Annotated in this window: 63 protein-coding genes and 1 riboswitch; of the genes, 51 read left to right on the top strand and 12 right to left on the bottom strand. The window is 43.2% G+C overall.

The features are described 5' to 3' along the window. Positions 1-624 precede the first annotated feature (624 nt). Both DWX43_RS27465 and DWX43_RS27460 read right to left on the bottom strand, forming a co-directional pair. On the bottom strand, positions 625-900 hold the full coding sequence (locus DWX43_RS27465; protein ID WP_243099437.1) for an ATP-binding protein: 276 nt from the start codon (positions 898-900) through the stop codon (positions 625-627). Between the two features lie 104 nt (positions 901-1,004). Continuing rightward, positions 1,005-1,145, bottom strand: coding sequence for a hypothetical protein (locus tag DWX43_RS27460; protein ID WP_243099435.1), 141 nt, complete (start codon positions 1,143-1,145; stop codon positions 1,005-1,007). Between the two features lie 694 nt (positions 1,146-1,839). Here DWX43_RS27460 and DWX43_RS21660 point away from each other — a divergent pair. From DWX43_RS21660 to DWX43_RS21645, 4 genes are read left to right on the top strand one after another with little or no spacing between them, the layout of a single operon-like run. Next, entirely contained in the window at positions 1,840-4,209 is a 2,370-nt protein-coding gene (locus tag DWX43_RS21660; RefSeq protein WP_118621827.1) for a glycoside hydrolase family 3 N-terminal domain-containing protein, read from the top strand. A gap of 53 nt (positions 4,210-4,262) precedes the next feature. Further along, on the top strand, positions 4,263-5,693 hold the full coding sequence (locus tag DWX43_RS21655; RefSeq protein WP_050640272.1) for an MFS transporter: 1,431 nt from the start codon (positions 4,263-4,265) through the stop codon (positions 5,691-5,693). Between the two features lie 55 nt (positions 5,694-5,748). Beyond that, positions 5,749-6,450, top strand: a complete 702-nt coding sequence (locus tag DWX43_RS21650) for a GDSL-type esterase/lipase family protein (protein WP_243099434.1) — start codon at positions 5,749-5,751, stop codon at positions 6,448-6,450. Between the two features lie 34 nt (positions 6,451-6,484). Further along, positions 6,485-7,387, top strand: a complete 903-nt coding sequence (locus DWX43_RS21645; protein WP_118621826.1) for an AEC family transporter — start codon at positions 6,485-6,487, stop codon at positions 7,385-7,387. Positions 7,388-7,409: 22 nt separating this feature from the next. On the opposite strand, the gene DWX43_RS21640 is transcribed toward DWX43_RS21645, so the two are convergent. Continuing rightward, the gene (locus tag DWX43_RS21640; RefSeq protein ID WP_050640270.1) at positions 7,410-8,009 is read right to left on the bottom strand and encodes a TetR/AcrR family transcriptional regulator; all 600 of its coding nucleotides are present in this window, start codon (positions 8,007-8,009) and stop codon (positions 7,410-7,412) included. A 205-nt stretch (positions 8,010-8,214) separates the two neighbouring features. After that, positions 8,215-9,420 carry an AraC family transcriptional regulator gene (locus tag DWX43_RS21635; protein ID WP_118621825.1) on the bottom strand — a complete coding sequence of 402 codons (1,206 nt, stop codon included), beginning with the start codon at positions 9,418-9,420 and terminating at the stop codon, positions 8,215-8,217. A gap of 187 nt (positions 9,421-9,607) precedes the next feature. On the opposite strand from DWX43_RS21635, the gene DWX43_RS21630 reads away from it, so the two are divergent. From DWX43_RS21630 to DWX43_RS21595, 8 genes are all read left to right on the top strand, one after another. Further along, entirely contained in the window at positions 9,608-12,055 is a 2,448-nt protein-coding gene (locus DWX43_RS21630) for a glycoside hydrolase family 2 TIM barrel-domain containing protein (RefSeq protein WP_118621824.1), read from the top strand. A gap of 38 nt (positions 12,056-12,093) precedes the next feature. After that, complete coding sequence (locus tag DWX43_RS21625; protein ID WP_118621823.1) at positions 12,094-14,472, top strand: glycoside hydrolase family 3 N-terminal domain-containing protein; 2,379 nt, start codon at positions 12,094-12,096, stop codon at positions 14,470-14,472. Between the two features lie 514 nt (positions 14,473-14,986). Continuing rightward, positions 14,987-15,256 (top strand): SPASM domain-containing protein, encoded by a 270-nt coding sequence (locus DWX43_RS27455; protein WP_243099433.1) that lies wholly within the window; start codon positions 14,987-14,989, stop codon positions 15,254-15,256. Between the two features lie 166 nt (positions 15,257-15,422). Further along, positions 15,423-16,919, top strand: coding sequence for a sulfatase (locus DWX43_RS21615; RefSeq protein ID WP_118621822.1), 1,497 nt, complete (start codon positions 15,423-15,425; stop codon positions 16,917-16,919). A gap of 46 nt (positions 16,920-16,965) precedes the next feature. Continuing rightward, entirely contained in the window at positions 16,966-18,351 is a 1,386-nt protein-coding gene (locus DWX43_RS21610; protein WP_118621821.1) for an MFS transporter, read from the top strand. After that, complete coding sequence (locus tag DWX43_RS21605; RefSeq protein ID WP_182440787.1) at positions 18,338-20,983, top strand: glycoside hydrolase family 3 C-terminal domain-containing protein; 2,646 nt, start codon at positions 18,338-18,340, stop codon at positions 20,981-20,983. Before DWX43_RS21610 ends, DWX43_RS21605 begins: the two co-directional genes overlap by 14 nt. Then, positions 20,980-21,804: a rhodanese-like domain-containing protein gene (locus tag DWX43_RS21600; protein WP_118621819.1), complete on the top strand. Its 825-nt coding sequence runs from the start codon at positions 20,980-20,982 to the stop codon at positions 21,802-21,804. Before DWX43_RS21605 ends, DWX43_RS21600 begins: the two co-directional genes overlap by 4 nt. A gap of 46 nt (positions 21,805-21,850) precedes the next feature. Then, positions 21,851-24,520 (top strand): glycosyl hydrolase, encoded by a 2,670-nt coding sequence (locus DWX43_RS21595; protein ID WP_118621818.1) that lies wholly within the window; start codon positions 21,851-21,853, stop codon positions 24,518-24,520. Between the two features lie 137 nt (positions 24,521-24,657). Here the strand turns inward: DWX43_RS21595 and DWX43_RS21590 are convergent, their stop codons facing one another. Further along, positions 24,658-26,001, bottom strand: a complete 1,344-nt coding sequence (locus tag DWX43_RS21590; protein WP_118621817.1) for a glycoside-pentoside-hexuronide (GPH):cation symporter — start codon at positions 25,999-26,001, stop codon at positions 24,658-24,660. Beyond that, positions 25,991-28,846: a family 78 glycoside hydrolase catalytic domain gene (locus DWX43_RS21585; RefSeq protein ID WP_118621816.1), complete on the bottom strand. Its 2,856-nt coding sequence runs from the start codon at positions 28,844-28,846 to the stop codon at positions 25,991-25,993. Before DWX43_RS21585 ends, DWX43_RS21590 begins: the two co-directional genes overlap by 11 nt. Positions 28,847-28,992: 146 nt before the next feature. On the opposite strand from DWX43_RS21585, the gene DWX43_RS21580 reads away from it, so the two are divergent. The 12 genes from DWX43_RS21580 to DWX43_RS21525 all read left to right on the top strand — a co-directional run bounded on the left by DWX43_RS21580 (position 28,993) and on the right by DWX43_RS21525 (position 46,670). Next, the gene (locus DWX43_RS21580) at positions 28,993-29,976 is read left to right on the top strand and encodes an AraC family transcriptional regulator (RefSeq protein ID WP_118621815.1); all 984 of its coding nucleotides are present in this window, start codon (positions 28,993-28,995) and stop codon (positions 29,974-29,976) included. A 171-nt stretch (positions 29,977-30,147) separates the two neighbouring features. Next, positions 30,148-30,312 (top strand): hypothetical protein, encoded by a 165-nt coding sequence (locus tag DWX43_RS27680; protein ID WP_330582301.1) that lies wholly within the window; start codon positions 30,148-30,150, stop codon positions 30,310-30,312. Positions 30,313-30,471: 159 nt separating this feature from the next. Then, positions 30,472-32,220, top strand: a complete 1,749-nt coding sequence (locus tag DWX43_RS21570) for a sensor histidine kinase (RefSeq protein ID WP_118621814.1) — start codon at positions 30,472-30,474, stop codon at positions 32,218-32,220. A 170-nt stretch (positions 32,221-32,390) separates the two neighbouring features. Continuing rightward, complete coding sequence (locus DWX43_RS21565) at positions 32,391-33,962, top strand: response regulator (RefSeq protein WP_118621813.1); 1,572 nt, start codon at positions 32,391-32,393, stop codon at positions 33,960-33,962. 174 nt (positions 33,963-34,136) lie between these two features. After that, a complete protein-coding gene (locus DWX43_RS21560; RefSeq protein ID WP_118621812.1) occupies positions 34,137-35,411 on the top strand; it encodes an extracellular solute-binding protein in 1,275 nt (424 codons plus the stop codon). A 166-nt stretch (positions 35,412-35,577) separates the two neighbouring features. Then, the gene (locus tag DWX43_RS21555; protein WP_182440786.1) at positions 35,578-36,471 is read left to right on the top strand and encodes a sugar ABC transporter permease; all 894 of its coding nucleotides are present in this window, start codon (positions 35,578-35,580) and stop codon (positions 36,469-36,471) included. Further along, the gene (locus DWX43_RS21550; protein WP_118621810.1) at positions 36,461-37,339 is read left to right on the top strand and encodes a carbohydrate ABC transporter permease; all 879 of its coding nucleotides are present in this window, start codon (positions 36,461-36,463) and stop codon (positions 37,337-37,339) included. Before DWX43_RS21555 ends, DWX43_RS21550 begins: the two co-directional genes overlap by 11 nt. 105 nt (positions 37,340-37,444) lie before the next feature. Further along, a complete protein-coding gene (locus DWX43_RS21545) occupies positions 37,445-39,826 on the top strand; it encodes a right-handed parallel beta-helix repeat-containing protein (RefSeq protein ID WP_182440785.1) in 2,382 nt (793 codons plus the stop codon). A gap of 152 nt (positions 39,827-39,978) precedes the next feature. After that, a complete protein-coding gene (locus tag DWX43_RS21540; protein ID WP_118621808.1) occupies positions 39,979-44,238 on the top strand; it encodes an alpha-L-fucosidase in 4,260 nt (1,419 codons plus the stop codon). Positions 44,239-44,463: 225 nt separating this feature from the next. Next, a riboswitch (FMN riboswitch) is annotated at positions 44,464-44,589 on the top strand. A 164-nt stretch (positions 44,590-44,753) separates the two neighbouring features. Further along, entirely contained in the window at positions 44,754-45,380 is a 627-nt protein-coding gene (locus tag DWX43_RS21535; protein ID WP_109731322.1) for an ECF transporter S component, read from the top strand. A gap of 190 nt (positions 45,381-45,570) precedes the next feature. Continuing rightward, complete coding sequence (locus tag DWX43_RS21530; RefSeq protein WP_118621807.1) at positions 45,571-46,023, top strand: LytTR family DNA-binding domain-containing protein; 453 nt, start codon at positions 45,571-45,573, stop codon at positions 46,021-46,023. Further along, complete coding sequence (locus tag DWX43_RS21525) at positions 46,020-46,670, top strand: DUF4318 domain-containing protein (RefSeq protein ID WP_118621806.1); 651 nt, start codon at positions 46,020-46,022, stop codon at positions 46,668-46,670. The genes DWX43_RS21530 and DWX43_RS21525 overlap by 4 nt, the downstream gene beginning before the upstream one ends. Positions 46,671-46,741: 71 nt before the next feature. On the opposite strand, the gene DWX43_RS21520 is transcribed toward DWX43_RS21525, so the two are convergent. Beyond that, positions 46,742-48,091 (bottom strand): MATE family efflux transporter, encoded by a 1,350-nt coding sequence (locus DWX43_RS21520; protein ID WP_109731319.1) that lies wholly within the window; start codon positions 48,089-48,091, stop codon positions 46,742-46,744. Between the two features lie 298 nt (positions 48,092-48,389). Between DWX43_RS21520 and DWX43_RS21515 the strand changes: the two genes are divergently transcribed. From DWX43_RS21515 to DWX43_RS21500, 4 genes are all read left to right on the top strand, one after another. After that, the gene (locus DWX43_RS21515; protein WP_109731318.1) at positions 48,390-48,866 is read left to right on the top strand and encodes a pyridoxamine 5'-phosphate oxidase family protein; all 477 of its coding nucleotides are present in this window, start codon (positions 48,390-48,392) and stop codon (positions 48,864-48,866) included. A gap of 137 nt (positions 48,867-49,003) precedes the next feature. Continuing rightward, on the top strand, positions 49,004-50,101 hold the full coding sequence (locus DWX43_RS21510; protein WP_118621805.1) for a 2-aminoethylphosphonate--pyruvate transaminase: 1,098 nt from the start codon (positions 49,004-49,006) through the stop codon (positions 50,099-50,101). Between the two features lie 16 nt (positions 50,102-50,117). Further along, complete coding sequence (gene phnX, locus DWX43_RS21505; protein WP_118621804.1) at positions 50,118-50,897, top strand: phosphonoacetaldehyde hydrolase; 780 nt, start codon at positions 50,118-50,120, stop codon at positions 50,895-50,897. Positions 50,898-51,171: 274 nt separating this feature from the next. After that, a complete protein-coding gene (locus tag DWX43_RS21500) occupies positions 51,172-51,879 on the top strand; it encodes a cell wall hydrolase (protein ID WP_118621803.1) in 708 nt (235 codons plus the stop codon). Between the two features lie 70 nt (positions 51,880-51,949). Here DWX43_RS21500 and DWX43_RS21495 read toward each other — a convergent pair whose 3' ends face one another. Both DWX43_RS21495 and DWX43_RS21490 read right to left on the bottom strand, forming a co-directional pair. Beyond that, positions 51,950-54,145: a DNA topoisomerase III gene (locus DWX43_RS21495; RefSeq protein ID WP_118621802.1), complete on the bottom strand. Its 2,196-nt coding sequence runs from the start codon at positions 54,143-54,145 to the stop codon at positions 51,950-51,952. 44 nt (positions 54,146-54,189) lie between these two features. Continuing rightward, on the bottom strand, positions 54,190-55,032 hold the full coding sequence (locus tag DWX43_RS21490; RefSeq protein ID WP_109731313.1) for a YitT family protein: 843 nt from the start codon (positions 55,030-55,032) through the stop codon (positions 54,190-54,192). A gap of 159 nt (positions 55,033-55,191) precedes the next feature. On the opposite strand from DWX43_RS21490, the gene eno reads away from it, so the two are divergent. From eno to DWX43_RS21420, 14 genes are all read left to right on the top strand, one after another. Next, entirely contained in the window at positions 55,192-56,463 is a 1,272-nt protein-coding gene (gene eno / locus DWX43_RS21485; RefSeq protein ID WP_118621801.1) for a phosphopyruvate hydratase, read from the top strand. 562 nt (positions 56,464-57,025) lie between these two features. After that, positions 57,026-57,940, top strand: coding sequence for a YafY family protein (locus DWX43_RS21480; RefSeq protein WP_330582300.1), 915 nt, complete (start codon positions 57,026-57,028; stop codon positions 57,938-57,940). Positions 57,941-58,021: 81 nt separating this feature from the next. Next, positions 58,022-58,771: an N-acetyltransferase gene (locus DWX43_RS21475; RefSeq protein WP_118621800.1), complete on the top strand. Its 750-nt coding sequence runs from the start codon at positions 58,022-58,024 to the stop codon at positions 58,769-58,771. 84 nt (positions 58,772-58,855) lie between these two features. Continuing rightward, positions 58,856-60,214, top strand: coding sequence for a sensor histidine kinase (locus DWX43_RS21470; protein WP_118621799.1), 1,359 nt, complete (start codon positions 58,856-58,858; stop codon positions 60,212-60,214). A gap of 2 nt (positions 60,215-60,216) precedes the next feature. Then, entirely contained in the window at positions 60,217-60,954 is a 738-nt protein-coding gene (locus DWX43_RS21465) for a LytTR family DNA-binding domain-containing protein (protein ID WP_118621798.1), read from the top strand. A 230-nt stretch (positions 60,955-61,184) separates the two neighbouring features. Continuing rightward, positions 61,185-64,025 (top strand): glycoside hydrolase family 3 C-terminal domain-containing protein, encoded by a 2,841-nt coding sequence (locus DWX43_RS21460; RefSeq protein ID WP_118621797.1) that lies wholly within the window; start codon positions 61,185-61,187, stop codon positions 64,023-64,025. Next, on the top strand, positions 64,018-64,308 hold the full coding sequence (locus DWX43_RS21455) for a hypothetical protein (RefSeq protein ID WP_109731307.1): 291 nt from the start codon (positions 64,018-64,020) through the stop codon (positions 64,306-64,308). The genes DWX43_RS21460 and DWX43_RS21455 overlap by 8 nt, the downstream gene beginning before the upstream one ends. A 211-nt stretch (positions 64,309-64,519) precedes the next feature. Continuing rightward, entirely contained in the window at positions 64,520-64,870 is a 351-nt protein-coding gene (locus DWX43_RS21450) for a type II toxin-antitoxin system Phd/YefM family antitoxin (RefSeq protein ID WP_118621796.1), read from the top strand. Further along, positions 64,870-65,235 carry a type II toxin-antitoxin system RelE/ParE family toxin gene (locus tag DWX43_RS21445; RefSeq protein ID WP_109731305.1) on the top strand — a complete coding sequence of 122 codons (366 nt, stop codon included), beginning with the start codon at positions 64,870-64,872 and terminating at the stop codon, positions 65,233-65,235. The genes DWX43_RS21450 and DWX43_RS21445 overlap by 1 nt, the downstream gene beginning before the upstream one ends. Before the next feature lie 103 nt (positions 65,236-65,338). Continuing rightward, positions 65,339-65,581 carry a preprotein translocase subunit SecG gene (gene secG / locus DWX43_RS21440; RefSeq protein ID WP_009003784.1) on the top strand — a complete coding sequence of 81 codons (243 nt, stop codon included), beginning with the start codon at positions 65,339-65,341 and terminating at the stop codon, positions 65,579-65,581. A 92-nt stretch (positions 65,582-65,673) separates the two neighbouring features. After that, a complete protein-coding gene (gene rnr / locus DWX43_RS21435; RefSeq protein WP_118621795.1) occupies positions 65,674-67,830 on the top strand; it encodes a ribonuclease R in 2,157 nt (718 codons plus the stop codon). Between the two features lie 28 nt (positions 67,831-67,858). Further along, positions 67,859-68,326 carry an SsrA-binding protein SmpB gene (smpB, locus tag DWX43_RS21430; protein ID WP_109731302.1) on the top strand — a complete coding sequence of 156 codons (468 nt, stop codon included), beginning with the start codon at positions 67,859-67,861 and terminating at the stop codon, positions 68,324-68,326. A gap of 248 nt (positions 68,327-68,574) precedes the next feature. After that, positions 68,575-71,133 carry a YhgE/Pip domain-containing protein gene (locus tag DWX43_RS21425; RefSeq protein WP_118621794.1) on the top strand — a complete coding sequence of 853 codons (2,559 nt, stop codon included), beginning with the start codon at positions 68,575-68,577 and terminating at the stop codon, positions 71,131-71,133. Next, a complete protein-coding gene (locus tag DWX43_RS21420) occupies positions 71,130-73,310 on the top strand; it encodes a YhgE/Pip domain-containing protein (RefSeq protein ID WP_118621793.1) in 2,181 nt (726 codons plus the stop codon). The genes DWX43_RS21425 and DWX43_RS21420 overlap by 4 nt, the downstream gene beginning before the upstream one ends. Before the next feature lie 78 nt (positions 73,311-73,388). On the opposite strand, the gene DWX43_RS21415 is transcribed toward DWX43_RS21420, so the two are convergent. Continuing rightward, entirely contained in the window at positions 73,389-75,389 is a 2,001-nt protein-coding gene (locus tag DWX43_RS21415) for an FAD-dependent oxidoreductase (protein WP_118621792.1), read from the bottom strand. 194 nt (positions 75,390-75,583) lie between these two features. Between DWX43_RS21415 and DWX43_RS21410 the strand changes: the two genes are divergently transcribed. Next, entirely contained in the window at positions 75,584-76,468 is an 885-nt protein-coding gene (locus DWX43_RS21410) for a LysR family transcriptional regulator (protein WP_118621791.1), read from the top strand. Here DWX43_RS21410 and DWX43_RS21405 read toward each other — a convergent pair. Together DWX43_RS21405 and DWX43_RS21400 are read right to left on the bottom strand one after the other, a co-directional pair. Beyond that, the gene (locus DWX43_RS21405) at positions 76,465-77,211 is read right to left on the bottom strand and encodes a TraX family protein (protein WP_118621790.1); all 747 of its coding nucleotides are present in this window, start codon (positions 77,209-77,211) and stop codon (positions 76,465-76,467) included. The genes DWX43_RS21410 and DWX43_RS21405 overlap by 4 nt on opposite strands. Positions 77,212-77,345: 134 nt before the next feature. After that, a complete protein-coding gene (locus DWX43_RS21400; RefSeq protein ID WP_118621789.1) occupies positions 77,346-78,230 on the bottom strand; it encodes a LysR family transcriptional regulator in 885 nt (294 codons plus the stop codon). Positions 78,231-78,421: 191 nt separating this feature from the next. On the opposite strand from DWX43_RS21400, the gene DWX43_RS21395 reads away from it, so the two are divergent. From DWX43_RS21395 to DWX43_RS21360, 8 genes are all read left to right on the top strand, one after another. Then, positions 78,422-79,297, top strand: a complete 876-nt coding sequence (locus DWX43_RS21395; RefSeq protein ID WP_118621788.1) for a shikimate dehydrogenase — start codon at positions 78,422-78,424, stop codon at positions 79,295-79,297. Positions 79,298-79,340: 43 nt separating this feature from the next. Continuing rightward, positions 79,341-80,552, top strand: coding sequence for an MFS transporter (locus tag DWX43_RS21390; RefSeq protein WP_118621787.1), 1,212 nt, complete (start codon positions 79,341-79,343; stop codon positions 80,550-80,552). 44 nt (positions 80,553-80,596) lie between these two features. Then, complete coding sequence (gene aroD / locus DWX43_RS21385) at positions 80,597-81,367, top strand: type I 3-dehydroquinate dehydratase (RefSeq protein ID WP_347559315.1); 771 nt, start codon at positions 80,597-80,599, stop codon at positions 81,365-81,367. Beyond that, the gene (locus DWX43_RS21380) at positions 81,368-81,865 is read left to right on the top strand and encodes a TRAP transporter small permease (protein ID WP_118621785.1); all 498 of its coding nucleotides are present in this window, start codon (positions 81,368-81,370) and stop codon (positions 81,863-81,865) included. A gap of 1 nt (position 81,866) precedes the next feature. After that, positions 81,867-83,156 carry a TRAP transporter large permease gene (locus tag DWX43_RS21375; RefSeq protein ID WP_118621784.1) on the top strand — a complete coding sequence of 430 codons (1,290 nt, stop codon included), beginning with the start codon at positions 81,867-81,869 and terminating at the stop codon, positions 83,154-83,156. A 24-nt stretch (positions 83,157-83,180) separates the two neighbouring features. Continuing rightward, positions 83,181-84,200 (top strand): TRAP transporter substrate-binding protein, encoded by a 1,020-nt coding sequence (locus DWX43_RS21370; protein ID WP_118621783.1) that lies wholly within the window; start codon positions 83,181-83,183, stop codon positions 84,198-84,200. Between the two features lie 218 nt (positions 84,201-84,418). Next, positions 84,419-85,405, top strand: coding sequence for an aldo/keto reductase (locus tag DWX43_RS21365; RefSeq protein WP_118621782.1), 987 nt, complete (start codon positions 84,419-84,421; stop codon positions 85,403-85,405). A gap of 95 nt (positions 85,406-85,500) precedes the next feature. After that, complete coding sequence (locus DWX43_RS21360) at positions 85,501-85,707, top strand: hypothetical protein (protein ID WP_147356323.1); 207 nt, start codon at positions 85,501-85,503, stop codon at positions 85,705-85,707. Positions 85,708-85,859: the final 152 nt, after the last annotated feature.

Here is an 85,859-nt window from a genome sequence, read left to right as displayed (position 1 = left end):
GTTTAGGTCTGCCCAGACCCATCCTTAACTAACTGACATTGCCCGTGAACTGTAACCGACATCAATACCAACAATCAAAGTTTTTTCAGTTATGGATGCAATTTTTGTGTTCTGTGTGTTATAATTCATTACAAATACCTCTCTGTTCAATAAGATTTTTACTAACCGCTCAAAGTCAGTAATCTTATTTTACTCTGAGGTATTTTTTTCTCAACCTTCTTTCTTGGAATTCCCTATATTTGAATTATACAGGAAGCTCCTTTACAATTTACTGAATTGTTGTTTTTGAACTACCTAAGATATCTGAGATTGCTTGTAAACTAAAAACTTTAGAATCCTTCTCGCGCAGATATTTTGCCTTAATTCTCAATAACTTTCGTGATTCATTGCAGTTTTGAGGAATAATATTTTGTGTAATAAAAAATTCCTCGCTTTGGTTATAATCTCCTCTATATCTGCACCGCTTAGTCCATCAAACAAGGTTGAAACCTCTAAAATTTCTTTTTGGCTGAATGTATATAGTTCATTTGAAAACAGTGTAACTGATTCTGTTATAGCATCCCAGTCAGGCAATTCGATTTCTAATTTGTAGTCGAATCTTCGCCATATAGCAGGATCAAGTAATTACTGGTGATTAGTTGCAGCTAACATCAGACTATCTTTACTCATTATATCAATATTCTGTAGAAGACTATTAATAACTCCTTTTAGTTCTCCAAGTTTATTATTATCATCTTTTGCCTTGGCAATAGCATCAAATTCATCTAAAAATAATACACAGGGCATTTTTTGTGCAAACTCAAATAAACTGCGAATGTTTTTGGCCGTTGTACCTAGATATGAAGAAATCAGGCTATCTAGCCTAGCGACAACGAACGGCAAATTTAATTGTTTAGCAATTAAGTAGGCGCACTTTGTTTTTCCACATCCTGGTGGTCCGCATAGTAATAGCGAATTAGAAACATTTATACCAAAAGAATTAAGTTTGTCAGCATTCTGATAACTTAAAAAAAAGATTCTAATTTTTCAGCATTTTGTTTTGAAAGAATAATCTCAATCTCATTTTTATAAGGATAAATTATATCAGCAATGTTTATTCTTGATTCGCTATCTACAGGAATAGCAACAGAATTAGATCTAGTCATAGGAGTTAAAGCCGCCTCCGCTTGAGCTGATTTTAACAAGGGGGATGTCGGACTGGTATGCAACGCCGTGTTCTATATTTAACCGTGTTACGCTAAAGCAGACTTTATCTTTTTTACTGGGCTTCAGATGTTCATCAGCCTGATTCTGGGCGCAGGAGCAAGATTTGTATCGACACTGAATTACAGTATTCAGGCGGACAAGATTTCTTTTCGGAGGCAAATGCATAGTATAGGATCCGATATAGTATTTTTTGATGTGTTTACCATTTTTCCTAAAAGCTATAATGTAGTGATGTATTACACTCGTTGGGATACATCAGAAATGATGTGGTATCTTTAGTTGGTTCAGAGTGCCGTTCGTTATCATAAGCAATACAAAACATAATAATTTGACCAGGAAGCCTCATTTGCTTTCTGGTCTTTTTGCTGTGACTTTTCACCAAAAAAATCCCCTCAATATTATTCAAATTGATGAAAAAATTAAACTTATAGACGAAAATGAGAAAAGTGTTAATACCTATACGATTTGCTGATTTATGATGATTGATTTTAAGGATTTCCCACTATAAAATAAAATATAAAAAGCAACAGTTGTTAATAAAAATTCCACATGTATAAAAATATAAGCGAAAGGAGAAAGAATATTTCATAGCAATTTTTTCTAAAACAAAATATTAATTGAAAGAGGAGAACGATGAATAGAGTAAAAGAAATTATCAAAAAAATGACGTTAGAACAAAAGATAGCTCAACTACAGTGTATGCTGAGTCTCGGATCAAGTATTGATTCATCTGCCTGCCCACATGGTCTTGGTGAGGGGGCAATTATGCCAGTAGGGATGACGAAAGAGGAGCTTGCTCAAACGATTGAAGATTCAAGAGCGGCAATTGCAAAAAATGCAGAAGGAGTCTCACCAGCATTTCATGTGGAAACGTTAACTGGTGTTTCAATCGCAGAAGCCACCGTATTTCCATCAGCAATCGGATTAGGAGCAACATTTAATCCTAAATTAGTGGGGGAAGTAGCAGCGGTTATACATGATCAGGCTGTTGCAGCCGGATTTCACCAGGCACTGGCTCCGGTTTTAGATGTCTGCCGTGACCAGAGGTGGGGAAGAATTGGCGAGACTTACGGAGAAGACCCAACTTTATGCGCATTGATTGGTACTTCATATGTAAAAGGTCTGCAGGGAGGAGAAGGTGAGATGATTGCTGCAACCGGAAAACATTTCCTGGGATATGGTTTGTCCGCAGGCGGACTGAATATGGCAACGTGCATGGCTTCAATGAGTGAGATTCGTGAAGTATATGCAAAACCGTTCCAAGCAGCCATGACAGAAGCTGGTATGATATCAGTTATGAACTCCTACGGAACAATTGATGGGGAAATGGTTATAGGATCAGAAAAGATACTGACTGAGCTTCTAAGAAACGAAATGGAGTTTGAGGGGACGGTCATCTCAGATTATGCATCCATTGAACATCTAGTGGATCATCGTCTGGCGGCAGATATGAGGGAAGCAGGGCAACAGGCTCTTCAAGCAGGACTTGATATTGAATGCCCGATACCAATTGGCTATAGTTTTGAGCATTTGATAAGTGCTGTGAAAAATGGAGAAATCTCAGAGGAATTAATTGACAGATCCGTTTTGCGTATTCTAGAGAAGAAGAGGAAGCTTGGGTTGTTAGAAAAAGGCAAGCGAAACAGGAAAAGCTTCAGCTGTTATAATACTAAAGAAAGTTGGTCAAAGAGCCTTCAGGCAGCACGGGAATCGATTGTACTTTTGAAAAATGACGGAATCCTTCCGCTCCAGAAAATAAAACAGAAGATAGCGGTTATTGGGCCTCATGCGGACAATATCCGGCTAGTGTTTGGTGGTTATACTTTTGCTGCTGGTACGGATATGATGATTGGTGGTTCGCTGGCCGATCAGGCAGGGATGGACACGAATGTCAACGATCTTGCGGAAGCGACAATGAAAGTGAAAAAGGATGTACCGATGTATCCGCAGAGCAGCGTGGAATGCGATAATGCGGCTGCGATTGAAGCAGTGGCAGCCGCTTATCCATATACCAAAACTATTTTGAGCTGCATCTGTGAGAAAAATCCGGAAGCAGAGGTAACATATCTTCGTGGATGCGATGTGGCTGGCAAGGACAGATCTCAGTTTGAAGCAGCCAGCCAGCTTGCAAAAACTTCGGATATAGTCATTATGACAGTAGGTGGAAAATATGGATGGGGAGGCTCTTGTACCATTGGTGAAGGAATAGACAGCGATGATATTGGTCTTACTGGCGTGCAGGAAGAATTAGCATTGAACCTAATTGAAACCGGAACTCCTGTTATCGTTGTACATATGGATGCGAGACCTTTATCAAGCCCAGCCATAGTAGAAAAAGCAAGTGCAATCCTGGAAAACTGGTTCCCGGGAACAACAGGAGGAAAAGCTTTGGCGGATGTATTGTTCGGAGATTACAACCCGGCAGGCCGCTTATCTGTAACAGTTCCTAGAAATGTCGGTCAAATTCCAATCTATAATGGACAGTATACGGGAAATAGCTACTACAGTAAGGAATGTTCCACCTGTTCCTGTCGGTACGTAGATTCGGAGATGGAACCTCTATTTTATTTTGGTCAGGGTCTAAGCTATTCCAATTTTACATATAGTGATCTCCAGGTATTGAATCAAGAAGTCTCAGCAGAAGAAACTGTTTTTGTTTCTTGCAAGGTTAAGAATACTGGAACAATGGATGGAGAAGAGGTAGTACAGCTTTATGTATCAGATTTGCAGGCTTCTAAGTTGCGCCCTTATCAGGAGTTTGCTGGTTGTGCCAGAATCGTGCTTAAAGTAGGAGAAGAGAAAACTGTGTTTTTTTCGATGCGAGCAGATCAGTTTGCTTTTGTTGGAAAAGATGGGAATTGGATTGTGGAAGCTGGCGATATGATGGTCAAAGTAGGCGGCTCCTCAGTAGATCTTCCATTGCAGAAGACCTTCCGTATTACTGATACAACGGTTATTCGTCCTGCAAAGCGAGGCTTTTATGCAAATTATGAAATAAAATAAATAGGTAATCAGGACAAGTGAAACTATCAAAAATACAGTTTGGAGGAATGAAAATGGGTAAGAAAAGCAAGAACGTAAGCAATCCGTTAATCAGTACATTTGGCGAGAAAATCCGTTTTGCTATGGGAGATGTGGGATGTAATATTATATGGGGATTTGTAGGAAGTTTCCTGACACTCTATTATACTGACAGTATATTCTTATCAGCAGCAACAGCGGGTACAATTATGATGGCTGCGAGAATATTGGATGGCCTTAGTGATATTTTGATGGGATTTATCATTGAGAAGACACATTCAAAATGGGGGAAAGCCAAGCCGTGGTTGCTGTGGATGTGTGTACCATTGATGATTTCATTCTTTTTGACTTTTCATGTTCCGGCTGCATTGACCGGTGCGGGAAAGACAATTTATATTGCAGTCACCTATACAATAATGTCTGCGATTACTTATACAGCTGTAAATATGGCATATATTACACTGTTTACTTTATTTGCACCAGACAGTAATGACCGAAATGTAGCAACCACATTCCGTACTTTATTTGCTATGTTAACAGCATTAGGGGTTGGTATGGTCAGTATGCCGTTGCTGAATGCTTTGGGTGGGATCAAAAGTCAGGCAGCCTGGGATAAGATGACGATTATTCTTTCAGTGATTGCTTTGGTCTGCATCCTGATTACCTTTTTTGGAGTCACGGAAAAACAGATTACTGCTGTGGATGTGGCCAGAGCCAGTGGCAAAGAAATGGAGTTAGAAAAGGACAAGAAAGATCGGATGCCTTTAAAAGAGGTATTTAAAAATCTGTCCAAGAGTAAGTATTTTTATATTGCTGCATTACTGAGCGTTGCTTATTATATGGGAAATAGTACCGGTGGAGTGAATGTATATTATGCAAGAGATATTCTGGGGGATGCAAACTTAATAGGTCTGATTGGTTTGGTAAGCCTTCCGACAATGATACTGGGAGCTATTCTTGCACCGGTGCTTTATAATAAGTTTGGTAAGAAAAAAATAATGATTTTTGGGTCTTGTGTTATTATTGTTTCTACAGCAATCCAGTTCATAAATCCTTATAATTTAGTTCTATTCTTTAGTATGTGTGCTATGAAAGGATTTGGAACGATGTTTTATGGAGCGGCTATTGGTACATTACCAGGGGATGTGGCAGACTGGAGCGAATGGAGGACTGGTGAACGAGCAGAAGGAATTGTAACCAGCCTATCAAGTTTCGGCTCCAAGGTTGGTTCCGGTGTTGGTACCGCACTTGTGGGTTGGTTTTTGGCTTTGGGATTATATAATGGTGGGGCAGAGGTGCAGGCACAGTCTGCACTGAACTCAGAAATTGCGTTGATGATTGGTGTACCAATGGCGCTGGCTGTTATTCAGATTATTCTCCTGCTGATTTGGGATATGGAGAAGATTCGACCGAATATTATGAAAGAACTGGAAGAAAAAAGAGGAGCAACATCCACTGAAAAGTAATACATAATTAATCTGATACAATGAAAGAACAATAGAATACAAGGGGGAGATACAAATGAACTTTCAAGACTTAGATGAGAAAACGGGTGCTATGATTGGCATGATAATAGAAGAGGTTTTCCGTAATGAACGCCAGGGTAAGATAACCCGTCTGGGAGGCCTGAACAAGTACGCTCTAAAAGGTCAGATTTTGTTTACCGGTTCTTCCCTGATGGAACATTTCCCTATAGAAGAATTCTGTATTGCTGAAGGGATCCAATCGATTATCTATAACCGTGGTGTTGGCGGGTTTACTACTGACGACTTTCTACGGAATATCCACACCGTCCTTCTTGAACTGGATCCTTCTAGGGTATTTATAAACATTGGAACCAACGATATCAGCGAGAGTATCGTTCCCGATGGTGATTGGCTTAATCATCTCATCACAAATTATGACTGCATTCTTACGCAGTTAAAAGCTCAGAAACCGAATTGTGATGTGTATTTGATGGCATATTATCCGACAAATCAGGCGGTCATTGCCGGGAGTCCTTTTAGCAAACAGACCTTTGGCTTACGAACACAGGAAAATATCAACAAAGCGAATCGTGAAGTTGAAAAACTGGCGGTAAGATATGGTTATCATTATATTAATGCAAATGCCGGTCTTGCAGATGCAGATGGTGATTTGAAAGCTGGATACACTACCGACGGAGTGCATATGACTCCTGATGCTTACTTTCAGGTTTTTCGTAATTTAAAACCTTATCTATAAATAGACGTAAAGATGAAAACGAGGAGATTTTGCCATGCAGATAGCACTTACACTGGTTTCTCAGAATTTTATAATGTTTCTTTTAGCTGGCATTGGCTTTCTGCTATTTAAGGCAAAAAAAATATCCCCGGATGGTAGCAAAGGGATTGGTAATATTCTGATATATGTGGTTCTGCCTGGGGTCATCATTAATGGGTTCATGGTAGAACGGACAAAGGAGCATCTGGTAGCCCTGCTCTTGTCAGCACTACTGGCATGTATTATTTTAGTGATAAGTATTTTGATGTCAAAACTATTCTTCCGCAATGATCCGATTGCCGCCTTTGCCGCCGCCTTTTCCAATCCGGGATTTTTCGGTGTGCCGTTAATAATTGCATCACTTACTGAAGGTGCGGTCTTTTATATTGCTGCATTTATCGGGTTCTTGAATCTCATGCAGTGGACTTATGGTATCTCGCTCATGACTGGCCGTCAGGGTAAGATTAAGATTGGTGCCTTAGTAAAAGCACCTTTCTTTATTTCGATTATCGTTGGACTTTTGCTGTTTCTTACCCAGTGTCCACTGCCTGTTCAGGTTACAAATACGTTGTCTTACCTCGCCGGTCTGAATGCACCGCTTGCTATGTTTTTGGTCGGTATCTATATGGCACAGACAGACCTAGTGGGTATGTTCAAGAAGAAACAAATTTATCTTGCATGCCTTGTGCGACTGGTTTTGATTCCCCTGCTTTCGGTCCTGGTGTTACTTCCTGTTCCGATGCAGTTTATGGAAATGAAACTGGCTATCCTAATTGCTTCTGCATGCCCGGTTGGGTCTAATATTGCTATCTATGCCCAACTGCACGAACAGGATTATCCATATGCAGTGGAGATAGTGGTTGTCTCGACACTTTTTTCAATAATTACCATACCGGTTATTATTTGGATAGCAATGTAGAATATCCCTCATGTTGGAATGATCAGATATCAGAGTTCTCTTTAATTGCCATGAGATGACGCACCATCAAATCCAAAAAACGATTTTCAGATTTCACATCACTATGATTATGAATCCAGTTTTGCTGTATCGCAGTAACACCACCTACGATAAATGTATACAATAGTTCTTGTTCTCGCACGGATAGATTATGGCCATGCGGCAAAGATGCTTTTAGTACCTCTTGATAATAAGGTTCCATAAAGCTTAAAAAGAGGTTTGAGGAGGTATTGACAGACATTAATGTAGTAAAGGTGTCATCATGAAGCATGGTGTCTAAAAAGGTATCTGAAATAGATTGGCGGTTTCTGTAACCGGGTCTTTGCGTGTCCACATATTTTTTGAATTTGACGGATAATTCCTCTTCAATTGCTATCTCCACAGCACGTATATCTTCAAAATGGAGATAAAAGGTACAGCGGTTAATTTCTGCAAGGCGGCAGAGTTCAGTAACCTTAATTCTATCCCTAGGTTTCTCTTTTAATAGCTTAATGTAAGAATCCATAATGACTTTTCTGGTATAGAGAGTCCGTCTATCTGTTTTTCGCTCTTTTTTATTTATAATATTTTCCACTTGTGACATTTTAACAAAAATTCTCCTTGAATTTTATTTACATTGATGAAAAAAATAAAGTTATAGACAAAAATGAGATAAGTGTTAACATCTATACAATTCGTTTTTTTGTGACGGTTGATTTTATGCTCTCCCCATTATAGAATAAAATCACAAAAAAATCAACAAGTGTTAATAAACTAACCGGCTGTATTAAACTTTCAGTGCACATAAGCTACTCTTTAAATTCTGCAAGTTTAAATCGGTTTCGATATTCCAGTGGTGTCATATGGAATTTTTCCTTAAAATAACTGCTGAAACGGCTGGGAGAAGAAAACTGCATATAATCAGATATTTGCCCGATGGATTCCTCTGAATATTTTAACAAATTAGCAGCTGCATTCAGACGTTCATCGCGGATATAATGCTGTATGGTCATGCCGGTTCTCTTTGCAAAAAGCTGGGAAAGATAATTGTTATTTATATTTAGTTTAGCAGACATATCTGCAATTTTAAATGGGTGATATAGGTGTTTGGCGATATAATCCCTGCATTGTTCAATGATTGCTCCATATTGAGGTTCCTGATTATGTTGGTAAACCAGCAGAGTAAATGTTCGGAAGCATTCAATGAATAGATCATACAATTTCAAAATATCACTGCATACGGCAGCTTTCTGAAGCAGCAAGTCAGAAGTTTGATAACAGTTAAGTGGGGGAACCCCGCCACGGATGGCGGCATGCATCGCAAGTGATATAGAGGTTACAAGGGTATATTCAACTTGTTTATAATTATTGTCTTTAGCCAGTGTACCGACATTGCTAAAAGAAGAGGAGATATTGTGTGTGTGTGAAATCATTTCATTCATTTTCTGAATATCTCCGGATTCAATATAGCTACACCAAATCTGCTCGCCCGCGTAATTAGTTGGTTCTTTCCCCTCTTTATGAATATAAAGATGGTATTCCACAGAATCGGATTCATTAAGCTGAAGAGAATTATTTTTATGTATAATAATTTGATGGGTTTCTATGGAATCTCCAGTTAACATCAGCCAGATCATAGAAATCAAGCTCATAAGTTGTGACACAGCAAGCTTTGGAAAGCGTCTCTTTTCAGAATTAAACGGGTAATTTTTTTGGAATTCATTCATTTGATGAGTAGTCAAGTAGTTGCTCATTACTGGGCCAAGTAGCATATGGTAATTTTCTCTGCAAGGGAAAAGTACGAAATAGACATTGTCCTCAAGAACCAGAATCTGCGGAAAAGTTGAGGAAACAGAAGTAGTAATGATCTTTACTATAAAATGCAGATTCTCGGCGGAGACTGATTCGCCAGGACAAATCATATTCAAGGAAGCATCAAAAACATATGTCTGAATATGAAAACATTCCATGATATGTTGTGCAATATAAGAATAGTTATTGGATTTTTCGGACATGGGTAGTACCTCCTGTTATCAGTCATTCACTATATATTAAAATACATAACACCCAAATAAGCAATATATTTCTCAATAAAATACCGAAAAATCGTTCAATGAAATGAAATATTGTATTATTGTGTTTTGAGATAATTTATTAAAATAATACAGAAAGCAAATAAAAAAGAAGAGTGAGGTGAATACCATGATTAAGCAAAATTTTAATCAAAAATGGGGATTTCGCAATGGTTTAGATAATCCAATGATGGCGGCTTTTGTAGCAGCTGCACAAGGTACGACGAGTGTGAATCTTCCTTTTGATGCGATGCTTTTATCCGAACGCAAGGCAGAAAACGTGGAAGAATCAGGAATTGGCTACTTTACGCCCACAAATGTGGAGTTCGAGAAAATGTATACACCCAAAAAAGATGACGAGGGAAAAGTTATCTATTTGGAGTTTGAAGGGGTGTATGCAAATGCGATATTGGAAGTAAGTAATCAGGTGGTGAAAAGGCACCACTTTGGATATAGTGGGTTTGTAGCAAAAATTAGTGATTATCTGGCATTTGGGCAACCGAATAAAATTAAGGTAACGGCATTAAACGGTATTCATCCAAATGGAAGATATTATACAGGGACTGGTATTTATAGAGATGTAAAGCTAATGGTTGGTGAAGCACTGCATATCCAACCAGATGGTGTGCGACTTACCACTTTGGATGCAGATTTAGAAGTTGCAACAATTGAAGTAGCGGTAACGGTAAAGAATGAAAATGCAGGACACAAAAAAGCAACCGTAAGAACTGTGCTCAAAACGCAGGATGGAGAAAATGCGGTTGAAGTTGATACAATATTTAATGTGTTTTCAGGAGAAGAAATAGTTATCCGTCAACGAATGTATCTGCCTGAACCGCAGCTTTGGAATGCAGATGAGCCGAATTTATATACATATGAAACCATCATTGAAGATGAAAATGGTGAAATTGACTGTGCGAATGGCACATTCGGGGTACGGACAATCAGGCTGGACACGGTACATGGACTACGTATAAATGGGAAAACCGTAAAGTTGAAGGGGGGATGTATCCATAGTGATAATGGCGTTATTGGTGCAGTCAGTGTGACAGATGCAGAGGATCGCCGTATTCGGATGTTGAAAGAGGCTGGTTATAACGCAATCCGAACTTCGCATAATCCGGTAGGAAATGCTATTTTGGATGCCTGTGACAAATATGGAATGCTGGTCATGGAAGAATATGCAGATGCATGGACACATGCAAAGCCGACGTATGATTATTCCCTTTGGATGGAGGAATGCTGGGAAGAGGACATAGAATCTATGGTTCGTGTTGCTTATAACCATCCAAGTGTAATTATGTATTCAATTGGAAATGAAATTTCTGACGTAGGTTCAGACCTCGCAGCACATTGGGGAAGAAGATTTTGTCAAAAATTAAAAGATATTGATTCTTACCGCTTAATAACGAATGGAATTAATGTAATGATGGCCAATTTGGACAAGATGATACCAATTGCGCAGAGTCTTGAAACAGGAAATGTAGAAGTAACAGAAATTAATAATATGATGTCAAAGTTGATGGGGATGATGCCGGCAATTAATACGCATCCAATCAGCCGCAATGCAATCATGGAATCCTGTGAAATGCTGGACGTAATTGGTTATAATTATGCTTCCTACATGTACAAAAAAGACCATGAAGACAGACCAAACCGTATTTTCTGTGGTAGTGAAACAAATCCCGCAGAGTTGGATTTGAATTGGGGATTAGTTGAGAGTAGTAGCTATGTGATTGGCGATTTTGCATGGACAGCATGGGATTACATAGGCGAACCGGGAATCGGGCGTACAACAGAAGATGACGGAGTAATGAATGTGTATGGGCAATACCCTTGGCTACTGGCATATTGTGGTGACTTTGATTTAACCGGATATCGCAGACCAATTTCTTATTGGCGGGAAATCATCTGGGGAGGGAGAAAGCATATACCGTATATCTCAGTTCATAGACCGGAAAACATCGGAAAAAAGATGTATATATCGCAATGGTCGTGGACAGACTCCATTCACAGTTGGACTTGGCCTGGGATGGAAGGGAAGACGACATATATTGAAGTATACTCCGATACTGATGAAGTGGAACTGATCGTAAACGGAAATTCAATGGGCAAAAAAACTGTTGGAGAGGATACAAAGAAGTTTTACTGCAAGTGGGAAGTGTGTTATGAACCGGGGGTGGTTGAAGCGATTGCGTATATTAACGAATGTGAAGTAGGCCGACAAATCCTGCAAACTGCGAAAAATGCAGAATTATTGGTGAATATTGATAAAAAGAAATTAAGAGCAAGCTCAAATGAACTGTCATTTTTGGAGATAGAATACAGAGATGAAAAGAACAATTTGGATATGGCAATAGACCGTACCGTAGAGATTAGAACAGAGGGACCTATAGAAGTGTTGGGTGCAGGTTCAGGAAACCCCAAGACAGAAGAGAGGTATATCGACCAGGAACATCAGATTTTTGAAGGAAGAATGCTGGCTGTTATTCGGGCTAAGGAAGAAGCTGGCTATGGAAAAATTCTGATTATAGATAATACAGGCAAAAGGGTTGAGTTACAAATAGAAGTAGAATAGAGACCAATTTAAAATTATATAAAAAGGAGATATTATTAATGAGTAAATATCCGTTTCAAAATCCAAAGCTTCCAGCAGCAGAACGTACAAAAGATCTTATGAAAAGAATGACACTGGAACAGAAGACGCAGCAGCTCACTTGCGCAATGGTAATGGGCATGCCCCAGGAAGAGGCAATAAAAAATGGAGTAGGCGAAGTGTATATGTTCGTTGGGCTTCCACCAGCAGCAGAACTTGCCACTATGATACGTCGCACTCAGGATCAGGTGATGGAACAGAGCGGCTGGGGAATTCCAGCAATTGTACATCAGGAAGCATTGAGTGGCCCCATGTTTTCGGAATGTGCAGTTTTCCCGACATCGATCGGATTAGGGGCAACCTTTGCACCAGAATTAGTTAAGGATATGGGAGATCGTATTAGAAAACAGATGGTAAATATCGGAGTGCGTCAGGCCTTATCACCGGTACTGGATCTGGTTAGAGACTTCAGGTGGGGCAGAACCGGTGAAGATTACGGCAGTGATCCGACGCTTGTAGCGGCAATGTCCTGTGCTTATATATCCGGTTTGCAGGGAGAGGATTTACGGGAAGGTGTTGCTGCTACAGCAAAACATTTCATCGGTTATTCACAGACTGAGGGCGGTCTCAATGGTACACGCACTGTGACAGACTGGAGAGATATCCGTGAAAACTTTGCAAAACCTTTTGAGGCAGCGATTAGAAAAGCGGATCTTAAGTCAGTGATGAATTCATATTCGGAGTATGATGGGGAACTGATCTGCGGATCTAAGCGTATCTTGACAGATCTATTGAGGGATGATTTGGGATTTGACGGGGTAGTTGTAAGTGACTATACATCTGTTGAGAACATTGTTGAGAAATGCCCAATTGAAGAAAATGCAATGGATGCTGGTGTGCATTGTTTAAAAGCAGGACTTGATGTGGAATTGCCAAATCAGTATGGTTATGGGCCAACACTTGCCGAGGCTGTTCGTAAAGGAAAGATAGAAGAAGCATATGTGAATCGCTCTGTAGAGAGGATTTTAAAATTAAAATTTGAGCTGGGATTGTTTGAGAAACCCTATGGGGAGTTTCAGGAGATGGATAACACAGAAAATGATATCCAGTCTGCAGTAGTGTCACGAAAGGTAATGACACTTACCAAGAATAATGGTATTTTACCACTGAAAGACCGGAGCAAAAAAATTGCAGTTATTGGGCCGACAGGAAATAACCTGCTTATGTTGAATGGCGCATATAGTTATCCGGCCAATGAGGAGATGTTTATGGTGATTATGAATTCTGGCATGGTAGGGATGGAAGGCATAAAATTTGAAGAAGATGCTTTTGTCATATCAGAAGAGAAAACCACAGCATTGCCAGATTTCACAGACGATGTGGATGCTAAAATACGGGAGCAGCATGGTGGAACCAAGACAATCTATGAAGCTATGAAAGAGCTATTCCCTAACACAGTATACGAAAAGGGCTGTCATTTTATAAAGGATGAAAACGATTTTGAAGCAGCGGAAAGAGCAGCACAGGAGGCAGACATCGTCATTCTTACCGTTGGCGGGAAGATTGGTATGATGTCAGAATGTACTGCCGGTGAAGGGGTTGATAATGTTGATATTACCTTACCGGGAAGACAGAGTGAATTGATTCGGAGAGTACATGCAGTTAATCCAAATGTTGTGATTGTACATACAGATAATAAACCGCTCATAGATCCATTCTTTTATGAAAATATTCCGGCGATTTTAGAAGGCTGGCTTCCAGGGATTTATGGTGGAAATGCGATTGCGGAAACAATCGTAGGATTAAATAATCCTGCTGGAAAGCTTCCGATGGACATTCCCAGACATGTAGGACAAACACCGGTTTACTTTTATCAGCATACGGGAAGCCGCTCTGATAATGGATTACGTGGTATTAATCCGAATGGTTATGGAACGATGACATGTGCCTCGCAACTGCCATTTGGTCATGGACTATCCTATACGGAATTTGTTTATGAAAGCGGAACTATGGATGTGACAAATGCGGAAGACGGGATGCCGGTTATTTGTATCTCAATCGATGTGACAAATGTCGGAGCGGTGGATGGAGAAGAGGTGGTACAGCTTTATGGAATAGATAAGCGTGCTTCAATTATTCGTCCGGCTAAAGAACTCGTTGGGTTTAAACGAGTTGTTCTGAAGGCAGGTGAAACAATACGAGCCGCATTTTCTTTCAGGATTGATCAACTGGCTTTTATCAATTTGGAAGGTGAGTGGATAGTAGAAAAAGGTGATTTCATATTCTTCTTTGGAAAGGGCTGCAATTTACCAGTATACGAAGTGGAATATCATCAAGATGAAACAATGCTGATTGATTATACAAAACGGGACTTCTTTGCTGATGTAAAATTAATATAAATAAAGAAAAGATAGATTGATAAAATGAAGAGATATGTGCGGTGGGTGATAGAATTAGAAGCCTTGCTGCACATATTTTTTTCGTTCGCTGCCTTATCGCTCTGTTTAGTTTGTTGAAATGTCAGGAAAAGTTTACAGTTTTACTAAAAACCAAATAGTGAAAAATAGTATAAAAAAGCGAAATATAGTATCACTGAATTGTTGGCAGTAGAGTAGAATTAAAAAAGGGAAGAAAGGCTAGAATGAGGATATAGGAGAGCGCAATTTGAAAAATAGAAGAGTTGCATCACAGATTGGAGAAATCCATAAGTTTTATAAACGAAAAAAGTTTCAATATCAGCAATATATAGTATGCCTAGAACCGCTGCAAGAGCAACATGGGCAAAGGGAATATGCAATTAGTCCTAAACAATATGGAAAATTTCTCATAGAACTATTTCAATTGTGGTATAGGGATTGGAAAAATGGGACGCAGCCATATATACGGCAATTTGATAATTACTTAGGTATTATTATGGGATATCAACCGGAAGCCTGTGACCAAAGGGGCACATGTGGAATCCAGACTGTAGTGGAGGCGGATGGCAGCGTGTACCCGTGTGACTTCTATATGTTGGATGAGTACCGCCTTGGGAACTTTAATTTTAACAGGCTAGATGATATAAATGCAAAGAGAATTGAGCTGAAATTCATTGAGAGATCACTTCGCTTAGAAAAAAATGTATCGAGTGCGCTTACTATAGCTTATGTCGGGGAGGGTGTCAAAGAAATAGAGATTTATTAGAAGCCACTGGTGAATATAAGAATTACTATTGTGAGAGTTATAGAATGTTTTTCAAATCATGCAAAGATCAGATGATGGATATGGCATTATCGATGACTCGATGATTAGAAATTATAAACTTTATTTCATAAAATCTTTAAAGCAGTTCATTTGAAAGGAGAAAAAAATGAAAGCAATAATGGTAATGTATGATTCCTTGAATCTGAAGATGCTGGAATCATATGGGTGTAACTGGACTAAAACCCCGAATTTTAAGAGACTTGCCCAAAAGAGTGTCCAATTTGAACAATGCTATGTGGGAAGCCTGCCGTGTATGCCTGCAAGAAGAGAGTTGCATACCGGGAGACTGAATGTGTTCCACAGAAGTTGGGGGCCATTGGAACCGTTTGATGATTCAATGCCTGAAATATTAAGAAAGTGCGGTATATACACACATCTGGTAAGCGATCATGGACATTATTGGGAAGATGGCGGGGCGACATATCACAATCGTTATTCTTCCTGGGAAATAACTAGAGGTCAGGAAGGTGATAATTGGAAGGGAGACTTATCATATAAGTATGATAAAGAGAGTGTTTTTGAGTACAAGAAGTATATGCTGCAATCGCCAGAGTTTAAAGCGAAATTTGAACATGATGTAGTAAATCGAAGATATATGGATTCGGAAGAAAAAACTTCTCAGGCTGTTACATTTCGGCATGGACTGGAATTTATTGATCGTAATTATTCGGAAGATAACTGGTTTCTACAAATTGAGACATTTGATCCCCATGAACCATTTTTTACGCTTCCACAAGACAGAGAGTTATATCCATACCATTTTACAGGTGATGCGGATATAGATTCTGACTGGCCTCCTTATTCTCCAGTAGCAGAGGATGAAAAGACAATTGAACATGTAAGATATGATTATGCTGCACTTGTAAGCAAATGTGATCGCTATCTCGGAAAAGTATTGGATGCGATGGATCGGTATAATATGTGGGAAGATACTATGTTGATAGTAAATACAGATCATGGGTATCTGCTTGGTGAACATGGATGGTGGGCAAAAAACATAATGCCTACGTATAACGAGGTGGCTCATATTCCACTTTATATTTATGACCCAAGAAGTAAAGATAAAGTAGGAATCAAGCGTAATGCACTTGTGCAGACCATTGATCTTGCACCGACCTTATTAGAATATTTTGGAGTAGAAAGGCCCAAAGATATGCAAGGGAAGCCGTTGACTGAGGTGATTAATGATGATACACCGATTAGAGAGTATGCGGTATTTGGATATCATGGTAGTCAGATTAACATAACCGATGGTAGATACGTATATATGAGGGCAGCGGAGAATCCTGATGTGCCAGTTTATGAGTATACATTAATGCCGTCCCATATGTCTAAAATGTTCCAGCCAGGTGAACTTCAAAATACAGAGATGGTTACTCCATTTGATTTTACAAAAGGATGTCCGGTTATGAAGATATTAAAAGTGGATAATATTTGTGATACTTCCAAATTTGGAAATTTGCTTTTTGATTTGAATAAGGATACATTGCAAAATGAAGTGATAACTGATGAGAAGATAGAGAAACGAATGAAAGATTACATTAGAGAGTGTATGCAAATTAATGATGCGCCGGAAGAACTATATATTAGACTAGGATTGTAATTTAAAAATACCATGATGAAAATAAAAACAGAAAGGTTGGAAAACAATGAAAAAAACAGCAGGAACAAAAAAAATAAATCCAAATAAAGTACCGATAAGCAAATTGTTTGCATGGCCAACACGAAACATTTCAGCAGGAGCAGTGGTAATTATTATAGGCTATCTGTCTTTATATTGCACAGATACTCTGGGAATGTCGCCAGCATTAGTAGGCAGTCTGCTTATGGCCAGTAAGATTTTTGATGGAGTTACAGACTTGATAGCAGGTTATCTTGTGGATAACACAAAAACAAAATGGGGAAAAGGACGCCCTTATGAATTCTGCATTATTGGATTATGGGTTTGTACATATGCATTGTTTGCAGTTCCCGAGCAATGGGGTGTTACCGGAAAAGCGATTTGGATTTTCATTATGTATACCTTGACTTTTTCAGTATTTCAGACCCTGTTGAATGCCTCAGAGACCACATATATCATTCGGGCATTTGGTTCAAAAGAAGCTGTAACAAAGGTCAGTTCAATAGGTGGAATTATTATAACTTTGGGATGTATGGTAGTATCTGTAACTTTCCCAATGATGGTTGCCAGTCAAGGTGGTTCAGCAAGTGGCTGGAGGAGTTTTATGATGATTTATACAATACCGCTTCTTGCGCTTGGGCTTATTCGCTTTTTCATAGTCAAAGAAGATAAAGTAGTAGAAAAGGAGGATATCCAATCGTCTACGGGTGAGGATAAAGTGTCGGTAAAAGAAATATTTATACTGCTCAGAAAAAATAAATATTTATGGCTGTGCGGGATTGCACTGATGATTCCAAAGATGCTTGGCGCCATGTCAGCCGGAACTTATTACTTTCAAAGAGTAGTAGGTAACTTGGGCGCATATTCTATTTTACAGATATTTTCAGTAGTTATTTTGGTGGTCATGGTATTTTTTCCGATGCTGATACGAAGATTTTCTGGTATGTATGTAATTGGTATGGCAGCGGTAATTGGTATTGTGGGATATGTTCTGAATTTTTTTGCAGGGAAGAATATGGCATTACTGATTTTGGGGTCTGTTCTATGTGGTATATCAACGCTGCCGGGTTCTTACCTAAAATCTCCAATCATCATGTCCATCGCGGAGTATAATACAATGCATGGTATGAAGCGCATGGAAGCGACGATGGCTTCTGTTCTCAATTTTCTTGAAAAATTGGGAAATGCGTTTGCTCTATTTATGATGGGAATCTTACTTAGTGCAGCCTCTTATGATGGCACAGCAGCAGTGCAGCCTGACAGCGCGATATTAATGATTCGCCTGTGCTACAGTCTGATTCCGGCTGCAATGACAGTAATCGTTATTTTTTGCTGCATTGCTTTTAACCCGCTTGATAAGGAAGTGGCAAAAAAAAACTTAAATCATGAGGAGAAAGAAAATGGAAATATATAAAGATTCATTGTACAGCTTTGAAGAACGTGCGACTGATTTAGTGGCACATATGACTCTGGAGGAGAAAATTAGTCAGGTAGGAAATTTAGGGGCTGCAATTCCACGGTTGGGCATTCCCTTCTACAATTACTGGAGTGAAGCATCACATGGATTCTTTGGGCCTTTTAAGTACCGCCCTATGGATGTGACCAGCTTTCCGGTTTGCCTGGCTATGAGTCAGTCATGGGATAGAGAAAAAATAAAAAGAGTGACAGAAGCAATTTCCGACGAATGCCGTGCTTATCATAATATAGATGGCGATGAATTACATATGTGGTGTCCGACAATTAATATGGCCAGAGATCCGCGCAATGGCCGAAGTGATGAAAACTTTGGAGAGGATCCTTACCTTGCAGGCAAATTAGCTGCTAGCTATATTCAAGGGCTGCAAGGAGATGATGAAAAATATGTAAAGGTAATTGCTACTCCTAAGCATTACGCATTGAACAGTTCTGAAAATAATCGACATTGCGGTTCATCTAATGTGGATGAGGCAACTTTAAGAGAATATTATACCAAAGCATTTGAATATGCAATTAAGGAAGGGAAGGCAGAAAGTATTATGACTTCCTATAATCGTATCAATGGAATCCCTGCCTCTTGCAATGATATGCTGCTGACCACGCTGCTGCGTGAAGAATGGGGATTTGACGGATTTGTGGTTTCTGATTGTGGCGCGGTAGCTGATGTGTATGGTGGAAATTCATCAAATGCGAGTGGGCAAAATGTTTCAGGGCATTGTTTCGCCAAGAATCTAAAAGAGGCATCAGCGATGACACTTCAGGCTGGCACCGACATGAGCTGCGGTACGGAACATAAGTATAATCTACTGCAGGCAGTGCATGAGGGGTTAATCACAGAGGATGTTCTGAACCGAGCATTGATTCGTATCTTCAGCAGTCGATTTCGCTTGGGCTTATTTGATGTGAAGGAGCAGGTTCCTTACTCCGTTATTGGAAAGGAAGCAATCTGTTCGACAAAAAATGCGGAACTTTCTGTGGATATGGCGAATGACACTATAGTCCTTTTGAAAAATGATAAGAATATGCTTCCACTTAAGAAAGAAGGCATCAAAAAAATTCTTGTGGTGGGACCGAATGCGATTTATCGTGAACTAGGGGGTTACAGTGCGGGAAGCATTAGTAAGGTAGTTGAAACCACAGTTAATATTATGGCCTTGGAAGGTATCAAAACCGCGGTAAAAGATACAGATGTAGAAGTCCTTTATGAAAAGGGATGGTGTAGCGGTAGAGAGTTCAAAGGAGATGCATTGGAACTCCTGCCAGGTGCGGAAATTAATGTGATGGGTGACGATGATAATTCAGAAGCTATGTTGGCTGGAATCGGTGATATATTGGGACCAGATATTGATTTTGAGGCTATTGGTACTGCCTTTATGTCGCCAGAACGTCATAAGCCGGAAGATACAGATTACCAAGCTGATAATGCCATGTTGTTTGAGCGTGCAGTGAAGATGGCAAAGAAAGTTGATTATGTAATCGTTATTGCGGGAACAGATGGAACAACGGCTTCCGAGGAGCGTGACCGTGAAACGCTGGAGCTACCCTATGAACAAGATGAGAAAATCCAGAAATTGCTGGAGGTAAATAATAATACTGTAGTTGTCATCACAGCCCTAGGGTCGGTGAAAGGGGTGTTCCTTGAGAAAGCACATACAATACTAAATGCCCATTTTGCTGGAGAAGCTCAGGGAACTGCAATTGCAAATGTAATTTTCGGCAATGTAAACCCAAATGCTAAACTGACGGCTACATGGTATAAGGATGAAAGTGAGCTACCTCACATTAACGATTATGGGATACGAAAAAATGATACGTTGGATTCCAAATCAAGAACTTACATGTACTTTGAGGGTAAACCTCAGTTTCCGTTTGGGCATGGTCTCTCTTATACCTCATTTGCATATGAAAATATGCGTATCGGTCAGATAAATTTAGACGCAAATGATACATTAGAGGTACAGGTTGATATTAAAAATGTAGGAAACTATGCAGGGGCGGAAATCATACAGCTTTATGTCGCGAAAGAGATTCCAGAGGGCACGGTAGATAATAAGCCATATCGACAGTTGAAAGGATTTGAAAAAGTCTTTTTGGAGCCGCAGGAAACAAAGACAATTGTACTAAAGGTTCCGGTTTGTGAAATTACATTCTGGAGTTACTTAAAAAAGAAAATGATTGTAGAGCCAGGAAATTATCGGATTGAAATTGGACGAAGCAGTGCGGACATTGTTTGCAGCAAAATTGTGAATATCAGTGGGGAATGGGAGGCACCATTGACTGCTGTATATGCAATCAGCAATCGTACTATTCTGAAAGCGGGTGAATCAGCACAGCTTACGGTTACTGCCACGCTTGCTGATACGACCAAGTTGAATTATGAAGAGTATAGGATAAAGTACGAAAGCTCAAATATAAATGTACTTGAAGTCGATGATGACGGCAATGTTACTGCAAAAACAGGAGGATGTGCATCTGTACAAATAAATGTTTTTTACAAAGAAAACAGTATAAGTAAAAAAGTACCATTTGTAGTGAAATGTAAGGAACAGATGTTAAAGAGGTTAAGATGATCGTAAAGTCAGTATGTAAAAAAATAATAGATAAAGGGCTAGAGTTATCTTATATTGGTCTTGATGAGCATGGGAGTCTGTGGATGTCTACAGACTCCGAACCTTTAAATAAAGAATGGAAACCAATTGATTTTAACACAATATACAAGAATTTTTATCCAGTATGTAAATTTACAGCAATCGGTGCGACGGAGCAAGATTTTGTGGCAGCGGGTACGGGAGAGGACGGTTTACCTTATGTTTTTCGTTCATTGCTGGGAGGGGTGTGGGAAAGCGTAAATCTCTTGTGCGGAAACTCGCTAATCGGCTATCAAAGAGCTTCCGGAATGATTGTGGACATAATTTATGATCAGAAGATAAAACAGCTCTTTATGATTTGTGAGAACGGAGAATTGCTGACAATACCTGATTGCCCAAAATGCGCAAAGCTGTATAGAGTATCGGATGAAAAAATCACAAGCGGGCGTTTTTCAAAAGACAATAGTGATATTCTTATTACGACTTCTTCCGGAAAGGAGCTTGCAATTGAATGGGAAAGCGCTGTCCAAATACGGGTTTCACCAGATTATGCCAGGCAAAAGATAAAAGAAGGTGGTATTCTGGTCGATCTACGGGAAACAGATTTAGATGATATAGATGAGGTGTTGGACACACAGCACAAAGAGAGTTTCATAGCATTCCTCTGCAACTATGGTGTGCAGGCAGACCAAGCGGCAAAATATGCCAGGCGAAAGGGCTACCATCAGTCATATTCGTTAGGGGGAGTAAGATTTTTTGATACTTCTGCCAAAGAACCCTTTTCTATTGATATAGCTTTTTAAACATAAGTAAGGCATTACTCGAATTAAGTGAGTGAAAGGAACGGATATGAACCAGAAAATAGTAAATTTATTAGAAAACAAAGGTGAAAATTATATATTCCCCTTTTTTTGGCAGCATGGAGAAGAGGAAAAGACATTACGAGAGTACATGAAAGTGATTGATAATTGCCATATTGGTGCTGTATGTGTGGAGAGTCGTCCACACCCGGACTTTGTTGGAGCGGGCTGGTGGCGAGATATGGATATTATTCTGGATGAGGCCAGAAAGCGCGGAATGAAGGTGTGGATTTTGGACGATAGCCATTTCCCGACCGGATATGCCAATGGGGCGATGGAAAAGAAAGAGGCAGTACTATGTCGACAGAGTCTGGTATATCAGACAGTCGAGTGTCCAAAGAGTGGAGAAATCATGATACTTTCGCTGGCAGCGTATCAAGAAGTGCCACCTTGGCAGCCAAATATGATGGAACAATATCTGATGCAGGGAAAAAACATTCGTCAATTTAATGATGATGAATTGTTAAGTCTGACAGCGGTAAAGGTTAATGGAGACGGGAAAAACGATTTGATAGATATATTGCCACTGGTGACAGATGGAACATTGTCCTTTCGAGTACCGGAAGGACAATGGCGGATCTATATTTGCTATCTGACCAGAAACCGTGGACCACATAGAGATTACATTAATATGCTGGATAAAGCATCCTGCCGGATTTTAATTGATACGGTGTATGAACCTCATTATGAGCGTTATGCCAAAGACTTTGGAACGACAATTGCTGGTTTTTTTTCGGATGAACCAGAACTTGGAAATGGGCATCTTTACGAAACTGGAAAGAAAATTAGTGAGTTAGAGGATCAGGCGTGGAGCCGTGAAGTTCAGGAGGAATTGAAACAGCGGTGGAGGGGAGATTTCACAAAGTTACTGCCACTAATATGGGAAGAAGATTTTTGTGATATGTTAAAAGCTAAGGTTCGCTTCGATTATATGGATATCGTAACAAGGACAGTGGAAAGAGACTTTTCCATGCAATTGGGCAATTGGTGTCGCGATCATGGTGTGCAATATATTGGTCATATAATAGAGGATAATCACCAGCATACCCGCACAGGCAGCAGTCTGGGACATTTTTTTCGTGGTCTTTCTGGTCAGGATATGGCGGGGATTGATAATATTGGTGGGCAAGTGCTGCCGCAGGGCGAGCAAATTGGAAGGGCAGCGATGGGAGATGTCCGGGACGGGGAGTTTTATCATTATGTTCTCGGTAAACTAGGAGCATCTGCAGCAGCCATAGATCCCCTGAAAAAGGGTAGAAGCATGTGTGAGATATTTGGAAATTACGGCTGGGAAGAAGGTGTTCGTTTGGAGAAGTATCTGACTGATCATTTTTTGGTGCGTGGAATCAATCATTTTGTTCCTCATGCGTTCAGCCCAAAAGAGTTTCCTGATCCAGACTGCCCACCACATTTCTATGCTCAGGGTCATAATCCACAATATCGTCATTTTGGTGCATTGATGCAGTATATGAATCGTATGTGCTACCTCTTAAATGATGGACGTCATATTGCACCAGTGGCAATCCTGTATAATGCCGAAGCAGATTGGACTGGAAAAAATATGTTTTTACAAAAACCCGCAATGGAATTATATGATCACCAGATTGACTATGATATTATTCCGGCCGATGTTTTTGTAGAGACAACAAAGTATCAGACAAGGCTTTCAAAGGTTCTTGCCGTTGGTAAGCAAGAATATCAGGCGCTGATTATACCAAAAGGGCAGTTCATTACAAGTGAAACAGCAAAAGCACTAGCAACATTAAGAAAAAATGGATGCATTGTTTATTTTATTGATTCTTTACCGGAAGGCATTTGCAATTATGATGGAGATATAGCAGATATTAATGAATGTGAAGTGGTGTCATTAGATGAACTGGTTTGCCATCTAATCGCGGCTAAAGTGCCGGAGATTTTAATTTCACCAGCCAACAACCGAGTGAGATATTACCATTATAAGCAGGAAAATGATATTTACTTCTTTACCAACGAAGGAACCAAAGCTTATATAGGTGACATAATCATACCACGGAGTGAACCATTTTACAGTTATAATGCATGGGGGAACCGGGTGGAAACACTTGCTGGTAAGGATGTAAATGGGCAAACCCAGATCAATGTAAAAATAGAACCCAATCAAAGTTTGCTCGTTGTTTTTGATGAGGCAGAAGAGCGGAAATTACCCTTGGAAACACTCTCTGGAACCGTAGAAGAATGGAATGATGACTGGGTGAGAAGTATTTGCACCAGCATCCAATATCCTGCTTTTGAACAACCAAAGAAAGTAACCTTGCCGGATAATCTGGCAGCGGAACTGCCGGATTTTTCAGGCTTCGTCCGATATCAAAAGATTTACGATAGGAAAGAAAGTGCACAGCAAACAATTTTGGAAATTACCGATGCATATGAAGGTGTGGAAGTATTTGTTAATAATCAAACTGCTGGTATTCAGATTGTGCCGCCATTTCAATATAACCTGACGGATTTGCTGATAAATGGAAAAAATCAAATTGTGATTGAAGTGGCAACCACCTTAGAACGGCAGATGGCAAAAATACCAGATCCGATTCGGATGTATATGGGATTAGGAGAAAAGAAGCCAATATGTCCATCGGGTATTAATGGAGAACTGCGATTGATTTACGCGGAAAAGAAATAAAAAAAGAAGATGTTAAAATACTCCTTTTTGATAAGAACTGTCATAGACAGACTCTTACCAAGAAGGAGCTATTTTTTTAAAGTTACAATATTATTTATACAAACTATTATGCTAAGCGTGTTAGTATTTACAGTTTATCAGGCTTTTTCCATTAGCTTATCTATTGCACTCCAAACATCTATTTTCTTGATAAGCATGTACAAGAAAATGGCACAAACGGATGGAAGAATTAAGTATAAGAACTGAATCATTTGATTAGCACTTGCTGGTTGTGTCGTGAGTGTCCCGTTATAATGAGCAAGTGAAAGCATCCATCCAGTGATAGCACTGGCTAGACCGCCCCCTAATTTTTGCCCCAGAGATACACAACTGTACATAATTCCTTCCAGATGAACACCACTTCTTAATGTTTCGTAATTAGAAATTTCGGCTATAATTGCGTTTACAGACCCACTCATTGGTCCAAAAAATAAAGACTTCAATATAAGCCCAGCTATTAGTATCGGGAAGATCTTTGCATATCCGCCTAAAACCAGGAAGATACAGGAAGCCGCTGAAAGCAGTAACGAAACGGTATTTGTTTTGTACATTCCATATTTTTTGACTAAAGCGGGTGTAAACACAACACCAAGAATCATGGGAACCATAGTAGCAGCCGAGAGTAACCCATATAATGATTCATTATGTAAGGCGTGAATACAGTAGTAAATCCCAACGGCACCAAATACTCCATTTGAAAAATAATACAGAATATAATATGCCAAAATAAGTAAATAGTATTTGCTTCCAAGCAAGTATTTTACGCTTTGTACAAACGTTAAATTATGGAAAGGCTCCGGAGTGGTATCGTCATCATTGTAGCCAACTTCTTTAATTGATAAAGCACAGATTATTTCGCATACTATGACACCTATGGTATAGGCTAGTGCGACAACTCTCCAGCCTTTAACCCCACCTCCAAAGGATGATACCATTCCGATTGTAGCTGAAGAAATCAAAATGGAGCCAATTAATACAGAGAAAGTTAATACAACCCCCATTTTTATTCTCTCAACTTGATTTTTGGTTAGGGTTGCTGATAGTGAATTATAGGCAACTCCATTAGCGGTATAGAAGACTGCGTTTAACATGCAATAAGCAATAAAGAAGTACGCATACTGCATAAAGCTTTCTTTTTGTGGAATAAAAAACAATAATAATTGAGCAATTCCCAGAGGAATAGCAGTCCAGAGAATCCAGGGTCTTGCTTTTCCCATTTTTGTATGTGTCTTATCAAGTAATGTTCCGAACAATATATCAGAAATACCATCGAAGACTTTGGATACCATCATTAGTGTGCCAACGATACCAACATTCATCCCTATTGTATCGGTCATAAATAGTAAAATAAAGTTAGCAAAGATCAAAACAAAGCATTGACCGAATCCACCTAATGCGTACCCGAAATAATTATGAAGCTTTAAATATCTTTTATCTTCCATATTCTGCTCCTCTCGTCTGTATATTGTAATTCCCGCTTCCGATTGTAAAACAAATCAACTTACCATTAGAGACAGCGTCATTAAATTGTTGCTTTATGATAGTGAAATCATGCTCATCACCTAAGATTTTAACTGTAGCAGTAGTATTGACTGGTACAGTGAATTCGTAAGCAATAGATGAACCTTGTTTTTTCCATGCAGAATAGATTTTTCCATACACACTTTCATACTCAGCTGCCGCTTCTGTAAGAGAACCACCGACTATAGGTTGAAGTAAGAAATGTTTGTACCCTGGGGTTTGTTTTATTGGACGAATGCCGGCAACGTATTCAAACAGGAAATTACAAACCGCTCCGTAGCTATAGTGGTTGAGGGAAGAGCTGCAGGTTTCGTATCCGTTCCATGTTTCAGGTATGGTGGTGGCACCATCACTTACTGGTTTTAACCAGCTGGGAGAATCAATCTTTTCTAATAAACGATACGCAGCGTCTATGTAGCCATTTTCAGCCAATACAGGTAGCAAATAAGGTGTAGATAGAAAACCGGTATTGAGCGTATAGTTGTTACTTTTGACAAGTTGATATAAATAGTTTGCAACTGAGTGTTTCTTTTCTTCATTAACCAGTTGAAATGCAAGTGCACGTACATGAAGTGCCTGACGGCCTTCCAAAATGACACCATCATCTGAAATAAAATACTTGTTATAAACCTCCTTGACACGTAAAGCAATATTTCCATATTTTTTTTCATCATCTGGTTCATTCAATACATGTGCCATTTCTGATACTATTTTCGATGAATAATAATAGAACATGGTTGCAGAGAGATACTCTGGACATTTTATTAATTTTCCAATAAATCCCCACATATCAGCGTAAATATCAATATCTGCCTCGAGCCATTCACCCCAATGAAATCCAGTATCCCATACGTATTTGGCATCATCTTGAATTTGATAATACGGAAGTTCTTTATATAAAGAATTTTCTTTTGCGGCTTCAACAGCAATGTAATCTACCCACTTTTTGCAGCATTCATATTGATTTTTTAAAATCTGAGTGTCTCCATATTTCAGAAACAAGGTATACGGTATTATGGTTGCTGCATCGGCCCAGCCGGATGAACCGTCAATAAAACTACCATTATCTTTTGTTGAATTCATAGATAAGATAGTATCTTTCATTGGTCCATCTTCCATTTGCAGTATTTGCTGATCTCTGCGGTGTTGTTCGGCGTCATTGTGATTTACCGCACTGATAGATGGAACAGTGTTTGGAATTTTGCCAGTTGGATATTGTTCTTCTATGTAATCCAACATCCATTTTTCAAAAAATGAATATACATCCATAAAGTTAATTGCTGTTCCCACATACACCTGGGCATCTCCAGTATAGGGGTTCCTTTCTCGAGTTGGACAATCGGTTGGAACATCCATAAAGTTGCCCTTTTGACTCCATATACTATTATGAACCAGTTGGTTAATGAGCCGATTTGAGCAGGTAAATGTTCCGGTTTCTTCCATACAGGAGTAGACGGCAATTGCTTGAAAATCTTCTGGGGCAATAGGTTCGTTATATCCTTTTAATAACACATAGCGAAACCCGAAGATGGAAAACATAGGACAATATTTTTCTTCTGATTTACCATTCATTATATACTCGATTCTTTGAGTGGTTCGTGAATTTGCAATCTCGGTCTGCGCATAATTCTTCTGTGTGAAATTTCCGCTCTCATCTAAAGCTTCTCCATGAATTAGTGTGACTTTTTGTCCAGCCACACAATTATGCAATTTCATTGATACATATCCAGCAATATTCTGACCAAAATCAAGAACAGTTGATCCGTCTGGTGTATGAAGAATCAGCGGATAAAATCGCTCCATTTCACGCACAGGTACACTGCGCGAGGGCACTAGCTTCTGTTTTATCAAAGCATCGTCCTGTGCAATGGTTGCATGATGCCAATTCGAAGAGTCAAAGCCACATTCTTTCCACATTAAAGGTTCTTTCGTAGCATCATAACAGTCTCCAAACATCATATCAGAAGATAGTAAACCACCAGTTGAAGCGACAAAATCTGTATCTGTTATGATAACCTCTTTTGATCCGTCTTTGTACTCTAACTCTAATTGCCCAATATAAGATAACTCATATCCAAAAGTATTATTACTTTGTCCACCAATGGTACCACGCCACCAGCCATCGCCCAGCGCGACAGACCAGCAATTCTTTCCGAGAGAAAGCAGAGAAGTAACATCATAAGTCTGATATTGCACTCGTTTTTGGTAAGCAGTAAAACCGGGTTTGAATTTATCGATGGTTCCAATGTGGCCATTTATCCAAAATTCATATAATCCATGTGATGATTGATAGAGTCTTGCCCTCACTACAGTGTCTTTAACATAAAATTCTTTGCGCAGATAAGGAGCGGGTTTACTTGCATCAATGTCAACAGTCTTTTCGGGAAGTATCCAGTGTGCAATCCAGTCTGTGGTATCAAGTAAACCCATTTCAAAGAAAACTAAATTACTCTCCAGTGTATCAGAGATGGTAGTATTGCTTTGCTCTTCTAAATACTCAACAGAGAGTTTGACTTTCCAAAAAATACGTTGCCTGGATTTGAGCGAGGGTCCTTCCCAACACACGGAATGTGATTGATCACTTGCAACAATTCCGCTGTCCCATACAAGATTTTTCTGGGTATCGTCAGAATAAGCCAAGATTTGATATGTCTTTTGTATGGCATTTCTTGAGTTGCCACTCATTTTCCAAGAGAAACGAGGATTAGTAGAATCAAGCCCAAGGGGATTGCTTAGATGTTCTGTTTTTGTGTCATAAATAAGCATTTTGTTGTCTCCTTTTAGTTTAAAATATATCTATGATGGTTGCTTTTATACAATAATAATAGTAGAATAGTATATATACAAGTGTTTAAATTGTTATTGATAAGCATTATGTTGTTCGGAGATAAGGCGATATAGGAGGAGAAAAAATGTTTGAGCGTATACACTTTAATATCGTCAGATCAAAAAAGCCGCTAACGAATGTCGAAACTTTGCAACATGAAATGGAGCAAGATCAGAATTATTCTAGTGATCTTTCAATGCTGTCCTCATTACATTTCTTTGATAAGTGTTTATTTTGCATAGAGGGGAAAAGCTATACTATGCCGATCCGTCCAATTACTACATTTGCAAAAGAAAAGCTTTTTTTTGTACAGTCATTTTCCATGCTGGAAGCAAGTCCACGTTTTTTTACAAAACGTAATAACACAGATTCCTATATGCTTATATATACATATAGTGGTAACGGTTATTTAGAATATGAGGGAAAAAATTATAACTTGGAAAGAGGAGATGGCTTTTTTATTGATTGTCAGAAGGAACATATGTATCGCACAGAGGGGACACAGTGGAAGCATAGTGTATTACATTTTTCTGGATCTGTGACTGAATATCTTTTTCAAGAGTTTAGTAGTATGGGTAATGTGAAGTTTAGCCAGCCTGTTACTGGGGCATATCAAACACAGTTGGAAAGAGTGCTGGAGATTTATGAGAGCATTGATCCATATCGGGAAATCCTACTTTCGAATGCATTGGAAAACCTGCTGATGAGCCTTTTAGTACAGACAAAACAATATATGGATAAGACTAGCAATCTGCCGGAAAATCTAAGGTACCTTGTTCAATATATAGACAATAATTACGCAAAGCCATTGAGCCTGGATTATATGGCTGAATTTTCCAATATGAGCAAATTTCATCTATGTAAATTATTTAAGAAATACCTAAGCTTTACGCCTAATGAATACATTATTTGGCAGCGCATAGAAAATGCAAAGATCTTATTAAAAACAACAAAAATTCCGGCGAATCAAATAGGCGTGATGGTTGGAATAACAGATGAGAACTATTTTTACCGTCTCTTTAAAAAACGTGTAGGATTGCCACCGGAAGCGTTCAGGACACAAGTATAAGAAAGTTTTACCTTGGTTTTATCCTAAAAATACTGCATTCGCATTTTGATTTTTCTTCCTGCCCATGCAGGGATAGAGGCCCCGCCATATTAGTCTGATCAATTCACTGGAACAGAGCGAAAGATATCAAAGCGTGGTTCATCAAGCCTGCGGAAAATAGGCTATGAGGTTATGCGTTGTTTAAAGACACATAAATCGCCGAAGGATGCGTCGGTTTATGAATTTATTTTGAAGAAGGAAAAAGAGGGGAAATCAAAACGTGCGGCTAAAATAGCAGGAATAAACAAGTTTCTGAGAAGTTACTATGCACTGGTAATGGAGGTGTACCAGCAGTAGAAAGATGGAAATACAAAAGTGATTGACCGGATTCATGCCGGTCTAATTGTCGTGGAAAAATTTGGACTATAAAATATTAAACGATAAAACAGATGATTTTGTTCTCCTGTGATGATAAAATATTATAAACGTTCACGGGTTTCGGAAGGGAAATAAATAATGAGGAAAATAAGAAAATACATAAATGATCTCGGAATTAATCAAAAGTTTATTGTAAGTCTACTGTGCTTTTTGATTATTCCATTAATTATTCTTTTGTTTATCGTGAATTATAATATCCGTCAGAGCATGAATACAAAAACTTGTGAGACGAATCTGGAAATTTTGAAACAAACTAGAAATGGGATAACAAACTTTATCAATGATATTAAACTGGTATCGTTAAACGTGGGGACCGATGACGATGTGCAGGTATTGATTAAAATGTATAATACAGATGCACAGGCATCTGAGAAGGAAAAACAGCGTGTAAATACTTCTTTTCAGGTCAGACGGGATTTGGGGGCAAGGGAAAGTATCCGCAGTATTAGTATTTTTAATGAAGATGAGATTATCTATCAGTATGGAGACTATGTTCTTGAGGAGGACCGGCAGTTTATCCCCGTTTTAAAAGAAATGGATGGGATTCCGCTGTGGAGTCCCGTGCATGAAGGCAAAACGACAAGCTATGGGGCATCTTATAATAAAATTTATTTACTTCAGGCGATTAAGGATATGCGTACGTTTAAAGTAATTGCATATGAGCGGCTGACAGTTGACGAGGCAGATCTGCGGGAACAGTATAAAGGGCTGTTGGAAGGAGACAGCAAGCTTGTGATTGTAGATGAGCAGGGTACTGTTTTGTCGGCTTCTGACAGGGAGCTGCTGGGGAAAGATTGGGATAAGGTGGATATGGGCGAACTCCCGGAGAATAGTGCGGGTTATCGGGTATCGGGAGATCGGGTGTTGACTTGGTACGGCATAGAGCAGTCTGGTTGGAAGGTCATAAAAATAGATACTGCGAGATATTTGTTCCGCAATAACATGGTAGGAAGCGGGATCATCATGGTCTGTATCTTGCTGACAGCTATATTTGGGGCAGTTTTTATGCTGATTCAGAGAAGGACTTTGATTACGCCTGTCGTGAAGCTGTCAAAGGAAGCGAAAAACTTTAAAAAAGAAAATTTTAAGATGCCTATCTGCACAGACAGCAATGATGAAATCGGTACCTTGAATCAGAATTTGACGCTTATGGTGGAATATATACAAGATTTAATCCTGACTCAGTATGAGAACAAGCTTAAGCGGCGGGAGATAGAACTGAAATACATGCAGAGCCAGATTAATCCACACTTTCTATATAATACACTGGATAGCATCCGTTGGATGGCGGTGATGGAGGACAAGCAGGAGATTGCAGAACAAGTAGAGGCACTCTCCGATATCTTCCGGCATGCTCTCAGCGGCGGCAAAGAAATGGTGACAGTAAAGAAAGAAATAGAACATTTGAAGAACTACATTTTAATTCAAAAAAACCGGTTTGGAGACAGACTTCAGGTTGATATTCAGGTACAAGACAGCACACAGGAATGTTGGGTGTTAAAACTGATTCTTCAGCCACTCGTAGAGAATGCAATTGTACACGGGTTAGAGAAAAAAATGGAAGGCGGCACAGTTTATGTCAGCGTAAAAAGAGATGGGAATAGACTGTATTATCAGGTAGAGGATGATGGTGTAGGGACAGATGAGCAGCTAATCAACAGCTATTTGCATGAGGACGGTGAAGAACATAATGTATTTGCACTAAAAAATATTGATGAACGGATAAAATTAAAATATGGGGCAGATTATGGGCTGTCCTTCCATTCAACAGTAGGGGTAGGTACAAGGGTGGAGATATGTCTTCCGTTTACAACAGAAAAATCGTAGAATAACAGTAATTCTCGTGGTTTCGCAGGAGGTAACAAATAAACAGTTGGTTTATACTAGAAGTAAGTTGGTATATTTGTATCAAATAATAATATAACATTAAGCAGGGCAGCCAGACGTGATTAATTTCTAATTAGGAATGCCCTGAGCAGAAAGAGGGAGGCTGGTTCATGGAAATAAATCTGCTGGTGGTTGATGATGAAGTTCAGATCCGGGCTGGTATTGAAAAAGGAATCCGCTGGAGAGAGCTAGGCATTACAAAAGTCCGGTCAGCAACTAATGGTGTTGAAGCATTGGAAATAATTAAAGCAGGGCAGGCTGATATCCTGATAACGGATATACGGATGCCGGGGATGGATGGGCTGGAGCTTGCCAGAAAAGCAAAAGAGGAACAAGAGAATATCCATATCATTATTTTAAGTGGATTCTCCGAATTCGAATATGCAAAACAAGCAATCAGCATCGGAGTAAAAAATTATCTGCTCAAGCCAATCAGGGTAAAGGAGCTGACAGATAACGTTGCCGGCATTGTCAGAATATTGCAGGAAGAAGCGGATATGGAAAGCCTTAAGCGCAGGCAGGAGGAAGAGCAGGCGCTGGCAAGGTACATTCTTCTAAAGAATCAGGATGAGAATGTATTTTTAAAGCTAATAAAAGAATATGCGGACCTGAACAAAGAAGATAAAATTCTATGTGTCCTTCTGGAACCAGATACAAGAGATACCAGCGAGGAAAGCACTGCAAGGGAAAGGCTTTCCAGTTTGCTAAAAGAAGAAGCGGAGAATCATCAGTTTGATTTTGTGATAAGCCTTTCAAAAAGAATCTTGTATGTTGCTCGTATGGACCTGAGCCGCTCAAGACAGGACGTGATTTGCCGGGTTCAGAAGTTGGTACAGGAATATAATTGTATTTCAAAGGAGAAGAAACAGTCAACCATATCTGCAGCTGTATACCGAAACTGTTCCGTCACTGGTCTGACAGAAGCCGTAGACTCGTGCATACAGCTTTTGAATAAAAGGCTCTGTCTGGGCGTTGGAGTCGTAATTCCATTTGAAGAGAATGCGATAGAGGTCAAAAAGAACTTTTATATAGAGAATGAAGAGGAAATCCGACAGTACATTATCAGTTTCCAATATGATGAAGCACAGCAGTTTATTGCAAGGCATTTTCGGAAAATGAAAGAACTGGGGATATCCTCTTATGATTTAGTAAAAGGCGTTTGTCTGACTTTAAAACAGCTATTGTTCCGTTATATCCGGGAAACAGGGGTGGATGCGGAAATGGTTCTGGAAAAGAACCAAAATGTGATACTGGAGGTGCCGGACTTGTTTACCATAGAAGAGTATGAGAACTGGATTTGTAATTTATACTATCTCGTACTGAAAGGCGTGTCCGAACATACGGACCGGAATGTGAGCAATACTGTTATGGCAGCAGTGGCATATATCAGCACGCATTATCAGGAAGAGCTGACGGTCGATGAACTTTCTTCATATGTGAATAAGTCTAAAAATTATTTCAGTTATTTGTTTAAAAAGGAGATGAAGGTATCCTTTGTCGAGTATTTGAACAGATACCGGGTAGAGCAGGCATGTACTTTTCTGGAAACGACATTGGATCTTGCGGGAGAGATTGGTATGAAGGTCGGGTTCAAGGATGAAAAGTATTTTTCGGCAGTGTTTAAGAAAGTGATGGGGTGTTCGCCGTCACATTATAGGAAGAACCGGGGGATGGACAAGTAGCAGTTCAGACCAGCCTGAAATATTATCTGGATAAACAAAGGTAACAACGAAATCGTAGAATTTTGGAAAAAATCGTAGTTCTCTTACCTGTGAGTAATGAAAAGTCAGGAGTATTATAATACTATCCTAAGTGATAGAAAATTATAAGTAAGGATTAAAAGGAGGAGAATCCATATGAAGAAGAGAGTATTGGCTGTATTACTTACAGGTTTGGCTGCCGCGACTTTAGTTTTAGGCGGCTGCGGCGGAAAAGGTGATTCTGGGAGCAAGGACGGCGAAAAAAAGGCAGAAGGCAAAACAGATATTAAATTTTACGGCAAGGTTATCGAGTATACATCAGGTCCTAAGATGGTAGAAGCCCTGCAGGAACAGATGAAGGACAAATATAATATTGAAGCCATACAGGTAGACTGGAGTAACCTGGAGAAGGTAATCCGCACCGGGCTGGCATCCGGGGACCCCTGTGATATCTACGACTATGGAACTTATGATATGGCTAGCTTCGCAGATGCAGCGGAAGATTTGACGCCATATTTGGAGGCTGATCCGGAGTGGAGAGAGGCGATCGGAGAGGATGCATTGAAGCCAGTTACAATTGATGGCAAGATTGTAGCAATTCCCTGGGAATCCAACTTTACAGTAATCCTTGGAAATAAAGCACTTCTTGATAAAGCTGGGGTCGAGGTACCGGAAAAATGGAATTATGACGAATTTAAGGAAGCGTGCAAAAAAATACAGGATAGCGGGGCTGCCCCGTTTGGCAATTCTGCTGATTTGGCACATGGTGAATGGATGTTTCGTCCAGCAATGCTCACGCAGGTATTAGATAACAATACTTATGATAAATATGTAGAAAAAGAACTGTCCTTTAATGGACCGGAAGGAAAGGCTGCTCTTGAGCAAGTGAAGTCATTGTATGATGCAGGTTATATGTATCCGGGTGAAGGCGCTGTTACGGTGAAGAGCGATGAACTGAAGGCGGCATTCTCTCAGGGAAAGCTCGCAATGATAACAGACATCGGTGCAGGTGCTAAAGTGACCGCAGAGGAAATGAAGGAATCAGGTATTGAGACAGTTGTAATCCCTTGGCCAAGTGCTGGAAATACACCTGCCCTGAACGGTGCCGGAAACTGTCTGTTTATTCCTAAGTCCAGTAAGAATACTGATGCAGCGGTAGAAGTCCTGAAGGCGTTTACAGGACCGGAAATTCAGGGAATCCATGCAGAAGAAGGATATATTCCAGTTAATAAAAATGTGAAAATTGAGGATGAATTCACAAAGGAACTGGTGAAGCAGTCACTAACCTGCGTGCCGGATGTAGTATGGCCGGCAGAAATGAATGATTACAGGCTGAATAATCTGATACCTGACCTTATATTGAACGGTGGTGTAGATACAGTCATCAATAATTTGGAGCAGCAGCGTGAAAGCGCACTTGCAAACGAGTAAACGTTGATATATGGAAGCAGGCAGTGGAATCTCTGCTGCCTGCTGATTTTATACCCAAAATTCGTATGCAGCATCTCTGAAGTGATACTGAACGACAGAAAAACAATAAAATATGGACTCGATGCTACATATTTAAAAGGCAATGAAATATAGGAAGGTGGTAATTATGGGGAAGAAAAGAAGAATAAATAAAAAAAGAATAACCGGTTTTCTCTTCTTAATACCGGCTATGGTATTTATTCTCTATGCAACTGTTATCCCATTTGTCTGGAACTTCTTTTTATCATTCCAGAAGTGGGATGGATTCGGGGAAATAACGTTTCGGGGTATCCAGAATTATATCACAGTGTTCCAGGATACCGCAATTTTTAAGAGCGTAGGGAATTCCGTTTATTATGCGCTGGCATCTACAATAGGCGGGCTTGTTGTCGGAATTCTGCTTGCAACATTAGTTTTCCAGCTGTCAGGGAAAGAAGGCTCCTTCTTCAGGCTGATCCTGTTCAGCCCGGCAATGCTTCCTATCGCAGTGGTAGGTCTGATGTTTACCTTTTTTTATAATCCTGAAATGGGTCTTTTGAATAATTTCCTGAAGCTGATCGGTTTGGAAAGCCTGCAGCATGTCTGGCTGCAGAATCAGAATACAGCGATGCTCTGCATTATTTTCGTTGCGGTCTGGAAATGTGCGGGACAGGTAATGCTCCTGTGTTTTGCCTCCATGCAGACCATACCGGAGTCCTTATATGAATCCTCAAAGCTGGATGGGGCAGGTTACTGGAAACAAATCAGATACATTACGCTGCCGCTCATAAAACCTATGATTCTTCTGGCGGCAATTAATACGCTTGGGACACAATATAAGTCCTACGATTTGATTTTTACAATGACACAGGGGGGGCCGGGGGACTTGACAACGACAGTCCCTATCCGTATGACTAAGATGGCCTTCTCGTATGGTAAGTTTGGGGAATCGGCAGCCGCGGGTGTTGTATTTACTGTTGTAGTTGTGGCAAGTATCTTGATTGTGAAACGTCTGTTAAGGGGGGAAGAGTATGAGTTCTAAGGCAATGGCATTTCAGAATGGCAGGCAGGCAAAAGCATGGAAACCGGGTGAACATATTTCTAAGTGGATTGTCCGTATTATACTGACTGCATTCGTTTTATTAACTGTTTATCCCATGTTATTCGTGCTTCTGACATCCGGTAAAACGACAAATGATTTCTATAATAATATCTGGGGCATCCCTAAGACCATTGAATGGGGGAACTACAGTTATGCATGGACGACCGCAAGCATTGGAAAATATTTTGTGTCCAGTATTATTGTTGTAGTATCCGTAGTAATTGTGACCTTAATCCTGTCGTCTTTGGCTGGATATGCGCTTGCAAAGCTAGATATACCAAAGGCAGATACGGTTATGATAATCATCTTTACGCTGACCATGCTTCCGTCAGAGTCAGTGCTGATGCCCATGTACCTTTTGACCAGCAAAATGGGGATTCTTGGGACACATTTATCATTAATTCTGCCCTACATAGGCTGGGGGCTTGCATTTGCTATTTACATTTACCGGAATTTTTTCAAGACAGTGCCGACCGAGATTATCGAGGCTGCCAGAATAGACGGATGCACAGAGACATCCACATTCCTGAAGGTAGTTATGCCGATGATGCTGCCGGCTACGGCGACAAACGCGATTTTCTGTTTCTTAAGCTGGTGGGGGGAAATGCTGTGGGCATCGGTTGACCTGTCTACATCGAGCATCAAGACACTGCCTCTCGGGATTACCGCTTTTGTACAGAGTGCAGGTACAGACTGGGGTCCGCTGTGTGCGGCAAGCTGCATTATTTTGCTTCCGGTAATTATCTTCTTCCTGTTTACGCAGAAATATTTTATCGCCGGGCTGACAGGCGGAGCGGTTAAGGGATAAGTGCTAAGTGCCCGGGGAATGCACAAACTGTGGCAATGCCTGTCTGCGGCACCAGTTGAGCAGTAAATGAGTAAAATGCATGAGAGAAAGGTATGGGAATGTAAGATGAAACAAATAATGCTGTATATATCTCCTGACGGAAACGACGCGGGAGATGGAACCTTAATATGCCCTTTTGCCACATTAGAACGCGCAGTGGGAGAGATCAAGAAATGTTCACGCGCGGTGGATTCTGTCCGGCTTTTATTGCGGAAGGGCGGTTACTATCTTGAAAAACCAATTGTATTAACGGAAGAAACGATAGGCAGGAGAGACTTGCCGATTTCGATTGAGAATTATAACGAAGAGAAGGTGATCCTGACCGGTGCAGGGATAATAACCCCTCAATGGTCGCTATACAGGGACGGGATTTTTCAGGCTTTCATAGGCTCGGGAAGAAAAATTGATGCCGTGTATGCCAATGGAATCCGTCAAATTATGGCGAGGTATCCTAACTATGAGGAAGGAAAGGTCCTGGGCGGCTATGCAGAGGATGCTGTGAGCAAAGAAAGGACAAAAACATGGAGCAGCCCGGAGGGCGGTTACATCCGGGCGCTGCACCATGCAGAGTGGGGCGGAAATTCCTACCGTATCACTGGAAAGACAGATGAAAATGACCTTCTGTATGAGTGGGTAGGAGATAATAACCGTGGGAATGAGATGCACGCAGTGAAGCGGATGGTAGAAAATATTTTCGAAGAGTTGGATGCTCCGGGGGAATGGTACTATAACAAAGAGGCAGGAATTCTCTATTATTTTCCGGCCGAGGGCATTGATTTAAACTGCGCTGAGTTTGAGGCTGTCTCAACGGAAGAACTTATCCGGATACAGGGTAGGACATGGCAAACGCCGATAAAAAATGTTTCTATCCGCGGTCTTCATTTTTCCAGGACTCACCGTACACTGTTCACCAGACAATATGAACGTCCTCTGAGAGGGGATTGGGGATTCGTCCGTGCAGGGGCAGTCTTTATGGAAAATTCAGAAAATATACGGATTGAAAACTGCGCCTTTGAGGATATAGGCGGCAACGCAATTATGATGTCAGGATATCAGAAAGACAATTGCGTGAGCGGAAGCGATTTCCTGCACATTGGTGCAACAGGAGTACTTGTGGCGGGAAAATCCAGTGCCGTAAGGGATGCCTCTACGTATGACAGGGATAACCATAAGACAAAGATTACTGACTTTGTGCCGGGACCTGCAACAGAGGAGTATCCGAGAAACATTTTTGTAGAAAATAACTATTTCTATGATATAGGAACCTATGAAAAACAGACGGCCGCAGTCTGTATGTCTGTCAGTGAGTGCATAACTGTCAGCAAGAATACGGTCCATCATACTTCGCGGGCAGGAATTAATGTGCATGACGGGACATTTGGCGGGCATCTGATAGAAAAAAACGACCTGTTCGACTGCGTGACAGAGACTGCAGACCACGGACCGATTAATTGCTGGGGAAGGGACAGATACTGGTCAGTGCCACAGCATGACGCGATGGGGTATTTCGGAAGGGATAAACGAGCGTTTGCACTCTTGGACGCATGGAAGACTACGGTTATCCGCAGGAACCGTGTGTATGCCACATATGCCTTTGGCATTGATATTGATGACGGGGCGTCTAATTATGACATCTATGATAATCTTTGTATTGGCGTGGGAATCAAACTCAGAGACGGTTTTGACAGAAAAGTGCATAATAATGTTCTGGTTGGTTCAAATCTGGAACACCATATGAGTTTTGCATATAATAACGACCTTATTTATTGCAATATAATCTGTTCCCCTAAAATTTGCAATAATGTCTGCATCAATGAAGGCGCGACTACTTTTTTCTCTTTTAACACGTACTGGAACAGGGGGCATGAAATAAAAGACCTGCCTCAGCCGGATTATAAATCGATTATTTCAGACCCGGAATTTTTGGATTTTGAGCATGGAGATTACAGGGTAAGTGCGGATTCGCCGGCATTGAAACAAGGATTTCTTAATTTTCCTATGTCAGATGAAGATTTTGGACGTGCAGAAGCTCCAAAACCGCCCAGCTTTATCTATATAGAAGGCGCATCCGAGGAAGCTGCTTATCGGTTCTATGATGTGCTCCTGTCGGATATTACTGGCGAGGGCATGCGTTCCGCTGCGGGACTTCCGGATTTATATGGAGTCTTTATATTACAGAGGGAGGTATTAGGGCTGTTCTGTAAATTGGGGCTTCCTATAGGAGTAGGGGATGTCATACGGAAGATTGACGGGAAAGAGATACGATGTATCGGAGACTTTTTGGAAGCATTTGATGCAATTCAGCTTAATATCCCGGTTTCCATACAGATATACAGGAGCCAGAAACCGTTAGAACTGACATTCATTAAACAGACGGAGGACTATACCTCAATTACGGACGAGGCAAAGAAAGAATGGGAGGAGAATGGTATAAAGGCTGACCCGTAAGGAAACAGGATGGGACAACTGTGAATATCGTAGATATTTCTTCTTTTTCGTTGTATTTTAAGTTCCGGTTTATAACTTCCCCAATTAATATAAAATAAGGGAAGTGGTATGGATTAGCTATAAGGGATAAGCGAAAAAGAAAGGAGTAAAGGATGAAAGGAAAATGGAAAAGGTGGTGCAGCGTTGCATTAGCATCTGCGATGATAGCAGGTATAGGAGTTCAGACGCCAATGTGGACGTTGCGGGTTCATGCGGAAGAACCAGATTTACAGGCAGCTGAGTTGGAGAATAAAAACTCTGATTTGGAAGAGTACAGAACGTTGGAGGAACCGGAAACCACTCAAACAGAGACGGTCGATGAAACTGAAAAACTTATGCAGCCGGAAACAAAGGACATAATTAAGGATCTTTCTGAATCAGAAGAGACAGAAGTACAGTCTGATGGACAGCCGGTCCTGATATCAAATGATACACAATATCTGTTTTCGGCAGCCGATGCCTTACAGCTGGATAACTGGTTAGATATTCAAAATAAGTCTAGGGTAACTGTGGAAGGAGACGTGCTTAAGATTGATTCTGACAGTAATGTTCAGATATCGCCTGATATTCAGACATCAGGCAATGCTTTATATGCATTTGATTTTAAAATCACTTCAGCATCGTTGGGGCTCCAGTTTAATATGAAGGAGACCGGAAAAAATAATTGGGACACAGCCGGATATCTTATGAACATCAGCCAGTCCGGACACGTAGATTTCCTAGTATCTGACGGTACTAGGAAAACCACAATAGGAACTGGCGAAATCAATGATTTCAAGCCGAATGACTTCAACCATGTGGAAGTCAGCTATCTGGAGAGTGGGAGCATAGAGATTTCTTTCAATAACCGTGCACAAGCTTTAATTGCAGTTATGGATACCAAGCAGACTTATGGATATTTTGGTCTGGTCACTATGGGAAAGAACCCAAAATCAGAAGTGAAAAATTTCTGCGTAACAGGTACGAGGAAGGAAGATATCAAATCAGAAGCCATATTTTCAGATGACTTCTCAGGGGATTTGTCCCAGTGGAAGCAGCTTCAGAATGAGCCCGAGATTACAGAGGGCTGGCTGAGGGTATCTGACGGGAAGACAATGCAGATAGCGGTGGCGGATGAAAAGTATTTTATAGAAGGTGATGCCGAGTATGAATTCGATATCCGCTCTTTTGCAAATGGAGCAGCGGGAATTCAGTTCAATTCAGCAGGAAAACTAACTGCCGGCGCCTATGACAGCAGCTGCTATTATATAAATGTCAGGAAAAGTGTGATTCAGTATTGTAAGGATAATGTTTATAAGACTGTACCAATACCTCAGGGAGTTGATACCGGAAAAGAGGTACATGTGAAGGTCGTTTATTTTGCAGATAAGGGGCAGATCCAAGTATATCTGAACGACAAGCCTGCGCTAACCTGGGATGATGCAGATTATACCGGGGGATATTTCGGTTTTATAAGCATGGGGACAAAAGCGGAATTTGATAATGTGAGTGTAAAGGGAAAACTCAAAGACATGGGAGATATTGAGTTCGAAAAGCTAGTAAAGCGTACATCCATTATTTATAAGCCGCTTCGGGATGCATCACAGATTACATTCCCGAGTATCTCTGACAAATATGAAATTCAAATACTCTCAACCAGCCCGGAGGGGTATATAGGGAACGATGGGAAGATTGTAAGACGCCCGTCCAGTGAAGACGGAGAAATTGATATTGATGTGACATTCAGCCTGACAGATAAGCAAAAGCCGGAGAACAACCAGACAAGGACTCTTAGCGTGCCATTGTCTCCTGAATATACGGGGCCTGTCGTGTCAGAGGAAGAGGCAAAGTCGGCAAGAACTCATTTTGAAGGTGAAAAATACGGTTTGTTTGTACATTATGTGGCAGGATTGACTAGGGACACAAATGGGACAACGGTTCATGACATTGACGTTTTGGCAGAGGATTTTGATGCCGCGCAGTTTGCATCGGATGTTCATGATATGGGATTCGAATATGTTATCTTTACTGTAGCGCATTCCCAGCAGCGCAATTTGTATCCGAGCAAGACAATAAAACGTTGGAGAGATGACCGGAGAAAGGCTGAAGGCGTTAAAACATATACGGATGAGGTAGATGTAATAGAGGAGTTGTATCAGGCATTAAAACCATATGATATTGACCTGCATCTATATCTTTGTGAATTGGACGGACTCTACTGGAGCGGCGAGGACAGGGAAAACACAGGATGGGACGACTGCGGACAGGAAGCGGACGGCGACCATGAACGGTATAACCAGTTCCAGCTGGAAATTGCAGATGAGATGGCGCAGCGCTATGCCGGAAAAATAAAAGGATTCTGGTTCGACGGTTATTTCATACATGGACCGGCAGGAACAACCGGACCGACTCATGGAGTTATTAACCAGGACGAGTACAGGGCTGCCCTGCTGGCCTACGATCCGGGGCTGGCGCTTGTCGGCAACATTGGGACAAACAGGCAGAAAAATCCGTACCCGGAGTGGACATCATTAGATTACCGGTGTCAGGAATTATATAATTTTGGCGACACATATTATAATCAGGAAGCAACGGAAGATGATGCGAAAACATGGACCTTAAATGAACATCAGGCAGCCCAGGTTGTCACACAAGGGAAGAATTGGTGGGCGGTCAATAAGAATTATAACCTGCGTGTTACGAAAGAAAATCTGTTCCTTTATGTGGTTGGTGCCTCCTCACTGTCAAAATCGGGCGGTGTGGCACTTTCTATGGGGGTATTTCCGGGAACTGCAAAAGAGCAGACAAATGGAAATATATGGGAAGGTAATACTCTGGAAGAGTTTACGGCTATGAACAAACAGTATATAGCCCCGGTTGCTGAATCTATTAAAAATACAAAAGCCGGACAGGCGTATACGACAAAAAATAACTCCTGGCTGGCAAATGAAGGCTGGGGTGTATCTACCGAATCAGAGGACGGAAGGTATGTTTATCTCCATATTACAGCACCGCCGGTTGACTCAAAAAGTCTCCGGATACCAGATACAGAGGACAGAAGTGTGTTGGGGGGGAAGGCCGAACTCTTAAAATATGACGGTACAAAAACAAAAATTACATTCGAAAAAGCAGAAAGCGGTTATGAAATAACACTTCCGGAAGGGGAAGAATGGCATGAACTGGATACCATAATTAAAGTGGAACGCGTTAAGCCTGCAAATCCGGATACTATCACATACGTCCCCGGAATCAGTGACGACTGGTCCGTAGCGGGAAACTGGGCAAAACAGGATAAGATTGGAAATGTCATGTCCAGCCGCAATGACAGCCGTGAAACAAAAGAAGCCGGAGCTGTCATGTCCTACAGCTTTGAAGGAGATGTCGTAGAAGTATGGGGAAACAAGGCTTCTAATTATGGCAAAATGGAAATTATAATTGACGGCAAACAGGCGGTAGTGATTGACTGCAGAGACGAAAAGGTGCAGAGGGATGTTCTTCTCTATACAAGTGATGAACTGGGAGAAGGCAGCCATAGCATCAGCCTTAAAAACGTAGATGCAAAAGCTATGGCAGTATATGGTTTGACAATCCGTAAGTTTCCGGAACGAGAGCCGTCTAAGACGGAAAAGATTATTGTTCAGATAAATCAGGCAGAGAATGGCGATATTGTAAAAATACCAATTACTGATCAGGAGCCGGGTATCGACAAAGAAGTATTCGCTGCTGCACAGGGAAAAAATGTGACGCTGCAGTTAGTACTTAGTAATGGCGTTATTTGGGAGGTTAACGGAACTAATATCGAAACGCCGAAGGACCTGAATCTCGAGGTGATACTAAATACAGAAAACATACCAAAAGCTGTCTTGGATGGAGCTGAAAAAGGTAGTGTGCATATGCAGTTTACATTAGCATATAAAGGTGAATTCGGTTTTTCGGCAGATATGATTATCCCGCTGGGCGCTGAAATGGCAGATAAGGAATTAGAGATATATTATTATAATCCTAAAACAGAAAGCCTGGAACATATCAGCACAGGAAAGGCAGATGGACAGGGAAATATGAGGGTTACATTGACACATGCTTCGGATTATGCGATGTTTTTGAAAGACAGCAGCCAAGAACCGGAGAATCCAACGCCAGAGAATCCGATCCCGGACAATCCGGTCCCAGATAATCCGACCTCGGATAATCCAACCCCGGATAAGTCTGGCATAGACAAGCCAAGTCAGAATCATGCTAGTTCATCGGGCAACGGTGGTACAGGTGCAAAAAACGAACAAAATACAGTCGTGAAAACAGGTGATGTTGCTCCAATTTCAGTGGCAGTAGTATTCCTGCTTCTTTCCATGACGGCGATCATATTTGTTCTTATTTTTAGAAGAAAGAAAATCTAATAAGGGATAGTTGCAAAGCAAATAACAAGGAAGCATCGCATTGGCTGGGATGGTTCCTTGTTATTGTTAAGGTCTGCCAAGGTATCATCCGATATATTTAAGGACCGTTTTTTGGGGCGTATAGATTTGATCAGGCATGGATGTAGTACGATCAATGGTAAAACTGACCAAAGAAAGTGCTTGCATAACCACATACAATGGATTATAATAACCTATAGAATAGAGAAAATTCTTCGGGGTCGGGTGTAATTCCCAACCGGCGGTATAGTCCGCGACCTGCTATTTTCGGATAGTGGCTGAACTGGTGCAATTCCAGTACCGACAGTAAAGTCTGGATGAAAGAAGAAATTTATGCCATCAAAAGCGTATTTTTTTAGCCCCGGATGATATCCGGGGCTTTTCTTTTGGGATTTTTTGGAACACAGAAAATTCTGTTATGTACGCGGCCGACATGATTTCCGGGAAGATTTTCTTTCTTTTCAATTCAATTTTTTAATTAAAGGAGAGAAACGACTATGAGCACAGAGACAAATGTAGTATCAAGGACACAAAGTAAAATTGGCGTCCGCACAATCGCACAGATCAGCATGTTATCCGCAATTGCAACAGTATTGATGCTGTTCGAGATTCCACTGCCGTTCGCACCGGCATTTTATGAGATCGACTTCAGTGAAGTTCCGGTACTGGTAGGCTGCTTCGTCATGGGACCTATGGCAGGTGCCGTGATCGAGCTGGTAAAGATCCTTCTGAACTTTATTATCAACGGCACGATTACAGCAGGTGTCGGCGAGATCGCAAATTTCCTGATCGGGTGTGCATTATGTGTTCCGGCGGGATTGATTTATAAGAGGAACCGTACAAGAAAGAATGCCATTGTGGGAATGGCTGTCGGCACTGTATTTATGACGGTAATTGGATGTGCACTGAATGCATATATCCTGCTTCCAACTTATGCCGCGGCATTTGGAATGCCGATTGATTCATTAGTGGAGATGGGGACGGCGGTGAATGCACATATTACAAGTTTATCCACATTCGTATTCTTTGCAGTCGGACCATTTAACCTGCTGAAGGGTACACTGGTTTCCCTGATTGTATTTCTGATTTATAAGAAGATCAGCCCGATCTTTAGAATGAGATAAATAAGAAGATACGAAAGACGCTGTCCTGAGCGGAATGCCCGGGCAGCGTCTTTTCTTTTGTCCAATATCCTCTTACCGATGCCCAGCGACCTTTGGCCGTTTATGAGTAGACAATTATAAAAAACTCGGATAAGATAAAGAAAAAGAGGGAAGACATTATTACTAAACGGTACGGCAGGAGGGAAATGGAATGAAGGTGGAAATAGAAAAGATAGATAAAGAGAAGCCGGAGACCGCAAGGCTGATGGTACATGAGGAAGATGAAAGTATCAGGAGGTTATCCGGTTTTATAGAGCGGGAGAATTATAAACATATGCTTCTCTCCTGTTATAAGGATGACGAGATCCATCAGGTGAAATGCAGAGAGATTTTTTATATCGAATCGCTGATGGAGGTACAGTACATCCATATGAATGGGGAAATCTATTGTACCAGAAAGCGGCTGTATGAATTGGAAAGGATTCTGCCGGTGGAATTTGTGAGGGCATCAAAGTCGGTCCTTCTCAATATGGCAAAGGTGGAACGCTATAAGCCCATACCTGGCGGGATTATGATGGCGGAATTTGAGAATGGTGACAGTACCTATATTTCCAGAAAATATTTAAAAGGCCTTCGGGCACAAATTAAGGAGGGATTGTTATGAGAACGCACGGAATATCAGAAGAAACAAAGGAAAAAGTACTTGATGGATGCTTTTTTGGGTTGGTTTTATTTGCCAGCACGGCAGTGTATCTGAGTTTTTCAAAGAATACGGCTACGATTGCAGGAATGCTTAAGTTTATCCCTGTTGCGTTAATTGTGTATCTGCTTGTGGGCAATGTGATTATCTGGCTCTATAACAGGCCGGGAAAGAGAAAAATCGGTCAATGGTTTAACGGGGCAGCGGCAGTTTACTGGATTTCGATTTTCACAACTGTATTTGTATCTCTGTCAATTCTTTTGCCCGGAGTCCTGCGGAATATCGTTCTGGTGAACATCGCAGTGGCTTTTATATGCTGGTTAGTGGATTATCGTTCCTTTAAGAAAATAGCGGAAGAATTAAACGGGGAAGTTGTGAAAGGGCGGTACCTTGTCGTGGACTTAGAGGAATGCCCCAGAAGTGTGGATGCATTTTGCAGGGAAATAGAAGATTACTGCAGAAAGAACAGGATCACGCTGGAGTTCATTACGAGGGGAAAGCCCGCGGTAGTTAAGATGGACGGTCAGACATACCATGTGGAACTGGATTCCTTCTATTCCCAGTTCGGACCGATGTATGCACTGAAATTTGGACAATATTATAAGAAATAGGCATCTGCCTGTGACTCAGTAGAAAAGCAAAACACACCTCCGGCCTAGTAACCGCCGGAGGTGTGTTTATTTCATATCTTGAATTTTTTCATTCGGTAAAAATAGTAAATGATAAATAGGACTGCCGTAGAAATCCATGTAACCGGATAGCTGAAAATGATGGCCGGAATGGTCGGTTTAATCTTGAGCGCGCCGATGATCCATACCACTCTCAGCAGGCAGATCCCACACATCGTAATAATCATCGGGATTACAACGTCACCGATCCCCCTCAGGGAACCTGACAGTATTTCGATGATTACGAATACGATATACCACGGTGTGATAAGCAAGAGCATTTCGGAGCCAATCCGGATTACTTCGGCATCATTCGTAAACAGGCGGAACAGGAAGGTACGGGCCACAATGAGGAACAGCACAAGTACTCCGGACATAATAAAATCAATGCCAAGGCAGACGCGGGTGCTCCGTTTGATACGGTCCATTTTTTTTGCACCGTAATTCTGCCCGACGAAAGTGGTGATTGAAATTCCGAAAGCACTGCTGACCATCCAGAATACAGCATCCAATTTCCCGTATACGGACCAGGCTGCCGCAGTATCTGTTCCAAAGTCATTCAGGGCGGCCTGTATGATTACATTTGTAATGCTGTACATTACGGACTGGAAACCGGCGGGAAGCCCGATGTGAAGCTGGGACTTCAGTACGGATTTGTGCAGCCGGATCTGCCGGATAAAAAGCTTCAGGATGCCGTCGGAAATCATGAGCTTTCGCGTGACAAGCACGGCGCTGCAGGCCTGAGAGATTAGAGTAGCCAGCGCGACTCCGAGAACCCCCATGTGGAATACTACAACAAACAGAGTATCCAGTATAATATTCATTACACAACAGAAAATCAGGTAATAAAGCGGATGTCTGGAATCCCCGACTGCGCGCAGGACGCTGGACCCCATATTATATATGAAGACAAATAGAATTCCGGTAAAATAAATACGCAGATACATCGTAGAGTCCGCCATGATTTCTTCCGGGGTATGCATCCATTCGAGCATAGACGGAGCCAGTACGATCCCGAGTACACTAATGACGATACTTCCGGCTATCGAAAAAGCATAGGCAGTATGCAGGCTCTGACGTACGGTGCGTTCGTCCTGTGCCCCAAAAAACTGCGCAATCACGACGGAAGCGCCGGAGGACAACCCGGTAAAAAAGCCGACGATCAGGTTGATAATCTGGGTGGAAGACCCTCCTACACTTGCAAGGGCTTCTTTACCCACAAAGTGTCCGACAATAACCGTGTCAATTGTATTATAAAGCTGCTGGAAAAAGGTTCCGAATACAATCGGAAAAAAGAACAGAAGAAGCTGCCTCCAGATGACTCCTTCTGTGATCTGATTTACATTTGAATTTCCCCGTCTCATTTCTAAAGCCTCACTCTAAATAAAATTTTTCTTTTGCAGATGAATCCGCCTTTATGAATTTCCCCTTTGGCGGACACCGTTACTGTGCGTCCTGAAAGGGCACGGACAATAACGATTTTATGTGATATGGCTACTATATCATGAAAAATATCGGCTGTCGATAGATTGTTTCCGGATTGACAGCGATCGGTAAGCAGTCATGTAAATCCGAAAATAAATTTAGAAGAAAAATACAATAATGGAAGAGAATGCAAGGATGTGATATTATGAAATAAGATTAAAAAGGAGGACAAAAGATATGCCGCGAATGAAAAGAAGAGACAGAGAGATAGAAACACGGGAGGAGATGCTGCATGTACTGGATACATGCAAGGTGATACGAATCGCGATGTATGATGAGGATGGAATCTATCTCCTTCCAATGAACTTCGGATATACATATGAGGGAAAAGAATTGATCTTCTATCTCCACGCCGCTCTGGAAGGAAAGAAACTGGACCTGCTTCAGAAAAATCAAAAAGTAGGATTTGAACTGGACTGCGACCATGAGCTGATCGAAGGAAGAGTTGCATGCCAGTATGGCTTTCGCTATGCCAGTATTGTCGGACAGGGAAAGGCGGAGATCATAGATGATCCCGCAGAAAAAATCAAGGCACTCAGCATATTAATGAAGTGCCAGACAGGAAAGGACTTCGAATTTAACGAACGACTCGTATCAATTGTGTCAGTCATTAAGATTACAGCAGAAGAATTCAGTGGGAAGCGGAGGGAATAATCTGTAAATTTACATTTGTTTAACCGAAGTTTGAACTGTATTTGATTGTTTCTTAATACTGATATTGCTATAATTTCAATGCTATTTATAACGGATGCTACAGGCCGGAGAAAGATTGAGAGGAGAATTTTTACATTATGAAGAATTATAAGTTACTGACGCCGGGACCGCTGACGACCACAAATACCGTAAAGGAGGAGATGCTTTTTGACCACTGTACCTGGGATGATGATTATAAAGTAATTACACTTGAGATTAGAAGGATGCTGCTTGAACTTGCGCACGTATCGGAAGAGGATTACACAGTAGTGCTGATGCAGGGAAGTGGTACTTTTGGCGTGGAGTCTGTGCTGACCAGTGTTGTCGGAGATGAGGATAAGCTGCTTATCATAGCAAACGGTGCTTATGGCGAGCGGATGGAAGATATCGCGAAGCACGCAGGAATCCCGTATATGATTCATCATGAGGTATACTATAAAGTGCCGGATGCGCAGGAAATTGCGGAAATACTTGATCAGAATCCGGACATTACACATGTATCTATGGTTCACAGTGAAACAACATCCGGGATTCTCAATGATATTGAGGCTGTATCAAAGGTTGTTAAGGAAAGAAACAGAACCATGATCGTCGATGCAATGAGTAGTTTTGGCGGTGTGGATATCCCTGTTGGGGAATGGGGAATTGATTTTATCGTCAGCAGCGCGAATAAATGTATTCAGGGTGTGCCGGGATTTTCATTCATCATCGCCAATAAACAAAAACTGGTCGAGAGTAAAGGTAAGGCGAGGAGTCTTTCACTGGATCTGTATGACCAGTGGGCGACGATGGACAGAGACGGAAAATGGAGATTTACATCACCAACACATGTTGTACTTGCATTTTCACAGGCACTTAAAGAAATGGAAGAAGAGGGCGGCATTCCGGCGAGAAATAAGAGGTATACGGATAATAACAAACTTCTTATTGAAAAAATGGCAGAACTGGGAATACATCCTTATATAGAAGCAGAACATCAGGGGCCGATCATTACGACATTTTTCTATCCGGAGAATCATAAATTTTCATTTAGTGACATGTATACCTACATCAAAGACCGCGGGTACGCCATTTATCCGGGGAAAGTGACAGAAGCCGAGACTTTCCGTATCGGTAATATCGGTGAAATTTATGAAGAGGATATTTTGAAATTAATCGAAATTCTTACACAATTTTTAAAGGAAAATAATGAGTAAAACAAGGAGATACGTAATGAACAGAAAAATTGAGGCAGTCATATTTGACTGGGCCGGTACCACGGTAGACTACGGTTGTTTTGCGCCGGTACAGGCTTTTGTGGAAGTATTCCGCAAAGCGGGAATCGAACCTACGATGGAAGAGGTAAGAAAGCCGATGGGGATGCTGAAAAGGGATCACATTAAAACAATGCTGGCGATGCCAAGAATCCGGGAGCAGTGGATTGAAAAATACGGGCAGGAGCCGGGGGAGCCTGATATAGACAGGCTGTACGAGTCCTTTGAAGAAAATCTGATGGGGATTCTGGACCAGTTCGCAAAGCCAAAGCCATATGTTCTGGAGACTGTGGCTAAGCTGCGTGAGAAGGGCATTAAGATCGGTTCAACAACAGGCTATACCGACGAAATGATGGCGGTTGTTGTGCCAAAGGCAAAAGAGGAAGGCTACGAGCCGGATGCCTGGTTTTCACCAAATTCTGTGGGAAATGCCGGAAGGCCTTATCCTTACATGATATTTAAAAACATGGAGGTTCTTAGAATCACATCCACAGCTAATGTAGTAAAAGTAGGGGATACCGTATCCGACATCAAAGAAGGAAAAAATGCGGGGGTATTTACTATTGGAGTGATCGAAGGAAGCTCAGAAATGGGACTCACGCAGGAGGAATACGAAAGACTTCCCCAGAGTGAGAAAGACAGTCTTGTTAGAACTGTGGAAAAGACATATAAAGAAGCAGGGGCAGATGCGGCCATTCGGAATATGAGTGAGCTTCTGGAAGTGCTGGTGATTGACTAAAAATGAGAATATTCTGAAAATGGAGTGCAAAGGGGTCTGACCCCTTTGCACTCCATTTTCAGAATATTCTCATTTTTTTCGTGCCGGACCGCAGGAATTTATTGGGTGGAATAAAAGGAAATAAAAAAGTTGACAGATCTGATTTTTTGTAGTAGAATGCGTTTTGTAACAAATTTGTAATATCTGTAATAAGTTTGAAATGATAAGCATATATTTTATTACAAGCTTATTACAAACACGTAAAGATATTGCAACAAATCAGGAGGGTATAAATATGTTACAGGGAAAAAAATTTATAAAGGTATTGTCGGCGGTTACCGTATGCACGATGTTTACTGCCGGGTTTACAACGCAGGCGGCTTCTTCGATGCCGGAAGCGTTTACAATTGATACTGTAGATAAAGGGGAGAATACAGAAGCAATTGGCAGGATTCCAGCATTGGAGATGAAAGATACGAAAAAGGCTGCAACAGATGCAAAAACAGCTTATGATGCGGAACAGCGCAGGATAAAAGAAGAGCAGGAAAGAATCGCGGCGGAGGCACAGCGTGCTGCCGAGGAGGCCCAGCGGGCAGCGGAAGAGGCCCAGAGAGCGGCGGAGGAAGAAGCGGCGATCTCTGCGGCGGCAGAGGCGTCAGCCATGCCGGTTGCGGCGGGGGATCAGGAGCTTCTGGCATCCATTATCTTTTGTGAGGCGGGAAACCAGCCGTATGACGGACAGGTTGCTGTTGGAGCCGTTATTATGAACCGCGTGAGAAGCGGTGTGTATCCGAACAGTGTTGCTGAAGTCATATATCAGTCAGGACAGTTTGGACCGGCTATGACGGGCTGGCTGGACAGTGTGCTTGCAAGTGGCGGATATACTGACACTGCAATGCAGGCAGCAGCAGATGCGATTGCAGGAGCGAATCCGATCGGGGACTGCCTTTACTTCGGAAACGGAGACTGGGGAATTCAGATCGGGGATCATTTCTTCCACTAATTCTATAAACAAAAAATCCGCGTACGGGCCGGCAAAGGGCGTACGCGGATTTTTTTCATAAAGGCCATAACTAAAATTTTATATCAAATTTGGAAAATGCGTCCGCAAATGCATTATTAATCGGTTCCTGAGCTTCTTTTGCCTGTTTTTTCAAATAGTTATTCACATCTTTCTTATTCGCACCTTTTCCTTCTTTGCTCCGGCGTTCCTGAAAAGCGCTGAGCTTTTCTTTGTGCCCGCAGGAGCAGATGAAACGCTGGCCATCCCCCTTGCCTGTAAGCTCCATCTTCTTGTGGCAGACGGGACAGCGGGCATTGGTATGTCTGGAAATGGTTTCCCTGTGTCCACATTCACGGTCCTGGCAGACAAGCATCTTTCCGTGTTTTCCATTGACTTCGAGCATGTATTTGCCGCACTCCGGGCATTTGGTGCGTGTCAGATTATCGTGGCGGAACCGGCCCTCGGCGGTCTTGATTTCCTGTATGAGCCTTTTTGTATAGCCTTCGATTTCGTTCATGAAATCCTGGCCGGACACTTTTCCTTTCGCAATCGCCTGAAGCTTAAGCTCCCAGTCCGCAGTAAGTTCCGGGCTCTTGAGGTCTGCGGGTACGAGATCCAGAAGCTGTTTTCCTTTTGACGTTATATGGATCTCATTTCCCTTCTTCTCCATCAGGAAGCTGTTGAACAGCTTTTCAATAATATCAGCGCGGGTGGCGACGGTTCCAAGTCCTCCGGTCTCCCCAAGTGTACGGATGAGTGTTTTGTCTTTACGCTCCATATATTTTACCGGATTTTCCATAGCACTAATCAGGGTGCCCTCTGTAAAATATGCAGGCGGTTTGGTCTTGCCTTCCGTCACTGTCAGGCTCGTCACATCGAGGGTATCTCCTTTTTTTACTTCAGGGAGTGTCTGTTTCACAAAAGAATCCTCTGCATCGTCATCGTCAGGATCTTCATAACCGGATTCATAAACCTCCCTCCAGCCGTGCTGCTTTATGATATTTCCCTTCGCAGTAAATGTTTCCGATCCGATAGTTCCTTTTATCACGGTTTCTTCATACTCACAGGCCGGTGAAAGGACGGCGAGGAAACGCCTCACGACCATGTCGTATATTTTTCGTTCTTCGTTTGTCATATGGTCGAGCTGGACGAATTGCTCTGTCGGGATGATTGCGTGGTGGTCGGATACCTTTGCATTATCGACGAAAGATTTGTCGGCTTTGACCGGCTTCATGGAAAGTCTTCCGGCCAGTCTGCCGTACGGGCCTACAGCGCACGCCTTTAAGCGCTCATTTAACGTTCCCACCATGTCACTTGTCAGATATCGTGAATCCGTACGTGGATAGGTGAGCACCTTATGGTTTTCATAGAGACGCTGCATAATATTGAGCGTTTCCTTTGCGGAAAATCCGAAATGCTGGTTCGCCTCCCTCTGCAGGGTGGTCAGGTCGTAAAGGGCGGGGGAGAAGGATTTCTTCTGCTTTTTGTTGACTTCCACGATAAGAAGCGGGCCACTGAGCTGTTTATAAAGATTCTGGATGCGGTCACGGTCAAATGTTCTTTGGGAACCGGATTGTGCGTCGATCCATACAAAGCTGATTCCCTTTGCCAGTGCCTTCATTCCGTAAAATGTTTTGGGTTTGAAACTGCGTATTTCTTCCTCCCGCGCCGCAATCATGGCAAGCGTCGGCGTCTGCACCCGTCCACAGGATAACTGTGCATTATATTTACAGGTCAGGGCACGGGTGGCATTGATGCCTACAACCCAGTCAGACTGTGCTCTGGCAACAGCGGCTTTATAGAGATTATAGTATTCCTTACCGGGCTTTAAATGCGCAAAACCCTCACGGATGGCTTTATCCGTGACTGAGGAAATCCAGAGACGCTTCAGTGGCTTTTTGTTCCCTGCTTTGTCCAGAATCCAGCGGGCAACAAGTTCGCCCTCGCGGCCGGCATCTGTTGCAATAATGATATCAGAGACGTCTTTTCTGTAGATCAGTTCCTTGACTGCAGTATACTGCTTCCCGGTCTGTTTGATGACTACCAGCTTCCAGTCTTTGGGCAGCATGGGGAGCGTGTCCATATTCCATGTTTTATACTGCTCGCCGTATTGTTCCGGGTCCGCAAGCGTGACAAGGTGGCCGAGCGCCCATGTTACAATATAATCCGTTCCTTCTATATAAGAGTTCGTTTTTTTCGTACAGTGGAGAACACGTGCTATGTCCCTCGCTACAGATGGTTTTTCAGCTATTACTAGATGCTTCATTAAAAATCTCCTTTAATTCAAATATGTTGAGTCGTTTTGTATCCTTATATACTATGAAATCCTTTTCCGATAATTTCACTCGTATTGGATATGAGGATAAATGCTTCCGGCTGGTTTTCCTTGATGAAGTTACGAAGCTTTATAGCCTGCGGCCGGTTGAGCGCGGTAAAGATGATATACTTATCTTTACCGGAAAATGCACCCTGTGCCAGGCATACGGTGGCACTGCGGCCAAGTGTATGGACGATGAAGTCACAGATTGGCTCAGGTGTATCGCAGACTACATTAAAATATTTAGAAAGGTTAAAGCTTTCAATAAAGTTATCGATCATGAACGAGCGAATTGCAAGGCCGAGGAAGGAATACAGCCCTGTTTTAATGTCAAACATAAAGCAGCCCGCCACAGTAATCAGGATATCAGTTACGAGAAGTGCGCGGCCGATATCAAAGCTGGAATACTTTTTCAGGATCATGGCAATGATATCGGTACCTCCGCTGGAAGAACCAATATTAAATAAAATTGCAGATCCCAGAGAAGGAAGTGCGATTGCAAAACACAGCTCCAGCATGGGCTGGTCGGTCAATGGGTGTGACATCGGATAGACACGCTCGAGAACAGACAGTGTGACGGAGAGAAGAATACTGCAGTATGCAGTTTTTGCGGCAAATTTCTTTCCTAACACAAGAAAGCCAATGACCAACAATATCATATTCATGACAAATGTAAAGTCACTGGCAGACATGAATCCGGTCTTGGCAACCAGGACAGCGAGACCTGTTATGCCTCCGAACGTAAAATTGTTTGTAAACTTAAAAAAATAGGTTCCGACAGACATGATCAGTGTACTGCCTGTTAATAATAGAAAATGTTTCACTTTTCCGTTCATTTGTATAATCCCCACTATATACATTATTTCGGGGAGCCATTGCATCCCCTGTAAACCTAACCGCATTGTAACGCCGTGAATATCAAAAGTCAACGCATTAAGAAAAGATAATTGGAAATACTAACACTGGATTATGAGGAAGCAGGAGGAAATAAATCTATGTATCAGTATTTAGCGATTCGGGATGTTTACGCAAGAGAAATTATTGATTCCAGAGGGAATCCTACGATAGAAGTAGAAGTGCTGGTCGGTGAGGACACTGTGGGACGCGCCGCAGTCCCGTCCGGGGCATCGACAGGAATGTATGAGGCTGTGGAGCTTCGTGACAATGAAGACCGCTATGGAGGGAAAGGCGTGCAGCGTGCTGTAGAACATGTGAATGACCAGCTCGCCAGGGCGGTTATCGGGATGAACGTGTTTAACCAGACGGCTCTCGACAAGGTTCTGATCAAAGCGGATGGAAGCAAGAATAAAAAGAACCTTGGTGCGAATGCGCTCCTCGGTGTATCTCTGGCGGCCGCAAGAGCAGCGGCAAATGCATTGAAAGTACCGCTGTACCGTTATCTCGGCGGCGTTAATGCACACAAGCTTCCGGTGCCGATGATGAATATCTTAAACGGGGGGGCACATGCGGATAATACACTGGATATTCAGGAGTTTATGATCATGCCTGTCGGAGCATGCTGCTTTAAGGAAGGACTCCGCATGTGTGCGGAGATTTACCATTCATTGAAGAACCTGCTGAAAGAAAACGGACTGAGCACGGCAGTAGGCGATGAAGGAGGTTTTGCACCGGACCTGCCGAATGCAAAAGAAGCCCTTCGGTTTATCAGTGAGGCTGTAACAAAGGCTGGTTACAAAATGGGGGAAGATATTGCGATTGCCCTCGACGTTGCGGCATCCGAGCTGTATAACAAGGACTATAAAAAATACGAATTTCCCGGTGAGAGTAAGATGCAGGGACAGAAAATTATCCGTTCTGCAGAGGAACTGATCGAGTATTATGAAGACTTATCACTGGAATTCCCGATCCGTTCGATTGAAGACCCTCTTGATGAGGAAGACTGGGACGGCTGGGAACTCCTTACTACGAGGCTGGGGAATGAGATACAGCTGGTCGGGGATGACCTGTTTGTCACAAATGTGGAGAGACTGAAAAAAGGGATTGAACAGAGTGTTGCCAATGCAATTCTGGTGAAAGTAAACCAGATTGGAACACTCACGGAGGCAATTGAAGCGATCGAAATGGCACAGAAAGCCGGATACAAGGCGATCATATCCCATCGCTCAGGGGAAACAGAAGACACAACAATAGCAGATATAGCGGTCGCATTTAATACCGGGCAGATTAAGACCGGGGCGCCCTGCAGGACAGAGCGTGTTGCTAAATACAACCAGTTATTGAGGATCGAAGAAGAATTAGGAAAATAAATTTGGAGTTAGTTGGCAAGCTTTAGTCTTGGCTGGGAAAGGGGACGCTGAAAAACCGGGAAGCCAGCCCCACGCCGGGGACACCTGTGCTGTTTTAAAGTCCACATCATTTACGTAAGAGCTCCTAAAGACAAAAACAGAGAAAATGTCGGTTCAGCGACATGCAACCCGAAATTTGATAATTTCGGGTTTTAAGTCGCTTCAGAATTTGCCGTGAAACGTCAAATTCTGCCCGTCATTTTTTCTGTTTTTGTCTTAAGGACCTCTAACGTAAACTTTAGGACTTTTAAAACAGCACAGGTGCCCCCGGCATGGGGCTGGCTTCCCGGTTTTTCAGCTGCTGCATCCGGCCGGCAGGGATAGCATGCCCACTGGGGAGGGCTCTAAACGGGGGCAGCGTATCAATTCGCGGGATGGAGCACCAATGGCGGAAGATGTAATTAAACTTGACATACTATGTCATGGTTTATCTGCTATAATGTATTTTATAGCTTAATAGAAAATGCAGTGTTCTTGCGGGGGATTCCCTGCATTTGGAGATTGGAGGGAGTACCCCCAGAAAATGGAGGTGATTGATGTTATGAATGAAAGCAGGCTGTTTAAGATCGTATACTATTTACTTAGCAAAGGACATGCAGCAGCGCCGGAGCTGGCAAGGGAGTTTGAAGTGTCGGTCAGGACGATTTACAGGGATATCGATGCCCTGAGCAATGCGGGGATTCCTGTTTATGCTGAGACAGGAAGGAACGGCGGAATTTACTTATTGGATAATTATGTACTTGATCATGCTTTGTTATCGGATCAGGAAAAGCAGGAGTTATTATCCTCATTACAAAGCTTGTCCGTTCTGGACCATGTCTATGAAAAGGAAATGATGACTAAGCTGTCCGCGCTTTTTCAAATTCAGTCTGACAATTGGTTTGAAGTAGATTTTTCACGCTGGGGAAGAAAAACGAAGGATAACGCCAGATTTGAAAAGCTGAAGGATGCCGTTGTAAATCATGAGACAGTATCCATCGTCTATGCAGGGGCCTCCGGTATGAGATCAAAAAGAGAAATCAATCCTCTTAAGCTTCTATATAAAGCAAAAGAATGGTATGTAAAGGCATATTGTACAGAGAAGGAAGACTTTCGAATCTTTAAGCTGAACCGTATGATTGAACTGGAACCGACAGGACGGCGGTTCATTCCTGTCCCTTTTCCGGATTGTGAGGATGCACAGAATTTTAGTTACAATAAGATCGTACTTCGTTTCCCGAAGAACATGGCATACCGGGTATATGATGAGTTTGATCCCGGAGAAATAGAGGAACAGGAAGATGGGACGCTTATTGCCGCAGCAGAAATGCCTGAGGATGACTGGCTTACAGGCTATCTGCTTTCCTTCGGGGCACAGGTGGAGGTAGTAGAACCCGCATATCTGCGTGAGGTCATCTCAAATGAAGCAAAAAAGATATTCGAAAAAAATAAACCATGACATAAGATGTCAACATATATGGATTATACTGAAGTTGTAAAATAACAGCAAATCAAATTAAGTAGACAAAGGGAGACTGGTATGGACGAACAATTCGTAAATATAACCGCGGATAATCTTGAGAATGAGCACCTGTGCTGTGCAATAGCGGATAAAAAGCATCAGGGCGGCGTAGCAGCTAAAAAACAATGGCTGCAGGAGCGGCTTGCAGAGGGACATGTTTTCCGCAAGCTCGATGCAAAAGGGAAAGTATTTATTGAATATGCACCGCTTGAGACGGCATGGGTCCCGGTGTATGGAGCTAATTATTTGTATATTTACTGCCTTTGGGTATCTGGGTCATACAAAGGGAACGGGTATGCCAAATCACTGTTGGAATATTGTATCAGCGACGCAAAGGCACAGGGGAAATCGGGGGTCTGTGTACTCAGCTCCAAAAAGAAAAAGCCTTATCTGACAGATAAGAAATTTATGGCGAAATTTGGATTTGAAACAGTGGATACTGCTGCAGGTGACTATGAGTTACTGGCACTGTCGTTTGACGGGACGAAACCGCATTTATCTGAGCGTGCAAAGAAAATGGAGACGGAAGAGAAAGAGCTGACGATCTATTACGGCATGCAGTGCCCGTTTATCAAAAACAGTGTTTTACAGGTAAAAGATACATGTGAAAGACACAATGTACCGTTAAATCTGATTGCAGTGGACAGTCTGGATAAGGCAAAAAATGTACCCGGAATCTTTAATAACTGGGCGGTATTCCGGGACGGGAAATTCGAGACGGTTCAGATGCTGAATGAAGGCGGCATCAAAAAAATGTTGGGGCTGTAGGCTTTAATCATAAGATGAAATGTTGACCGCCGGTGTATTCAGGGTATATGATATAACAAAATCACCGTAAAGGACACCCAGTTTATGTCAGAATATTTTCAGATTTATTTTATTGAACAGGTCTACGGAAAATCATACATAGTAACCCAGCTTGCCTACATGGCGGCTGCCATCCTGATGCTGAATGATATAAAACTTTCTATAAAAGGAACCTTAAAAAAGGCAGCGGAGACTGCAGTATGTGCTGTCGTGATGTTTCTGCTGAACAGCGTCATCTATATGCTGATCGGTTCAACGAGTAAAGACTGGCTCTCTTTACTCGTTTTTCTGGTGTGTTATGCCGTGTTCCGGAGTAAGTACCGGCTATCCACCAGAATCGTGATGTGCAGCGTATACTATTCGGCGGCATTTCTCAATGTAGTTATCTCGGAACCCTGGGGGGATTTTTTTAACGGCCTTGGATATTCATCATACGGATATCTGGGGATAACGGCTATTTTAAGTATCCTGCTGTTTTTCTTCATGGCATGGTTTTTAAAAAGATTTTCAACGGAGTCTTTCTCTTATACACCTAAATCGGGAGTGATCCTGATGGTGGCAATCTCCGCCCTTGCAGGCATCTCACAGATTGCGTATGCCCTGCTGGCTGAAACACTGTTGAAAGGGACCGTGGCATACAATGTGATTATCAGCCTTAGTTTCTGGCTTCTGGAACTTCTGGGGTATTATATGTTCTATATGATCTCCAGAGAATATGTGCAGAATATGGAATTGGTGGCGATGCAGAGAAAGGCGGAGGTCGATCATGAGATGTATGAGGCCACCAAAAATATATATGAGGAAATGAGCACAATCCGCCATGAGATTAAGAACCATGATATGTACCTGAAGGCACTACTTGAGAAGAAAGAGTATGACAAGCTGGAAGACTTTTTAAACAACAGTTTTTCCCAGAATGCAGAATTTTACCAGTATGTAAACTGTGGCAATACGGTAGTGAATACCATTGCCAATTATGAGGCGTCCTCTGCCAGATCGCATGGAATTACGCTGAAAACCAGAATTATCATTCCAGAGAGACTTCCGTTTAAAGACGCAGAGTTATGTAGTCTTTTGTTTAATCTCCTGAACAATGCGATTGAGGCATGTGATGCCGGGAAATTCGACCGGCCGGTTATCACTCTGGAAATGGAGGCAAAGGGAGCTTATCTGTTTATTACCGTAAAAAATCCCGTGGACGACAGTATGTCCGTAAAAGAGCGGCTGAAGCTGGAGAGTACGAAACGAAATAAAAAAGTGCATGGTTACGGGACAAAAGTAGTAGATATGATTGCACAGAAGTATCATGGTCATGTAAAATACAAGATAACGGATTCCGTATTTACCGCAGATGTGATGCTGCAGATGGAAAAAGAAGCGGCCATAAGGCAAAAGGGAGAGTAAGAGTGGAAAAACTGAGAATTGCCGTCTGTGATGACGAGACATTTGCCCTGGATGTGATCAGAGAGGCTATTGGGAAGGTACTGCAGGAGAAAAAAGTGCAAGGGGAGGTCCGTACCTTCATAAACGCGGAAAGTCTGGAAAAGAAGATGAGGGAGGTTTCCTTCGATCTGCTTCTTCTGGATATTGATATGCCTGTTGTGGATGGAATTGCATTTGGAAAGAAGCTGCGTGGACAAAGGAATAAGGTCGATATCATCTATGTTTCCAGCAGGGAGGACAAGGTGTTTGATTCCCTCCGGGTTAACCCATACGGGTTTATCCGTAAGAATCATTTTCTGGAAGATATCCCACAGGTCCTCGGCGGGTATCTGGATCAGAGGGAAGACGGAAAGGAGAGCCGGGTTGTACTCCAGCTGAAGGACCAGACCGAGACGGTCAATATAGAAGATATTTTGTTCATTGAGGGGGCCAGGAAATACCAGCAGTTCTATATAGCGGGCCGGGAGAAGCCTCTTGCAGTCAGAAAGCAGATGCAGGAGCTGGAGGAAGAATTTAAGGATTATGGTTTTATCCGTATCCATAAGGGATATCTTGTGAACTATAAACACATCCAGGTATTTAAAGAGAATGATGTGGTTCTGGATAATGGGATGAGCCTTCCGATGAGCAGGCGGAAGGCAGCAGAAGTGAAGGATTATTATATGGAACTGATGAAGAATGAAGGCAGCATAATTTTCTAAGGAAGATTATGCTGCTTTTCTGGTGAAAAAAATCTGTCATTGTCAAGTGCAAATCATACCGTTATGTGTACCAGTTGTACCGGCTGAATTTGTTTTTGTACCAGCTAAAATCCGTTGGTGTCAGAAATATTGCGTATGTGCTTTATATTTAATATACTCTCCTCATCAAGTAAAGAAAGGAGAAAAACGGGTGGAAAAGCAAATGAAAAAATGGATGAGGAGGAAACACAATGAAAAAATGGATGCATCCTGTTAAAAAGAAATTCGGAGTCATTGGCTCCATTGCAGTGTCGCTGCTGATGATTATCATGATCGTCGCAAATATCGGTCTGACACGGTATGCAGATACGATCACATATTACTGGAACCTGAATAAGCAGGTGACCGGGGGAAACAGTTCAGAGGCATCAGAAGAAGAAAAGACGGCCACCTTTAATGAGGCACGTGATATTACGAAGGAAGCAGCATCGGAAGGGGTGACGCTTCTGAAGAATATGGACAATGTACTTCCGATGGATACCGACAAAATCAATGTATTCGGGTACCGCAGCGTCGATATTGTATATGGCGGTGCCGGAAGCGGGACCACAAGCGGAAGTGCGGAGAATGAGACCTTGAAGGAATCCTTTGAAAATGAAGGGCTTACGATTAATGAGGACCTTTGGGATTATTATTCCGGGAAATACACGGAAAGCGCGGAGTGGGATGTCTTTAATCCGGACGGCGCAGATTTTTCTGTTTATGACAGCAAGTGTACGGATGTGTCCGAACATATTGATACAGCAAAGGAATTCAGCAATACCGCGGTAGTAGTTCTTTCACGTGTAGGCGGAGAAGGACAGGACTGCCCGCTGGATATGAGTGAGTATACAGATGTGGGCGGTGACGAAGGGAAACACTATCTGGAGATCCAGAGCTGTGAGCAGGAATTGCTGGATCTGGTGAAAGGAAACTTCGAAAATGTAATCGTATTGATTAATTCCTCTCATGCAATGGAACTTGGTTTTCTCGAAGACGAAGGGATTGACGCGGCACTTCAGATCGCGGGACCGGGGGCAACCGGCCTGAGAGGTGTTGCCGATGTTCTGATGGGAACCGTGAATCCGAGCGGCCATCTGGTTGATACCTATGCATACGATTTAAAGAGTGCTCCTTCCTATTATAATATGGGAGACTGCACTTACACGGACTATGATACAAATATGTCCAATAAATATTTCTATTTCGAGGAAAATATTTATACAGGCTACCGCTGGTATGAGACGGCAGCAGTGGACGGCACTGTGGTTACAGTCGGGGATACAACCTATGATTATAAAAACTATGACAGCATCGTACAGTATCCGTTCGGATATGGACTAAGCTATACCACCTTCGACTGGAAACTTATAGATTCACAGGTTGACGGGCAGGGGGGCAATATTACCTGCAAGGTGGAAGTAACCAATACAGGGGATACGGCCGGCAAAGATGTCGTCCAATTATACTACAGCGCACCGTATACAAAGGGCGGAATTGAGAAATCGGCAGTAAATCTGGGAGCGTTTGCCAAGACAGATGAACTTCAGCCGGGTGAGTCCCAGACACTGGAACTGACAATGGTATTCGATGATATGGCATCCTTTGATGAAAAAGGAAATGGATGTTATGTGATGGATGAAGGTACTTATACATTTACACTGCGTACAGATGCACATACAGTAAAGGAAGGACAGAGCTTTACTTATGATCTGGCCGGACAGATTATTTACAACGAGGAAAACGACGGCAAGAGATCTACAGATGAAACGGCGGCTGTAGTGCAGGATGAATTTCAGGACGCAGCAACACTGGAGACAAACATGACCTATTTAAGCCGTGCAGATTTTGCCGGAACATTTCCGAAGGTGGAAAGACGTCTGAACCCGACTTCTGTTCCTGAGGAAGTCAAGGCAAGATTAGAGGCTAACGGCCCCGGATCTTCAGTTATGGATATGGATGATGATTCCGTGGAAATGCCTGTACTTGGGGCGGACAACGGATTGACGATCAATGACATGATCGGTCTGGACTATGACGATGAGAAGTGGGAAGACCTTATGGACCAGCTTACGTTAGATGAGCTGACAGTACTGTGCGGAAATTCCGGGTGGTCCACCCCGCAGATAGACTCCATAGAAAAACCAGAGACGGTCGACATCGATGGCCCCCAGGGATTAAATGGATTCAGCTTTAATGATCTTGGACTGAAAATGAACACATATGTATCAGAAGTCCTGATGGGCATGACATGGAATGTGGAGCTCGTTGAAAAAATGGGCAGCATCTATGGGCAGGAAGCAATCAACTGGGGAATTGCCGGTTTGTATGCCCCTGCGATGAATACACACCGTTCTCCATTCGGTGGAAGAAACTTTGAATACTTTTCAGAAGACCCGACCCATGCCGGTATGTTTGCGGCAGCAGAAGTGTCAGGGCTTCAGGGGCAGGGCGTATATGTATATGCGAAACATTACCTGCTGAATACACAGGATACTAACCGGGATGGTGTCGCAAACTGGTGCAATGAACAGGCACTTCGCGAGGTGTATGCAAGACCTTTTGAACTCGCAGTGAAACAAGGGGAATGTACCGGACTTATGACGGAACTGGGACGAATCGGAACCTCATGGAGTGGTGCAACTTATGCATTATGTACCGTACTTCCACGTGATGAGTGGGGGATGAAGGGGAAGGTGATCACAGATGGTGTAGGACCGGGAGGTTCCTATTACATGCTCCCTGACTATGCACTCCGGGCTGGAAATGACATGATGCTGACAAAAGCCAGCGGTGACTGCGGCTTTACGTCTGCCACATTGAAGAGCGGTTTTGGTGTAACAAAAATGAGAGAATCAGCAAAGAATATCCTGTATGTATATGCAAACAGCGAGGCACCGAATATGTATACATACGAAGGCGGATTCTCAAACTGGATGTGGTTCTGGATTCTGGGAGATGCCATACTGGCCGCTGGAATGATCGCGCTCTTTATGTGCCTGCCGTTCAGGGCGTGGTGCTGCAACAAGAAAAAGGAGGATGACAATGAGTAAAGTAACAGGGAAAAAAGCGAACGAACTGATTCACAATAACGGACTGAACTTCATCTGGCTGGTTCTGCTGCTGACAAGCGCATCCTTTGGAATTGTGTCACTGGCTATTATGATTCTGGCAGTGGGAGACGTGCAGATATTAAGCTGGTCCATCGGATATATACTGACATCCGGAACGAACGACGCGGTACGTATGCCAAGCATCATAGTAACCGTGATCTGTGCTGTGATATTTATATTCTGCCTGTTAAAAAACAAGATTATCAGGGCGGTTGTAAAATAAGCTTCTAATGTGGCAGGAAGGTCAAAATGCTGGGAAATCTTCAGGGTTTCTCAGCATTTTTTTTGTTTTTAACGAATTCCCAGAAAAATATCCCGGTATTAGCCTGAATTGAATATGCAAAATATTATAGTAAATAATAGTTAAAATAATAATTAAAATATTGATTTAAATAGTACTGCGTTATATAATAAGAAAAAAAGGAGATAACAATATGAGCCCAACATTATTAGATTTTACAGAGAAACTTGTGCCTGTTTCGGACTTTAGTCAGGGAAAAGCCGGTAAGATATTTAGTGATGTCGCTGAAAATAATAGTGAATACATCGTTTTGAAGAATAATCAGCCGACTGCAGTAGTAATTTCTGTTGCACAGTATAAAAACTTACAGACACGACTTGCAAAATTTGAGAGACTGTTAGAAATGGCCGAGAACATTAAGCTTCTCAGACTGGCAGAAAACAGGCAGGACAGCCATACCACAGATTTTGAGTCACTGGTAGAAAAAGAAGGATTTTCAATGGAAGAATTAACCGCGATTTCGGAAAGTGTTGAGATTGAATAATGGCTTGGAAGATACGGATTACTGATGAAGCGAAAAAAGAATATGAAAAGCTGGACCGCGGTATCAGGAAACAAGTCCTCGCAGGAATTTTAAAAGTATCGAAAGCACCGCTGCCCAGTCCGAATGGATATGGAAAGCCATTGAGAAACAAAAGAGGAAATAACCTGACCGGCTTTTTTAAGATCAAATACCGGGGAATAGGCATCAGGGTTGTATATACACTAGTGCCTGATAAAATTGTAATGAATATTGTAGTGATTCTTGAACGGGATGATAATTACTGTTATGATCTGGCAGTAAAGTTATATGAAAAATATGGAGATAATCTATTTCAGGATATATTTGCGACACTGGATAAATTATAATTAAGAGTATCATAAAAGTATGCTTAAAACTCGGAAAAGTTATTGCAAATACTTCCCATCTGTGGTAAGATAATTGTGGTTTATTCACAGGAGGTGGAGATTGATGGATATTTTAAAGATTATTTTGACGATTATATTTGTTATAGATTGTATTGCACTGTCAGCAATTATTCTTCTGCAGGAAGGTAAGTCGGCAGGTTTGGGAACGATCAGTGGTGCAGCGGATTCCTACTGGGGACAGAATAAAGGACGTTCTATGGAAGGCGCTCTTGTAAAGTCCACGAAGTTCCTTGCCATTTTATTTATGGTTCTGGCACTGGTTTTGAACCTGGGTGTATTTAACTAAGAGGATAAGATGATGAACACTCTATAAAATATAGAGTGTTTTTTCTTTATATAATAGAGATAATAGAAAGATAGAAGAAAGAAGGTGAGAATTTGGACCAGACATTTGAAAAGAGAAAAAAAGTACTGTACGATTTCATTTGTGATGATTTTTATATACCGATGAAGATAAAAGAGATAGCGATCGTGCTTCAGATTCCGAAGGAGCAGAGAGGGGAACTGAAGGAAGTTCTGGATGCTTTAGAGGCAGAGGGGAAGATCTATGTTTCTAAAAAGGGAAAGTATGCAAAAGGACAGGCGAAGCGCCTGACAGGAACGTTTCAGGCGAATGCCAGAGGTTTTGGTTTCGTACTTCAGGAAGGTGAGGACGAGGATGTCTTTATTTCGGAAGATAATATAGGAGGCGCGTTCCAGGGGGATGAGGTCGAATTCATTATTACGAAATCACCGGACGGAAAAAGGAAGGAAGGCAAGATTGTCCGCATTCTTTCACACGGAACAACGAAGATTGTGGGCCTTTATGAAAAGTGTAAGAATTTTGGCTTTGTAAGGCCTGATAACCAGCGTGTGCTGAAGGATATTTATATTCCGGAGGGTAAGGAAAAGGGAGCCATGACGGGTCATAAGGTCGTGGTGGAACTGATGTCCTACGGCGGTCAGGATATGAAGCCGGAAGGGAAGGTCATCGAGATTATCGGACACATCAACGATCCGGGAACCGATATTATGTCCATAGTGAAAGGATATGACCTCCCGGTGGAGTTCCCCGAAAGAGTGATGAATCAGGCTGAGCGCGTGGGCAAAGAGGTATCAGAAGCGGACATGGCAGGAAGAATGGACCTGCGTGACTGGCAGATGGTAACCATTGACGGAGAAGACGCGAAGGATTTGGATGATGCAGTTTCCCTGACCTTGGAAGACGGCAGCTACAAGCTGGGCGTCCACATTGCCGATGTGACGAATTATGTTCAGGAGAAGAGCGCCCTGGACCGTGAGGCATTGAAAAGAGGGACAAGTGTTTATCTTGCAGACCGGGTGATCCCCATGCTGCCGCATGTGTTATCTAACGGGATCTGCTCCCTGAATGCAGGTGAGGACAGGCTGGCACTGAGCTGTATCATGACGATTAACCAGAAGGGCGAAGTCATTGACCACGTGATTGCTGAGACTGTGATCAAAGTGGATGAGCGCATGAGCTATACAAGCGTGGCAGAGATACTAAAAGAACAGGCAGACGATAAGCTTCCGCAGACGGAAAGCGAAAAATACAGTACATTAGTCCCGATGTTTATGAAAATGGCGGAACTTTCAGGAATCCTGAGGGAAAAGCGAAGGAAAAGAGGGTCCATTGATTTCGATTTCCCAGAGACAAAGATGGTGCTGGATGAAAACGGCAGACCGATAGATATTAAGCCTTATGACAGAAACGCCGCGACTAAAATGATTGAGGACTTTATGCTGATGGCTAATGAGACCGTGGCCGAGGAGTACTATTGGAGGGAACTGCCGTTCCTTTACCGTACACATGAACAGCCGGACGAGGAGAAGATTAAGAAGCTGAGTCTGTTTATCAATAATTTCGGCTACCACATCCATGTGGGCAACAGCGAGATAAAGCCAAAGGAAGTACAGAAGCTGCTCGGAAAAGTCGAAGGAACACCGCAGGAAGCGCTGATCAGCCGCCTTGCACTTCGTTCCATGAAGCAGGCAAAGTATACACCTGAGAATACAGGGCATTTCGGGCTGGCCGCAAAGTATTACACACATTTCACGTCACCGATCCGGAGATATCCGGACCTGCAGATTCACAGGATTATCAAAGAGAATCTAAGGGGCAGGATGAATGAGGACAGGATCGGCCACTATGAGAGTATCCTTCCGGGTGTCGCAGCTCAGGCCAGTGACAGGGAGCGAAAAGCAGAGGAAGCAGAACGCGAGACAGTCAAACTGAAGAAAGTAGAATATATGCAGGACCGGATTGGAGAAGTGTTCGAGGGGGTTATCTCAGGCATTACCAAATGGGGTGCATATGTGGAGCTGGAAAATACAATCGAGGGTCTTGTACATGTCACCAATATGCGTGATGACCATTACGATTACAGGGAAGACCAGTATGAGCTGATCGGAGAACACACAAGAAATGTATACAAACTGGGACAGAAAGTTATGGTGCGTGTGCTGGGTGCAGACCGGCTGCAGAGGACCATTGATTTTGAGTTCTGCGGGGATGATCAGGAATATGACGGCTAATTATTAAAAAAGACGCGGGGGAAGTGCTATGGCTAAGACAGAAGGCAAGCTGATTGCCAATAACAAAAAAGCATACCATGATTATTTTATACTGGAGAAATATGAGGCAGGGATCGTCCTGCACGGGACAGAGGTTAAGTCGCTGCGTATGGGGCAGTGCAGTATCAAGGAAGCATTCATCCGAATTGAAAACGGAGAAATGTTCATTTATGGAATGCATATCAGCCCGTACGAAAAAGGAAATATTTTCAATAAAGACCCGCTGCGTGTGAGGAAACTTCTTCTTCATAAGAATGAGATCAATAAGATATTCGGCAAGATGAAGGAAAAAGGAAATACACTCGTGCCGCTGCGTGTTTATTTCAGCGGCAGCCTTGTCAAGGTTGAGCTTGGGCTGGCAAAGGGGAAGAAGCTTTATGATAAGCGGGCCGATATTGCGAAAAAGGACCAGAAACGCGAGGCGTTGAGAGACTTTAAAGTGCGGAATATAGGATAGGCGGCGGACCGGGACCGGGCCGCGTAAGGAACTGAAAGTAGTACAGGATATCCCGAGGGGACCTGTACTGCTTTTTTTATGCATAATAAGTTCATGTATAAAATTATGACCATTCGTCATTTTAACAATAGATTTTCTGTCCTGCTTCTGGTATACTTTACCTGATACATTGTCACACGGCAGTCGCGACAGTGGCATATACAGTTGTGTACGGCATTGTACCGGTTAAAGACAGGAGGTTTACCGGCATGAAGAAATCATTACAGATTTTTAAAAGAGATATACAGCGGCTTTTCCGCAACAAAGTTGCTATGATTGTAATGGCGGGCGTTTGCGTCCTTCCATCCTTGTATGCATGGTTCAATATTGCAGCCAATATGGACCCATACAGCAATACCCAGGGGATCAGGGTGGCAGTCGCGAATAATGATAAAGGATCAAAAAATGAGGTGCTGACCCTGAATGCAGGGAAAAGCATCGTGGATAATCTGAAGAAGAATGACCAGCTGGGCTGGACATTTGTCGATGAAGAGAAGGCAGTTAAGGGTGTCAGGTCCGGGAAATACTATGCGGCAATTGTGATACCTGAAGATTTCAGCAGTTCGCTTTTAAGTATCATATCCGGTAAGCCTAAGAAACCGGAACTTTCCTATTATATTAATGAAAAGAAGAATGCGATTGCCCCGAAGATTACAGATACCGGGGCCGGTACTGTGCAGCAGGAGATTAATGACACATTTTCTTCCGTAGCAGCTGAGACGATATCGAAGCTGATCCGGTCATCCGTGACAAAGATTTCGGGTGATATGAATCGTATGGATACAGACGTCATGGCTATGCTGTCTGACGTTCAGGATAATCTGGGACAGTACCAGACGGTGCTGAAAAATTTTCAGGATACGGCAGGGAGCAGCAATTCTCTGATACAGGATACACTTGCCACGTTAGATGAAGTAAAGTCGGCGGCAGATTCCGGTTCCCGGGCATTTGAAGATGCGGCGTCGGTATTGGAGAACAGCCGTAATTCAGTGGGAGATTTTTCACTTGTATTTTCCCAGAGCCTGTCCGATGGGGAGAACCGTCTGAACCGCATTTACGGGTCTGCCTCCGATAAACTGAGTTCTCTGAAAACACAGGCAGATACTATTAACGGTGTGATTGGCAGCGGGATAGATTCTGTAGAAAACCTGTCAGAGATTAATGGAAAACTTTTAGAGGAGCTTTTACAGCTCAATGACAGTCTTCAGGAAAAGCTTCCCGGTGGCGTCACGGATGAGGCAGCAGGTACGGTCAGTCAGGCTATATCCGGACCTCAGGACAGGAACATGGAGTACCAGAATCTTCTGACCTCCCTGAAGGAGGGGAATGCGAATATTGCCGAAGCGCTTGATACCGCTGAAAATACAAAGAAAACGCTGGAATCACTTGTATCCGGGAGCCGCCAATCCATGCAGGACTACCGTGAGACCTTTGACCAGACGCTTTTGCCGCAGCTTAACAAGTCACTGGATTCATTCTCAACAGTGAGCGGGGGGTTGTCTGCCACCTTGTCCGGCATCCCTTATTCTGCGGATCAGTTGAAGGAGATTTTAAACCAGCTGGACGAAAGCCTGGATGACAGTCTGGAAGCCCTGAGCCGGACCGGGGAGGCAGTCTCTTCTCTGGACGGGCAGATTGCCCGGATTTCGACCGACCTTAAGGTGCTTCAGGGTTCGGACGCTTACCAGAAGTTTTTATCACTGGAAGGATTGGACGCCGATTCTATTGCAGGATTTATGGCATCCCCTGTTACGATCCGGAGTGAAACGCTTTACAGTGTGAAAAATTACGGATCATCCATGACGCCGTTTTATACGAATCTGGCGCTCTGGGTAGGGGGAATCGTCCTGATTGCGATTCTGAAGCTGGAAGTGGACCGGGATGAGAAGGTTCCTAAATTTTCACCGGCCAGCGCCTATTTTGGACGATGGATGCTGTTCATGGTGCTCGGGCTGATTCAGGGGCTGATCGTATGTCTCGGGGATTTATGGCTTCTAAAGGTGCAGTGCCTTCACCCGGCTGCATTTGTGGCAGCAGGAGTCTTCTGCTCCTTTGTCTATGTAAACCTGATCTATGCATTGTCGATTGCATTTAAACATATCGGCAAGGCACTGTGCGTCGTGCTTGTCATTTTACAGATTCCCGGTTCAGCGGGAACGTATCCGATCGAGATGACACCGGCATTTTTTCAACGTCTTCATCCGCTTCTTCCGTTCACCTATGGAATCAATGCCATGAGGGAAGCGATTGCAGGGATGTACGGGCATGAGTATATGAAAAATCTGCTGTGCCTCGCGCTTTATCTGCCGATTGCCTTTTTGATCGGACTTGGATTCAGGAAACTGCTGATGAATCTAAACTATCTGTTCGACAAGAAACTTGCCGAGACGGACCTGATGATCTGCGAGACAGAGGCTGTTAATCAGGAAAAGACGCAGGTATCCCTTGTCATTAAGGCGCTGATGGGAGAGGAAACACTGCGGGAAGAACTGGTTGCGAAGGCGGCAGCTTTCGAGGCGGGATATCAGAAGCAGATACGCATCGGTTTTGCGGCTATGATCATTCTGCCGGTGATTTTCCTGATCCTGATGTTCAGCATTGAATCCAAGATTGTATTTCTTGTGCTGTGGATTGCCTCCATTATCGTGATTGCCGTATATCTGATCATTCTGGAATATATCCATGAACGCTTAAAGAGGGAGACTGAACTGGGGGCTCTTTCAAGAGAGGAACTGCTAAATGCAATGAAAGGGAGGGATGATGAGTGAAAAACATACTGAATATTTTTAAACATGATGTACAGCGTTTTCATAAGAACGTCATCGCATGGATCGTGATTCTGGGAATCACGGTTGTCCCGGCCCTGTATGCGTGGTTTAACATTGCGGCAAGCTGGGACCCTTATGAGAATACTAAGGATCTGAAGGTGGCTGTCGCGAGTGCCGACAAAGGATATGAGGGCGAATTGCTTCCGGTCAGGCTGAATCTGGGGGATAATGTACTTTCGGCGCTTCGGGAAAACGAACAGCTGGACTGGACCTTTACGAACCGGGATAAGGCCCTTGACGGCGTGAAATCCGGTAAATACTATGCGGCCATTGTCATACCGGAGGATTTTAGCAAAAATCTGATGAGCCTTTTTTCCAGTGATGTCACGAATCCGGAGATTATTTATTATTCCAATGCCAAGGAAAATGCGATTGCACCGAAGGTCACAGATAAAGGGGCAAGTGCAGTCCAGACACAGGTGAAGGAAGTGTTCATAGAAACGATTTCGGATACCGCGCTTTCGGCCATGCAGACTGTGGCAGATACTGCCGATGCAAAGGGGACAGATTCCATAGTGGCGGCCTTGATTTCCAATCTGGAAAAGACGTCCTCCGATCTGGCTGCAGCTTCAGGGACGATACAGGCATTTGCGGCAATGACAGACTCGACACAGCAGATGCTGGAAACAACGGCTGCATTCTTAAAGCAGTCAGGGGATCATTCCGACAAAAGCCTCGAAACGCTGGAACAGACAGAGACGGCTTTTTCAGATATGCGGGGGGCGGTCTCAGGAGCGACGGACGGCATTAATCAGGCACTGGCGGACAGCGGAAGTTATTATGAGCAGATTGAGTCTGCCATACGGGATGCCCTGTCCGCATTGTCATCGGACACATCTGCGGCGGCAGATACACTGGATACGCTGGCGGGAAAAGTAGGGACGATGATAGATGCCTATCAGGCGCTGAGTGATACGTTTTTGGTACTGGGGGAGGAACACCCGGAACTGGCACCGCTGACGGGCAAGATCACAGGACGCATGAACGAGTCTATTTCTGTGCAGGAGACCCTGCGTGACCGGCTTTCAGGTACCGCTGCTTCCATAAGGAACCACGGGGAAAACGCAGCAGGTTCCCAGGAAGAACTGAACCAGCTGTTACAGCAGAATGCCCAGAGTCTTGCGGATGTAAAAGCAGATTATGAGCAGAATGTAAAGAGTAGTCTGGATGGACTGTTTGGCTCACTGGGGGATACAAAAAGCAGTATATCCGGACTTCTGAAACAACTGGATGACTGTGCCGCGGGTGTCTACAGCCTGTCAGGCCCGGCATCCTCCGATCTGTCGCAGATAAAAAAGACGCTGGGCACGTCAGGTGAGCTGCTTGACCAGGTATCGTCCAGACTGTCAGCAACTGTGGAACAGCTGAAAAAAGCCCGGGACAGCGGCGATTTCGGAACACTTGAGAATATCATCGGCGGCGATACAGATAGCATCAGTGCTTTCCTTTCTGCCCCGGTGAATCTGGCGACAGAGAAATTGTACCCAATCGAGAATTACGGCTCTTCTATGGCGCCGTTTTATTCCACACTTGCTATCTGGGTGGGAGGGATCGTGCTTGTCGCGATGCTGAAGGTGACGGTATCTCAGGAATCACTGAGGGGAATGAATAAAGTAAAGGACCATCAGATGTATTTGGGACGCTACATCCTGTTTCTGATCATCGGCCTTATGCAGAGCGGGCTGATCTGTCTGGGAGACCTGTTTTATCTGGAAATTCAGTGCCGGCATCCGTTTTTATTTCTGCTGGCGGGATGGGTGACCAGTATCGTATATGTAAATATCATCTATACACTGACGGTTTCTTTCGGGGACATCGGGAAAGCGATCTGCGTCGTGCTTCTCGTCATGCAGGTGGCGGGCTCAGGGGGGACTTTCCCGATTGAGGTGGCACCGGCATTCTTCCGGAAAGTCTATCCGCTGCTTCCGTTTACACACAGCATGGCGGCTATGCGGGAATGCATCGGCGGGATGTACGGTATGACTTACATCAAAGAACTGGGGGCGCTGGGGGTCTTCCTGATCTTATCCCTGATACTGGGACTGGTACTGAGAAAACCGGTGATCCGCCTGAATGAAGCATTTACGGAAAAACTGGAGAGTACGCATTTAATATAAAGCAACAGGTTGTTTAAAAAATCAAAAAGAGCAATACCATGCCTGACGGCTGCGGTATTGCTCTTTTCGTCATTTTTTCTAGAGATATCCCCGTTTTTCAAGTGTATTGAGAATATTCCGCCCTTCTTCTGTTCCTTCGATAATTCTTCTGGCACGGACACTGTCCCCGATGTTGACAATCTCGATTTCATTCTCATCATCGAAAGCATCCCTGATATTCTGGAGGATCGGCTGGCTTGCTTTCATTCCCAGACAGACAAATCCATAATCAAACGGCAGTTCTTCAAGGCCGTCTTTTGTTTCCACGAGGAAGGAATCAGCCCGCACTTCTTTGAGCGCCGTGTTTGGCATCTGACGGACATGGTGCTGTTCCATCAGCGCAAAAGTGCCTGTTTTGGAGACCGGGTCGATTCCGTTGCCAATCACCGGCATCATTTCCACGATGCTGACTTCGGCGCCTTTGGGGGCAAAGTATTCTACCACATCCAGTCCGACGGCACCGCCGCCGATCACAACTACTTTTTTTCCGGTAAGATCCTCCGGATATTCGCCGATATGGCGGATCATATTCAGGATAGAGGAAACTTTCCCCCCTTCCTTGTCGATATGCTCCATCAGCCCCGGGATCGGCGGGAGCAGCGGGGTGGAGCCGGTTGCATTTACAATGATGCTGGGCTTTAAGTTGCGGATAAAGTCCACAGACGCTTCCGTGCCTGTAAATACAAACAGGTTTTTCAGTTTGGATGCGCGGTGGATCAGGTAATTCGGGAAATCGGCCAGCCGCTTCTTGTCAGGAATCTTTGAGATTTCCGCAGCCAGTCCCCCGAGGTAAGGTTTTTTCTCGATCAGGAAGGTGGTGCATCCGACTTCCGCCGCGGTGCATGCTGCTTCCATCCCGGCAGTTCCCCCGCCGATTACAACCACATTGCATGGCCTGCTGACGTGCTGTTTTTTATAGATTTCCCCGTCAGGTACTGCAGGGTTGACAGTACAGCGGATCGGACGGTTAATGCCGATACGGTTGCCTGCACAGCCGATGTTGCAGGAAATACATTTACGGATATCACAGATGTCGCCGAATTCTACTTTATTGACCCATTCCGGATCGGCAATCAGGCCGCGCCCCATACCGATGATATCGGCGTCGCCCCTTGCGAGGATATCTTCTGCCACCTTCGGGTCACGGATATTTCCCATAGTAACACACAGCTTGCCGTATTTTTCCTTCACGGCCTTCGCCATATAGGAACGCCATCCGTCAGGCAGGAAATTGGCATCAATCTGATACTGGATGGATGCGTTCAATCCGCAGGAAACATCAATCACATCGGCTTCCTCCTGAAAATACTGGAGATAATCGAGCGTGTCTTCCAGTGTATTGCCGCCTTCCAGAAATTCATCTGCGCTGATGCGGAGGAAGATCGGGAAGAACGGTCCGACCTGCGCACGGACTTCTTCCATAACCATACGTGCGAATCTGGCGCGGTTTTCAGCAGAACCGCCGAATTTATCTGTCCGGTGGTTATACAGTGGTGATAAGAACTGGCTGATCAGATAAGAATGTCCCGCATGTATTTCGACCGTATCAAAACCGGCGATCTGTGCGCGTTTTGCCGCCTCTCCGTATTTTTTCACAATCCTTAAAATCTCTTCCTCTGTGAGCGGTCGCGGAATCTCCCCGCCTGCCTTGGACGGAACATCGGAAGAGGACACCGGCTGCATATTTGTACGGGCAGACTGTGCGGAAGCCCCCGCATGGTTGATCTGGATGCCGATACATGCGCCGTGCTTATGTACCGTCTCCGTCAGTTTAAACAGTCTTGGGATATAGTTGTCATGGTCGATCCGAAGCTGGGTTGTTCCGTTGGAACCTTCCGGTGAATCAACACTGGCGTTCTCTACCATAATAAGGCCGGTTCCGCCCTTTGCCCTCTGTTCATAATAATTAATATGGAGAAAACTCATCTCTCCGCTCTGCTCACCATAATTAGTCCCCATCGGTGTCATCATAATACGGTTCTTCATAGTCATGCGACGTACGGTGAGAGGTTCAAAAATATGTCTGTAACTGCTCTTCATAAAATAGGACCTCCTGTAATCCAGATATAATAGTAAAAGAGAGGTTGTTTGATATATCATTAACAATCTGTTTGTGATTCGTATTATAGGGAAAAATAACTCATTAAACAAATGCATGTTTTTGATAAAAATTATAGATAAAAACTATGAATTGTGATATTTTGTATAAAAGGACGTAAAAGGAGGCCATTGTTATGAATCTGAACCAGCTGCATTATTTTACGGCGCTTGCCCGGCTGGAGCATTATACGAAGGCTGCGGAGGAACTGGGGATTACCCAGCCAAGCCTGAGCCATGCGATGAATTCTCTCGAGAAGGAGCTGGGAACGAAGCTGTTTGAAAAACAGGGGAGGAATGTAGTACTGACGAAATATGGAAGGTTTTTTCTGAAGTATGTGGAAGAGTCTCTGCAGATTTTAGATATAGGGATCAAGAAGACGCGTTCCATGACCGGACAGAATGAGGGCAGGATAGAGCTGGCTTATATTTATACTCTGGGGAGTGAATTTGTCCCCCAGCTTGCAGGGGATTTTATAAGGACTTTTGAGGAGATGAAAGTAACATTTCACTTTACAGTAGGAAATACCTACGAGATTATCCAGGGACTGAAAGAAGAAAAGTATGATATTGCATTCTGCTCTATGCTGGATAAGGAGCCATCGATCCAGTTCACGCCGGTCGGGACACAGCGGCTTGTGGCAGTCGTACCGAAAGGACATCCGTTGTCGGAACAAAAGGCCGTAGACCTTGAGCAGGCTGCCGCCTATCCGCAGATTTATTTCACGGAGAACAGCGGTCTCCGCCCTGTGGTAGACAAACTTTTTGAAAATGCACACCTGACACCAAAGATTGCATATGAGATAGAGGAAGACGGGTCTATGGCCGGGCTGGTAGCCCAGAATTTCGGCATTGCCATCATGCCGGATATTCCGGTCCTGAAACAGCTGAACGTGGATGTTCTCGACATCCGTTCTCCGCAGCAGGTCCGGTATATTTACATGGCACAGGCAAAAGAAAAATACCAGGCCCCTGTGGTCCGCCGGTTTGCAGACTTCGTAAAACGCCGGCAGTTCGTTTAGAAAACAAAATTAGCCAGATAGAACAAAAGGAACGTGTGAACCGGATAAAAAATATAGAAAAAATACTTCATGCCGGGGCCCTTCTGCTGGTTGAAACGCAGCATAAACGGCAGGGCCAGTATCATGAAACACTGAATGGCCATCCCGCCCGCCAGCATTTCTGCGCTGAACTGGTACAGGCAGAATAGGGTGTACATGGCACAGAACAGCTCCCTCTTTTCTTTCAGGTAGTACATCAGCACTCCGAGTACGACAAATTCAAACCCGTACTCGTTTAGCGCCAGATTTGGTATGATCCCGGTAATCGTGTCCCCGCTCATATCGCGCAGGAAAGGTAAAAAGTTCGGCAGGCTGTAATATAGGACCTGTACTGCGAACATGATTCCCACGGCCAGAAACCCTTTGCCGGGAGCTTTTTTAAATAATTCGATCGTGCTGATACAGACGCCGACAAGGAACATGGAAAGAAAAATATTATGATTTCCATAACCTGCTGTAGTGGCGAAATGAGCGTCTATGGCGTATCCGAACAAGGTCATAAATACACTCATAAGATACAGGCGGATCAGGTATTTTGTCCGGCTCCTCGTATAATGGTAGCCCCAGACCATACAGAATAAAAACAAGGGGTAAGATATTCTGCCAAGCATGCGAAGCAGCATAGGCGTCCCCTCAAAATAATATCCGATATGGTCGATGACCATAAAGCAAAGAGCGATCATTTTTAAAACAAAAGTACTCATGTAAAAACTCCTCTGATCCGGCGGTGAATTCTGCCCTAATTGTGTCTAAGAAAATTTTACCATCAGTAAAGCCGCAGGTCTACTTAAGAAATCCTTAATAATATCTAAGAGGTTTGTAAAGAAAAAAGGCACCGTTATAAGTGAGTGCCTTCTTTGCGTATGAACTGGATAAAATTCTTGACAGCCGAGATCAGGTAGTGTTCCTTCTTGTATGCCATATAAACAGTGTGTGTGAAACCTGCCCCGGAGAGCGGCAGTACGCATACGTTTCTTTCTCGTATCAAATCCACATCGGCTACGAGTGCGATTCCGAAGTCTTCCGCGACAAGAGCAGAGATTGCGTTCTCGTCGGGGGATTCACAGATGATATTCAGGGAAAGGTCATGGGTCTGGTATATGCGGTTCGTAAACTTGCCAAGGCCGGAAGTGCGGTCATACCCGATGATCGGGTAACGCTCCAGATCCTTCAGGCTGACGGAACCTTGTTCCAGAAGAGGGTGGCCCGGCGGCGTGATGACGACCATCTTCTGGTTAATGATAGGAACGAACTGAATATCCGGCTCATTTTCCACATAGGAGCCAAAGATGACATCATACCGGTCGGCCTTCAGTCCGTTGATCATATCCCCGGTGTGACTCTGGTGAAAACTGAAAGTCACACTGCTGTTCTTTTCTTTCTGCAAAAACTTCCGCACCATATGCGGGATATAGCGTCCTGCAAGGGGGAACACATAGGCGATATCCACATGCCCCTCGTTCCCTGAGAGCTGGCGCATTCTTTCGGCTGCAAGGTCTGTCTCATGCAGGATCCGGTCCACATGTTCCAGAAAAATCTTCCCATATTTAGTCAGCCGGACATTCCTCCCTGACCTTTCAAATAATATAATATCCAGTTCTTCTTCCAGAACGGCCATTGAGCGGCTCAGGCTCGGCTGGGAGATATTCAGGTCCGCGGCTGCCTGGCGGAAGTGCTGGCATTGGGCAACCTTCTGAAAATAAAGTAGTTGATTGAGTGTCATGAGCAGGCCTCCTTTTTGTATATATTTTATCATAAATGATAGTTTAAATCTATCAAAAAAGTAAGAAAGTTGTATTAGAACTATCGGTTGTGATGAACTATAATGTGATTAAAGAGGTTGTTTAATAATTAACAAACAAAGTTGAGGCAGAAGTAAAAGAAAAATGAGATAAGAATAAGGAGATTAAGAAAATGGCAGAAAGAATTACAGGACATACTGAATTAATAGGTTTAATGGCGTATCCAATCCGTCATTCAAGTTCACCCGCTATGCAGAATGAAGCGTTTGCAAAACTGGGGCTGGATTATGCATACCTCGCATTCGAGGTAGACAATGATTCACTGGAGGATGCTGTCAAGGGTCTTCGTGCATTAAAGATGAAAGGTTCCAATGTATCCATGCCAAATAAAACAGTGGTACATAAATATCTGGATAAGTTATCACCTGCGGCAGAAATGTGCGGGGCGGTCAACACGATTGTCAATGAAGACGGCGTGCTGACAGGGCATATTACAGATGGAATCGGTTATATGGAAGCACTGAAGGATAACCATATAGATGTCATCGGAAAGAAGATGACGATTGTAGGGGCTGGCGGTGCCGCAACAGCGATTGAAATCCAGGCTGCCCTGGACGGTGTAAAAGAAATGTCCATCTTTAATGTAAAAGATAAATTCTGGGGAAATGCCGAGGAGACTGTGCGCAAGATCAACGAGAACACTGAATGCAGGGCGGCGCTCTATGATCTGGCGGATTTAGAACTGTTAAAGAAAGAGATCGCCGGCAGTTATCTTTTTGCAAATGCAACCGGCATGGGGATGAAACCGTTGGAAGGGAAGACTTATATTCCGGACAAATCATTCTTAAGGCCGGACCTGATCGTGTCAGATGTCGTTTATTTCCCAAGAGAGACAGCGCTTCTTAAGATGGCAAAAGAAGTCGGATGCAAGACGATGAACGGACTCGGCATGATGCTGTTTCAGGGGTCTGCGGCCTTTGAACTCTGGACAGGCCAGCCGATGCCGATAGAATATATGAAAGAAATACTGGATATTAAATACGAGTAAGTAATACGATAACCATTCGTTGAAAGGAAAGAGAGGAAAAACAATGAGTACAGCTGTAAGCAAAACAGGCAGAAAGTTATACCCGAGTGCATTTATACTATATTTAAACTATTTCATCCACGGAATCGGATGTTCCATCTTAGGACAGCAGGTCATGAAAGAGGCACTGGCCGCACAGTGGGGAACAGCGGACGACGCGGTCACACTCGTGGCTGCGGCACTGGGACTCGGACGTTTGATCACACTGCCATTTTCCGGACCGATCTCCGATAAAATGGGACGCCGTGTCAGTTCCCTGATCGGGATATTCTCCTATGCGGTCTTCTTCTTCGGGGTTGCATATTCACCAAACATGCAGGTTGCATACGCGGCGGCAATTCTCGGAGGAGCCGCGAATTCATTTCTGGATACTGGTGTGATCCCGGCCTGTGTAGAGATTCTGGAACCGCGTTCCGGGCTGGCAACCATGCTGACCAAGTTCTTTATCTCCATTTCACAGCTCTTACTGCCGTTCATGCTCGGATTTGTGGCAGCGGCAAATATGTCATACAACACGATTTTAATCGCAGCGGCGGCCGTAATTCTGGTGATCGGTGTGTTAACTTTTAAGATACCGATGCCGGCACAGGAAAAAGCAGCTGACGGAAAGAACGAATCTTTTATACAGAATCTGAAACATGCAAAGTTCACCCTGGAGAGTGTGGCCCTGATTGCAATTGGATTTACCTGTACTGCAACATTCCAGCTCTGGCTGAATTGTGCGCAGAAGTTCGGGACAGAGATCGCAGGCATGAAAGATGCCAGCATTATGCAGACATGGTATTCCGCAGGAACAATTGTAGCAATACTGCTTACTTCCGTACTGGTAACAAAATTTAAACAAGTTCGTTTCCTTGTAATTTATCCGGCAATTGCCACAATGATGCTGATCATCGTATATATTGTAAGAACTCCGATGATCTGCCAGATCGGTTCCTTCGTGATCGGATACTCAGCGGCAGGAGGGGTGCTCCAACTGGCTACGGCGACAGTTAACGATCTGTTCCCGAAGATCAAAGGTACGATTACAAGTATCATCATGATCGCATCCAGCCTTTCCAACTATACGATTCTTTCCGCGGCCGGAAAGGTAAGTGCATCCAGCGGTCCGCAGGCAGTCATTACAATGAACATCATCATTACAGTAATTGGAGTAATTCTGGCGTTGTTTGTCAACATGCGTTATGGTAAACTTGTAGATAAAGTTGAAAATTAGTGAGTAAGTTGTGGATAACTTAGAGTGCAGATAAAAGGAGAATGATTATGAATCCAGTAAAAGTAAGAAATGTAGAGATAGGTACAGGAATCCCGAAAATATGTGTTCCGATTGTCGGTGTAACAAGAGAAGACATCTTAAAGGCGGCCCGTGAGATGAAAGAGCTTGGTGCTGACGTCGTAGAGTGGCGCGTAGACTGGTACGAGGATATCTTTGATGCAGAGAAGACAGAAGGCACCATGAAGCAGCTTCGTGAGGCACTGGGGGAGATCCCGCTTCTGTTTACGTTCCGTACTTCCAAAGAGGGAGGGGAAAAGGCAATTGAAACAGATGTTTATGTAAAACTGAACCAGGATGCCGCGAAATCGGGCTATGTCGATCTGGTAGATGTGGAAGCGTTTACGGGGGATGAAGCAGTGAAAAGTGTCGTGAAAACGGCCCATGAATGCGGGGTAAAGGTTATCGCATCCAACCACGATTTCCACAAAACACCAGACCAGAAGGAGATTGTTTCCCGCCTGTTAAAAATGCAGGAGCTGGGGGCGGATATTCCGAAGATCGCAGTCATGCCGCAAAATAAAAAGGATGTGCTGACACTCCTTGCGGCAACGGAGGAAATGGCTTCCGATCATGCAGACCGCCCGATCATCACCATGTCTATGGCAGGTACTGGTGTTATCAGCCGCCTGTGCGGGGAAGTGTTCGGTTCTGCCCTGACGTTTGGGGCGGCCGGGAAAGCATCCGCGCCGGGACAGATGGAAGTAGAAGAACTGAGAACCGTTTTAGGTCTGCTGCATAAGAGCTGGAGAGATTAAATGAAAAAGATTTTACACTGGCTGAATGAAAATTTAGAAGAAACACTGATGGTGCTGTTCCTTGCGGCTATGACAGTCATTATGGGGATTCAGGTGTTCTCGCGCTATGTACTGGGGGCCTCTCTGTCATGGTCTGAGGAGCTGACCAGGTATATTTTTATCTGGGCAGGGTTCTTAAGTGTCAGCTATTGTACGAAAAAATGTATTTCTATCAAAATAGAGCAGTTTGTAGCGCTTTTTCCGAAAAGGGGGAAGGCGCTGTTTAAAGTCGTAAACCATACGCTGGAATTGGTATTGTTCCTATACCTCATCCCCTTTGCATGGCAGTATCTGATGTCAGCCGTCGCAAGCGGACAGACAAGCCCTGCTTTAGGACTGCCCATGTATTATGTACAGGCGGCGCCACTTGCAGGTTTTCTGCTGACAGCTTTCAGGGTGCTCCAGCGGTGGATTGTAGAATGGAAAGTCGTACTGGGAATGAAGGAGAAAGGAGCATAAGATGCCGGCAGTTGTTGTATTTATCATTTTTGTTATATGTCTTGTAATCGCAATTCCGGTGTCTATCTCACTTGGAATCGTATCAGTCCTGCCTGGGGCTTTTGATGCCTCTTTTACGGCAGGAGGCACCTATGTAATCCGGTCCATGCTTGGTGGCCTGGACAGTTTTCCGCTTCTGGCGGTTCCGATGTTCGTTCTGTCCGGTATTATCATGGCGCGCGGAGGGATATCCAGAAAACTTTTCGACGTGTTTGCATTTTTCATGGGAAAACGTACGGCGGGGATGCCCTGTGCCGTGATTGTAACCTGTCTCTTTTACGGGGCCATCTCCGGTTCTGCCCCGGCTACGGTTGCAGCGGTCGGGAGCATGACCATACCGATTCTCACCGAAATGGGCTATGACAAGACGTTTTCTACGGCGGTCGTGGCGGTTGCGGGGGGACTTGGCGTCATCATACCGCCGAGCATCCCGTTTATCATGTATGGAATGGCTTCGGGCGCCTCTGTCAGCGACCTGTTTCTGGCAGGTATCATACCGGGACTGCTTATCAGTGCGCTTTTGATGTTTTATGCTGTCTATTACTGTAAAAAGAATGGGGAAAATCAGGAGAAGAAGCAGAAAATGGTGGGGGTACTCCATGAAAAAGGCTTGCTGTATGTTTTGAAGGACAGTTTTTTTGCACTGCTCAGCCCGGTGATTATTCTTGGCTGCATTTACAGCGGGGTTGCATCCCCGACAGAAGCTGCGGTGATTTCTGTCTTTTATGCACTGGCAGTCAGCATGATCGTGTACAGGTCTATTACAGTAAAAGACATATGGGCAATCATGGTCGAGGCAATCCGGACATATACGCCGATTCTCTTTATCCTGGCGGCTTCCGTGGCATTTTCACGGGTACTGACGCTGATGCAGGTGCCTCAGGCAGTTAGTGCGTGGATACTGGAACACTTTACGAGTCCGGTCCTGCTTCTGCTTGTAATCAATGTATTTCTGCTTCTTGTGGGAATGGTGATGGATACGACTCCGGCAATCCTGATCCTGACGCCGATCCTGCTTCCGATTGTGTCAGAGATCGGCGTAAATCCTGTGCATTTTGGCGTGATTATGGTTGTAAATCTGGCAATCGGATTTGTGACGCCGCCGATCGGGGTCAATCTGTTTGTGGCAGGTTCTCTCACAGAACTGCCGATTATGGAGATTGCAAAAAAGGCAATGCCGATGATCGTATATTTTCTGGCTGCACTGCTTGTGATCACGTTTGTCCCGGCAGTGAGTCTGGCGCTTTTGTAGCGGGAAGGGAGTAGTAAAAAGAGTATGAAACGATGGAAATGTCTTCCGGCATTCTCCCGTGCGGCAGGTGTGCTCCTGACAGGTGTGCTTTTTGCGGCGGTATTGACAGGATGTTCAGAGAACAAAAATACAGAGCAACGGTTTGCTTATCCTCTTGCGACCGGAAGTCCTGAGGATACGGTCACCCAGATATATGCAGAGAAGTTTGCGGAGGAAGCAGGCCGGTTAAGCGGCGGCAGAATTAAGATCCAGGTCTACCCGAACAGTGTTCTCGGAGGCGACAGAGAACTGCTGGAAAGCTGCTATGACGGGGATATCCCGTTTGTCGTCCAGAATACCGCCCCTCAGGTGAACTTTATTCCGGACACGGCAGTTTTCGATATTCCCTGTGCATTTGAGACACTTCAGGAGGTACGCGAAACAGTGGATGAGGAATCGTTTATGGAGCTGATGCGTAAGTCCTACCGGGAAGCCGGATATGAACTGCTTGGATATTCCGACCAGGGCTTCCGGGTCATGTCTACCAATAAGGCAGTGGACAATTTTGCGGATTTTAAAGGCCAGAAGATCCGGACGATGGAGAACAGCTACCACATCGACTTCTGGAAGTCTTTGCATGCCAATCCGGCCCCGATGAGTTACAGTGAGGTATATATCGGGCTTCAGCAGCATACCATCGATGCACAGGAGAACCCGTATGAAGTCATCGTGTCCAACAGGCTCTATGAACAGCAGGACTATGTGGTCGAGACGAACCATCTGCCGCACCTGATTTCCCTGATCGTCAGTGAGGAATTCTATGCAGAACTTTCCAAAGAAGATAAGGATATCCTGACCGAAGCACAGAGACGTGCACAGGAATATTCCCGGAACGCCTCGGATGAACGGATTGCTGAGAAGATTAAGGTAATCGAAGAGAGTGGGACAAAGATCATAACGCTGGATGAAAGTGTGCGTAAAGAGATGATCGATGCGTCGCAGCCGGTTTATGGGGAGATCGCAGAAGTAGTATCGGAAGGGGTGCTGGATGCGTATCTAAAGTAAACAGAAACGAATTTGGGAGAAGCCGGAGTTTTCATGTCTAAACAATTAGATATGAAAACTCTGGTTTTTACATTTTATGAGAGTAATTATTGACATGTATGAATAAAACTGTAAAGATAGTAAATAGAAACGTATGCAGAAGGTATAGATTCACCTTGTTGAAGCAGTGGTTTCAGATGAGGGAAGACAAGCAGGATAACAATACAGGAGGTGCGATAATGAAAGAGTTAGAAATCGGAAAAAGTGGAATCAAAGTGCCGTTTTTAGGCCTCGGGACATGGGCAATCGGAGGCGGCTCCTGGTGGGGGGACAATGAAGAACAGGAGTCCATATATACCATACAGGAGGCCATAGACAGAGGCATACGCTGGATAGACACGGCTCCGGTCTACGGCCTTGGTTACAGTGAGAAGGTAGTTGGCAGGGCATTGGAAGGCAGACGAGACAAGGTGATACTTTCTACGAAGTGTGCACTCGAATGGGATCATGAGACACCATGCTTCCATAAAGAGGTAGACGGCACAAAGGTCTACCGCGACCTGTCTAAAAAAAGTATTATGGAAGATGTCGACAGAAGTCTGACCAGCCTGAAAACAGACTATATCGATATCTGTTATACCCACTGGCAGTCACCTGACCGCGCACTCTACCCGTTGGAAGAAACGATGGACGCCCTGATGACTTTGAAAAAGCAGGGGAAAATCAGGGCAATCGGCGCCTCTAATGTGACCGCACAGGACATTGAAGAATATTGCAGTTTCGGACAGCTGGATGTAATACAGGAAAAATACAGCATTCTGACAAGAAGGGTGGAAGCGGAACTGGCTCCGGTCTGCAGGCAGTATGGCGTGTCCATTCAGGCATACTCCCCTCTGGAGCAGGGGCTTCTGACTGGAAAAGTAACAATGGATACAGAGCTCTCACCCAGAGATGTCCGGAATTACAATATATGGTGGGAACCTGGGAGCAGGTTAAAAGTGCTGAACATGCTGGAAGGGTGGAAACCCTATTGTGAGAAATATAACTGTACCCCGGGAAATCTGACAATCGCGCTTACATCAGAGATGCTTGATGGGGTCCACGTACTGTGCGGCGCCCGGAAAATCGTTCAGGTGCAGGATAATGTAAAGGCCATGAAGCTGGTGCTGGAGGCGGAAGATATCGAACAGATGAAGGCGGACATATCACGCGTATTGCGGGATTAGCAGGGCATGGCCCCCAATATTATGGTACAAGTAGAATGCTTTTGATTATCGCATATGCTATACTTTATTCAGACGAAATGAAAGGAGCAGTGGATATGGACGATAGTCAAAAACTGGATTTTATATTAGCCAATATGGTAACCAGAGACGATCTGGCTAACATGGCGACGAAGGATGATTTAGCGGACATGGAAAACGGTCTGTTGAAAGAATTTCATACGGTTAGGGTGTGGAATAGGAGCATGATGGACATGATAGATCTGCAGAACCGTTTGACCAGAGTGGAGGCTAAAATCTGTTAAAACCAAAAAGGAGATGTCTATGGAAAAAGATGAAGAGGGGTCCTGCCATTTTCTATTTGATCGTTAATTTTTGGAGTTTACTTTAAGAAAACCTAAAAAGGGGCTGTCGCAAAATTTGATATGCTCCCTTCTAGGTAGACAAGTGAAATAAT

Origin of the sequence: Clostridium sp. AF19-22AC (genome assembly GCF_003479085.1) — a bacterium.
In the GTDB taxonomy this organism is placed as follows: domain Bacteria; phylum Bacillota; class Clostridia; order Lachnospirales; family Lachnospiraceae; genus Faecalicatena_A; species Faecalicatena_A orotica.
This window is presented reverse-complemented; position numbering and strand designations above follow the sequence as displayed.

Bases quoted from the DNA above. Each gene is read 5' to 3' on its own strand.
- DWX43_RS21495 (WP_118621802.1), bottom strand. From the start codon at position 54,145: ATGAAGCATCTAGTAATAGCTGAAAAACCATCTGTAGCGAGGGACATA.
- DWX43_RS21510 (WP_118621805.1), top strand. From the start codon at position 49,004: ATGAAGAATTATAAGTTACTGACGCCGGGACCGCTGACGACCACAAAT.
- DWX43_RS21590 (WP_118621817.1), bottom strand. From the start codon at position 26,001: ATGGAAGATAAAAGATATTTAAAGCTTCATAATTATTTCGGGTACGCA.
- DWX43_RS21580 (WP_118621815.1), top strand. From the start codon at position 28,993: ATGTTTGAGCGTATACACTTTAATATCGTCAGATCAAAAAAGCCGCTA.
- DWX43_RS21555 (WP_182440786.1), top strand. From the start codon at position 35,578: ATGGGGAAGAAAAGAAGAATAAATAAAAAAAGAATAACCGGTTTTCTC.
- DWX43_RS21605 (WP_182440787.1), top strand. From the start codon at position 18,338: ATGGAAATATATAAAGATTCATTGTACAGCTTTGAAGAACGTGCGACT.
- DWX43_RS21460 (WP_118621797.1), top strand. From the start codon at position 61,185: ATGAAAAAATGGATGCATCCTGTTAAAAAGAAATTCGGAGTCATTGGC.
- DWX43_RS21650 (WP_243099434.1), top strand. From the start codon at position 5,749: ATGAACTTTCAAGACTTAGATGAGAAAACGGGTGCTATGATTGGCATG.
- DWX43_RS21525 (WP_118621806.1), top strand. From the start codon at position 46,020: ATGAGAACGCACGGAATATCAGAAGAAACAAAGGAAAAAGTACTTGAT.
- DWX43_RS21610 (WP_118621821.1), top strand. From the start codon at position 16,966: ATGAAAAAAACAGCAGGAACAAAAAAAATAAATCCAAATAAAGTACCG.
- DWX43_RS21405 (WP_118621790.1), bottom strand. From the start codon at position 77,211: ATGAGTACTTTTGTTTTAAAAATGATCGCTCTTTGCTTTATGGTCATC.
- DWX43_RS21585 (WP_118621816.1), bottom strand. From the start codon at position 28,846: ATGCTTATTTATGACACAAAAACAGAACATCTAAGCAATCCCCTTGGG.
- DWX43_RS21455 (WP_109731307.1), top strand. From the start codon at position 64,018: ATGAGTAAAGTAACAGGGAAAAAAGCGAACGAACTGATTCACAATAAC.
- DWX43_RS21550 (WP_118621810.1), top strand. From the start codon at position 36,461: ATGAGTTCTAAGGCAATGGCATTTCAGAATGGCAGGCAGGCAAAAGCA.
- DWX43_RS21415 (WP_118621792.1), bottom strand. From the start codon at position 75,389: ATGAAGAGCAGTTACAGACATATTTTTGAACCTCTCACCGTACGTCGC.
- DWX43_RS21450 (WP_118621796.1), top strand. From the start codon at position 64,520: ATGAGCCCAACATTATTAGATTTTACAGAGAAACTTGTGCCTGTTTCG.
- DWX43_RS21445 (WP_109731305.1), top strand. From the start codon at position 64,870: ATGGCTTGGAAGATACGGATTACTGATGAAGCGAAAAAAGAATATGAA.
- DWX43_RS21390 (WP_118621787.1), top strand. From the start codon at position 79,341: ATGAGTACAGCTGTAAGCAAAACAGGCAGAAAGTTATACCCGAGTGCA.
- DWX43_RS27460 (WP_243099435.1), bottom strand. From the start codon at position 1,145: ATGACTAGATCTAATTCTGTTGCTATTCCTGTAGATAGCGAATCAAGA.
- DWX43_RS21530 (WP_118621807.1), top strand. From the start codon at position 45,571: ATGAAGGTGGAAATAGAAAAGATAGATAAAGAGAAGCCGGAGACCGCA.
- smpB (WP_109731302.1), top strand. From the start codon at position 67,859: ATGGCTAAGACAGAAGGCAAGCTGATTGCCAATAACAAAAAAGCATAC.
- DWX43_RS21535 (WP_109731322.1), top strand. From the start codon at position 44,754: ATGAGCACAGAGACAAATGTAGTATCAAGGACACAAAGTAAAATTGGC.
- DWX43_RS21565 (WP_118621813.1), top strand. From the start codon at position 32,391: ATGGAAATAAATCTGCTGGTGGTTGATGATGAAGTTCAGATCCGGGCT.
- DWX43_RS21630 (WP_118621824.1), top strand. From the start codon at position 9,608: ATGATTAAGCAAAATTTTAATCAAAAATGGGGATTTCGCAATGGTTTA.
- DWX43_RS21400 (WP_118621789.1), bottom strand. From the start codon at position 78,230: ATGACACTCAATCAACTACTTTATTTTCAGAAGGTTGCCCAATGCCAG.
- DWX43_RS21600 (WP_118621819.1), top strand. From the start codon at position 20,980: ATGATCGTAAAGTCAGTATGTAAAAAAATAATAGATAAAGGGCTAGAG.
- DWX43_RS21470 (WP_118621799.1), top strand. From the start codon at position 58,856: ATGTCAGAATATTTTCAGATTTATTTTATTGAACAGGTCTACGGAAAA.
- DWX43_RS21375 (WP_118621784.1), top strand. From the start codon at position 81,867: ATGCCGGCAGTTGTTGTATTTATCATTTTTGTTATATGTCTTGTAATC.
- DWX43_RS21360 (WP_147356323.1), top strand. From the start codon at position 85,501: ATGGACGATAGTCAAAAACTGGATTTTATATTAGCCAATATGGTAACC.
- DWX43_RS21570 (WP_118621814.1), top strand. From the start codon at position 30,472: ATGAGGAAAATAAGAAAATACATAAATGATCTCGGAATTAATCAAAAG.
- DWX43_RS21380 (WP_118621785.1), top strand. From the start codon at position 81,368: ATGAAAAAGATTTTACACTGGCTGAATGAAAATTTAGAAGAAACACTG.
- DWX43_RS21365 (WP_118621782.1), top strand. From the start codon at position 84,419: ATGAAAGAGTTAGAAATCGGAAAAAGTGGAATCAAAGTGCCGTTTTTA.
- DWX43_RS21520 (WP_109731319.1), bottom strand. From the start codon at position 48,091: ATGAGACGGGGAAATTCAAATGTAAATCAGATCACAGAAGGAGTCATC.
- DWX43_RS21410 (WP_118621791.1), top strand. From the start codon at position 75,584: ATGAATCTGAACCAGCTGCATTATTTTACGGCGCTTGCCCGGCTGGAG.
- DWX43_RS21560 (WP_118621812.1), top strand. From the start codon at position 34,137: ATGAAGAAGAGAGTATTGGCTGTATTACTTACAGGTTTGGCTGCCGCG.
- DWX43_RS21395 (WP_118621788.1), top strand. From the start codon at position 78,422: ATGGCAGAAAGAATTACAGGACATACTGAATTAATAGGTTTAATGGCG.
- DWX43_RS21480 (WP_330582300.1), top strand. From the start codon at position 57,026: ATGGAGGTGATTGATGTTATGAATGAAAGCAGGCTGTTTAAGATCGTA.
- DWX43_RS21625 (WP_118621823.1), top strand. From the start codon at position 12,094: ATGAGTAAATATCCGTTTCAAAATCCAAAGCTTCCAGCAGCAGAACGT.
- DWX43_RS21645 (WP_118621826.1), top strand. From the start codon at position 6,485: ATGCAGATAGCACTTACACTGGTTTCTCAGAATTTTATAATGTTTCTT.
- secG (WP_009003784.1), top strand. From the start codon at position 65,339: ATGGATATTTTAAAGATTATTTTGACGATTATATTTGTTATAGATTGT.
- DWX43_RS21655 (WP_050640272.1), top strand. From the start codon at position 4,263: ATGGGTAAGAAAAGCAAGAACGTAAGCAATCCGTTAATCAGTACATTT.
- DWX43_RS21615 (WP_118621822.1), top strand. From the start codon at position 15,423: ATGAAAGCAATAATGGTAATGTATGATTCCTTGAATCTGAAGATGCTG.
- eno (WP_118621801.1), top strand. From the start codon at position 55,192: ATGTATCAGTATTTAGCGATTCGGGATGTTTACGCAAGAGAAATTATT.
- DWX43_RS21640 (WP_050640270.1), bottom strand. From the start codon at position 8,009: ATGTCACAAGTGGAAAATATTATAAATAAAAAAGAGCGAAAAACAGAT.
- DWX43_RS21540 (WP_118621808.1), top strand. From the start codon at position 39,979: ATGAAAGGAAAATGGAAAAGGTGGTGCAGCGTTGCATTAGCATCTGCG.
- DWX43_RS21515 (WP_109731318.1), top strand. From the start codon at position 48,390: ATGCCGCGAATGAAAAGAAGAGACAGAGAGATAGAAACACGGGAGGAG.
- DWX43_RS21500 (WP_118621803.1), top strand. From the start codon at position 51,172: ATGTTACAGGGAAAAAAATTTATAAAGGTATTGTCGGCGGTTACCGTA.
- DWX43_RS21545 (WP_182440785.1), top strand. From the start codon at position 37,445: ATGAAACAAATAATGCTGTATATATCTCCTGACGGAAACGACGCGGGA.
- DWX43_RS27680 (WP_330582301.1), top strand. From the start codon at position 30,148: ATGCGTTGTTTAAAGACACATAAATCGCCGAAGGATGCGTCGGTTTAT.
- DWX43_RS21475 (WP_118621800.1), top strand. From the start codon at position 58,022: ATGGACGAACAATTCGTAAATATAACCGCGGATAATCTTGAGAATGAG.
- DWX43_RS27455 (WP_243099433.1), top strand. From the start codon at position 14,987: ATGGGATATCAACCGGAAGCCTGTGACCAAAGGGGCACATGTGGAATC.
- DWX43_RS21595 (WP_118621818.1), top strand. From the start codon at position 21,851: ATGAACCAGAAAATAGTAAATTTATTAGAAAACAAAGGTGAAAATTAT.
- DWX43_RS21490 (WP_109731313.1), bottom strand. From the start codon at position 55,032: ATGAACGGAAAAGTGAAACATTTTCTATTATTAACAGGCAGTACACTG.
- DWX43_RS21425 (WP_118621794.1), top strand. From the start codon at position 68,575: ATGAAGAAATCATTACAGATTTTTAAAAGAGATATACAGCGGCTTTTC.
- phnX (WP_118621804.1), top strand. From the start codon at position 50,118: ATGAACAGAAAAATTGAGGCAGTCATATTTGACTGGGCCGGTACCACG.
- DWX43_RS21370 (WP_118621783.1), top strand. From the start codon at position 83,181: ATGAAACGATGGAAATGTCTTCCGGCATTCTCCCGTGCGGCAGGTGTG.
- DWX43_RS21635 (WP_118621825.1), bottom strand. From the start codon at position 9,420: ATGTCCGAAAAATCCAATAACTATTCTTATATTGCACAACATATCATG.
- DWX43_RS21660 (WP_118621827.1), top strand. From the start codon at position 1,840: ATGAATAGAGTAAAAGAAATTATCAAAAAAATGACGTTAGAACAAAAG.